This is a genomic window from Staphylococcus simulans (genome assembly GCF_002994445.1).
GTDB lineage: Bacteria > Bacillota > Bacilli > Staphylococcales > Staphylococcaceae > Staphylococcus > Staphylococcus simulans_B.
This window is the reverse complement of the sequence record NZ_MRZJ01000005.1, coordinates 57672-173014: the sequence shown is the minus strand read 5'-3', so window position 1 is coordinate 173014 and position 115343 is coordinate 57672. Positions and strand designations below refer to the sequence as shown.

Annotated in this window: 106 protein-coding genes, 2 tRNA genes and 1 pseudogene (2 of these 109 cut by a window edge); 67 read left to right on the top strand and 42 right to left on the bottom strand. The window is 37.2% G+C overall.

The genetic code is table 11. The annotated features are described in order from the left end of the window. From C7N65_RS08550 to C7N65_RS08530, 5 genes are all read left to right on the top strand, one after another. Nucleotides 1-245, top strand: the 3' portion of a protein-coding gene (locus tag C7N65_RS08550; protein ID WP_199790671.1) for a DUF2232 domain-containing protein. The gene continues 682 nt to the left of window position 1, outside the view; the window shows 245 of its 927 coding nt (coding positions 683-927); the start codon falls outside the window, past its left edge; its stop codon occupies nucleotides 243-245. Between the two features lie 14 nt (nucleotides 246-259). Next, entirely contained in the window at nucleotides 260-2224 is a 1965-nt protein-coding gene (locus C7N65_RS08545) for a DHH family phosphoesterase (RefSeq protein WP_105994056.1), read from the top strand. Next, nucleotides 2224-2670: a 50S ribosomal protein L9 gene (gene rplI / locus C7N65_RS08540; protein ID WP_105994055.1), complete on the top strand. Its 447-nt coding sequence runs from the start codon at nucleotides 2224-2226 to the stop codon at nucleotides 2668-2670. The genes C7N65_RS08545 and rplI overlap by 1 nt, the downstream gene beginning before the upstream one ends. Nucleotides 2671-2705: 35 nt before the next feature. Then, nucleotides 2706-4103 (top strand): replicative DNA helicase, encoded by a 1398-nt coding sequence (gene dnaB / locus C7N65_RS08535; protein WP_105994054.1) that lies wholly within the window; start codon nucleotides 2706-2708, stop codon nucleotides 4101-4103. Between the two features lie 371 nt (nucleotides 4104-4474). After that, complete coding sequence (locus C7N65_RS08530; RefSeq protein WP_105994053.1) at nucleotides 4475-5758, top strand: adenylosuccinate synthase; 1284 nt, start codon at nucleotides 4475-4477, stop codon at nucleotides 5756-5758. 101 nt (nucleotides 5759-5859) lie between these two features. On the opposite strand, the gene C7N65_RS08525 is transcribed toward C7N65_RS08530, so the two are convergent. Next, on the bottom strand, nucleotides 5860-6753 hold the full coding sequence (locus C7N65_RS08525) for a YitT family protein (protein ID WP_105994052.1): 894 nt from the start codon (nucleotides 6751-6753) through the stop codon (nucleotides 5860-5862). Between the two features lie 107 nt (nucleotides 6754-6860). On the opposite strand from C7N65_RS08525, the gene C7N65_RS08520 reads away from it, so the two are divergent. From C7N65_RS08520 to C7N65_RS12850, 10 genes are all read left to right on the top strand, one after another. Further along, nucleotides 6861-6935: transfer RNA gene (locus tag C7N65_RS08520), tRNA-Glu, on the top strand. A gap of 5 nt (nucleotides 6936-6940) precedes the next feature. Continuing rightward, nucleotides 6941-7013, top strand: a tRNA-Asp gene (locus C7N65_RS08515). Nucleotides 7014-7406: 393 nt separating this feature from the next. Continuing rightward, nucleotides 7407-8108 (top strand): response regulator YycF, encoded by a 702-nt coding sequence (yycF, locus tag C7N65_RS08510; RefSeq protein WP_105994051.1) that lies wholly within the window; start codon nucleotides 7407-7409, stop codon nucleotides 8106-8108. Between the two features lie 11 nt (nucleotides 8109-8119). Then, complete coding sequence (gene walK / locus C7N65_RS08505) at nucleotides 8120-9949, top strand: cell wall metabolism sensor histidine kinase WalK (RefSeq protein ID WP_105994050.1); 1830 nt, start codon at nucleotides 8120-8122, stop codon at nucleotides 9947-9949. After that, nucleotides 9939-11273, top strand: a complete 1335-nt coding sequence (locus tag C7N65_RS08500) for a YycH family regulatory protein (protein WP_105994049.1) — start codon at nucleotides 9939-9941, stop codon at nucleotides 11271-11273. Before walK ends, C7N65_RS08500 begins: the two co-directional genes overlap by 11 nt. Continuing rightward, complete coding sequence (locus C7N65_RS08495) at nucleotides 11270-12058, top strand: two-component system regulatory protein YycI (RefSeq protein WP_105994048.1); 789 nt, start codon at nucleotides 11270-11272, stop codon at nucleotides 12056-12058. The genes C7N65_RS08500 and C7N65_RS08495 overlap by 4 nt, the downstream gene beginning before the upstream one ends. Nucleotides 12059-12403: 345 nt before the next feature. Then, complete coding sequence (locus C7N65_RS08490; RefSeq protein WP_105994095.1) at nucleotides 12404-13204, top strand: MBL fold metallo-hydrolase; 801 nt, start codon at nucleotides 12404-12406, stop codon at nucleotides 13202-13204. Between the two features lie 425 nt (nucleotides 13205-13629). Then, complete coding sequence (gene rlmH / locus C7N65_RS08485; RefSeq protein WP_105994047.1) at nucleotides 13630-14109, top strand: 23S rRNA (pseudouridine(1915)-N(3))-methyltransferase RlmH; 480 nt, start codon at nucleotides 13630-13632, stop codon at nucleotides 14107-14109. A 173-nt stretch (nucleotides 14110-14282) separates the two neighbouring features. Next, nucleotides 14283-15062, top strand: a complete 780-nt coding sequence (locus C7N65_RS08480; protein ID WP_105994046.1) for a tandem-type lipoprotein — start codon at nucleotides 14283-14285, stop codon at nucleotides 15060-15062. Nucleotides 15063-15105: 43 nt separating this feature from the next. After that, entirely contained in the window at nucleotides 15106-15252 is a 147-nt protein-coding gene (locus C7N65_RS12850; RefSeq protein ID WP_322107536.1) for a hypothetical protein, read from the top strand. Between the two features lie 24 nt (nucleotides 15253-15276). Here the strand turns inward: C7N65_RS12850 and C7N65_RS12715 are convergent, their stop codons facing one another. Together C7N65_RS12715 and C7N65_RS12710 are read right to left on the bottom strand one after the other, a co-directional pair. Continuing rightward, on the bottom strand, nucleotides 15277-16425 hold the full coding sequence (locus C7N65_RS12715; protein WP_234019068.1) for a CDP-glycerol glycerophosphotransferase family protein: 1149 nt from the start codon (nucleotides 16423-16425) through the stop codon (nucleotides 15277-15279). Between the two features lie 6 nt (nucleotides 16426-16431). Further along, the gene (locus C7N65_RS12710) at nucleotides 16432-17631 is read right to left on the bottom strand and encodes a glycosyltransferase (protein ID WP_234019067.1); all 1200 of its coding nucleotides are present in this window, start codon (nucleotides 17629-17631) and stop codon (nucleotides 16432-16434) included. 599 nt (nucleotides 17632-18230) lie between these two features. Between C7N65_RS12710 and C7N65_RS08470 the strand changes: the two genes are divergently transcribed. After that, nucleotides 18231-19649, top strand: coding sequence for a pyridoxal phosphate-dependent decarboxylase family protein (locus tag C7N65_RS08470; protein WP_105994045.1), 1419 nt, complete (start codon nucleotides 18231-18233; stop codon nucleotides 19647-19649). Between the two features lie 588 nt (nucleotides 19650-20237). Here the strand turns inward: C7N65_RS08470 and C7N65_RS12705 are convergent. Both C7N65_RS12705 and C7N65_RS08460 read right to left on the bottom strand, forming a co-directional pair. Then, nucleotides 20238-20810, bottom strand: coding sequence for a hypothetical protein (locus tag C7N65_RS12705; protein ID WP_234019066.1), 573 nt, complete (start codon nucleotides 20808-20810; stop codon nucleotides 20238-20240). 38 nt (nucleotides 20811-20848) lie between these two features. After that, nucleotides 20849-21394 carry a hypothetical protein gene (locus C7N65_RS08460; protein WP_105994044.1) on the bottom strand — a complete coding sequence of 182 codons (546 nt, stop codon included), beginning with the start codon at nucleotides 21392-21394 and terminating at the stop codon, nucleotides 20849-20851. Nucleotides 21395-21656: 262 nt separating this feature from the next. On the opposite strand from C7N65_RS08460, the gene C7N65_RS08455 reads away from it, so the two are divergent. Continuing rightward, on the top strand, nucleotides 21657-22841 hold the full coding sequence (locus C7N65_RS08455; protein WP_105994043.1) for a PD-(D/E)XK nuclease family protein: 1185 nt from the start codon (nucleotides 21657-21659) through the stop codon (nucleotides 22839-22841). Between the two features lie 77 nt (nucleotides 22842-22918). Here C7N65_RS08455 and C7N65_RS08450 read toward each other — a convergent pair whose 3' ends face one another. The 5 genes from C7N65_RS08450 to C7N65_RS08430 form a co-directional block, all read right to left on the bottom strand. Next, nucleotides 22919-23851: a ketopantoate reductase family protein gene (locus C7N65_RS08450; protein ID WP_105994042.1), complete on the bottom strand. Its 933-nt coding sequence runs from the start codon at nucleotides 23849-23851 to the stop codon at nucleotides 22919-22921. A 326-nt stretch (nucleotides 23852-24177) separates the two neighbouring features. Then, on the bottom strand, nucleotides 24178-24699 hold the full coding sequence (locus tag C7N65_RS08445; protein ID WP_105994041.1) for a VOC family protein: 522 nt from the start codon (nucleotides 24697-24699) through the stop codon (nucleotides 24178-24180). Between the two features lie 70 nt (nucleotides 24700-24769). Further along, nucleotides 24770-25390: a LysE family translocator gene (locus C7N65_RS08440; RefSeq protein ID WP_105994040.1), complete on the bottom strand. Its 621-nt coding sequence runs from the start codon at nucleotides 25388-25390 to the stop codon at nucleotides 24770-24772. A 180-nt stretch (nucleotides 25391-25570) separates the two neighbouring features. Next, on the bottom strand, nucleotides 25571-25930 hold the full coding sequence (locus C7N65_RS08435) for a cupin domain-containing protein (RefSeq protein ID WP_105994039.1): 360 nt from the start codon (nucleotides 25928-25930) through the stop codon (nucleotides 25571-25573). Nucleotides 25931-25942: 12 nt separating this feature from the next. Then, entirely contained in the window at nucleotides 25943-26899 is a 957-nt protein-coding gene (locus C7N65_RS08430) for an NAD(P)-dependent oxidoreductase (RefSeq protein ID WP_105994038.1), read from the bottom strand. Nucleotides 26900-27196: 297 nt separating this feature from the next. Between C7N65_RS08430 and C7N65_RS08425 the strand changes: the two genes are divergently transcribed. Then, nucleotides 27197-27778, top strand: a complete 582-nt coding sequence (locus C7N65_RS08425; protein WP_105994037.1) for a histidine phosphatase family protein — start codon at nucleotides 27197-27199, stop codon at nucleotides 27776-27778. A gap of 84 nt (nucleotides 27779-27862) precedes the next feature. On the opposite strand, the gene C7N65_RS08420 is transcribed toward C7N65_RS08425, so the two are convergent. Continuing rightward, nucleotides 27863-28102 carry a DUF896 domain-containing protein gene (locus C7N65_RS08420; RefSeq protein WP_105994036.1) on the bottom strand — a complete coding sequence of 80 codons (240 nt, stop codon included), beginning with the start codon at nucleotides 28100-28102 and terminating at the stop codon, nucleotides 27863-27865. After that, nucleotides 28090-29058: an LLM class oxidoreductase gene (locus tag C7N65_RS08415; protein ID WP_105994035.1), complete on the bottom strand. Its 969-nt coding sequence runs from the start codon at nucleotides 29056-29058 to the stop codon at nucleotides 28090-28092. Before C7N65_RS08415 ends, C7N65_RS08420 begins: the two co-directional genes overlap by 13 nt. A gap of 326 nt (nucleotides 29059-29384) precedes the next feature. On the opposite strand from C7N65_RS08415, the gene C7N65_RS08410 reads away from it, so the two are divergent. Continuing rightward, nucleotides 29385-30065, top strand: coding sequence for a type 1 glutamine amidotransferase domain-containing protein (locus C7N65_RS08410; protein ID WP_105994034.1), 681 nt, complete (start codon nucleotides 29385-29387; stop codon nucleotides 30063-30065). An 88-nt stretch (nucleotides 30066-30153) separates the two neighbouring features. Here C7N65_RS08410 and C7N65_RS08405 read toward each other — a convergent pair whose 3' ends face one another. Together C7N65_RS08405 and C7N65_RS08400 are read right to left on the bottom strand one after the other, a co-directional pair. Beyond that, nucleotides 30154-30909 carry an SDR family oxidoreductase gene (locus C7N65_RS08405; protein WP_105994033.1) on the bottom strand — a complete coding sequence of 252 codons (756 nt, stop codon included), beginning with the start codon at nucleotides 30907-30909 and terminating at the stop codon, nucleotides 30154-30156. Nucleotides 30910-31052: 143 nt separating this feature from the next. Beyond that, nucleotides 31053-31790: an NAD-dependent protein deacylase gene (locus C7N65_RS08400; RefSeq protein ID WP_105994032.1), complete on the bottom strand. Its 738-nt coding sequence runs from the start codon at nucleotides 31788-31790 to the stop codon at nucleotides 31053-31055. Between the two features lie 176 nt (nucleotides 31791-31966). Here C7N65_RS08400 and C7N65_RS08395 point away from each other — a divergent pair, with 176 nt between their 5' ends. Then, complete coding sequence (locus tag C7N65_RS08395; RefSeq protein WP_105994031.1) at nucleotides 31967-32764, top strand: EVE domain-containing protein; 798 nt, start codon at nucleotides 31967-31969, stop codon at nucleotides 32762-32764. Nucleotides 32765-32799: 35 nt separating this feature from the next. Continuing rightward, the gene (locus C7N65_RS08390; protein ID WP_105994030.1) at nucleotides 32800-34698 is read left to right on the top strand and encodes a hypothetical protein; all 1899 of its coding nucleotides are present in this window, start codon (nucleotides 32800-32802) and stop codon (nucleotides 34696-34698) included. 96 nt (nucleotides 34699-34794) lie between these two features. Here C7N65_RS08390 and C7N65_RS08385 read toward each other — a convergent pair whose 3' ends face one another. Then, on the bottom strand, nucleotides 34795-36984 hold the full coding sequence (locus tag C7N65_RS08385) for an amidase domain-containing protein (protein ID WP_105994029.1): 2190 nt from the start codon (nucleotides 36982-36984) through the stop codon (nucleotides 34795-34797). Nucleotides 36985-37197: 213 nt separating this feature from the next. Between C7N65_RS08385 and C7N65_RS08380 the strand changes: the two genes are divergently transcribed. Next, nucleotides 37198-40020, top strand: a complete 2823-nt coding sequence (locus tag C7N65_RS08380; RefSeq protein WP_105994028.1) for a YhgE/Pip family protein — start codon at nucleotides 37198-37200, stop codon at nucleotides 40018-40020. 171 nt (nucleotides 40021-40191) lie between these two features. Then, nucleotides 40192-40710 carry a DUF805 domain-containing protein gene (locus C7N65_RS08375; RefSeq protein WP_105994027.1) on the top strand — a complete coding sequence of 173 codons (519 nt, stop codon included), beginning with the start codon at nucleotides 40192-40194 and terminating at the stop codon, nucleotides 40708-40710. Between the two features lie 107 nt (nucleotides 40711-40817). Here the strand turns inward: C7N65_RS08375 and C7N65_RS08370 are convergent, their stop codons facing one another. Beyond that, nucleotides 40818-41552, bottom strand: coding sequence for a glucose 1-dehydrogenase (locus C7N65_RS08370; protein WP_105994026.1), 735 nt, complete (start codon nucleotides 41550-41552; stop codon nucleotides 40818-40820). Nucleotides 41553-41634: 82 nt separating this feature from the next. Then, on the bottom strand, nucleotides 41635-42564 hold the full coding sequence (locus tag C7N65_RS08365) for a LysR family transcriptional regulator (protein ID WP_105994025.1): 930 nt from the start codon (nucleotides 42562-42564) through the stop codon (nucleotides 41635-41637). Nucleotides 42565-42734: 170 nt separating this feature from the next. Between C7N65_RS08365 and C7N65_RS08360 the strand changes: the two genes are divergently transcribed. Then, a complete protein-coding gene (locus tag C7N65_RS08360; RefSeq protein ID WP_105994024.1) occupies nucleotides 42735-43490 on the top strand; it encodes an SDR family NAD(P)-dependent oxidoreductase in 756 nt (251 codons plus the stop codon). Nucleotides 43491-43518: 28 nt separating this feature from the next. Continuing rightward, nucleotides 43519-43941: a lipocalin-like domain-containing protein gene (locus C7N65_RS08355; protein WP_105994023.1), complete on the top strand. Its 423-nt coding sequence runs from the start codon at nucleotides 43519-43521 to the stop codon at nucleotides 43939-43941. A gap of 65 nt (nucleotides 43942-44006) precedes the next feature. On the opposite strand, the gene C7N65_RS08350 is transcribed toward C7N65_RS08355, so the two are convergent. Further along, nucleotides 44007-44516, bottom strand: a complete 510-nt coding sequence (locus C7N65_RS08350) for a YagU family protein (RefSeq protein ID WP_105994022.1) — start codon at nucleotides 44514-44516, stop codon at nucleotides 44007-44009. A gap of 179 nt (nucleotides 44517-44695) precedes the next feature. On the opposite strand from C7N65_RS08350, the gene C7N65_RS08345 reads away from it, so the two are divergent. From C7N65_RS08345 to C7N65_RS08325, 5 genes are all read left to right on the top strand, one after another. Continuing rightward, entirely contained in the window at nucleotides 44696-46561 is a 1866-nt protein-coding gene (locus tag C7N65_RS08345; RefSeq protein WP_105994021.1) for a BglG family transcription antiterminator, read from the top strand. 78 nt (nucleotides 46562-46639) lie between these two features. Beyond that, nucleotides 46640-48589, top strand: coding sequence for a fructose-specific PTS transporter subunit EIIC (locus C7N65_RS08340; protein ID WP_105994020.1), 1950 nt, complete (start codon nucleotides 46640-46642; stop codon nucleotides 48587-48589). Between the two features lie 13 nt (nucleotides 48590-48602). After that, nucleotides 48603-49538, top strand: a complete 936-nt coding sequence (manA, locus tag C7N65_RS08335; RefSeq protein ID WP_105994019.1) for a mannose-6-phosphate isomerase, class I — start codon at nucleotides 48603-48605, stop codon at nucleotides 49536-49538. 263 nt (nucleotides 49539-49801) lie between these two features. Next, nucleotides 49802-50323 carry an immunodominant staphylococcal antigen IsaB family protein gene (gene isaB, locus C7N65_RS08330; protein ID WP_105994018.1) on the top strand — a complete coding sequence of 174 codons (522 nt, stop codon included), beginning with the start codon at nucleotides 49802-49804 and terminating at the stop codon, nucleotides 50321-50323. Between the two features lie 241 nt (nucleotides 50324-50564). Then, the gene (locus C7N65_RS08325) at nucleotides 50565-51836 is read left to right on the top strand and encodes an amidohydrolase family protein (RefSeq protein WP_105994017.1); all 1272 of its coding nucleotides are present in this window, start codon (nucleotides 50565-50567) and stop codon (nucleotides 51834-51836) included. A 62-nt stretch (nucleotides 51837-51898) separates the two neighbouring features. Here the strand turns inward: C7N65_RS08325 and pbp4 are convergent, their stop codons facing one another. Together pbp4 and C7N65_RS08315 are read right to left on the bottom strand one after the other, a co-directional pair. Next, entirely contained in the window at nucleotides 51899-53128 is a 1230-nt protein-coding gene (gene pbp4 / locus C7N65_RS08320) for a penicillin-binding protein PBP4 (RefSeq protein WP_234019065.1), read from the bottom strand. Nucleotides 53129-53277: 149 nt separating this feature from the next. After that, nucleotides 53278-53664, bottom strand: coding sequence for a (4Fe-4S)-binding protein (locus C7N65_RS08315; protein WP_105994015.1), 387 nt, complete (start codon nucleotides 53662-53664; stop codon nucleotides 53278-53280). A 187-nt stretch (nucleotides 53665-53851) separates the two neighbouring features. On the opposite strand from C7N65_RS08315, the gene C7N65_RS08310 reads away from it, so the two are divergent. The 6 genes from C7N65_RS08310 to rbsK all read left to right on the top strand — a co-directional run bounded on the left by C7N65_RS08310 (nucleotide 53852) and on the right by rbsK (nucleotide 59002). Further along, on the top strand, nucleotides 53852-54130 hold the full coding sequence (locus tag C7N65_RS08310) for a GNAT family N-acetyltransferase (protein ID WP_105994014.1): 279 nt from the start codon (nucleotides 53852-53854) through the stop codon (nucleotides 54128-54130). A 193-nt stretch (nucleotides 54131-54323) separates the two neighbouring features. Next, nucleotides 54324-55454, top strand: coding sequence for an acetylornithine transaminase (locus tag C7N65_RS08305; protein WP_105994013.1), 1131 nt, complete (start codon nucleotides 54324-54326; stop codon nucleotides 55452-55454). A gap of 153 nt (nucleotides 55455-55607) precedes the next feature. Next, the gene (gene rbsR / locus C7N65_RS08300; protein ID WP_105994012.1) at nucleotides 55608-56603 is read left to right on the top strand and encodes a ribose utilization transcriptional repressor RbsR; all 996 of its coding nucleotides are present in this window, start codon (nucleotides 55608-55610) and stop codon (nucleotides 56601-56603) included. 170 nt (nucleotides 56604-56773) lie between these two features. After that, nucleotides 56774-57655, top strand: a complete 882-nt coding sequence (gene rbsU / locus C7N65_RS08295) for a ribose/proton symporter RbsU (protein WP_105994011.1) — start codon at nucleotides 56774-56776, stop codon at nucleotides 57653-57655. Nucleotides 57656-57672: 17 nt separating this feature from the next. After that, nucleotides 57673-58077, top strand: coding sequence for a D-ribose pyranase (rbsD, locus tag C7N65_RS08290; protein WP_105994010.1), 405 nt, complete (start codon nucleotides 57673-57675; stop codon nucleotides 58075-58077). Nucleotides 58078-58093: 16 nt separating this feature from the next. Next, complete coding sequence (rbsK, locus tag C7N65_RS08285; RefSeq protein ID WP_105994009.1) at nucleotides 58094-59002, top strand: ribokinase; 909 nt, start codon at nucleotides 58094-58096, stop codon at nucleotides 59000-59002. A 74-nt stretch (nucleotides 59003-59076) separates the two neighbouring features. Here the strand turns inward: rbsK and C7N65_RS08280 are convergent, their stop codons facing one another. Then, the gene (locus C7N65_RS08280; RefSeq protein ID WP_105994008.1) at nucleotides 59077-59439 is read right to left on the bottom strand and encodes a hypothetical protein; all 363 of its coding nucleotides are present in this window, start codon (nucleotides 59437-59439) and stop codon (nucleotides 59077-59079) included. A 235-nt stretch (nucleotides 59440-59674) separates the two neighbouring features. On the opposite strand from C7N65_RS08280, the gene sph reads away from it, so the two are divergent. The 6 genes from sph (at nucleotide 59675) to C7N65_RS08250 (ending at nucleotide 65870) form a co-directional block, all read left to right on the top strand. Continuing rightward, entirely contained in the window at nucleotides 59675-60604 is a 930-nt protein-coding gene (gene sph / locus C7N65_RS08275) for a sphingomyelin phosphodiesterase (protein WP_234019071.1), read from the top strand. A gap of 114 nt (nucleotides 60605-60718) precedes the next feature. After that, a complete protein-coding gene (gene lip / locus C7N65_RS08270; protein WP_105994006.1) occupies nucleotides 60719-62578 on the top strand; it encodes a YSIRK-targeted triacylglycerol lipase in 1860 nt (619 codons plus the stop codon). Between the two features lie 249 nt (nucleotides 62579-62827). Continuing rightward, nucleotides 62828-63256, top strand: a complete 429-nt coding sequence (locus C7N65_RS08265) for a transporter suffix domain-containing protein (protein ID WP_105994005.1) — start codon at nucleotides 62828-62830, stop codon at nucleotides 63254-63256. After that, nucleotides 63204-63644: a MarR family winged helix-turn-helix transcriptional regulator gene (locus tag C7N65_RS08260; protein ID WP_105994004.1), complete on the top strand. Its 441-nt coding sequence runs from the start codon at nucleotides 63204-63206 to the stop codon at nucleotides 63642-63644. The genes C7N65_RS08265 and C7N65_RS08260 overlap by 53 nt, the downstream gene beginning before the upstream one ends. A gap of 134 nt (nucleotides 63645-63778) precedes the next feature. Beyond that, nucleotides 63779-64504, top strand: a complete 726-nt coding sequence (locus C7N65_RS08255; RefSeq protein ID WP_234019064.1) for a gamma-glutamyl-gamma-aminobutyrate hydrolase family protein — start codon at nucleotides 63779-63781, stop codon at nucleotides 64502-64504. A 4-nt stretch (nucleotides 64505-64508) separates the two neighbouring features. Then, a complete protein-coding gene (locus tag C7N65_RS08250) occupies nucleotides 64509-65870 on the top strand; it encodes an APC family permease (RefSeq protein ID WP_105994003.1) in 1362 nt (453 codons plus the stop codon). Nucleotides 65871-65914: 44 nt separating this feature from the next. Here C7N65_RS08250 and C7N65_RS08245 read toward each other — a convergent pair whose 3' ends face one another. Next, entirely contained in the window at nucleotides 65915-66646 is a 732-nt protein-coding gene (locus C7N65_RS08245; RefSeq protein ID WP_105994002.1) for a glucosamine-6-phosphate deaminase, read from the bottom strand. Between the two features lie 22 nt (nucleotides 66647-66668). Then, the gene (locus C7N65_RS08240; protein WP_105994001.1) at nucleotides 66669-67337 is read right to left on the bottom strand and encodes an N-acetylmannosamine-6-phosphate 2-epimerase; all 669 of its coding nucleotides are present in this window, start codon (nucleotides 67335-67337) and stop codon (nucleotides 66669-66671) included. A gap of 166 nt (nucleotides 67338-67503) precedes the next feature. Here C7N65_RS08240 and C7N65_RS08235 point away from each other — a divergent pair, with 166 nt between their 5' ends. Next, entirely contained in the window at nucleotides 67504-68310 is an 807-nt protein-coding gene (locus C7N65_RS08235; protein ID WP_105994000.1) for a MurR/RpiR family transcriptional regulator, read from the top strand. 96 nt (nucleotides 68311-68406) lie between these two features. On the opposite strand, the gene C7N65_RS08230 is transcribed toward C7N65_RS08235, so the two are convergent. Continuing rightward, a complete protein-coding gene (locus C7N65_RS08230; protein ID WP_105993999.1) occupies nucleotides 68407-69273 on the bottom strand; it encodes an ROK family protein in 867 nt (288 codons plus the stop codon). Nucleotides 69274-69521: 248 nt separating this feature from the next. On the opposite strand from C7N65_RS08230, the gene C7N65_RS08225 reads away from it, so the two are divergent. Both C7N65_RS08225 and C7N65_RS08220 read left to right on the top strand, forming a co-directional pair. Continuing rightward, nucleotides 69522-70403, top strand: coding sequence for an N-acetylneuraminate lyase (locus C7N65_RS08225; RefSeq protein WP_105993998.1), 882 nt, complete (start codon nucleotides 69522-69524; stop codon nucleotides 70401-70403). A 32-nt stretch (nucleotides 70404-70435) separates the two neighbouring features. Then, nucleotides 70436-71998, top strand: a complete 1563-nt coding sequence (locus C7N65_RS08220) for a sodium:solute symporter (protein ID WP_105993997.1) — start codon at nucleotides 70436-70438, stop codon at nucleotides 71996-71998. Nucleotides 71999-72095: 97 nt separating this feature from the next. Here the strand turns inward: C7N65_RS08220 and merA are convergent, their stop codons facing one another. Together merA and hypR are read right to left on the bottom strand one after the other, a co-directional pair. After that, the gene (gene merA / locus C7N65_RS08215) at nucleotides 72096-73418 is read right to left on the bottom strand and encodes a hypothiocyanous acid reductase MerA (RefSeq protein WP_105993996.1); all 1323 of its coding nucleotides are present in this window, start codon (nucleotides 73416-73418) and stop codon (nucleotides 72096-72098) included. A gap of 22 nt (nucleotides 73419-73440) precedes the next feature. After that, on the bottom strand, nucleotides 73441-73860 hold the full coding sequence (gene hypR, locus C7N65_RS08210; RefSeq protein WP_105993995.1) for a redox-sensitive transcriptional regulator HypR: 420 nt from the start codon (nucleotides 73858-73860) through the stop codon (nucleotides 73441-73443). Between the two features lie 216 nt (nucleotides 73861-74076). Between hypR and C7N65_RS08205 the strand changes: the two genes are divergently transcribed. Continuing rightward, a complete protein-coding gene (locus C7N65_RS08205; RefSeq protein ID WP_105993994.1) occupies nucleotides 74077-74946 on the top strand; it encodes a hypothetical protein in 870 nt (289 codons plus the stop codon). Between the two features lie 119 nt (nucleotides 74947-75065). On the opposite strand, the gene C7N65_RS08200 is transcribed toward C7N65_RS08205, so the two are convergent. Next, a complete protein-coding gene (locus tag C7N65_RS08200) occupies nucleotides 75066-76463 on the bottom strand; it encodes an NAD-dependent succinate-semialdehyde dehydrogenase (RefSeq protein WP_105993993.1) in 1398 nt (465 codons plus the stop codon). Between the two features lie 247 nt (nucleotides 76464-76710). Between C7N65_RS08200 and C7N65_RS08195 the strand changes: the two genes are divergently transcribed. Both C7N65_RS08195 and C7N65_RS08190 read left to right on the top strand, forming a co-directional pair. Continuing rightward, nucleotides 76711-77466 carry a hypothetical protein gene (locus tag C7N65_RS08195; RefSeq protein WP_105993992.1) on the top strand — a complete coding sequence of 252 codons (756 nt, stop codon included), beginning with the start codon at nucleotides 76711-76713 and terminating at the stop codon, nucleotides 77464-77466. Nucleotides 77467-77481: 15 nt separating this feature from the next. Beyond that, nucleotides 77482-78678: a helix-turn-helix domain-containing protein gene (locus tag C7N65_RS08190; protein ID WP_105993991.1), complete on the top strand. Its 1197-nt coding sequence runs from the start codon at nucleotides 77482-77484 to the stop codon at nucleotides 78676-78678. Nucleotides 78679-78793: 115 nt separating this feature from the next. Here the strand turns inward: C7N65_RS08190 and C7N65_RS08185 are convergent, their stop codons facing one another. After that, on the bottom strand, nucleotides 78794-79030 hold the full coding sequence (locus tag C7N65_RS08185; RefSeq protein ID WP_232167599.1) for a hypothetical protein: 237 nt from the start codon (nucleotides 79028-79030) through the stop codon (nucleotides 78794-78796). A gap of 288 nt (nucleotides 79031-79318) precedes the next feature. On the opposite strand from C7N65_RS08185, the gene C7N65_RS08180 reads away from it, so the two are divergent. The 8 genes from C7N65_RS08180 to C7N65_RS08145 all read left to right on the top strand — a co-directional run bounded on the left by C7N65_RS08180 (nucleotide 79319) and on the right by C7N65_RS08145 (nucleotide 86736). Beyond that, nucleotides 79319-79624 (top strand): TM2 domain-containing protein, encoded by a 306-nt coding sequence (locus C7N65_RS08180; protein WP_105993990.1) that lies wholly within the window; start codon nucleotides 79319-79321, stop codon nucleotides 79622-79624. Between the two features lie 104 nt (nucleotides 79625-79728). Beyond that, nucleotides 79729-80535: a metallophosphoesterase gene (locus C7N65_RS08175; protein WP_105993989.1), complete on the top strand. Its 807-nt coding sequence runs from the start codon at nucleotides 79729-79731 to the stop codon at nucleotides 80533-80535. A 12-nt stretch (nucleotides 80536-80547) separates the two neighbouring features. Continuing rightward, complete coding sequence (locus C7N65_RS08170) at nucleotides 80548-80877, top strand: hypothetical protein (RefSeq protein WP_105993988.1); 330 nt, start codon at nucleotides 80548-80550, stop codon at nucleotides 80875-80877. A gap of 355 nt (nucleotides 80878-81232) precedes the next feature. Then, complete coding sequence (locus C7N65_RS08165; protein ID WP_105993987.1) at nucleotides 81233-82354, top strand: M23 family metallopeptidase; 1122 nt, start codon at nucleotides 81233-81235, stop codon at nucleotides 82352-82354. Nucleotides 82355-82547: 193 nt separating this feature from the next. Continuing rightward, on the top strand, nucleotides 82548-83855 hold the full coding sequence (locus tag C7N65_RS08160) for a CitMHS family transporter (protein ID WP_105993986.1): 1308 nt from the start codon (nucleotides 82548-82550) through the stop codon (nucleotides 83853-83855). A 170-nt stretch (nucleotides 83856-84025) separates the two neighbouring features. After that, nucleotides 84026-84694 (top strand): zinc ribbon domain-containing protein, encoded by a 669-nt coding sequence (locus C7N65_RS08155; protein WP_105993985.1) that lies wholly within the window; start codon nucleotides 84026-84028, stop codon nucleotides 84692-84694. A 289-nt stretch (nucleotides 84695-84983) separates the two neighbouring features. Beyond that, nucleotides 84984-85874 (top strand): TPM domain-containing protein, encoded by an 891-nt coding sequence (locus C7N65_RS08150; protein ID WP_158698112.1) that lies wholly within the window; start codon nucleotides 84984-84986, stop codon nucleotides 85872-85874. Beyond that, entirely contained in the window at nucleotides 85864-86736 is an 873-nt protein-coding gene (locus tag C7N65_RS08145; RefSeq protein WP_105993983.1) for a TPM domain-containing protein, read from the top strand. The genes C7N65_RS08150 and C7N65_RS08145 overlap by 11 nt, the downstream gene beginning before the upstream one ends. 119 nt (nucleotides 86737-86855) lie before the next feature. Here C7N65_RS08145 and C7N65_RS08140 read toward each other — a convergent pair whose 3' ends face one another. From C7N65_RS08140 to C7N65_RS08120, 5 genes are all read right to left on the bottom strand, one after another. After that, nucleotides 86856-87332 carry a thioesterase family protein gene (locus tag C7N65_RS08140; RefSeq protein ID WP_105993982.1) on the bottom strand — a complete coding sequence of 159 codons (477 nt, stop codon included), beginning with the start codon at nucleotides 87330-87332 and terminating at the stop codon, nucleotides 86856-86858. Nucleotides 87333-87335: 3 nt separating this feature from the next. After that, nucleotides 87336-88304, bottom strand: coding sequence for a 3-hydroxyacyl-CoA dehydrogenase NAD-binding domain-containing protein (locus tag C7N65_RS08135; RefSeq protein WP_105993981.1), 969 nt, complete (start codon nucleotides 88302-88304; stop codon nucleotides 87336-87338). Nucleotide 88305: 1 nt separating this feature from the next. After that, entirely contained in the window at nucleotides 88306-89193 is an 888-nt protein-coding gene (locus C7N65_RS08130; protein WP_105993980.1) for a 3-keto-5-aminohexanoate cleavage protein, read from the bottom strand. Between the two features lie 165 nt (nucleotides 89194-89358). Further along, nucleotides 89359-89889, bottom strand: a complete 531-nt coding sequence (locus tag C7N65_RS08125) for a TetR/AcrR family transcriptional regulator (RefSeq protein WP_105993979.1) — start codon at nucleotides 89887-89889, stop codon at nucleotides 89359-89361. An 85-nt stretch (nucleotides 89890-89974) separates the two neighbouring features. Further along, nucleotides 89975-90733: a sulfite exporter TauE/SafE family protein gene (locus C7N65_RS08120; protein WP_105994091.1), complete on the bottom strand. Its 759-nt coding sequence runs from the start codon at nucleotides 90731-90733 to the stop codon at nucleotides 89975-89977. 292 nt (nucleotides 90734-91025) lie between these two features. On the opposite strand from C7N65_RS08120, the gene C7N65_RS08115 reads away from it, so the two are divergent. Continuing rightward, on the top strand, nucleotides 91026-92048 hold the full coding sequence (locus tag C7N65_RS08115; protein ID WP_105993978.1) for a DUF418 domain-containing protein: 1023 nt from the start codon (nucleotides 91026-91028) through the stop codon (nucleotides 92046-92048). Between the two features lie 131 nt (nucleotides 92049-92179). Here C7N65_RS08115 and C7N65_RS08110 read toward each other — a convergent pair whose 3' ends face one another. The 6 genes from C7N65_RS08110 to C7N65_RS08085 form a co-directional block, all read right to left on the bottom strand. Beyond that, nucleotides 92180-93013, bottom strand: coding sequence for an energy-coupling factor transporter transmembrane component T family protein (locus C7N65_RS08110; protein ID WP_105993977.1), 834 nt, complete (start codon nucleotides 93011-93013; stop codon nucleotides 92180-92182). Further along, nucleotides 93006-94712, bottom strand: coding sequence for an ABC transporter ATP-binding protein (locus C7N65_RS08105; protein WP_105993976.1), 1707 nt, complete (start codon nucleotides 94710-94712; stop codon nucleotides 93006-93008). Before C7N65_RS08105 ends, C7N65_RS08110 begins: the two co-directional genes overlap by 8 nt. A gap of 58 nt (nucleotides 94713-94770) precedes the next feature. Next, a complete protein-coding gene (locus C7N65_RS08100) occupies nucleotides 94771-95325 on the bottom strand; it encodes an ECF-type riboflavin transporter substrate-binding protein (protein WP_105993975.1) in 555 nt (184 codons plus the stop codon). Nucleotides 95326-95344: 19 nt separating this feature from the next. Continuing rightward, entirely contained in the window at nucleotides 95345-96196 is an 852-nt protein-coding gene (locus tag C7N65_RS08095; protein WP_105993974.1) for an S-adenosyl-l-methionine hydroxide adenosyltransferase family protein, read from the bottom strand. 196 nt (nucleotides 96197-96392) lie between these two features. Beyond that, on the bottom strand, nucleotides 96393-96719 hold the full coding sequence (locus C7N65_RS08090; protein ID WP_105993973.1) for a PH domain-containing protein: 327 nt from the start codon (nucleotides 96717-96719) through the stop codon (nucleotides 96393-96395). Nucleotides 96720-96761: 42 nt separating this feature from the next. Then, nucleotides 96762-98255: a catalase gene (locus tag C7N65_RS08085; RefSeq protein ID WP_105993972.1), complete on the bottom strand. Its 1494-nt coding sequence runs from the start codon at nucleotides 98253-98255 to the stop codon at nucleotides 96762-96764. A gap of 197 nt (nucleotides 98256-98452) precedes the next feature. On the opposite strand from C7N65_RS08085, the gene C7N65_RS08080 reads away from it, so the two are divergent. Beyond that, on the top strand, nucleotides 98453-98875 hold the full coding sequence (locus C7N65_RS08080; protein WP_105993971.1) for a cupin domain-containing protein: 423 nt from the start codon (nucleotides 98453-98455) through the stop codon (nucleotides 98873-98875). Between the two features lie 480 nt (nucleotides 98876-99355). After that, on the top strand, nucleotides 99356-99736 hold the full coding sequence (locus C7N65_RS08075; RefSeq protein ID WP_105993970.1) for a Pathogenicity island protein: 381 nt from the start codon (nucleotides 99356-99358) through the stop codon (nucleotides 99734-99736). Between the two features lie 286 nt (nucleotides 99737-100022). On the opposite strand, the gene C7N65_RS08065 is transcribed toward C7N65_RS08075, so the two are convergent. Next, nucleotides 100023-100535 (bottom strand): DUF4242 domain-containing protein, encoded by a 513-nt coding sequence (locus C7N65_RS08065; protein WP_105993968.1) that lies wholly within the window; start codon nucleotides 100533-100535, stop codon nucleotides 100023-100025. 262 nt (nucleotides 100536-100797) lie between these two features. On the opposite strand from C7N65_RS08065, the gene C7N65_RS08060 reads away from it, so the two are divergent. After that, nucleotides 100798-101718 carry an FAD:protein FMN transferase gene (locus C7N65_RS08060; RefSeq protein WP_105993967.1) on the top strand — a complete coding sequence of 307 codons (921 nt, stop codon included), beginning with the start codon at nucleotides 100798-100800 and terminating at the stop codon, nucleotides 101716-101718. Between the two features lie 105 nt (nucleotides 101719-101823). Here C7N65_RS08060 and C7N65_RS12700 read toward each other — a convergent pair. Continuing rightward, a pseudogene (locus C7N65_RS12700) lies at nucleotides 101824-102245 on the bottom strand (zinc-binding dehydrogenase); the annotation flags it as partial. Nucleotides 102246-102745: 500 nt separating this feature from the next. Here C7N65_RS12700 and C7N65_RS08050 point away from each other — a divergent pair. The 3 genes from C7N65_RS08050 (at nucleotide 102746) to C7N65_RS08040 (ending at nucleotide 108374) form a co-directional block, all read left to right on the top strand. Next, nucleotides 102746-105766, top strand: a complete 3021-nt coding sequence (locus C7N65_RS08050; RefSeq protein WP_105993966.1) for a flavocytochrome c — start codon at nucleotides 102746-102748, stop codon at nucleotides 105764-105766. Nucleotides 105767-105783: 17 nt separating this feature from the next. After that, nucleotides 105784-107172 (top strand): MFS transporter, encoded by a 1389-nt coding sequence (locus C7N65_RS08045; protein ID WP_105993965.1) that lies wholly within the window; start codon nucleotides 105784-105786, stop codon nucleotides 107170-107172. A 128-nt stretch (nucleotides 107173-107300) separates the two neighbouring features. Beyond that, nucleotides 107301-108374, top strand: a complete 1074-nt coding sequence (locus tag C7N65_RS08040; RefSeq protein WP_105993964.1) for a M20 family metallopeptidase — start codon at nucleotides 107301-107303, stop codon at nucleotides 108372-108374. 242 nt (nucleotides 108375-108616) lie between these two features. Here the strand turns inward: C7N65_RS08040 and C7N65_RS08035 are convergent, their stop codons facing one another. After that, on the bottom strand, nucleotides 108617-109348 hold the full coding sequence (locus C7N65_RS08035) for a nuclease-related domain-containing protein (protein WP_105993963.1): 732 nt from the start codon (nucleotides 109346-109348) through the stop codon (nucleotides 108617-108619). 146 nt (nucleotides 109349-109494) lie between these two features. Between C7N65_RS08035 and C7N65_RS08030 the strand changes: the two genes are divergently transcribed. The 4 genes from C7N65_RS08030 to C7N65_RS08015 all read left to right on the top strand — a co-directional run. After that, nucleotides 109495-111024 carry a UvrD-helicase domain-containing protein gene (locus C7N65_RS08030; protein WP_105993962.1) on the top strand — a complete coding sequence of 510 codons (1530 nt, stop codon included), beginning with the start codon at nucleotides 109495-109497 and terminating at the stop codon, nucleotides 111022-111024. Nucleotides 111025-111034: 10 nt separating this feature from the next. Continuing rightward, nucleotides 111035-111712 (top strand): DarT ssDNA thymidine ADP-ribosyltransferase family protein, encoded by a 678-nt coding sequence (locus tag C7N65_RS08025; protein WP_105993961.1) that lies wholly within the window; start codon nucleotides 111035-111037, stop codon nucleotides 111710-111712. A gap of 15 nt (nucleotides 111713-111727) precedes the next feature. Next, on the top strand, nucleotides 111728-112396 hold the full coding sequence (locus tag C7N65_RS08020) for a DarT1-associated NADAR antitoxin family protein (RefSeq protein WP_105993960.1): 669 nt from the start codon (nucleotides 111728-111730) through the stop codon (nucleotides 112394-112396). Between the two features lie 1013 nt (nucleotides 112397-113409). Then, nucleotides 113410-115343 carry the 5' portion of a type I restriction endonuclease subunit R gene (locus C7N65_RS08015; protein ID WP_105993959.1) on the top strand. It continues 871 nt past the right edge of the window, so only the first 1934 of its 2805 coding nucleotides appear in the window; it begins with the start codon at nucleotides 113410-113412; its stop codon lies beyond the right edge, outside the window.

The following is a 115343-nucleotide window of genomic DNA, read 5'->3' as shown; positions in this document are numbered from 1 at the left end:
TGTTCGCAACACAACCTGGTACATTCCAAAGTATTGTTTTAAATATGCAAGTCATCTTATCGTTTATTATGTTTATTCAAGGATTAAGTTTTATCGCATTCTTTGCGAAAGTAAAACGATTACCGGCAGCAGTGGGTATATTATTAATGATTGTCGGATTTTTAATTACACCTATCATACCTATCGTAGGCCTTTTAGGTGTTGTAGACTTATGTTTCAATCTGAAAAGATTTATCAAAAAATGATTTGAGGTGACAGAATGAATCGTCAATCCACGAAGAAAGCACTGATAATACCTTTTTTGCTGATGGTACTGACTGCAATCGCATTAGTAGTTGTATGGTTTATCTTTAATCAATTGATTGCAGGCATTGCTTCGGCAGTATTGGTTGTCATGATTATTATCAGTGCATTTGCGTTGCGCAATGCATTCTTACGGTTGGATAATTATGTAGATGATTTGAGCGGACAAATTTCAGCAGGCAACAGTATCGCGATTAAAAGCTTGCCAATCGGAATTATTGTCCTTGATGAGAACGAAGATGTAGAATGGATGAACCATTTCATGTCTGATCGGTTAGATCGCAATGTTATCTCAGATCCGATAAATGAAGTGTATCCTAACATTCTGAAGCAATTAGAAAAGACACAAGAAATCGAAATTACAGACGGCAGTTATCATTACCGCGTTCGTTATTCTGAAGATGAACATGTATTGTATTTCTTCGACATTACAGAAGAAGTACAGACTTATGAATTATATGAAGAATCGAAACCAATTATTGCGACGCTGTTCTTAGATAACTACGATGAAATCACACAAAATATGAATGATACACAACGTTCTGAAATCAACTCAATGGTGACACGTGTTATCAGCCGTTGGGCATCTGAATATGACATTTATTTCAAACGTTACAGTTCAGACCAATTCGTTGCGTATTTAAACAGACGTATCTTAGCACAATTAGAAGAGTCGAACTTTGATATCTTGCGTAATCTGCGTGAGAAAAGTGTGGGCTATCGTGCCCAATTAACTTTAAGTATCGGTGTCGGCGAAGGCTCAGAGAACTTGATTGATTTAGGGGATTTATCACAATCAGGTTTAGACCTTGCATTAGGCCGCGGCGGCGACCAAGTAGCCATCAAACATATTAACGGCAACGTTCGTTTCTATGGCGGTAAGACTGACCCGATGGAGAAACGTACACGTGTACGTGCACGCGTTATCTCTCATGCATTGAAAGATATTTTAATGGAAGGCGACAAAGTCATCATCATGGGGCACAAACGTCCTGATTTAGATGCTATCGGTGCAGCAATCGGGGTATCGCGTTTTGCGATGATGAACAACTTAGATGCTTATGTTGTCTTAAACGATGAAGATATTGACCCGACATTGCGTCGTGTCATGGATGAAATCGATAAGAAACCAGAATTGAAAGACCGCTTTATCACATCTGATGAAGCATGGGATACTATGACATCGAAAACAACATTAGTAGTCGTCGATACGCACAAACCTGAAATGGTCTTAGATGAGAACATCTTAAATAAAGCCAACCGCAAAGTGGTCATCGACCACCATCGCCGCGGCGAAAGCTTTATCTCTCATCCGTTATTGGTATACATGGAACCTTATGCCAGCTCTACAGCAGAACTTGTGACAGAGCTGCTTGAATACCAACCGACAGAACAGCGTCTGACAAGACTTGAATCTACAATTATGTATGCAGGTATTATTGTGGATACACGCAACTTTACATTGCGTACAGGTTCAAGAACATTTGATGCGGCAAGTTATTTACGTGCACATGGTGCAGATACGATCTTGACACAGCATTTCTTAAAAGACGATATTGATACGTATATCAATCGTTCAGAATTAATCCGAACTGTGAAATTGCAAGATAATGGTATTGCGATTGCACATGGTTCTAATGATAAAATTTATCATCCTGTTACAGTTGCACAAGCTGCAGATGAGTTGTTAAGTTTAGACGGTGTAGAGGCATCTTATGTGATTGCCCGCAGAGAAGACGACTTAGTCGGTATTTCTGCACGTTCACTCGGTTCTATCAATGTTCAGCTGACAATGGAAGCATTGGGCGGCGGCGGACATTTAACAAACGCGGCAACTCAAATTAAAGGTGTAACAGTAGACGAAGCAGTAGAACAATTACAACAAGCCATAGATGAACAAATCAGTAGGAGTGAAGGATAATGAAAGTAATTTTTACACAAGACGTTAAAGGTAAAGGCAAGAAAGGCGAAGTAAAAGACGTACCAGTAGGTTACGCAAACAACTTCTTATTCAAGAAAAATGTTGCTGTGGAAGCAACACCAGGCAACTTAAAACAATTAGAACAGCAAAACAAACGTGCTGAACAAGAAAGAGAACAAGAAATCGAAGATGCAAAAGCATTAGCAAAACGCCTTGAAGAAATCGAAGTAGAAGTTACTGCGAAATCAGGCGAAGGCGGAAAATTATTCGGTTCTGTAAGTACTAAACAAATTGCACAAGCACTTCAAAAACAACATGATATTAAAATTGATAAACGTAAAATGGAATTGCCTAATGGTATCCATGCATTAGGTTATACAAATGTACCAGTAAAATTAGACAAAACTGTCGAAGGTACAATCCGTGTTCACACAGTGGAACAATAAGAAAGATTTGGAAATAATCAGAGGTGTAATCAAAAATGGATGGAATGTATGAACAAAACCAGATGCCCCATAACAATGAGGCTGAACAATCTGTCTTAGGTGCCATTATTATTGATCCGCAGCTCATCGGGGAAACTCAGGGAGTCTTGCTTCCTGAGTCCTTTTATAGAGGCGCTCACCAACACATATTCCGTGCGATGATGCACCTCTCTGAGGAAAACAGCGAAATTGATGTCGTAACCTTGATGGACCAGCTGACATCAGAAGGGACATTGAGCGAAGCGGGCGGACCGCAATATCTTGCTGAACTGGCAAGCAATGTACCGACTACACGCAATATTGAATACTATAGAGAAATCGTCTATAAATTAGCCGCGAAACGTAATTTGATTCGTGTCGCTGATCAAATCGCAAAAGACGGCTATGATTCAGAACTTGAACTTGATGACATCTTAAGCGATGCTGAGCGCAAGATTTTAGAACTTGCCTCAACGAGAGAATCAGAAGGCTTTAAAGACATCCGAGATGTCTTAGGCCAAGTTTATGAAAATGCTGAAGAACTTGACCAAAATAGTGGTCAGACACCAGGTATCCCTACAGGTTATCGTGATTTAGACCAAATGACTGCGGGCTTTAACCGTAACGATTTAATCATTTTGGCTGCACGTCCCTCTGTAGGTAAGACTGCCTTCTCATTAAATATTGCACAAAAAGTCGCAACACATGAAAGTAATTATACGGTAGGTATCTTCTCGCTTGAGATGGGTGCAGACCAGCTTGCAACACGTATGATTTGCAGCTCAGGCAACGTTGACTCTAACCGTTTGCGTACAGGTACGATGACTGAAGAAGACTGGAATCGCTTCACAGTTGCGGTCGGTAAGCTTTCACGTACGAAAATCTTTATTGATGATACGCCGGGTATCAGAATTACAGACTTGCGTTCAAAATGCCGCAGACTGAAACAAGAGCACGGTTTAGATATGATTGTAATCGACTACTTGCAGTTGATTATGGGAAGCGGTTCTCGTATGTCAGACAACCGTCAGCAAGAAGTATCTGAGATTTCAAGAACACTTAAAGCTATTGCACGTGAACTAGAATGTCCTGTTATCGCACTGAGTCAGTTATCTCGTGGTGTAGAACAGCGACAAGATAAACGTCCGATGATGAGTGATATTCGTGAATCCGGTTCGATTGAGCAAGATGCGGATATCGTAGCTTTCTTATATCGTGATGATTACTATAATCGCGAAGATGGAGAAGAAGATGACGACGGTGGAATGGAACCTGTAACCAATGATGATAACGGTGAGATCGAAGTCATTATTGCGAAGCAGCGTAACGGCCCGACCGGTACTGTCAAACTGCACTTCATGAAACAATATAATAAGTTTACGGATATAGATTATGCACATGCAGATATGATGTAAATTGTTTTTACATCACCGTAATTAAAGGAAAGACCAAACTTGTGTTTTGGTCTTTTTTTTAATGGGTAATTGGTATATTGAAGTTTGTGCGAAAAAATATTTTCACGTACAATAAAATGATGTTTTTGTTTAATGTACGGTTTTAAGTCGTTTTAAAAGGTATGTTTTGTCAATAAGTATGTGTAATAATAAAGAGTAAAACTTCGTTGAAATATTGGTGTTACAAGCATTAAAGGTATTTTAGATGAAAAATGCTTTTTATGTGATTGCCAAAAAACTGTAATATTTAATGTTCGTTTTCTATTTGCATTACGCGCTTACAATTGATAGAATATTGAATGGTTAATTGAGAATAACTTGGAGGTGCTCTTATGTCATCAATCGTAGTTGTTGGGACACAATGGGGAGACGAAGGTAAAGGTAAAATCACAGACTTTTTAGCGGAACAAGCGGACGTTATCACACGCTTTTCAGGCGGAAATAACGCAGGACATACTATCAAATTCGGCGGGGAAACTTATAAATTGCACTTAGTACCGTCAGGAATTTTCTATCAAGATAAACTTTCTGTTATCGGTAACGGTGTTGTAGTAGATCCCGTTGCATTATTAAAAGAGTTGGACGCATTAAACGAACGCGGTATTCCAACAAATAATTTGCGTATTTCAAATCGTGCACAGGTCATTTTGCCTTACCACTTATTACAAGATGAGTATGAAGAACGTCTTCGTGGTGATAATAAAATCGGTACGACTAAGAAAGGTATCGGCCCAGCATACGTTGATAAAGCACAAAGAATCGGAATCCGTATGGCGGATTTATTAGACAAAGAAACATTTGAAAGATTATTAAAAGCGAATCTTGAATACAAAGCTGCTTACTTCAAAGGTATGTTCAATGAAGAAGTACCTGCTTTCGAAGACATCTTTGAAGAGTACTATGCGGCTGGTCAAAGATTAAAAGAATATGTGACAGACACACCTAAATTATTAGACGATGCTATTGTCGCAAACGAACGTGTTCTATTTGAAGGAGCACAAGGTGTAATGCTGGATATCGATCATGGTACATATCCATTCGTTACATCAAGCAACCCGATTGCTGGTAATGTAACAGTCGGCGGCGGTATCGGACCTACATTCGTATCTAAAGTTATCGGTGTATGCAAAGCTTATACATCACGTGTCGGCGATGGTCCATTCCCAACTGAATTATTCGATGAAGATGGTCATCATATCCGTGAAGTCGGCCGTGAATACGGTACAACTACAGGACGTCCGCGTCGTGTAGGCTGGTTCGACTCAGTAGTATTGCGCCACTCTCGTCGTGTGAGCGGTATTACAGATTTATCTATCAACTCTATCGACGTTTTAACTGGTTTAGATACAGTTAAAATCTGTGTTGCTTATGAGTTGGATGGCGAAGAAATCACAGAATACCCAGCAAACTTGAACGCATTAAACCGTTGCAAACCAATCTATGAAGAATTACCAGGTTGGACTGAAGACATTACAGGTGTTCAATCATTAGAAGAACTTCCTGATAATGCACGCCGTTACTTAGAACGTATTTCTGAACTATGCGGTGTCGGTATTTCAATCTTCTCTGTAGGTCCAGACCGTACACAAACAAACATGTTGAAACCTTTATGGTAAGACGATAAAACAAAACATGATAAATGTATGAACTAAAAAAGATGCGAGACAGGAATTTTCTTCCTGCATCGCATCTTTTTTGATTTGAAATCATATATATTTTAATGGATTTTCTTCTTACGGTGATGACCGCCGCGTACTTCGGAAACATTACCGAAGGATAAGAAGGCTTTAGGATCGATTTGAAGCACAACCTCTTTGAGTTTGGCTTCTTCGACACGTGTAATGACCGTGAAGACGACTTTGCGCGGATCGCCGGTATAAGCACCTTCTGCATGCAAATACGTTACACCACGCCCTAAACGGTCGTTAATGGCTTCTCCGATTTCTTTATAGTCATCACTGATAATCCATACAGCTTTCGATTCATCTAAACCGACTAAGATCAAGTCAATCATTTTAAAGGCAATGAAATAAGCAACAACACTGTACATTGCACTTTCCCATGTAAAGACAAAACCTGCGACTGCGAAAATAAAGAAGTTGAAAATCATAACGATTTCACCGACTGAAAACGGCAGACGGTTATGTACAAGAATAGACATGATTTCTGTACCATCCATACTTCCCCCGGCACGTATTACTAATCCGACACCGATACCTACAATGGCACCCCCGAAGATAGTAATAAGCAGCGGTTCTTTTACAACTGCAGGAATACCGCTTAATAACATTGTTCCTACAGATAAGACTGTAATTGCATAAAGTGTGGACACTGCAAAAGTTTTACCGATTTGCTTGTAGCCTAAAAAGAAGAATGGCAAGTTAAGTAAGAAAATAAATATACCAAGAGACCATCCTGTTAAATGGGATAAGATAATCGAGATACCGACAATCCCGCCATCTAACAATTTATTTGGAACTAAGAAGAGCTCAAGTCCTACGGCTGTAAGCATTGAACCGATAGTTAAGAAAAGAATACGAATGATGATTTGTGTGAGAGACAATCTTTTTTCTTTCTTAGCATGACCCCCAGAAGTAGTAGATTGATTCATAATTTACCTCCTAAAATGGGTTATGTAAAAATTATACAAAAAATCTTTAAAAAAAGCTTGTCTTTTTTAAAATAGCTGTGCTATAATCTATCTTGTGCTTAAAAAACGGCTCCTTGGTCAAGCGGTTAAGACACCGCCCTTTCACGGCGGTAACACGGGTTCGAGTCCCGTAGGAGTCACCATTTAAGGTCTCGTAGTGTAGCGGTTAACACGCCTGCCTGTCACGCAGGAGATCGCGGGTTCGATTCCCGTCGAGACCGTATAATGCTCACCCAATAGGGTGGGCATTTTTATTTTACCTTTTTTAGGTAAAGGCAATGTAAATACAGACTGCGAAACTTTTATTTTATTTACACTTCTGATACAAAGTGTTCAAAACACGATTTTAGTATAAAATGTAAAGAAGTGCTACAATAGCATGAACACACATGAATCCTCTCTTTTTTTAGACATTCCCCCATTTTTGAAACGCTTCAAATTATAAATGACTTCTTAAAATATTGTTTTATATGAAAATCAGGTCGTGGATTACGCTATAAATTTGATATAAAAAATAGAATTGGCGTGTAAGAAATGGTAAATTATATAGTAGATACTTATGTCTAAATAAAATTATTCATGTACGATTATGATTAGAAATGAGGTTTAGGATTATGGCGAGAAAAGTAGTTGTAGTAGACGATGAAAAACCTATTGCTGATATTCTAGAATTTAATTTGAAAAAAGAAGGTTATGAAGTCTTTTGTGCGTATGATGGTAATGATGCAATCGACTTAATTTATGATGAAGAACCAGATATCGTACTTCTAGATATTATGCTTCCTGGCAGAGATGGTATGGAAGTCTGCCGAGAAGTGCGTAAAAAATATGAAATGCCGATTATTATGTTAACGGCGAAAGACTCTGAAATTGATAAAGTGCTTGGTTTAGAACTTGGCGCAGACGACTATGTCACGAAACCATTCAGTACACGTGAATTGATTGCACGTGTGAAAGCGAACTTGCGCCGTCGTTATACACAACCGGCACAAGAAGCAAATAATGCGCCGAATGAAATTACAATCAAAGATATTGTGATTTATCCGGATGCATATTCTATTAAGAAACGCGGAAAAGATATTGAATTAACACATCGTGAATTCGAACTTTTCCATTATCTGGCTAACCATATGGGACAAGTAATGACACGTGAACATTTACTTCAAACTGTATGGGGCTATGATTACTTCGGCGATGTGCGTACTGTCGATGTGACAATCCGTCGTTTAAGAGAAAAAATCGAGGATGATCCGTCACACCCAGAATATATTGTGACACGCCGCGGTGTTGGATACTTCCTGCAGCAGCATGACTGAGGCGGCGTTGTATGAAATGGCTTAAACAATTTCAATCCCTTCACACGAAACTCGTGATTGTTTATGTCTTATTAATTATCATCGGTATGCAGATTATTGGTTTATATTTCACTAATAACTTAGAACGAGAATTAACGCAGACATTTAAAAACAATATTGCGCAGTATGCAAAACAAATCGAGATCAACGTGGAAAAGGTAAATGAAGAAGACCGTTCAGTCAACGCGCAAAAAGAGATTCAAAATCTGCTTAATGAATATGCGAACCGCCAAGAAATCGAACAGATCAACTATATTGATAAGAATCAAATCATTGTCGCAACGACGAAACAATCTTCTAATAGTATTGTGAATCAAAAGGCAAATGATACTTCTGTTCAAAAGGCGCTTTCATTAGGACAAGCCAATGACCACACTATACTAAAAGACTACGGCAAGGGTAAACAGCGTGTATGGATTTACAACTTGCCTGTAAAGTCGTCTAAAGGGGTTATCGGCGATATTTATATCGAAGCTGATATCGATAATGTCTATGATCAGCTGAACAACTTTAACCAAATCTTTATCGTAGGTACTGCAATTTCCCTCTTCATCACTGGTTTGCTTGGGTTCTTTATTGCCCGTACGATTACAAAACCGATTACGGATATGCGTAACCAAACTGTAGAGATGTCAAAAGGGAATTATACACAGCGCGTGAAGATTTATGGGAACGATGAAATCGGCGAACTTGCATTGGCCTTCAATAACTTGTCGAAGCGGGTACAAGAAGCACAAGCGAATACAGAAAGCGAGAAACGTCGTTTAGACTCTGTTATCACGCACATGAGTGATGGGGTTATTGCGACGGACAGACGCGGCCGTGTACGTATTGTGAATGATATGGCCTTGAAAATGCTGGGCATGGCTAAAGAAGATGTAATGGGTTATAACATGTTAAGTGTGCTTAACCTAGAAGATGAGTTCGCACTTGATGAAATGCAAGAAAACAATAATAGTTTCTTATTAGATATTAATGAAGCTGAAGGTATTATTGCGCGTGTAAGTTTCAGTACAATCGTTCAAGATACAGGTTTCGTGTCAGGTTATATTGCTGTGCTGCATGATGTAACTGAGCAGCAGCAAGTTGAACAAGAACGCCGCGAATTCGTTGCGAACGTTTCACACGAACTGCGTACACCGCTGACTTCTATGAACAGCTATCTTGAAGCCTTAGAAGAAGGTGCTTGGCAAGATCCTGAGATTGCGCCGCAATTCTTATCTGTCACAAGAGAAGAAACAGTACGTATGATTCGTTTGGTAAATGACTTGCTTAACTTATCGCGTATGGACAATGATTCAGAACAAATTACCAAAGAGATTGTTGACTTCAACATGTTTATTAATAAAATTATCAACCGTCATGAAATGGCGGCGAAAGATGTGACATTTGTACGAGATATTCCTGAAGAAACCATCTTTACAGAAATTGACCCGGATAAGATGACACAAGTATTTGATAATGTGATTACCAATGCGATGAAATATTCGCGCGGCAATAAACGAGTTGAGTTTCACGTGAAACCGAACCCATTATATAACCGTATGACAATTCGTATTAAAGATAATGGTATCGGTATTCCGATTAATAAAGTAGATAAAATCTTTGATCGCTTCTTCCGTGTAGATAAAGCACGTACACGCAAGATGGGCGGTACTGGTTTAGGGCTGGCGATTTCAAAAGAGATTGTGGAAGCACATAACGGCCGTATTTGGGCAAACAGCGTCGAGGGTCAAGGAACATCAATCTTCATCACGTTACCGTGTGAAGTTATAGAAGATGGTGATTGGGATGAGGCATAAAGAAGCCGCAAAATCAGTCATACTTACACTTTTGGTGCTGATGAGTATTGTCTTAACGTATTTGATGTGGAATTTCTCACCAGACTTGGCGAATCTTGAAAGTCAGGATAATAAGAAAGATACACAAAATACTATCGGCAAGGCGAACTCTGAATCTATGGAGAGTGTGATAACACCTTATCAAGTGGTTATCTCTGATAGTGATCAATCTGAAGGTGCATTAGAAACACGCCATATGAATCGGAAAATTGTCAAAGTATTAAAGAACCAAGAAATTAAGAATGCTAATGAGGTATATCATGCGCATAACTTGTTTATTCCAGAGTTGAGCGATCGCTTCTTAGTTCTTGATTTCTCTTATGATATGCCTTTATCTATGTATTTAGGACAAGTCTTGAATATGGATGCGAAGGTCTCGAATAAATTCAATTTCAACCGTTTGATTATCGATGCTGATCAAAAGAATACTGCAGTGATTTATGCAATCGGCAGTGATCATCATCATGTAATGCGTATGAATACATCAATTTCAAGCAAGAATGTGAAAGATTTAGAAGCTAAGATTCAACCGGATTTATCACCTTTCGCAGATATTATTACGAATAAAAATACGATAGATGCCTCTACGCATATTTTCGCACCAGAGAAGCCTAAACACTTAAAGACATATCGTACTATCTTTAACCATATCAGTGTAGAAGCGATGAACTCTATTCTCTTTAATGATTCTGTCGTGGTACGCAGTACTAAGAGCGGCAGCACGACTTATAATAACAATACAGGTGTTGCGAGCTATGATTCTAAAAATGAATCGTATCGTTACACGAACCTGTCTGAAGATGAATCGAAATCTAAAAATATGTTGGAAACTATACCAAGTACATTTGATTATATTAATGCACATGGCGGATTCACAGATGATTTCCGATTATTTGATACAGATGAAACCTCTGGTGAACTCACGTATCAAAGTTTCTTAAACGGTGTGCCTGTCTTTAATAAAAATAATTTAAGTACGATTCAAGTCGCTTGGGGAGAGAAAGGCATTTTCAGTTATGCACGTGCCTTGCTTAAAACGAATATCACTATCGACAGCGATGAAGATAAGAAAGACTTGCCAGGTGCTGAAACGGTACGTTCCAATCTTGCGAATAACCCGAATATCGACTTTAAGAAAGTAACTAACATGACGATTGGTTATACGATGAAAGATAAAGAGAAAGACGATATTGAGGTACAGCGCAACAGTGAATATGAACCGCAATGGTATATCCAATACGATGGTGAATGGCATGCTTACTCGAATGGAGGTCTTGAAGAATGAACTGGAAATACGCAAAGACACTCTTTATATTCGTGTTTATCATCATCAACATCATGCTTGCTATTATGTATGTGAATAAAATCAATAAATCACATATCAATGAAGCGGATGATAATAATGAAGTGGATTTCAGACAAGAAGAAATCAGTATTCCTAAAGAGCTGCCGGATGTCAGAGGGCTGCAAGTGCAGTTGGTGACTGGGCGCTCAAAAGATTTTACGAACTATGCTAAGTCTAAAGAAGATATTAAAGCAACTGATGATGGGAAAGTGGCAGAAGGTACAATCGACCCAGCCATCAGCGTGAGTAATGATCAAGTCACAAGTCTGAAAATGTTCATGAAAAAGAACATTTATAAAGGTGAAGATTATCAATTATTCAGTACAGATAATGATGAAGAAGTCTTTGAACAAACCTTTAAAGGCTTGCCGATCATGAATAATGATAAAGCTATGGTGAAATTCAAAGTAGATGATGAGGACAAGGTAAGCAGTTATCGTCAAACGGCTATGAATGAACTCAGTGCATCTAAAGGTGAAAATAATGATGAAGAAAAAGTAATCAGTGCACGCAATGCCATTGAAGCGTTGTACTTCAATCGTTATTTAAAGCGTAATGATGCTGTGACTAATATTCGACTCGGTTACTACTCTGTCGTACGTGAAACTAACGTTCAAGTCTTCCAGGCAAACTGGGAAATCAAAGTGAATCACGCAGACAGCAATGAAACTAAAACTTATTATGTCGAAGCAACGTCTAAAAACCCTAAAATTATCGTAAGATAGTAATAACGTTAAAAACGTAGAGAAACCAAACATAAGCAGCAGTTAACGAAAGAAGTGTCAGTGGCTCATTGAAGCTATTGATGCTTCTTTCTTTGCGGAGAAGCGGATAGGTGAATATCCTAAAGAACAAATAAGATTATTTTCCTTAGTACAGTGGGCAGAAAGGTCATTTAGGTGTACAATAGATAGGTGAAATTTTTAATTTATGAGGTCCGGCACTGTTCGGCCACTCAAACGGCAGTATGACCAAGCCGTATCTTTAACAAAGCCTCAATAATTTGAGATAATAATAGAAATGTACTCGGACAAAAACATAATAGAGAAATAGTGAGTAACTTAGAAAGGGTGAATCGCTTGATACGTATGAGCGTACTAGCGAGTGGCAGTACAGGCAATGCCACTTATGTAGAAAGTGATAAAGGTAGCCTGCTCGTTGATGCTGGATTAACCGGCAAAAAAATGGAAGAACTCTTCAGTAAAATCGATAAAAATATAGCAGATTTAAATGGTATTTTAGTGACACATGAACATGTTGATCATATTAAAGGATTAGGCGTGCTTGCACGTAAATATCAATTGCCTATCTATGCGAATGAAAAGACATGGCAAGCCATTGAAAAGAAAGACAGCAAGATTCCAATGGACCAAAAATTCATCTTCAACCCCTATGAAACACATTCTTTAGCTGGGTTTGATATTGAATCATTCAATGTTTCGCATGATGCGATAGATCCGCAATTCTACATTTTCCATAATGATTATAAGAAATTTACAATGATTACGGATACAGGATATGTTTCAGATCGAATGAAAGGCATGATCAGAGGCAGTGATGCTTTCATGTTCGAAAGCAACCATGATGTAGACATGCTGCGTATGTGCCGTTATCCATGGAAAACAAAACAACGTATCTTAGGTGATATGGGACACGTTTCTAACGAAGATGCGGCTATGGCAATGTGTGATGTCATTACAGGCAATACAAAACGTATTTACTTATCACATCTATCACAAGATAATAATATGAAAGACTTAGCACGTATGAGTGTAGGACAAGTCTTAAACCATCATGATATTGATACAAATAAAGAAGTTTTATTATGTGATACGGATAAGGCAGAACCCACACCGATTTACACAATATAGTTGAAACATTAATAATATGTTTTAAATGGACTCTAGTGAAAAAACTAGGGTCTTTTTTTATGATTTAGTGTTCATTTAGTAAAAAAGAACATGCTATAATTTTTAGGGTAGTGTGCACGTAGGGTAGTTATTCACAATTTCGTGTAAAGAAAGCGCGTAACTGTGAATAACTATGTAAGACTTACCTGCAAGTTATGCACAAAATAAGGTTGAGTTATCCCCATTTGTGCACAATCCACATAGAAATACCCACATTATTAACAGAGTTATCCACATATCTACAAGTTATGTACAGAAATGTGAGTAAAATCCACAATAATAGCTATGAATTTATATACATAACGTACTAATTAAGACAGTAGCCTGTGAATAGGTGGATATCCTGTGGATAACTAGAATAAGTTCAAAATAAAAAGGAGAATGTGATGAAGATTACAATACTTGCCGTAGGCAAATTAAAAGAAAAATACTGGAAACAAGCCATTGCAGAATATCAAAAACGCTTAGGAGCTTACACAAAAATTGAGATTGTGGAAGTACCTGATGAAAAAGCACCGGAAAATATGAGCGACAAAGAGATAGAACAAGTAAAACAAAAAGAAGGGCAACGGCTGCTAGCTAAAATTAAACCGCAATCCACAGTTATTACCTTAGAAATCAAAGGCAACATGTTAACATCTGAAGGATTAGCTAAAAACATCCAGCAGCGCATGATACAAGGTCAAAGCGACTTTACTTACATCATTGGAGGATCTAACGGCTTACATCAAGACGTCTTAGACAGAAGCAACTATGCCCTCTCCTTCAGCAAAATGACATTTCCGCACCAAATGATGCGTGTCATTCTGCTAGAACAGGTGTATAGATCGTTTAAGATTATGCGTGGTGAAGCTTATCATAAATGATGAAGTTTTTGTTAAGACTAATAATAATATGTAAATATGAATTAAACCAAAATATTAAATGGATTAGATATATTGTTTGATAATATAAAAACAGTTGTTAGTAAAAACGCTTTAGCGTTCGCTTTTGTATAGAGGAACTTCAAAATTTATGACAAACAGAGAGATGTGAAGTTATGAAACGTTCAAAAGCTATAGTTTTATGTGCAAGTTTCTTGATTTTAATACTGCTTATTGGCGTAGGTGTAGTCATTTTCAAAGAAATTAATAAAGAAGCAGAAATCAAAAAGAGTTTTCAAAAAACACTAGGCATGTATCCAATCAAGAATCTTGATGATTTATACGATAAAGAAGGATATCGAGATGAAGAATTTGAAAAAGGTGATAAAGGGACCTGGCTACTACATTCGGAAATGTCTATACAAAGTAATGGAGGAGATTTAATCAGTAAAGGTATGGTGTTAGAAATAAATAGAAATACACGGACAGCTAAAGGTGATTACATAACCAAGAGAATTACAGAAGACAGCAAAGGAAAAACACATAATATCAAGAAAAAATATCCGATAAAGATGGAAAGTAATAAAATCATACCTATTGAGAAAATCGAAAATAGCAAGATAAAAAAAGAAATAGCGGACTTTAAATTTTTCGCGCAATATGCAGACTTTAAAGAATTAGATAAGTATAAAGGCGGAGATATAGACTACAATCCTAATGTGCCTAGTTATTCTGCAGAATATGATTTAGAAAATAGTGATTATAATGTAAAACAATTAAGAAAGCAATATGATATTCCAACAAAAAAAGCGCCAAAGTTATTGTTAAAAGGAACAGGTGACTTAAAAGGATCTTCAGTTGGTACTAAAAATATAAAATTTACCTTTGTTGAAAATAAGCATGACATTATTTATTTTTCTGATAGCATGTACTTTAATCCAAGCGAGGATAAGTAATTATGAGTATAGTAGCATATAAAATAAAAGCTGAGAATATTACATTTGGGATATTCTTGTTTTAAATGACTATCAAAATCAAGATATTGGTACAAAGTTAATGCATCAAATTTTGAATAAGTACACTCATATTCTCCAAAAAAGTATTGTTAACTATAGAAGCGACTTTCGTATTTTGAAAGTCGCTTAATCTTATTTATACAGCTATATCTACTTAAGATTCGTGGTTGATATTGTATTTTCGTTTAGAGTCATCTTTGAAAATTGTTTGCAGTATGTTGAATGAAGTGTTCCAATCGTCTTCATTCATTAAACGATTGATTAAACTTGAATAGTCTATTCGACTGATATGTGTGATTTGTTTAGCGAGTAATGCTTCGTTTTGAGAGGCAGTTAAGAAATCACCAACTTCATGGATATCAAAGTAAAAGCCGATTTCATCTTGATATTTTTGACTATCTTCTTGTAATAGTAAAATAGGCAAGTTTAAATGTGCATAATCAAAGATAGTTGATGAGTAATCAGTTATCATGACATCGCTGATTAAATACAATTCTTGAATATCTACGAACTCATTGAAAAAGCAATGAATACGAGGATCTAGCTGATTGTATTTAGTACGCAAGTTAGAATCATTAGGATGGAGTTTAACGATGATTTCATAATCACTAGGTAAATGATCTAATAAAGCTTTCAGGTCTACACCTGTTATACTGCTGCGCTTATCTTTTCTCCAAGTTGGACAATAAAGTACGAATTTCTTATCCTTCGCATCGACTTGCAGGTATTTCTTTCTGATTCTTGTACGTTCCGCTTCATTATTATTTTTTTTTAAGTATTCATTCCGCGGTGCCCCTAACTGAAGGACTTTTAACTTTTTATTCTTCTCTAAATCAAACGCCGACTCCAGCAGCATCTTATTCGTTTTAGAAGAAGTTAATAAATAATCCCATTTCTTCATTCTTGGTTTGAAAGCACGAAGCTGCGCTTTTCTTTCTTGTTCATCATTGAGGTTATTCACCATTTTCTTCAATGGGAAGCCGTGCCATGTTTGAACAAAGACCTGTCTTTTATCCTTGTCGACTCTATCCCAAGAATTGCCGTTCATAAAGACATATTTGCAGGATCTGAATGTTTTCATGTAGTTCAACGAACCGAAACGCACAGGTATAAAGCCGTGATTTCTGATTTCAATATCTACTAAGGCATTTCTAGAGCTGACAAATATCTTCTTATCATTAAATTGGTTTTGAATTGCAAGAGCAATATATTTTGGATCACCGCTAAAATTACTGCCGTGGAATGACTCAATGAAAACTCTGTCTGACTTAGGTTTGATTTTATCTAAGTTGCGCTCTATCATACCGTTCTATTGAACGTTGTAGATTTTCTTCATTCCTTTTCTGACGATGGATTTTGAGGATACTTTTCTGACACCTGGAAGGTTCATCATTTTCTTGTATACATTTTTCCGCTTGTTTAAAAATTTAAGACCGTTCGTATTAAACCCTTTGATTTTGCGTTCTAATTTAATCGGTAAAAGCGAGCGGTTCGACATAGCCTTATTAAATAAGGTTAGATAATCTTCTGCGTATGTTTTTGGTTGGAAATCTGTTTTCATTGCGTTAACATCTTCAAGACGTTCAGCATTCGTATATTTATGTTCTAACATGCTTTTTAATATTGAATAGTCATGTTCAACTTCTTTTTTCATAAAGTGAACGCTATGGTATTTCTCATATATCGCTTGTAACACATTGTCATCACCTGGATAAATAAGTGCTTGATTACCCGTTGCCATAGCTTCTAATATGGAGTAGCCCAAAGTTTCATAAGGCGATGAGGAAACATAGATATAGGTTTGCGGCACTTTTTGATTTAAGTGCACATTATCCTCTAAGTTATAGTAATGAATTAAGTTTTGATATAAAACTTCAGAGGGACCATAACCTTGAATATAGAGTTGAATAGTCTTGTCTTGTTTTATGTTAACGATGTAGTCCATCAGTTTAATGACATAAGAAATGTCTTTGATGCCATCTTCAAAGCGAGATTTGATGAACAAGTTGCGTTTGGTATTGATAGGGTGTTCATTGATTTGAATGTGCGCAGCATTGACATAGTAATGGAAAACCGATGAGTAATGGAATCTATTGCTAAATGCTTCTTGTATTTCTTTAGTGCTTACACGTACCGCATCAATCGCATCTAAAGCTAAGTCTGCGTCGTCCTCAAGATACCATAATGGTCCATGAACCTCTCCGATAATTTTTATGTTTTTATTGTGTTTCTTAACATCTCTTGCAATTTTGAATAACGACTCTCTTGTCAGAATTAAAATATCCGCATCTGATAAGGCTTTCGTTTCTTTATGTGATTTGATTTCAAGGCGCTTAGGGTTAATATTTTCATGGATTACTAATTTCATAATCGCCTCATCTTCATAATGTAAGTAATTGAAATATGTAACATCATGCCCTGCTTGTTGGAACGCTTTAATGAGGTTGATATTGCTTCTGGTTGTACCGCCTTTAGCGAACAAATTAAAACCTAATATATTGACTTTCATACTGTACTCCTTTCTAAATGATCACCTAAAACTTATATCTTAACGAAACATAAATAGCGATAGACAGCCTTTTGAGGTATATCTATCACCACTTTTTTGAACTTGAACCACGTTGAGTGGTGTATTTTATATTGTTGTTTTCAACACGTTTTAAAGTTTTTATGAAATAATCTTAAATATGATATGACTACTCAATGTAAGCTTTTGTTTCAAATGAAGTGAGAACAAAAACGAAGAATTTATCAATTACGGTTGTAAATGATAGTAGAAAAAGTAGTAAGGCTAGGGAAAACCAAAGTATATATTTCCCTCAATTATATGCCTTTTTCTCTTAATACTAGCACACAGTTAAAACAATATATAGGTTTGATTAAGATAATTTTAATTATTGTAAAGAAATAATTGAGGAATTTTAGTAAATGGTCAAATAATGACTATCATTGAAAGTTTAGACATATTTTGTCTATTTCATTTGTTTTAACCTACAGTCCTAACTTTTGAATAAACAAATATGGACATATCATTTCATTGTATGACAAAAGCCCCTTGTGTGATAATTGTATTGAATAAATATCTAAATAGAGGAGCATAGAAGAGATATGGATTTTAATGAGAACAATATAGATTTAGAAACCATTATCAGAGACGAAGTCAACAAGTATTTATCTAGAGATATTGGAGAACTTCCTGCAACGCAACAAGCACCGCTTGAACTTAGAAAGAAATATGAGTTTATGGAAGTGCCAAGTGAAGGACGTAATATCTACGATGTGCTGAAAGATCTGAATAACGAAGTATTGAATTACTTATATCGTCCGAATCATCCTCGTTCTTTCTCATTTATACCAGGTCCTGCATCACGCTTATCTTGGCTTGGGGATATTTTGAGTACAGCTAACAATATACATGCCTCGAACTTTAAAAATGCGACATTGCCGATTAATATTGAACGTAATTTAATCAATTATTTGGCAGGTAAAATCGGATATGAAATCAAGCCGGCAGGCGGTGTGTTTGTATCTGGAGGCTCAATGGCTAATTTAACCGCATTAGTTGCGGCTAGAGATGCACAAATCAATATGGAGGACATTAAGAAAGCGACTGTCTACTTAACATCTCAAACGCATCATTCTGTCGGTAAAGCATTACATGTCGCAGGCTTCTTAAAGAAAAATATCCGAAGAATTGATTATAATGAAGATTTCACAATGAATACGGATAGTCTAAAAGCTGAAATAGAAAAGGATATAGAAACAGGTTATAAGCCTGCGATTGTGATTTCAACTGCAGGTACAACTAATACAGGGTCAGTTGATGACTTTACAACACTTGGAGATATCTGTGATGCATACAACCTATGGCTTCATGTGGATGGTGCTTATGGTTTATCTCATATCCTCTCAGATAAAGCAGAACATCTATTTAAAGGCGTAGAACGTTCCGACAGTGTAAGCTGGGATGCGCATAAACTATTATTCCAAACATACAGTTGTGCAATGGTTGTTGTAAAAGAAAAACAACATCTGCTTCAAAGCTTTGGTGAAGATGCGGAATACTTAGATGACATTGCATCTGACGATGATGTGATTGATCCTGAAATGTTAGGTATAGAACTTACACGACCTGCAAGAGCATTGAAATTATGGATTACACTGCAAGTTATTGGTGAAGATGAAATTATTGAACGCATTAAATACGGTGAAGATTTAGCTGAGTACGCTGAAAGCTATGTATCACAACTTGATCATTGGCGTATCGTTTCTCATGCCAATCTCTCTATTGTTAACTTCAGATATGAAAATGAAGATTTAACTGAAGCACAAAACAACCAGCTCAATAGTATGGCTGCACAAAAGATAGCAGATTCCGGCTATGCGGTAGCATATACAACAGTACTAAACAATCAACGTGTGATTCGATTATGTACAACAAACCCATTAACAACAGAAGATGACATTAAAGAAACTATCAATAGACTCAACCTCTATATTAGTGAGGCAGATACAATGGGTGCTTAAGAGAATAAGCTTATACTGAAGGTTTCCAAGTTTTGCGGAATTCTTCATAGGAGGGAAAGATTTAACAATTATTATTGAGTCTGATTTAATCATATTATTAACTGAAATCGAAGGGCATCTGCATCTTTGGAAGTATCGTGATCATACAAAAGCATCTTTTAAACAAAATATTAATCAATATCATGAACTTCAGAAAAAAGGATGGTAATCTTTTTTGATTAGCTCCCTATAGAGCAGGCATTTAAAATATGAAAGCTTTATAGGGAGTTTTCATATGTAAATATATCTAAATTAATATAATACTTCTGGCCAGGAATTGCACGATTATCGTGTAGTATGGAAAAAGTTTGAAAGATATTATAGGTAAAATAAAACAAGAAGAGGCGTTATGAAGAAGAGATTAGGTTTAATAGGGAGCTGGAATTATTTATACATACAAGTACCAATTACTTTGATAACGAAAGTAGAATTGGGAGTTAAAAAGGCAAGGCTCCTGTAGAATACAGAAATCTTGCCTTTGGAAAATTAGCTTAACCAAAAAGTACAACATTTTAGGTTCGCTACAAACTCTTAGTTACTTTTATTTCCTTAAGGTAAAGATACATGTTCTTCATGGAATTTTTCATTCATCATCCCATCCCAAAAAGAAACTCTACCATCCTGTTCAACTAAGAAAGTATAAGAACCATGTCCTGATTTATTGTTTGCAGGGATTTTCCATACACCTTCTCCTTGTGCTGAGAACTCTGGTTGCTGAAATTTAATTTTTGAAGCGTCTCCATCTTCACTTTGATTAATGGCAGCTATTAGATAATCGAAAACATTGTCTCTGTTGACTCTTAAATGTGCAAATTCATCTTTATTAGTCATTCGTTGTGAAGAACCTTCGTGTACTTTAACAATCTCACTTCCGTCAGTAGCTTGTGTATCCTGTTTATTAGTTGTTGTTTCAGTTGATTGATTTATATTCTTAGTATTATCAGACTCATGTTCTGACTCAACATGTGTGTTGGCATCATTTTCTTTATCATCTTTTAACTGAGCTTCCAGATTCTTTTTCTCTAGTTCAACTTCTTGATACTTATTATATCCAAAGAAGCCGGCAGCACCTATGATTCCGAGTATTAATACTAAGGATACAGTTATTAAAAGCTTGTTCATATTATAGTTCTCCTTGTTATGTTCGTAATATCGTTAGATTATTGATTATCCGCTTCCATAGCATTCGTTCTTCTCTCTCTTTGTTCAGCTTCATCATTAGTTAGTGTACTTGGATCACGTTCCATCAATTCTGCATTGTCTCCAGAAAGATCGGCACCCGGCTCAGGTATTTCTCCTCTGGCAGCTTTTTCGTACATTTCTTTTTGTTTAGCATATTCAGCATCTGCATCAAAAGCGCTATCTGATGATTTAGACGTACTTTGAGAAGGTGCTTGGTTATTTTGAGATGGAGCAGGTTGTGATTCTTGTACAGGTGGCTGTGAAGATGCAGTATCATTTTGTGATTGATTATATACTTCTTGTGTATTGCTTTCTTCACTATAAACTGAGTCTGTATTATTTTCATTTTCTTCCTGTTCTTTTTTCTTTTGTTTCTCTTTTGCTTTTTTCTCTTTTTCTTTAGCTATTTTAGTTTCTTCTTTTTTCAGCTCTAAATCTTTGTAACTGCCATAAGCAAAGACGATCGCAATTCCTAATGCGGCTACAAGCGCTACAATTCCTAAACTCACAAAAATCTTTTTCAATATACTATCTCCCATCTATTTTTCTTATTAGTATTAGAATAATCTATTTACCAACAATTTGATAGAAGTTTTTAATAAATAGTATGCTTTTTGGATTGGCATAATAGAGATAGAAAATAGTGATTTTAAATTTTAAAAATGTTGATATTTTGATAAAAGTAGTTTTGTGCGTGAAATTAACATTAATACTATTAATCCTATTTTTGAATGAACATAGTAAAATGGTTTGGGGAGTATAGAGAGACTAATAAGGAGAAAGAAAATGAACAGAGATGAGACAGCATTATTAGCATTTCTAAAAGATATTGATTGTTTGAAAGAAGTAGAAAAGCATTCTAATCAGTTCAACTTATTTGAAGTACTAGGTGTTGTGGATACTGAAATTCGTCACAGCAATATGCTCGCTTGGTTGTTGGATCCGAATGAAATTCATGGGCTTAATGATACGTTCCTAAAAGAAGTGATTAAGCTCTATATCGATGGAACAGAAAGATTCAGTTCGAATCAAACGCTTTTCAAGCTATTGTTAAATGATTTTGAGGATGCGGTTGTTTTAAGAGAGTGGAGAAATATAGATATACTTGTTGTATCAGAACAAAATCAAACAGTGATTGTGATTGAGAATAAGATCTGGAGTAAAGAATCCAAGCATCAACTCAAAAAGTATCAGTCAATCGTTGATAGAGAGTATCCTGGCTATGAGCAATTATTTTTATTTTTAACACCTGAAGGTGATGATGCTAGCGATAGTGCGACATGGTCTAGCGTTGCTTACAGTCAGATTTTAGATTGTATCCGTGCAATCTTAGAAAGCAAAGCTAATATTATCAACCCTAAAGTAGTAGATTTTATTAATCAATACATCGGTATTTTGAGGAGGCACATCGTGGGAGATGAAACATTAGAAGAAATATGCAGTCAGATTTACGCAAAACACAAGAGAGCATTGGATTTAATCTTTGAATATAAACCAGATATCTTAAATGACATTTCTAAGATGCTGCAAGAACATATTGCTCAGAATGATGAGTTGGTTTTGGATCAATGCAGTAAATCATATGTTCGCTTTACGACTAAAAGTCTAGACAGAGTAATGCCGCTTAATAAGACTGAGAACAAATGGACACCTAGTAATAGAGTAGTTTTATACGAGATTGTAAACACTCAAAAGCTCACTGGAATATATTTATTGATAGGGCCTGCAGAAACAGAAGAAAGAACATTGGTTTTTGAAGCCGCAAAACGATGCGAACATCTAAAAACAAGAAAGTTATCTAAAGAATATACGAGAATTTATTCCAAAAATTTCTATAGACGTAATGATAGAAGTGAAATGAGTCATGAAGAAATTTTAGAAAAGGTGCTTCAGGCTTTTGATAAGTTTATCCAAAGTGATATGAAAACGGTAGAAGAAGAGTTATTAGCACATTATTCACGTCATGCGTGATGTATGAATTTCTTTATAAGTGATACTAGCCATAAAAATAGAAGCAGTGCACGGCACGCTTCTATTCTTATGGCTTATTATTGTATTTTCATTTCTAATTGATGTATCAGATGTGTAATCATTGTATTCAATGGTGTAGGGACATTGAGTGCTTGACCATAAGCTGCGACTTGTCCGTTGAGGTAGTCGATTTCAGTCAGACGGCCATTGTTATAGTCTTGATGCATAGATGGATAATGCAGACCTTGTGTCTCTTTAGGATAGGCCGCCTCGATTTTATTTAAGAGTTCTGTACTGTCTAATTCAACACCTTTTGCTTTTGCGACAGTTACGATTTCTTCAATTAGCGGCACAATCATTTGTTGAGACTCTGGATAACTGCCGAATTCGTAAATGGTCTTATCTAAGATCGTACAGAGCGGGTTCAATACACTATTTAACGTGGCTTTAGACCAAATGGATTTAAAGACATCTTCGCTAATTTGAGCATGAAGTCCAGCTTCATTGAGTACATTTAAAATGAAATCTGTACGTGCATCTTTCTCTCCATCAGCACGCTGCAAATCAATCGTACCGTTTCCTTCTAGTAACAATTGTCCAGGACCGCGCAGTCCAGCAGTCCACATTGTGACCGCAAGATAAATTTGAGACATCGGCACGAATTTCGATAGACGCTCTTCATGGCCTAAACCATTCATCATACTTAAGATAGCTGTTTCATCATGGATACAGCCGATCGACTGCAAGTGTTCAAGCATAGCTTCTGACTGCATGGATTTCGTCAAAATAACAATCAAATCAAACTGCTCATTCACATCTTTAGAAAGCACTGCTGGAATTTCAACAGTATACGTATCTGTTTCAGTTTGTACTTCCATGCCTTGTGCATTGATACGATTCACATGTTCTTCCCAGTTATCAATTAATGTCACGTCATAACCTGCTTCTTTGATAGAGACCCCGATGCGTCCTCCCATCGCACCTGCGCCAGCGATTCCTACTTTATACATAACGCTTCACCCCTAAAATAATAAAATTATCCTAATAATAATATTGTCATTATATATAAATACCCTACTATTATTTGAAATAACAGATGTTTCTAAGACAATAAGATAGTGAGAGGGTATATAGGTTTTGCTTTGCCGTCTTAGAAATGAATTGCATGTTCATTGAATAGTAAAATTTAGGAGTTAAAGTATTAAACACTGTTTGAAAGTATACTGAAACCGAGATTTATGACTTGTTTTATTTCATGTGAATAAACAAAGAAGCACCCATGCTTTGATTTAAGCATAGGTACTTCAAAGGTAATATATAAGATGTTTAAATGTGTTTATTCTTTCGGTATGAAGACTTCAGCTTCACTCTCTTTTGGATAATAATAGCCATGAGGCAATGTCTGTAATTCAATTAAGCTGCCCCAAGGTGCTTTGATATAGATTGTTTGATTACCTAGTGTATCTTCATAGCGTGTGTTCTCATGAGGTTCTGAGACAGGTTCTCCGCCGGCTTGTATGATTTGATGCAGTGCTTTATCAAAATCGTCTACATAAAAGGAAATATGTGTAAAACCAATGTCTTGCAAAGCACTTGGCTTTTGCTGATGAGCATTCACAAATTCAAACATTTCTATATTAGGACCGTTCCCGAAGACCATCATGCGTTTTTTGATGATTTTAGCGCCTTGTTCAAGGTCTAAAAAGCGTTCTACTGCTTTACCGCCTCTGAGCGGATCCATTTCTGTTTGACTGTCGTAAGCCACCTTACCGTCTAAACCTGCTTTAAAGAATTGTGTCGCAGCTTCTATGTCTGGTACTGTTAATCCAATATGATTAATCCCTCTTGTTATATCCATCTGACTCACTTCTTTCTGAAAATACCTTGCTTATATATTAGCCGTTTAACAGATTTCTATGCTTCATATGTTACTGCTCGAACTTTAATATACTGACCGCAAGCCCGATTAAAATAACACCTACTACATAATCAAAGATAGATTTAAAGAGCGGCTGATTAAATAATTTCTTAATGTGTGTGAATAAGAAGCTGCATAAAAAGAACCAAATAAAGACAATAGCGATAAAGAGTGCAGATAAGAAAATGATTTTCAAAGAACCTTCATCCTTAGTCACAAATTGAGGCAAGACTGAGATGTAGAAGAGGATAGCTTTCGGATTAAGTATGGTACTCATGAAGCCTTGTCTGAATGATTTAAACAAACTGATATGCCTGATGGGATAGCTTGAAGTCGTAATCTTACTGGTTTTACGTGCATTCAATATAGTTTTAACACCTAGATACGCAATATAGACGGCACCCAGGAATTTGATGGCTGTAAATGCATAATACGAACTCGTGAGTATAAAGATCAAGCCAAGAGCGGCGATGGATGAATAGACCACATGTGCACTCGATATGCCTAGGGCTGACATAATTCCATTTTTAGTACTGCCTTTCATCGTATTGGTCGCAACGATGAAGAAGTCAGGACCAGGAATAATAATGATGAGTAGTGAAATAAGTATAAAACTGATAAGCGGATCCATAATCGAGCACTCCCTTGAAAATAGTAATGCCTCTATCTTAGCATGTCTGTTCATTCTATGAGACAAGAAATTCGAAGTCAGTGTCAATTACACATAAAAAAGATGAATGACGTCCTTTCAGCAACATCATTCATCTCAAGTTTTGGAGGTTGATTATAAAATGGTAATTATAAAATTCGCTTAGTTTACATAAGGGATGAAGTCTAAAGGCATCGGTGTAGCGAAACCAAGCATGATAAAGTCTTCATCACCAGTATTAGTCATACCGTGTGCTTCGCCAGGTAATGATACAATGATATCGCCCGCTTTGATGGTTCTTTCTCGTCCGTCATTTGTATAAAATGTGCCTTCGCCTTGTGTCACGATCCATACATCATCTGCGTTTTGGTGGGTATGACATTGCAAGTATTGGCCGGGTTTCATGCACCAAACGGCACCTGCAGAATGTTCAGATTGATAAAAGACAGTTTTTTGTGCTTCCTCCTCTGAGAAGCGTGGTAAATCTTCCATGTTAAAAAAGCGTTGTTGTGTGTCGACCATTGGTTATCACTCCTATTTATTTACAATATAATCCGGTGTTTCGCCTGTGAGTGCTTTGACAACGTTACCTGCCGCAATTTCAGCCATCATATCACGTGCTTCGAATGTCGCATTGCCGATATGCGGTGTAATCACAACGTTATCCATAGATTTCAGTTCTTCAGTAATTTCTGGTTCGAATTCGAAGACGTCTAATGCGGCACCTTCGATTAATCCGTCTTGCAAGGCTTTGACTAATTCAGCTTCATAAACAATCGGACCTCTCGATGCGTTGATTAAGTACGCAGTAGGCTGCATCTTTTTAATTTCGTTATAATCAATCATGTGGCGCATGCTTTCATTGTAAGAACAGTTGATTGTGACGAAGTCTGCTTGTTTCAACAGTTCATCTTGCGAAACATAGCGTGCACCGAGTTCTTGTTCCTTATCTTCATGACGTGATGGACCAGAGTATAGAATATCCATATCGAAACCTTTTGCACGTCGTGCAACTGCAGAACCGATTTCACCCAGACCGATGATACCGATTGTTTTGCCTGATACTTCACGTCCGCGGAAGAAGAGCGGGGACCAGCCGTTGAAGCCTTTTGTGCGGCATAATTGATCGCCTTCAGGGATACGGCGTGCTACAGCTAATAAGATACCTATTGTCAGGTCAGCTGTGGCATTAGTGGAAGCAATCGGTGTATTAGTAACATCGATGCCGCGTGCTCTTGCTGCTTGAATGTCAATATTGTTGAATCCCGCACCATAGTTTGCGATAATTTTTAAGTTCGGTGCAGCTTCAATGACTTTTTCGCTTACATTTGTGGATAATAAACTGATTAAGCCGTCTGCATCTTTAATACGTTCGATTAATTCGTCTTCAGTAATTAATTTGTCTCCAGTATACATATCTACTTCAAATTGTGCTTTCAGTTGATTTAATCCCGCCTCTGGAATTGCACCTGCTACTAATACTTTTGTCATACTCAATCGCTCCTTATATTTAATTTGTGAAAACATTCACAATATTTATTTTTAGCTTATCATGGAATTGAAATAATAGAAGTGCATAAAATGATAAATTCATTGCTTTAATTTGTACGAAATGAACAAAATGTATAAACGGTTGGAGAATACTTGATGAAAGATGTATCAAAATCGTAATAAAATCCATTACCGTATATAGAAGAGATTCGTTATGATGAAAGGGAACACCCATCATTTTTAGTACAGCTACAGCGATACAAATGATGAAAGGACTAAAATGAGGAGCAGACAATCATGAAAAAGACATTATATTTAATCAGACACGGACAAACTTTGTTTAACAAGAAACACCAAATTCAAGGTGCATCAGATTCGCCTTTAACTGAATTAGGAAAGCAGCAAGCCGCAAAGGCTAAGCTGTATTTTGATCAATTAAATCTGACAGACTATGCATTGTTTTCATCTACACAAGAACGCGCATCTGACACGTTAGAAATTTTATTCCCTGATGAACCTTATACGAGATTAAAAGGAATTAAAGAATGGAATTATGGTTTGTTTGAAGGGGAGTCGGAGCTGTTGAATCCTCCGCATCCAAATGGGGTAGTAGATTTGGGGGATTTCTTTGCGGCTTATGGCGGGGAAACTGTGGAAGAGGTTCAAACACGTACAGTAAAGACTTTGCATCAAGTTGTAAAAGAGACACCGCATCAAAATGTCGTAGCAGCAAGTCATGGAGATATTTTATTCCTATTTGCACATCATTGTTTGCCGGTAGAAGCGGTCAAACAAATCAAAATTACAAACTGCTGTATTTTAAAATTTGAATATGAGGATGAAACTTTTACGTTTGTGGAAGCTATTCATCCTGCTTAAGCAAAAGAAAACGGGTTGGATGCCTCTATCAGAAGTGTCCAACCCGTTACTATCCAGATTTATTATTCATCTATTTTATTTTGCTTATTCAGGTTTTAAGTCTAAAGTACCCATTTCTTCGCGTAAGTTATAGATTTTATCTGGTGTAACGTCTTCACCAAGCGGGTCTACAACTTTTAATGTTGAGAATGTGCTGACCACTTGGCCGCGAATCATTTTAAGGTATTCTTGTCTCAATTCATGTTGTTCTTGTTTTTCTTCAGTACTTAGTGTTACTTCTTTTTCTTTATTTGCAAGTGTATTAATTCTATCTAATAGTTCCATATTGTAGGTTCCTCCTTGAAATCATTTGGTGGGAAATGCGGAATCACATAATCGCCCAATTCGTTCATAATATCTTGGTACGTTCTCTCATGTGTATCGAGTTTCAGCATGATGTGATTAGTACCGATTCGTTCATAAGCTTTCAACACGTTAATCAATGTGTTTCTGCCTAGTCTATAGCCGCCTTTAACAGGTTTGATTTTTTCGTTTGGATCTTTGGATAAATCTATGACTAATGGATGCATGAATGGTTTGAATTCATCGTTGTCATGCCATGCCTCTAATAAGGCTTTTTGAAGTTGGAATTCTTGGGGATAGAACATCCAGCCATCCATATTTTCTTTAATCCAGTTCAAGTCTTGCTTTGCGTTGCCTGTCGCAAATATCGGTATGTGATGATGCTTCGGCAATACTTGCAGTCCTGAGTCTTCGTATAACTCAAAGATAGAGTTTGAAATCTCTGGAGAATGTGCTTGCCATAATGCGTTTAAAGACGCGACTGCGTCTTTGAAGCGGATATGCAAGTCTTTCGTTTCGACTTTGAAAGCTGGAAACTCAAAAGAACGGTCTCCAGTCGCAAGTCCCATTAATAAGCGCTCGCCAGATACCAAGTCAAGAGTTGCTGCAGCTTTGGCTACATGAATCGGATGACGCAATGTCGCAACAATACTTGCTGTTCCGAGCGCAATCTTATTGGTTTTGGCACTGAGATACGTTAAGAATACAAACGGATCGTAGTTTGTGGTGACTTTGCCTAAATGCGGACTGTATAATGGATTGTCTCGTACAAATAGGCTGGTAAATCCTAAGTTTTCCGCAAGCTGTGCCAACTGTGCTTGTTGCTCAAACGCTAACGCAACTGAATCATTATCATCAAAAGGAATACTTAAACCTAAAGTAAGATGTCCTTTTTGAAAGGTGCGTTTAAAGCCGTTGTGTTGTTGAATAGTTGTCACGTCTATCCCTCCTAACTTGAGTAATTTGACAAATAATGATTGCACTAATCAAATTGTCTACAATTATTCTATAATGTTTACGTAACTTAATCAAACCTTGTGCTCACGCGGTTTAGAGATTTAGTCAAAAATAGTCAAAAACATTGATTTGATGCACTTTTGGCTAAAATTAAAAAAATGAACAAAGTGTTATTTTGAGTTTTTTAGAGAAGATGAACACATGAAATTTACAATAACTTCTTCTTCATTTTGAGCAAATCATTTCCTTTTGCAGGGGAAGGCAGTGTTAAAGTGAAACATATCAATAAACAAGAGGTGAGACTCAAATGAAAAAGATTTTAGTCGCAGTCACAAATGTTTCGAAATATAAAGATTTAGAACATCCCACAGGTGCATGGCTTGGAGAAGTTGTACATTTCGCAGATGAGTTCTATAAAGCAGGTTATGAAGTAGATTATGTGAGTCCAAAAGGCGGATTTGTGCCGATTGATCCGGCAAGCTTATCTGAAGACTTCATGACAGATGTGGATTGGAAATATTATACAGATCATCAATTCATGACAAAGCTTCATCAATCATTAAAACCAGAAGAAGTTAATCCAGAGGACTATGAAGTGATTTATTACGCTGGCGGTCATGGTGTAGTTTGGGACTTTGAAAAAGATAAAGGCTTAATTGAACTAGCTGAAAAAATCTATTCAAATAACGGCTACGTTACAGCTGTCTGCCATGGTCCCGCAGGGTTATTGAATATTAAAGACAATGGCCAAAATTTAATCAAAGGTAAAAAAATCGCAGGGTTTTCTAACAGTGAGGAATCTCAAATGGGCGTGACAGAAAACATGCCATTCCTACTAGAAGATGCCCTAAAAGAAAAAGGCGGAGAATATGAAAAAGGTGAAGACTGGTCATCATTCGTTGTCGCAGACGGCAGACTGATCACAGGTCAAAACCCTCAATCTGCACAACAAGTAGCGTTAGATACGTTGAAAGCATTAGGTCAATAAATTTCAGTGTATGTGAAATAAGACTACCCCGGTGCAGGGTAGTCTTATTTTTATGCGTATATCAGCTCTAAAACTGCGATTTTACTGTTTATAGGATACCGCTAGGTTCTTCAGGCAATACTTGGCCGCCATCTATAATCAATGCTTGCCCAGTAATGAACTTAGCTTCTTTAGAAGCGAAGAAAGCTACTGCATAACCTATATCTTCAGGTTCGCCTAACTCATGTGTCGGTATAATCTGGCGTGTACCTTCTAAGTAGTCCTCGCCTTGAGCTTTTAATCCTTCAGTTAATACATTACCAGGCTGTACAGCATTTACAGTAATGCCGTATTTTGCATATTCTAATGCGGCACTGCGTACAAAGCCGAGTTGTCCAGCTTTTGATGCACCGTAATGTGCCCAACCAGGATAGCCGGTATTCGGACCTGTAACTGAAGAAGTCACGATAACACGTCCGTATTTTTGTTTTTTCATTACTTTTAAGACAGCTTGTGTCACAAAGAACGTGCCTTTTAAGTTGATATTTTGTACATAATCCCAATCTTCTTCTGTTAAATCTTCGATGTTGATTTGAGGATAAACACCTGTATTTGAAGCTAGAATATCAATCTTTCCAAATTGATGAACGATATCCCCGACAACTTTATTTACTTGAGTTGAGTCTGTCACATCGAGTTTGAAGAATACGCCATTAAGTGCTTCAGCTGTTTGTTTGCCGTTGGTTTCATCAATGTCTCCGATAATCACTTTTGCGCCTGCTTTTGCCAATGTTTCAGAAATACCTTTGCCGATTCCGTTTGCGCCGCCTGTCACGAATGCGATTTGATTATTTAAACTAAACATGTACAATCACCTCTTACTTATTCATTACCCTAGGTCGTGTTCAACCATACGTGAATAAATAAAATAGTGACATTATCTTAAAATAAAGCATAAAAAAAACAGCCTCATCAAAATATAGATGGAAGGCTGCTGGTTCAATAGGATTAGTCAATGTTATTAAGTGCATTGATGACGTTGACCATATCATCATGAATGACTAAATCTGCATCATGATCATAAGATGTCGCATCTTTATTGATGATGACTAAGTTTTCACCTTCAAAGTTGGAAATTAATCCAGCCGCAGGCTGTACAACGAGTGAAGAACCTAAGACCACTAAAGTATCCGCTTGTTTGATTTTGCTTAATGCGCTGAACATTGTCATTTGATTTAACATTTCACCGTATAAGACAATGGCCGGTCTGAGCGGACTGCCGTCTTTCTTACTATGACGCAAGTTATGGTCGATGATATCGAATTTTGAGTATTGATCATTCTCATCATTGATACTGTAGAAAATATTTAATGTACCATGCAACTCATCTACATTTTTACTGCCTGCATCTGTATGCAGACCATCAATATTTTGAGTAACAACACCTAAAGATTTATGTTCCGCTTCAAGTTTTGCGATCCATTCATGTACAACATTAGGTTTTTTATCCGCAAACAATAAATACTTATGACAAAAGTCCATGAAGCCGTCTGGGTTACTTTGCAAGTAATCATGACTCAAGATATATTCAGGCGATAAACCTTGCTTTGCAATTTCATCATTTAAACCGCCGATAGAACGAAAATCAGGAATACCACTTGCGACTGAAATACCTGCACCTGTAAAGAACGTAATCTTATTAGAATTATCAATGATGTCTTTCAACTGTGTTATTTTAGTATCCACGCTTATCACTCCATTAATTATTCAATACATCTCGTGTATTGATTTACTCACATTAATTTTAAGATTAAGGAAATGTTTAAGCAAGTTTAGATAGAAAAGGGTAAAGTTAAAATATATATAATTAGTGTGGTGTATAAATAGGTGGATTATGAAAAAATAAAATATGGAGGTGCGATATGAGTAATAAATATTGGGTTATACCGTGTAATGTAAAATCATATGATGTAATTGGTGCATTTAATAAGTTAGAGGTTATAGATTGGAAACAAAGTAACAATATGAAGTCAGCGCGACCAGGAGATAAAGTATTTATATATGCTAGTAAGCCTTATTCGGGGATTATGTATATGTGTATAATTCAAAATGTAAACAAATCAACTGCGTCTATGGAAGATAAAGAGTTTATGACTAATACTGAAAACTATGGAAATTATGGAAATTACATGGAATTAAAATTATTAAAAAGTAAAACACAAACTCCTATAACATTAAAAGAACTTAAAAAGTATGGATTAAAAGGAAATATTCAAGGGCCGAGATCCTTAAAGGATGAATTGCTTAAATTTATTTTAGATAGTTTTGATAATGAACAAAACACTGCTTCTGAAGAAAGTGAATTAGAAAATTTCTTGTATAAAGAAGGGAAACTCATAAAAAGTTATGGCACTAGATTTGAGAGGGACCAATCTCTTAGAAGAAAAGCTATAGAAATTCATGGTATGACATGCAAAGTATGTGGGTTTAACTTTGAAGAATATTATGGAGAATTAGGTAAAGGATTCATTGAAGTGCATCATACTAAGCCAATGTACATTACTAGAAAAGAAGTTAGTGTAGATCCGCAAACTGATTTAGTTCCACTTTGTCCGAATTGCCATAGAATGATTCATAGAAAGAAAGACAGACCTTTAGAAATCGATGAATTAAAGCAATTAATAGTTTCCTCTTTGAATGATAGGTGTAAACTAATATAATGATAGCTGTATAGTGATGAGGAAAGGTGAAGTGAATGAAAAAAGAGAGATACCCTGATTCAAATCATAAAAATAAGTTCAGCCATTCATTTAAATTTTCAAGTGTTGTTGTATTGTTAAGTACAACGTTATTTAGTTATAACTTAACGTCCACACCTACTGTGGCAGCGGAAAATCAAATAGATATTAAAACCACACAAGATACTAATGCAACAACACTTAAGTCGCGTATAGAAGAAGCGAAAAAAGAAATTAATCGTATTAAAACAATGAATGATAGTGATAAAACTAAATTCAAAACAGATATCAATAAAGCAGAGCGTGTATCGCAAATAGACGCAATCTTAAAAGATGCGAAAGAAAAAGAAACACAACTTAAAGAAGATAAAGCAGCTTCTGATTTAACAAAAAATAATGAAACACAATCAAATACTTCTACTCACAATGAAGATCAAACAATTCAAGATAATGAAGCAGCGGATGTGTCAGACCGATTAGAAAAAGTGCGTGAAGATTTGAATCAAGCTTCACAACAAGCACAAACAAGTGATTCAAGTACTTCATCTCAAGTGGCAGATGCTCAATTAAAGCAGGAAAAGGCCAATCAAAGTATTGATGAATTTATCTCAGATTTAGAAGCACTCTCTTATAAAGTTGATAACGGGAAACTAAATGATGGTGAAAGAGACCTTTCTGACAACGAGGACGCTAAAGCGGATGAAGTGAACAAACAAGCTTCACAAGTATTAAGTAATATTAGACATGATATTAATCGTGTGACGACTGCACGAGAAACAACGAAACAAGATTTAGATCAATATGTTCAAAATAAAGAGGCTAACTTGCAGGAACTGGAAAATAGATTAGCTGAACGCCATGAACTTTCAAAATCAAAAGCCGACCGTCTCAGAAATGAAATTGAAACGACTAAAGAAAACTTAAAACAACAAGATAGTATTGTCTTAGACCGCCTGCAATCTGCTTCAGATAAACGAGAAGCAGTAAAATCCATTATCGGAAGTACTGTAGATGAACAACAAGCACAGTCTATACTTGATCGTATTGAAACTAAAGGCAAAACAGACTCACAAATTGCGAGCCAAGTCTTAAGTCAATTAGATGGACTCTCTTCCTTCTCAAGCGACAGCTTATTAGAATCTATGTTTGATAAAGCAGAAGATAAAGAAGCTTTGATTCAGACTTTATTATCTACGAAATTTGAACAACAAGAAGCAGTGGATAAAGCTGCAGAAATCATGCGCAATCATCCAAACAGTGCACAAATTGTACAACTGCTCAAACAACATTATGGTTCTGATATTTCAGGCGACGATATTCTTGGCAATGTGATTGACCAAGCACATAATCAGCGCCAAGCGATTGAAACGATATTAGCTTCTAAATTCAACGATGCTAAAGCACGTGCATTAGCGAATATCATCGCAAAGAAAGAAGATAAGAAGGCTGAACTGTTAAAATTAATGACTTCTGATATTGATCGCCATTTGAATCATTTACTCAAAGTAGATAATGATATCAGTCGATTGAAATCAAATGTACGCGGTATCTTTGATCCGTTAAAAGACACACCAAGCTTACTGCAGCTGTCTAAAGAAAGTGGATTGGATAAACCATTGCTTGGCAGTCATACAGGCTTATTCAGCGGACCGAGTCTCCTAGATAAACTGTTAAGCGGAGACAGTGTGTTGGATAAAATTCCGGATATTCCTAATCCTTCGCAAGGACGTGCTTTATCTTTAGGCAATCCGTCTGATGACTTCTTAAGCGGTTTATTTGATGATGACGGCAACTTTGATTTGCCGGCAGCGGGTGAAGTCGCTAAACGCTCAGCATTGCCGCTAGGTATTGCATTCGTTATTATCGGAAGCGGTATTACATGGTTTGTGAAACGCCGTAAAACGAAATCATCTTAATCATTCAATTCATTGAAGTAAATCATTATAAATAACGCTCCATTCAAAGGACCAATTGCTTGGTTTTGAATGGAGCGTTTTATCTTTGGAATAATTTTATTTTTGGCCTTCAATATAACTTAATTCAGATGCATCTTGTGCGTCGATAGTTCGATAAGAAATAACGCCTAAACCTTGAACATTAGATTCAGAAATAACAATAGAACCATCTGGATTAACCTTTTCTACAAAAGCTACATGACCATAGATACCATCAGCACCTTGCTGGCCTGCTTCAAAGACCACTGCACTATGTGCTTTTGGAGCATCAGAGACATGATAACCTTTACGTTCTGCGCGATTATTCCAATTACGTGCATCACCTAAGTCGCCGCTGATAGATTGATTAAACTGTGCCATACGATTATAGACATACCATGTACATTGTCCGTGCGGATAAGGTGTGTTGCCGGTTGTTTCTTCAAACGGTTTAAAGTCTCCATGGCTTTTTGTCGTACTTGGCTGGTAGTCAGATAGGTTAGGCATCTTTTGTTTGTCGAATTGTGTTAAATCATAATAACGGATCAGACTGTTCAATTTATCCGCATAACGTGTATCTGTCGCATAAGTTGTAGCTAAGTGTCTCGTTGCGGCACGATAGCTTGAAGCTTCGCTTTTCCAAGTCGGCTGATAAATCGTCGGATTGTCGTCAATGCCGTTTTTAATTAACGCCGCATAGTCTTCAAGTGATTCTTTTTCACTTGGGTAACTGCGAAATTGAGCAGAGATTTGATACATACTGCTTCCGCTGTCTTCAAGCGTATTAAAAGTCGCGGACTGTCCTTGGTACGCACCTTTAATACCGAATAAGTTATAATGCGGTGCACGTGCTAGACTGCTGTTGCCTGAGTCAGATTCTAAAATCGCTTGTGCAATCATGACAGAAGCATAAATATCTTCATCTTGTCCGATTTGGTGTGCATCTTTCGCAATGGCTTTAATAAAGTCGCGTGTAGCTTTATTTTCACTGACTGCGAAATCACCAGACTGCTCTGAGCGGTTTGATACATTCGGCAACAATTGGAATGTCGCAGTTGTTCTGAGGTTCGAACGTCTTAAATCACCTTCAAACGATTGTGCAGGCTTTTGTTTGTGTTTCATCTCTGATTGAGAAGGCAATTGCGGATTTTCATGATTTTCTTTCGACTGTTTTGAAGACGCTTGTGGCGATTTGGATTGCTTGTGTATCTTAGGCTGTGCTTGTTTTTCTTTTTGCGCATCATAGTCTGCCTTGCTTTGTTTCGCATCTTCACTGTATTGATCTAGAATCGATTCTAAGACACGGTCATCTGCTTGTGATTCTGTCTTAGGTGCTTTTGTGTCTTCTTGAGTATCTTGTGTTGTATCACTTTCTGATGAAGTGTCTGTTTCAGTACCATCATTATCCGGTGTTTCGGTTGGATTGGATTCTGAAGGTTCTTGTGTATCTTTATCTATAGTTGCTGAATCATCAGCAGCGTTGGAACTGGCTTCGTCTAGTTGCTGAAGAATGTCATTGTCATCTTGTGAGACATCCGGTGAAGCTTCAGAGTTAGTGTTGTTATTTTGTGTATTAGAGTCTTGTGTCTCATCAGAGGATTCAGATACATCGTTGTTGTCTGTATCAGTTTCAGGTGCTGGTGTATCAGAATCGTTATCTGGTTGGGACGCTGTTTCATCTTCAGATGGCTGTGCTGTTTGATTGTTGGTATCTTCATTCATGAAGAAAGTTTCATTAGAACCACTGGGTGACGTGTTAGACGTTGTTTCTTGTTTTGTTGAAGACGTTTGGTCTGTTTCGTTTTGACTGCTTTGGAAGAAGCGGCTGAACCAACTATGGAAACGATGATTGTTTGTACGTTGTTCTGCTGGTTTAAAGAAGTCTAACGTATATTTATCATAATCGCTTCTAGGTGTATCAGTGTCAGTTGATGGTTTTGTCGTTTTTTGTTCTTGTGCATTGTCCGCAGTTTTTTGTGCTGACTCTGTTTCATCATGTGTGGACGCTTTAGATTTTGGTTCTGTTGTTTTAGATGATCCTTTTTCTATGTCATCATCATTTTCAGAAGAAGCAGCTTTTGAGTCATCTGCTTTATCTTCTGTATGTGAAGTGTCTGATGCTTTTGGTGTGCTGCTTTTCGAATCCTCTTGTGAGACATCAGGTGCAGTGATCTCATCTGAAGCCGCTGTGCTGATATTATTCAATGGGAAAGATGGAAGGAGTAATGAAGTCGAAAGCATACAGACGAATAATTTTTGTTTCTTCATGAAAATACCTCGCTTAAATATTATACTTTACTATGTACAAACTATCGTTTGACTTGGTACACTGGTTACAGTCTTATGGTAAGTTGACACCGATTAACTATTTGAGATATACCCTTTCTAATGAAGCCATTATATCAATTTATACAAAATAAACAAATAGTGAATTTGAATTAATGTTAGGTTTAAAATAGATACAATTTTAGAGGTGTATAAATGAAGAATGCAATCCAGCTGTTTCTGATGGATTTAAAGAAAATCATTAAAAACCCAGGTGTGCTGGTGATTTTAGGCGGTATCGCCATACTGCCGTCTTTTTATGCATGGTTTAACTTGGATGCGACTTGGGATCCGTACGGAAACACAAAAAATATAAAAATTGCTGTGGTTAATGAGGATAAAGGAGATAAAGTCAAAGGCAAACAGATTAACGTAGGCGACACCATTGTCGATACCTTAAAGAAAGATGATCACTTTGACTGGGAATTTGTCAGCCGGAAGAAAGCTGACCATGACTTGAGGATGGGTAAATATTACGCTGCGATGTACATACCTGATAAGTTCACCCACCAAATTACAGGAACATTGAGAAAAGACCCTCAACAAGCAGATGTAGAATATAAAGTGAACCAAAAACTGAACGCAATTGCGCCTAAAATGACAGATGCAGGTACCAGTGCAATTGTCCAAAAGGCGAATGAGAAGTTTAATGAGACCGTCACAAAAGCCTTGCTAGACGAAGCCAACCGCTTAGGTATCAAACTGGAAAAAGAAATACCGACGATTAACAAGATTAAAAAAGCAGTCGGAACAGCTAATGATTCTATACCGAAAATCAATGAGTTCGCAAAGAAAATCTTATACTTGGATCAAAACCAAGATCAGCTGGATGCCTACGCTGATAAGTTCAGAGGTTTAGACAACTATAAAGGCGATGTCTTAGATGCGGTTGATAAATTAAACAGAGTGAATGCGGCAGTACCGGCATTGAATGAGAAAGCAAAACTGATTCTCGCACTGAATGAATACTTGCCGAATATTGAACGTGCTTTAAATATTGCATCGAATGATGTACCGCAAGCCTTCCCGCGCATTAACCGCGGTGTCGATATTGCGAGCGAAGGGGTTGAGACAGGCAAACAAGGTCTCAATGAAGCGCAAGGTTACTTATCAGCTGTAGAGCAACGTGTCGGCAGTTATCAAGAAGTGCTGGATAATGCACAAGACGTGAACCAAAATGTAAATCAAAACTTGCAAGAACGTGCTGATACAGCACCGCAAAGCACGTCTGCATCAAGAAATTATCAAACTGCTCAAATGAGTACGAACGATAATTCCAACAACGATACATTCAATCAAAATGATGTCAGTGCAATGGAATCGTCGCTCTCAACTGCATTGTTATCATTATCCAAACAGGCAGAGCAGCAAGTAAAAAGCAGTCAAAAAGATATCAAAGCGATGGAAAATATCACTTACGGTATATTAGCTTCTGGTCAACCTAAAGACTTTAAAGGAACTTTAGACAATATGACAGAACGTCTTGAAGTGACAAGCAAGACCAACCAACAGCTGATTGATATTCTTTCAGAATTAGAAGAAAGAGAACATGTGGATTTATCTCAAGAGATACAAGCGTTAGAAGCCGCAAACAACAGAGTCAATCACTTGATTAAGAAACAAAACCAATTAAGAGATGCCTTAGCAAACGGCAGTTCAGGTAAAAGCGAAGCGGTGGATTTATTAAAAGAATTGCCGCGTGTGGATAGTGCATTAAGCGACTTGAGAAATTATATCCGCTCCGACTTGAATCAACGTCTCATCAATGTCTCTAATGAAATTATGTCAGTGTTGAATGAAGGCGAAGCAAAACTGTCTGCAGTGCAGTCTAAACTGAATACGATTCATCAAGTTATCGATGAAGGACAATCTATCTTAAATATTGCTGGTGATAGAATCGACACGATTCAGAGTGCATTGCCGGGACTCGAACAACGTTATATGGATGCGATGGCAGTTGCACAGCACTACTATCCAGAGTTCAAGCAAGGTGTAGAACGAGCAGCATCATTTATCCGAAACGACTTGCCTGAGTTGGAACAACAGCTGGCAGATACAACCGCAACGGTAAACCAAAATGTACCGACATTGTTTAGCCGTTATGATCGTTTAGTGGACTTGCTGAATGAGAATCAGCCGCAAGCTAAAGAAGACTTGCATAACTTAGCAGAATTTATTCGTCATGATTTGCCGGATATCGAGAAGGATATCGCAAAAGCGAATAAGCTCTTTAATGAAATTGAAGATGATGACGCAGTAGATAAAATGGTGGATTTACTGAAAAACGACTTGAAGAAACAAGCAGATGTCATCGCCAACCCGATTAATATCAAAGAGAAAGATATTTTCCCTGTTAAAGACTATGGTTCTGCAAGTACACCATTCTATACAGCACTTGCGATTTGGGTAGGAGCATTGCTGATGGTGAGCTTGCTTACGACTGATAACAAGCACACTGCCATGACGCAGCAGCTCACAACGAGAGAAATTTATGTCGGCAAGATGGGACTGTTCTACCTAATCGGTATTATCCAATCCTTGATTGTCTCTATCGGGGACTTGATTATCTTGAAAGCACAAGTGGAACACGTTGGATGGTTTATCGGACTTTCAGTCCTTTCCTCACTCGTGTTCGTATCAATTGTGTATACCTTGGTGTCATTACTCGGCAACCCAGGGAAAGCCATTGCGATTATTATGTTAGTCTTGCAGATTGCAGGCGGCGGAGGTACATTCCCGATTGAAGTCACACCGGAGTTCTTCCAAATGATCCATCCGTTTATGCCGTTCTCGTATGCGATTGATGCGATGAGAGAAGCGGTCGGAGGTTATGTACCTGAAATCTTAACGAAGAAAGTTATATTCTTATCCTTATTCGGTATCGGCTTCTTGTTAATCGGTATTATCTTTAAACCGATGATTGACCCTGTGATGAAAAAAGTAGCAGAAAAAGCTGAGAAAAGTGATGTTATGGAATAAGGTCGATATCAAAGGAGTCTGGGTCAAACCAGGCTCTTTTTGATTGCTTAAAATACCTAAATTAAGATGTAAAATACATGAGAATTAACAAATAATTTACTAAAATTTAATTTGAGTTGCTTAACGCTATCTGTGTATAATGTTACTAAAGTAATGGGAGAGGAGCGCGTTATGAACCAATCTGAAAATCAAATTATTAAAAGTTATAAAGAATTTTGGACACGTTTTGTCGATGTAAAAGGACGTTCTCATCGTCCAGACTATTGGCATCCGTTTTGGATCAATATGGTCATTTCAACGATCTTAGGGGCACTTTCAGGCGGAATATTAAGTTCTATCTTCGGTCTTGCGATTATGATTCCATCATTTACAGTAATGGTAAGACGCTTGCATGATACCAACCGTTCTATGTTGTTTGCGATTATTTCATATGTCAGCGGTATTATTGTGATGGTTGCAATGTTTATATTCTTCTTCGGCGCGATTTTAGCAGCCAACGACAGCAGCGGCGCAGCATTAAGCATATTATTCATTTTAGGTGTGCTAGGCTTTATTGCGGCAATTGCGATTTCCATCTATATTATCTACTTATTGGTACTGCCTGGAGATCAAGCACCGAATAACTATGGCAGCGGCGGCAGTAACCAAACATTGCCAGAAGAATCTACACAGCATGAAGTTCAAATTTAATCAGATGAAATTCTATTATATTAATAAAAGGCAGCTTACCAAGCTCAAAGAGCAGGTAGGCTGCCTGGTTTTTTCATGAATATAAGTACTTGTGCTATGTTATGCATTTACAACGCTGTGATACCGCCATCAATCACAAACTCTGAACCTGTAGAGTAAGAGGCTTCGTCAGAAGCTAAGAAACAAACAAGGTTAGAAACTTCTTCAGGTTGTGCAATACGGCGCATAGGAATAGATTTCTCAAAACGCTGTACAGCTTCTTTTACATCTTCTTGTTCTAACATTGGTGTTTGAATGACACCAGGGTGAACGGAATTAACTCGAATATTAAATGGTGACAAAGCACTTGCGGCAGCTTTTGTCATACCTCTGACCGCAAATTTAGTGTCCGTATAGCCGATTGCACCGCCGACCAGTCCGTTCATAGAAGAAATATTAATAATAGAACCATTTTCTTGCTGCTTCATAATGCGTGACACGGCTTTAATACCCAAAAATACTGAAACTTGGTTGATGTTCACAATTTTCATATAGTCTTCTAATGAGAGTTCTTCAATAGATTTATTATAAGTAATACCTGCGTTATTCACTAAAACATCGATTTTATCCCACTGTTTTAATACTTGATCAACAACACGTTCCCAGTCTTCTTGTTTTGTGACATCATGTTTGATAAACAGGGCTTGTGCCCCTAAAGCTTCTGATGTTTTCTGTCCTTTTTCCTCATTAATATCAGTAATCACAACTTTAGCACCTTCTGCTACTGCTTTCTTAGCATGTACTTCTCCCATACCTTGAGCGCCGCCTGTAATAATCACAACTTTGTCTGTAAGTCTTCCCATATAGAACTTCCTTTCTGTATTATGTTCTCACTATAAGTGTAAACTTCTAACTTAGCGAGTTCTAATGAAAAGGTTTACATAATCAGGTTGATTCGGAGTCGAAATTTGTCTTAAAGGATTGAATTGCTGTGTCAATAAAACGTCTTGAAGCTTTAGTGAGCTTTCTGTTTTTAGGATAAGCAATAGCAACTGTATTATTGTATTCTTGAATATCGAGCTTGAAGTAATAGGCACTTTTATGAATATTATTGTTTTTAACACTTTCAGGTACAAGAGTAATACCTAAACCTTCACTTGCAAGTTTTAATGCGTTGTCGATACTCATAGTTTCCATAACGATATGCGGCTCAATGTTGTAAGTATTAAAGAAATGATTCATGACTTTTCTTAATGTCATATCAGATTTCAACACGATAAACTTTTGACGATTTAAATCGCTGTAAGAAAATGAAAATTGATAATCTGGTGTTTTAATATTTTTGGTGAACATATAATCGTTTGGAATCAATAGGTAAATAGGTTCCTTATACAGTACTTCATAGTCGATATTTTCGTTATCAATGGGAAGAATTGTAAGGCTCAAATCAATTTCATGCTGTTCTAATAGTTTTTCGATTTGTTTTGCATTGTCTTCAATCAGCTTAACGTCGATACCCGGATTCATTTTGATGAATTTCGGCAAGATAGTATATAAATTATGGGATGCAAGTATCGGATTGACACCGATTTTAAGGCGTCCTCTCTTCAGGTTTGAAATCTCTTGGAGTTCACTCTCCATTTGATGGAAAAGCTGTTCCATTTGTTCAAGATAAGAGAGATAGCGTTCACCAGCATAAGTTAAAGTAATAGGTGTATTTGTGCGGTCGATCAGCTGCACGCCTGCTTCTTCTTCAATATCTTTAACAAACTTGCTTAAATAGGGCTGTGAAATGAAGAGTTGTTTTGCGGCATGAGAAATACTGCCATAAGCAGCAATCGCTTCTAAATATTGTTTTGCATTTTCTTTATACATACGACCACTTCCTAACCAATGATTGATGTCTACTATAACTAAATTGTTATAGATTTGATAGTTAAAAGCGTATTGTACAATTCAGCATACACAAGAGAGAATAGAGATGTAACGAAGACCAAATAACGTATTAACTTTCAGATAAATATAAAAATAAGGAGCATGGATTTATGAAGAAAAATGTAATTATTACAGGGGCAGCACAAGGTATCGGTTACGCTATTGCTAAAGCTTTTGATAGTGAAGGTTACCGTGTCTTTATTTTAGATATGAGTCAGGAAAAAGCAAAAGAAGCGGCAGACAGCTTAAAAGAAGGTCACGCTTATACAGTAGATGTAACGAATGAAACACATGTCGAAAATGCAGTTAAAGATATTAATGCTAATTACGGCTCTATTGATGTGCTTGTTAATAATGCAGGTATTCAATATATTTCCGCAACAGAGGACTTCCCGTTAGAACAATGGAATAAAGTACTGGGTGTCATTCAAACAGGCACATTCTTAATGACAAAACATGTATTGCCGTTTATGAAACAACAAAAACAAGGGCGTATCATTGTTATTTCATCTGCACATGGTGAAAATGCAGATCCATACAAATCAGCTTATGTCGCTTCAAAATTTGCTCAAATCGGCTTTACAAAATCTGTCGCATTGGAAACAGTTGATGACGGTATTACAGTCAATGCAGTCTTACCGGGACCTGTCCGCACTGCACTTATCGAAAATCAATTAGCAAAACTAGCTGAACAAGACCAATCTACTGAACAAGAAGCTATGGAAAAACACATTACAGGCAAAATGCCTATGAACCGTTTATTAGAACCAGAAGAAATTGCGGACACAGTTGTCTTTTTAGCTTCTGATAAAGCTTCTGCCATCACTGGAGAAACAATCAGTGTATCAGGCGGTATGAACGCATAATTGAGTTTATAAAAGGAGAAATGTATTGATGTCACAACTTATGGAACAACTCATAGGAACATGGAAATTAGTGAAATACCAAGATGTTGCTGAAGATGGAAGTATCTATTACCCATTTGGCGAAGATGCGACAGGATTTATTATGTATAACCCTGATGGCTATATGTCAGCGCAATTAATGAAACAAGGCAGACCTGCGTATGCTTCAGGCGACCTTCATAAAGGTACAACAGAAGAAATGGCAACAGCAGCTGAAGGCTATCTTGCTTATGCGGGCAACTTTGAAATAGACGAAGCACATTCAACCATTTATCATACTATGTTAGTAAGTATGAATCCTACATGGTTAGGTGATACACAACCGCGTGAATTCTCACTTGAGGATGACATCCTAACTATCGTGAATGGTAACAACCGTAATCAAAAACTCGTGTGGCAACGTGTGAAGTAAATATAAAGTAAAACAGACTGCGTATCTCAAGGGATAATAAGATACGCAGTCTGTTTTGATACATATTAAGCTTTTAACGCTTTATCTTTATAAATGGCATAGCGTCTGACTAATTCGATTGTCATCATCCAAACGATATGACCGAATAATTCTGATAGATGTTCATGGAACGGTTGATCCCAAGGTGCAGGAACGGTTTGAATTAAAGGCATAAGTACAAGGTGGAAACCAATCCAAACGATGATACCGAAGACAGCACCATACCCTGCATAAATCCAACTGTATTTTTTCGCTAAGTAGATATAGATTAAAGCAATAACGATAGAAAAGCTATAATGTACGATAAAGCTGACCCAAGGCAGCATCTGTTCTGAAAATTGGTAAGTTTGATGTGTGAAATCAGGTGAGAAACCTAATTGTTGAAGCAGTTGTTGAGGCGGGTTGGTCGCATTACGCTCTGGTGTACGCGGCGGAAACATGACTTCCCATCCTAATTTAACAATCCCTGATAATAATCCAGCAATGACTGCTGTATAAATAAATTGCAAAGTGCTTTTGTTACGTGCTTGGTGCATGTAATCTCCTCCTTTTGAATAAGAGTATAATAACATGATTAGGTTGTTAGAAATATAATAACCTATAATTATTTTGGAGAATTATGAATTTTATGTGAAATATTGTACTTTATCTAAGTATTAGGTATTTCTTATGAAATGGCTTACACTAAAAGTAATAACATGAGGAGGCGGTTAGAATGATTGAAAGACAAATTAATTTAATTCAGCTGTTTGTGAATAATGCCAATCATTTTTTAACATCTGATGATGTTGCTGCCTTCTTAAATGCGTCTAACAGAACGATACGTAATGATATAAAGTATGTGAATGCGGTGTTTCTGAAAGACTTGATTGTGAGTGTGAAATCGAGAGGTTACCAATTAAATACTGAACTTTACAGCGTTGAAACAGTTGAAACAAAACTCAAAGCGTATACAGATAGAGATCATAAAATTCTTGTGACATTAGGTTATCAGCTATTAATGAATGAAACGCAATTAACAACACATCAATTAGAAAGCGACTACCACCTTTCAAAGAAGGAAGTTCTAGATTATATCAGCCGCATTCAAGCGTGGTGCGAAAAGTTTGATGTAGCTATCAAATTAAAGCCGCGCAAAGGCATTGAAGTAGTCGGAAGTCAGACTGACCTCAACAATGCAATTTTGCATTTGAATCAGCTGTCTACACACAATCATCGTGTAGAAGCTTTGATTTTAAATGAACTGCCTAATGCACATGTACAAACCATCGCACAAATTATTAAAGACAATTTGAAGCTGTTTAAGATTAATACATCAGATATCCAAATTGAACAATTGCTGATTCATTTGATTTTGATTATAAAGCGAAGGGGAAATGATGAATATTTAGGCGGTTTAAATCAAGAAGCTTTAACCATTGCCCAGCAAATTATTGAAGAGATCAACCATAAACTCAGCTACACACTTAATAAGCAAACCACTCAATTGTTTTCTTTCTTCATCAGTTATCACTTCAATAAGTTTGATTTAGGAGTTCAAAAGCTGTTTATTGAAAGCTACATCAATCGAATGATAGAGCGTATGGAAGAACGTATAGGTGTTTGTTTTACTCAAGACAAAATACTAAGAGAAAACTTATATTCTCATTTTGGACGTACGTATTTAAGAATTATGAAACAAGTCTATTTAAATAATCCGTTAACGAAAGAAATCAAAACTTTGTATCCTTTTATTTTCAACGTACTTTACGACATTGGCCAACAGATGTCAGAAGATGCCGGGATAGAGCTTTCAGAAGACGAAATTGCATTTTTAACGATTCATTTTCAATCTTCTATAGACCGTAATGAACAAAACCATTTAAATGTCGTCATTGCTTGTTATTACGGTATTGGTATATCTCAACTGCTTGCGACAAAAGTATCAAAGTTAAACGAGCATATTGTTGTTAAAGATACGATTAGATTAGAAGAAATTGAACAATATGATTTCTCCGATATTGATTTGTTAATCACAACGCATGATATCAAAATCAAACACTTGCCGAAGGATGCAGAACTGCTTCAAGTATCACCGCTGCTCAGCGAAGATGATAAACATCAGTTGGAAAGACTGACTGCTAAGAAGTTGAAACCTGCAATGAAAGCAGATGAAATAGCGGGTGTGAACTTCATAGTTGAAGCTGAGGGCGATACGCCGTTCAATATGGCTGAAATTTTTGAACGGGCGCAAATGATTCTAGGTGAGAATCATGCAGTGTTAGAAGGCTATATCGAGAGTGCTTTAGAACGTGAAAGAATGTCTTCCACATATATCGGTAATCAAATTTCTATTCCGCACGGGAATCCTGAAAAGGTGTTGAAGTCGCATGTAGTGATATTCAAAAGCCAAAAAGGATTCTACTGGAAAGAACATCAAGTCAAAATGGTCTTCTTCTTAGCGACTACAAAAAATGATATTCAACTGACGAAACGCATCATTCAAACGATTGCACAGTTTGAAGAAAATACAATGGATGAATTACTTTATTTAGATGACCAGCCATTCAAAAACAAATTAATACAAATGATTCAAGGATAATTGCCGGTAGTAACGGTAATTATCTTTTTTTATGCCTCTTTGTTACCGCTTACAATCAAAGTAAGGAGTGTGATTCGGATGAAAATATTAGCAATTACGTCTTGTCCAAACGGTATTGCACACACATATATGGCGCAAGAAAAATTAGAACAAGCAGCCAAAGAAATGGGTGTAGAGATTAAAGTTGAAACACAAGGCGGCGTAGGCGCTGAAAACGTATTAACAGCTAAAGAAATAAAAGAAGCAGACGGTATTATTATCGCAGCTGACAGACAAGTAGACTTATCGCGTTTTAATGGAAAACGTTTGATTAACGAAAACGTAAGAGAAGGGATACATCATCCTAAACAATTAATTCAACGTATTATTGATCAAGATGCACGTATTTATCATCACGAAGGTGCTTCAGACGATGATAGTTATGAAGAAGAAGAGAAGAAAAGCGGCGTGCAAATGGTCTATCAACACTTAATGAACGGTGTATCTTTCATGGTTCCATTTATCGTTGTCGGCGGTTTGCTGATTGCAATTGCTTTAACACTTGGAGGAGAACCTTCCGCAAAAGGTTTAGTTATTCCAGATGATTCATTCTGGAAATCTATAGAAAAAATCGGGGGCTTATCATTCAGCTTTATGGTTCCTATCTTAGCAGGTTACATCGCCTATAGTATTGCGGATAAACCAGGGCTAGTTCCAGGTATGATCGGCGGTGCTATTGCAGCTGACGGAAGTTTCTACGGCAGTGAAGCAGGTGCAGGATTCTTAGGCGGTATCGTAGCCGGATTTATCGCAGGTTATGTAGCGAAATGGATTAAAAATGTCAAAGTGCCGAAAGCTATGGCACCGATTATGCCGATTATCATTATCCCGATTTTAGCTTCATTAGTGGTCGGTTTAATCTTTGTATTTATTATAGGTGCACCGATTTCAGGTGTATTCACAGCGTTAACAGGCTGGTTGAAAGGTATGCAAGGAGCCAATATTGTCCTTCTGGCATTGATTATTGGTGCAATGATTGCCTTTGATATGGGCGGTCCCGTCAACAAAGTTGCTTTCTTATTCGGTTCAGCATTAATTGCTGAAGGCAACTATGCAGTGATGGGTATGGTTGCGGTTGCAGTATGTACACCGCCAATCGGTTTAGGTTTAGCAACATTTATTCAAAAACGTAAATTCAATAACTCAGAACAAGAAATGGGTAAAGCCTCATTCACGATGGGTCTGTTCGGTATCACAGAAGGTGCTATTCCATTCGCAGCACAAGACCCGCTTCGTATCATCCCTGCCAACATGATCGGCGCTATGGTCGCTGCAGCTATCGCAGCTTTAGGCGGCGTAGGAGACAGAGTTGCACACGGTGGTCCTATTGTTGCAGTGTTAGGAGGCATTGAGCACGTATTATGGTTCTTCATTGCTGTCATTATCGGTAGTTTAATCACCACAGCAACTGTATTATTGTTCAAAAAAAATGCACCGACGGCTGTACTTGATGGAGCAGGTGCAACAACAGAACTTTCTGATAATCAAGAGGCTCACACACAAACAGAGCCGGTACACGGAGACACAACTACACAAGAAACAAAGGAAAACAGTGTTTTCCATAAAAGCTTAATCGAATTAACAAACAGTGAAATGAAACGAGATGATGTGATTGATCGATTGATCACAGAACTGAAAAATCAAAACTATGTTGAAGACTTTGATTCAGTTAAAACATCAGTATTAAAACGTGAATCTGAATCTACAACAGCTATTGGTATGAATGTCGCAATTCCGCACGCGAAATCAGATGCAGTCAAACAACCTGTAGTCGCAGTATTGCAAAACAAACACGGTGTGGATTGGGAAAGTCTAGACGGCACATTGCCTAAGATTGTGTTCTTAATCGTCGTACCGAATAACAGTAACGATACACATCTTAAGTTATTACAAAGACTTTCTAAAACACTTATGGACGACGCAACACGAGACAGATTGATTAATGCAGATACGAAAGATGAAATCTACGACATTTTAAAAGCAATATAAAGGATGATAACGTATGGCACTATTTTTAAAACCAGTATTTCAAGAACGCATTTGGGGCGGTTCGGCTTTAACACAATTTAATTACGATATTCCAAATGATTTAACAGGTGAATGTTGGGCAATTTCAGCATTGCCGCATGGATCAAATGAAATTGAAAATGGTCCGCACCAAGGTAAAACGTTAGAACAAGTATGGGAAGAAGATAAAGCATTGTTCGGTAATGACAAAAGAGACAAATTCCCGTTACTGACAAAAATATTAGATGCAAATGATAAATTATCTGTACAAGTACATCCTGATGATGCTTATGCACAAGCACATGGAGAAGGTTACGGTAAGACTGAATGTTGGTATATTTTAGACGCCAAAGAAGATGCAGAAATCATATACGGTGTGAATACAGATAACCAAGAAGAGCTGGAACGCATGATTGATAATAAAGCATTTGATGAATTATTCCATAAGGTCAAAGTCAAACCCGGAGATTTCTTCTATGTCCCTGCAGGTACCGTTCATGCTATAGGAGCAGGTATTATGATACTTGAAACGCAACAATCATCAGATACCACATATCGTATCTATGATTATGATCGTAAAGATAAAAACGGCAATACACGAGAATTACACTTAGAACAAAGTAAAGCTGTTATTGATGTTACACAAACTAATCCTAATACAACGCCTAAACATGAAACACGTAATGGACAAGCCTATACACAATTTGTTTCAAACACATTCTTCACCGTTGAGAAATGGGATATTGAAGGTGATTTAACATTTGAAAAACCTTACGAGTACTGCTTGGTCTCTGTGATTGAGGGAAGCGGAGAGGTTATTATAGACGGAGAAACAAACAATATAGAAAAAGGCACACACTTTATCATTACCTCAGAAGATTTAGATATTACTTTTAAAGGTGACATGAGTTTAATAGTAAGTCATCCATGATTGGAGTATATATCATCATAAGGCTAATAATAGTCGTTGAATTGAAGTAAGGAAAACAAAACCTCCTCGATCCTTTAATGGAGACATCGAGGAGGTTTTGTACTACAAAAATTCATTTGAATTTTGAAAGTATGTGTTCTGTTGTTATAGTTGCTTATGCACTAAAGACTGCTTTATAAGTGGTTAATGAAATTATTTGTAACATTTGTAATATTGCTGTAATCTGAGGATGAGAGGTTATCAAAATACGAGGAGTGTTAATCATGAAAAAGGTGATTATAGCGACAGGTGTAACTTTGACAACCGTACTTGGCGCAAGCCTAGCATCCCCGATTGACGTTGGTTCTCAAGCAGCATATGCCGAAAGTGAACAACCTTATTATAACTACACGGGTTATGCAAGTAATGACTCAAGCTTCATTTTGGATCCGAATTTTAAGAGAGCTATTGAACACGATAATGTAACGTTCAATGGACACAAAATTGATTTCAGCCAAGCCCCTGCTGGTAATTTAACTTCTACAATGGTTTATGACCAAATGTTATTTATTAAGAAAGATTCAGGTAAAGTAGTATCTGCAGAATTCCCAGGCCATAGCATCACAAAAGCGCAAATTGAAGAGGTATACGGTCCGCCTACTCACTTCAAGACGGGTGATACTGTAACTCAAAAAGACTCAGGCACTATGTTCTATAATTTAGCCGGACGCTATATTGCATTTGATGTACATGAAGGTCAGCTGACAAATGTTTATCTTAACCCGCAATATTATTTAATTGAATAATTTATCGGACGTTCGCACATAGATTAAGCGCCTCTCAAATGTTAAGCGAGGTAAGAAGCAGGCTTTTTGCTTCTTATCTTGCTTCTTTATTTGTCTATAGGCTTTAGAGTGCATAATATGTGCGTTTGTTCAATGCGTTAAGTTTCTTTAATCCTTTATATGTTGATAGAATTGAAGTGTGTTATTAAGAACATTGAATAATTTTTTGTTTATGTTGGTAAGAGAGAGATGGAGGGATTATATGAGCAAAAAATTTATTAACGCATCTATTTACAAGCATGATGATGCTTCTGAAATTTTAGTAGAGAATGGCAAGTTCGCCGCAATCGGTAAAGATTTAGGAGAAGCGGATGAAGTGATTGACTTGAAAGGACGTTTAGTATTACCGCCTTATGTTGATTCACACTTGCATTTAGATTACTACTTTACTGGACAAGATCCTAAAATCAAAAATGAATCAGGTACGTTATTTGAAGCGATTGATTTATGGAATGATTATAAAAAAGGTACAACTAAAGAAGAAATGAAAGAACGTATGCGTAAAGCTATCAATGATGTCGCAAGTTACGGTACACAGTATATCCGTGCACAAACGGACTGTACAGACCCGAACTTAACAGGCATTAAAGCTGCGATTGAAATCAGAGATGAATTAAAAGACAATATTACAATTCAAGTAGTCGCATTCCCGCAAAACGGTATGTATTCATTCGAAGAAGACGGCAAAACAGGCCGCGACTTAGTAGAAGAAGCGCTGCAACTTGGCGCAGACTGTGTCGGAGGTATTCCGCATAATGAGTGGAGTCCTGAAGACGGAGCAGAATCAGTAAAAGAAATTGTCCGTTTAGCGGTTAAGTATGACAAACTCATTGACGTTCACTGTGATGAAACAGATGATGCAGAAGCACGCTACCTTGAACAATTGAACGCAGAAGCAATGAAACAAGGTTATGGTCCATACACTACTGCTTCACATACATGCTCATTCGGTTCAGCAGATGATGCATATGCATTCAGAATGATGGGCTTATTCCGTCAATCTGGTTTAAACTTTGTATCATGCCCGACAGAAAACTTATTCTTGCAAGGACGTCAAGATACGTATCCTAAACGCCGCGGTTTAACACGCGTGAAAGAATTTGTAGATAATGATATCAACGTTGCTTTTGGACAAGATTCAATTGTGGACTTATGGTATCCGGCAGGTTCAGGCAACCTTATGAATATCTTAGACAATGGTCTGCATGCGACACAATTAATGCGCGAACAAGACTTCCCGCGCAACTTTGACCTTATCACTTACAACGGTGCGCAATTAATGCGTATTGAAGATGAATACGGTCTAGATGAAGGCAAACCAGCAAACTTCATCGTTGTTGATGCGCCGACAGTATTTGAAGCACAAAGACGCCGTTCAGACTGCCTTGCTTCAGTACGTAATGGCGAATATCTCTTCAAGAGAGCTTTACCTGAATATGAAACTGAATTAGATGTTACACGTAAAACAAAATAAACATCGCGAATATAAAAATGAGTGGCACAGCATTGATTTGCTGGGCCACTCATTTTTTATGTTCATTTCAGTCTTTTGAATAAGATGTATAAAATCAGACAACCCAGCACAATACCCCCGATAATCGTAAAGATCCAAGTCAGAATGAGACCTGTATGAGATACAGGCTCAACTGTTACATTTGGCGGATGTGCACCTTTTAGAAATTGACGCGGATAATCTGCTTGTACTTTGTCATCCTTCACACTTAAATGATAGCTGTCTTTATCTTTAGGTACGACATCATATAAGTCTTGTTTCACGTCATATTGCTTGCCATCGATTTCATGCGTTCCTTTACTGAGGACTTTGCGATATTCATAATGCTTCATCGCATCTTTTGTTAAGTCATTCGCCAGTTTTTGACGCGCATGTTTCGCATGTTCGCTTGGATAAGGCAGTACATTGAGGATAACAGTGTTGATACGCAGATTGTTTTGTTTTGCGGTCAATACTAAATTATAGCCGTTTTCGCTTGTGCCGGTTTTCAAACCTTCTGCACTGCTTAAGCCGTCTGCGGCATGCGGTAAAGATAAGTTAGTGTTCGTTAACTTCTTATGGTATTGTTCATCCGTTTCTAATTTAGAGTAATCTAAAACTTTCGGATGTTCTTTAATGAGTTGTTGAGCTAATACCGCAATGTCTTGTGCGGAGCTTTTAGAAGCTGTTTCATGTTTATATTTTTTCGGCGCAAATTGCTTCATCAGCTTATTATTTGCGCCGCTAGGGTTCGTATAATGTGTTTGATGCATTCCCATTGCTTTTGCTTTTTCATTCATCCGATTTGTGAAGTGTTCAATATCGCCATCGATATGGTCAGCCAAGATTAACGATGCTGCGTTGCTGGATTCTAACATTACTTGTTTAAGCAGCTGATCAATCGTATAAACTTGGTTCTTTTTAACAGGGAAAGTGGTTAAATTCGGTAATTGAGCCATTTCTTCATACTCGGATGTAATTTTGACTTTATCTGCGAGGTGAATCTTCTGATTTTGAACATCTTCTAAAATTAAATAAACCGTCATTAACTTTGCGGTTGATGCAGGATCAAGTTGACGTTGTCCATTGTAATCATAAAGAATTTGTCCTTGCTGCGTAGTCACATAAGCGCTCTTTGGGTTGTATTTTTTGTCTATAGATTCATGATAGTGTTTGGCAATTTCAACAGGCGTTTCTATTGCTTGTGCACTTTGTGAGATCGTCATTGCCCAAAGTATCAAAATCGAAAGTACAATCCCGATACCTTTTTTCAAAGTTGTTCTTCCCTTCATTTTAGTGTATATCTAAAACCTTACTATAATAGTCTAAAGGGCTCAACTGTCTTTAGATAAAATATAATAAAAATTTACAAAATAAAAAGCACTTCCATCATTCTAGAATAGAAGTGCTGCACTTGTTCAGCTTATTTGCCGTCTAAAGTGTAGAACGGGTTGTCGCTCACATTTGTGCCGCCTTTTAACAGCGCACGATTTAAATGTAATGTTTCACCATTATGATTCAGTGTGAATTCACCTTTGACAATGATTTGGTTATCATCACCGATAGAAATTTCAGTATGATCATGGTGTTCGTTAGGTTTGCCGTCTTTACGGTTATATTCTAATGCGCCGCTTGGGCAAAGTTCTACAACACGCGCAATTTCATCTGCGCTCGCTTTGCTAGGGTCAATCCATGGGCGTTTCTTCGTATCGAATACTTGTGATAAGTTCTTAACACATTCAGCTGCGTGAATACAACGTGCAGGTTCAAAAGAGACATCAATGGCTTCGCTCGTATAATTTTTTCTCATGTTATCACTCCTAAATTGAAAGAAAATTCGTAATTTCAATATAGCACAGGTATACAAAAAACAAAATTAATTTACACTCAATAATAAATGAGAATGATAATAAATTGTATAAAACGGTTTAATTACTTGCTTTTAGGGTGAATTGCACGTAATATCAAAGTAATTAAAAAAGTAGGGGGCAACCTAAATGACAGAAGTTAAACATGGCAAGAATAGATTTTATGTAGGCAACAGCGAAAATGACTTTCAAGCATTGATGACATACGTACCGACTAGTCCGGATATGTTTATTATTGATCATACTGAGGTATCAGAAGCACTGCGCGGGCAACGTGTAGGTTACGCGCTTGTAGAAGCAGCGGTAAATTATGCAAGAGAGAATGATATGAAAATCGTTCCTTTATGCCCGTTTGCGAAAAGCGTATTCGATAAAACACCTGAATATGCGGATGTATTAAAAAAGTAAAACCAATGTATCGACACACGGAGAAATGATATACAAGGCAGTACTCATTCAAGATGGGTGCTGCTTTTTTATGACTAAATAGTTAATAAGGTAATAGATTTTTATCAGTTGACGCAGTAAAGAGACAAAGGTATGATATTAATAATTATACATTTAAATACATAAAGATGAATTTAAGTCAGAAGGTGACACCATGAGCAAACTATTTCAAAATTATAAACGTGCACAAATTGAATTCGTGAAAGCAGAAGGCAATGTATTAATCGATACCGAAGGTAAGCGTTATTTAGATTTTTCTTCTGGTATCGGTGTAACGAACTTAGGATTTCACCCCTATGTAGAAGCAGCACTCCAACAACAAGCAGATCAGATATGGCACACACCGAACATCTACTTGAACCAACTTCAAGAAGAAGTGGCAGAGAAGCTGATGGATGACAAAGATTATTTAGCTTTCTTTTGTAATAGCGGGGCAGAAGCGAATGAAGCAGCTATCAAACTTGCACGTAAAGCGACAGGAAAACAAGAAATCATAACCTTTAAACAATCTTTTCATGGCAGAACGTTTGGTTCTATGTCTGCGACAGGGCAAGATAAAATCAAACATGGCTTTGGAGATGGCGTGCCGCACTTTAAATATGCGGTATTTAATGATTTAGAAAGTGTGAAACAGCTGATTACAACAGATACGGCTGCTATTATGCTGGAGCTGATTCAAGGCGAGTCTGGGATTATTATTGCAGATCAAGCTTTTGTTCAAGGCCTGGTACAGCTCTGCAAAGATAAGAATATCTTACTAATTGTTGATGAAGTACAAACAGGAATAGGACGTACAGGTAAACTGTTCGCATTCGAGCATTATCATATCGAACCTGATATCTATACCCTCGCAAAAGGTTTAGGCAATGGTGTACCAGTAGGGGCGATGTTAGGCAAAGCTGAATTAGGACCAGCTTTTGATTACGGCAGTCATGGTTCGACTTTCGGCGGTAATAAATTAGCAATGGCCGCAAGTTCTGCGACATTAAATGTGATGAAATCTCCTGACTTTCTTGAAAACAGCTTTAAAAAAGGCGAATACCTGAAAACACAATTACAAGAAAAACTGAAAGATAAAGCCTCTGTCATTGAAGTACGCGGACTGGGACATATGATAGGTATAGAGATAACACAACCTCTAAACGAAGCAGTAGAAAACGCAAGATCAAAAGGATTGATTGTACTTACTGCAGGCACTAACGTTATTCGCTTGCTGCCGCCTTTAACTTTAAGCAAAGAGGAAATTGATCAAGGTATCCATATATTAGTTGATGTTTTAACATAACGAAGAAAACTGAGACACAGCAGTTTGTATTTGCTGGTCTCAGTTTTTATTTCATCAACTCTACAAACTTAATTAGAGATGATATGATGAAAGAGATAAAAAGGCGGCACATTTGCGTAAGCGAGTCTGTCAGCATAAGGGGAATAAGCACTCATGAAGAAAGTATCAATTAAAGATGTCGCAAAAGAAGCAGGTGTATCCTTAACAACGGTTTCGCACATTTTAAATCATAAACAAGAACGCTTTTCTCAAGCGACAATTGATAAAGTCTTAACGGCTAAAGATAAATTAAATTACATACCAAATAAAAATGCCCAACAATTAAGAGGTCATACGATTAAATTGATTGGTGTCTTAGTACCTAGTTTAACGAATCCTTTCTTTTCGGCTATTATGCAAAGTATGGAACAACATAAACCGGATTATGTAGATTTATTCTTCTTAAGTACTTCAGGCGATCATTTAGAACATAACATCAAGCATTTAGTCGAAAGAGGAATGGATGGTTTAGTTATTGCACGTTTAATCGACCAGCCTGAAAGTATGAATAATTATTTAGAACGGCATAATGTACCTTATGTGGTACTGGATCAAAGCGAGGATAATGGCTATACCGATATAATTCGAACTGATGAACAAACTGGCGGTGCTTTAGCCGCAGAGCATTTAATCCAACTCAACCATCAACATATAGCTATCGTTCACCCTTATGAAATGATGTCGAATATGCAAGCACGTGTAAAAGGTTTCGAAGATTACTGTAAAACACACAATATTCCTATACCGGTTAAAATAGAAACAAAATTATCTCCATCCGGCGGTAAACAAATTGCAGAACAAATTATCAAAAGCAATGTGACAGCTGTTTTTGCGATTAATGATGAAATGGCTATCGGTATTTTGCGTGGTCTAAGAGAACACGGTAAATCTGTTCCTGAAGATATCTCAGTAGTAGGCTATGACAATATCAGCTTTTCACAATACATGACACCTGCATTGACGACTGTAGCACAACCGATTGCGTTAATAGGCGAAACTGCATTAAGACTGATCGTGAAGAAAGTTACGGACAAAGTACAAGGCGTAGAACGTGTTGAACTGCCGAATAAATTGGTAATCAGAGAAACAACCAATTATTTAAATGAATAATTCTTATCAAAGACGAGGCGCTTATTTACTATAAGTGCACTCGTTTTTTATTGTGGCAAAAATCTTAAATCTATATGAAAACGTATACAAATGAGTAGAAAAGTGCTAGTATGTGATTAAAGTAAAACGTTTTACTAAAACGACATTCAGAAAAAATAGAGGTGTTAATCATGAATATAGTCGCTTTGCTTATTGGTTTAGGACCGTTGCTTGGTTGGGGTTTATTCCCGACAGTAGCTTCTAAATTCGGAGGTAAGCCGGTTCACCAAATCATCGGTACAACAGTAGGGACGTTGATTTTCGCATTAGTCTTTGCGGGTATTACAGCCCAGCATTTCCCTACCGGCATGAATTTAATTTTTGCACTGCTTTCAGGGGCAGGTTGGTGTTTTGGACAGATTTTAACGTTTAAAGCATTTGAATTAATCGGATCATCCAGAGCTATGCCGGTCACAACAGCTTTCCAGCTTTTAGGCGCATCTTTATGGGGTGTATTTGCCCTAGGCAACTGGCCGGGTGTGACAAATAAAATTATCGGGTTTGTCGCATTAATCGTTATTTTAATCGGTGCACGTATGACAGTTTGGAGTGAACACCCAGAAGCACAAAACAGCGGGCAGTTAAGAAAAGCAGTTGTCATTTTACTGATTGGTGAAATCGGTTATTGGCTGTATTCAGCTGCACCGCAAGCGACAGACATCGGTGGTAAAGCAGCCTTTTTACCGCAAGCCATGGGTATGGTTTTAGTCGCAGTCATTTATGGCTTAGTCTTTATCAAAAAGGACAATCCATTTAAAAACAAAATTACTTGGCTTCAAATTATTTCAGGTTTCTTCTTCGCATTTGCGGCTTTAACTTATTTAATTTCAGCCCAACCGGATATGAACGGTTTAGCAACAGGCTTTATTTTATCTCAAACATCTGTAGTACTTGCGACATTGACAGGTATTTATTTCTTGAATCAACGCAAAACCAAAAAAGAAATGGCAATCACAGTCATTGGTTTGGTTCTGATTTTAGCTGCGGCTACAGTCACAGTCTTTATTAAATAAACATGGAGGGAATAGAAATGAAGAAAACCCCTGTATTAAATAGTCATGTATCTCAAGCTATCGCAACAATCGGACATTATGATTTACTTACAATTAATGATGCCGGCATGCCGATACCAAATGATGAACGCAGAATCGACTTAGCAGTAACGAAAGCACTGCCGCGTTTCATTGATGTATTAGAAACGGTGTTGAGCGAATTAAAAGTTCAAAAAATCTATTTAGCTGAAGAAATCAAAACTAATAATCCAAAACAATTAAAAGCGATTAAAGGATTGCTTGAAGAAGATGTGGAAATTGAATTTATTCCTCATTCAGAAATGAAAGCATCTCTGAGTCATCCTTTAAATAAAGGCAATATCCGCACAGGTGAAATCACACCATTTTCAAATATTATTTTAGAATCTAATGTGACTTTTTAGATAAGGAGTGAACACGATGACGAATAAAGTAGTAATTTTAGGGTCAACGAATGTGGATCAATTCTTAACAGTAGATCGTTATGCCAAACCAGGCGAAACGCTTCATGTCAAAGAAGGACAAAAGAAATACGGCGGTGGCAAGGGTGCTAACCAAGCGATTGCGACAGCACGTATGAATGCAGATACCACATTTATTTCAAAAGTCGGCAAAGATGGCTTAGCAGACTTTATGTTTGATGGTTTCAAAGAAGCAGGCATGAATACTGAATATATTACAGAATCAGAAACAGCAGATACAGGCCAAGCGTTTATTACAGTTGATAAAGACGGCAATAATACAATTTACGTCTATGGCGGTGCGAACATGGATATTACACCTGAAGATGTAAAACAAGCTGAAGCGGTAATTAAAGAAGCGGATTATGTAGTAGCACAATTAGAAGTCCCTGTCCCAGCAATCATCCGCGCCTTTGAAATTGCACGTGAACACAACGTTACAACGATTTTAAACCCTGCACCTGCAAGCGAATTGCCAGAATCACTGTTAAAACTCATCGATGTGATTATTCCGAATGAATTTGAAGCTGAAATTCTATCAGGTATTCCAGTGAAAGATGAGAACTCAATGGCACAAAACGCAGACTACTTCTTAAACTTAGGCATTAAAGTCGTTTTGATTACAATAGGTGCACAAGGTACGTATTATGCAGTAAAAGGCAACTCTGGTCTTGTGAAAGCTTATAAAGTAGATGTAGTAGATACAACTGCTGCAGGCGATACATTCATCGGTGCCTTTGTCAGTGCATTTGATATGAAACAAATGAACCTAGAAAAAGCTATTGATTTTGCGAATAAAGCAGCTTCTTACACAGTTCAAAAATCAGGTGCACAGATTTCAATTCCATTCGCAAAAGATATTAAGTAAAAAAAGGAAATAATAAAATTGAACGTCCTTAGACAGATACAGTACATCTGTTTAAGGACGTTATTTATTTCTGCTTATCCATATATGAGGCAAATAGCAACTGTAAGCAGTGTGAGTACCGCAAATATCGCAAAACAAGCACAACATTTAAGCCAAGGACTGATCTGGCTTGTAACGATTGATTTAAAGAGGTAGTAAGCAAGTATCAGAATGAGGGGAATCAAAACAGGAAGTATGAAAAACAAAATACCTGTCCACACATTTTTAAAAATATGATCAAGGATATTAACAAAGGTATCTCCGCCGATCAGCATTGGAATTAAAAATATTAATAAAAAGATAGAAATAACAAACCAGCATCCATTTCCCATACCGCTAGACCGATAATACAAGGCGTTATAATTACGTTTCGTTCGAACTTTATTTATTTTCTTCATAGCTGTCTCCTCTTGGTGTGATTTGTATTTGATTATAGCACTGTCAAAATGAAAAACGTATATTAACAATGTAAAAACAATTATAAGTTTTATAAATATGTATTAATATTATTTGAGTTTTGACACACGCTGCATATGCATATAGTACACTTTGGTAGATTTTATAGTCTATGAAAGAGGAGAAATAGAAATGAAGAAAAAGATTATCTCAATAGTAATACTTACAATCGGTGTGATGTTGGGTTATGGCAATTACATGCAAGCACAAAATCATACATATCCTAATGACTTAAAGTTGACGACACACAACGTTTATTTTATGCCGCGTGCACTTTATCCTAATTGGGGACAAGTTCAAAGAGCACAGTTAATACCCAAAGCAGATTATATGCAAAATCAAGATGTTGTTATCTTGAATGAACTCTTTGACGAAACCGCATCACAAGAACTTAGAAATCAATTAAAAGGACAGTACCCGTACCAAACACCAACAGTAGGTAAAGACCAAAGCGAAGCATGGCATCAGACTTCAGGGAATTATGTATCAGCACGATTTACGAGCGGAGGTGTGGGGCTTGTCAGCAAATGGCCGATTGAACGACAAGAACAACATATCTATACTACAAAAGGATGCGGTGCCGATGCATTAGCTAATAAAGGTTTTGCCTATATTAAAATTAATAAAAACGGACATCCATATCATATTATAGGAACACATCTTCAAGCAGAAGATAGTACATGTTCTAAAGGAAAAGATAAAGAAGTCAGAGCGAATCAAATGAAAGAGATTCAGCAGTTTATTAAAGAAAAACAAATTCCTGAAAATGAAGCGGTCTTTATTGGCGGAGATTTAAATGTGATTAAAGGGACAGAAGAATATCAAGCAATGTTCCAAAACTTAAATGCAGCGCAACCTACAAGTTATCAAGGTGCACAGTATTCTTGGGATACAAGTACGAATGGTATTGCAAATTATAATTATCCGAAACTAACGCCGCAACATTTGGATTATATCTTGCCTGAAAAAAATCATGCTCAACCTGACACTTGGAATCAAAAAGTACATCAAGAAAAATCTCCGAAATGGACGGTTAAGTCTTGGGGGAAAACATACGTGTATAATGATTATTCGGATCATTACCCCGTGTCAGCATCATCTGATTAATTTTATTAACAATTATCTTAATCCAATTTAATATTCTATTAATATCAAATATCTACAATCAAAGTATCATGCTGAAAAGCAGACCTAACTATAGACAGAGAGGCTGAATTGAAGATGAAACAACATCCATATCGTATAAGTAATTTAACCATCGGTACATCATCTATTATCGCTGCATCCTTATTTTTTGCGGATCATCATGCGGCGCATGCATCTGGAAATGCACCTGTACCATCTGATTCATCTGCAGCACGAGCTACGACACAATCTATAGCACAACCAGATTCATCAGGGGAAAGAACTGAGCAAACAAGTCGTTCAGAAGCTGTACAACCTTCACAAAGTGCAGTACATACTCAAACAGAAAATAACAATCAACCACAGAATGCATCCTCAATCAATAGTGGACAAACAGATAAAGAACAACCGCAAACAACACAAGCGCCAACAACTGATACACCTCAATCAGAAACAACACCATCAAAAGAAACTGAGCTTTCGCCTGCACAATCACCAACTCAAAACGAGGAACAAGCACAAGTTGCACCGCAAACAGAAACTGAACCTCCAGTACAAAATACTAAAGAAACAGAAGCGGATACTGAAGAAGCGGTTCAAACGCAAGCACCGACTGAATCACAACAAACAGCAAAAGTTCCAAAAAATAATACAACAACACAACCTACACAAGAAAAAACAGTTGTTGCGCCAGAAACAGCACCTGTTGCACAACAACAGCCAAAACCTAAATCAACAACAAATGCCCAGCCTCAGCAGCAAGTTAAGGCACCCGACCAAGCAGCAACAGCCCAAAATTCAGGACAAGTACAATACAAGAATCAAGATCCGATTATTTTAGTACATGGCTTTAATGGTTTAGTGGGTGATAATGCGGCACCTTCCAGCGGCAACTACTGGGGCGGCAACCGTACAGATATTCAACAGGATTTGCGCGATAATGGCTACAACGTACATGAAGCTAATGTTGGTGCCTACAGCAGCAACTATGATCGTGCAGTTGAACTTTATTACTATATTAAAGGCGGCAGAGTCGACTATGGTGCTGCACATTCTCAGAAATACGGACATGAACGTTACGGAAAGACTTATGAAGGGGTTTATCCGCAATGGCAGCCTGGTCAAAAAGTACATTTAGTCGGTCATAGTATGGGCGGTCAAACAATTCGCCAAATGGAAGAGTTCTTACGAAACGGCAACCAAGAAGAAATCGATTATCACCAGCAGCATGGCGGTACGATTTCACCGTTATTCGAAGGCGGAAAAGGTAACATGGTGAGCTCAATTTATACAGTAGCTTCACCGCATAACGGTACACATGCGGCAAACCTTTTAGGCAACGAAGCACTGATTCGCCAAATTCTATATGATAATGCGAAATTGCAAGGCAATAAATATTCGCAAGTAGACTACGGGTTGTCTCAATGGGGGATGAAACAAGGAGAGAATGAATCGTATACAGACTATGTAGACCGTGTCAGAGCGAAAAGTAAAATTTGGACAACAACAGATAATGCTTTATATGACCTCACACGTGAAGGGGCACAAAAGCTGAATGAAAATACGACACTTAACCCAAATATTGTTTATAAATCTTACTCAGGAGAATCGACACGCCCAGGTATCTTAGACAGACAACGTTCTGATATTCATATGGCAACTTCTAAAGTATTGACTGGGAATGTCATCGGTAAAGTTGATGACAAAGAATGGCGTGAAAATGATGGACTGGTTTCAGTTATTTCAGCGCAGCATCCATTTAACCAAAATGCGACACCTATGACAGATCAGCCTCAAAAAGGCGTGTGGCAAGTCAACGCGCTGCAACATGATTGGGACCACGGTGACTTCGTAGGCTCAGATGCACTGGAATCGCAAATTACACCAGAAACGCTGCGTGCTTATTGGTTGGATATCGCAGATGAACTCGTTCAAAACGAAGCTGTAACGAGATAAACAGCATAAAAAAACACATAAGGAGGACCAAACATGACAGGCACACCTCAAGAATTATGGGAATCATTTGTAAGAATCATGAAAGTGTTATTTTCATAAAGTGCATGCGTATCGCCTTTTTAAAGGAGTGATACGCATTTTTTAATGAAAAGATAAAAAAATCAACTTTAGACTTTACAAAGAGACTATCGCCTATTATAGTTTAGTTAAGTTAACTAAACTAAATTGAAAAAAGGAAGTCGAAAATAGATGAAAACAAATCAAGCAAATAATAAAAGTAAATCAGGAAAATTCAAATTCGGTCTTATTCTCTTAGTCGCTGGTCTCGCTATGTACGGTATTGCTGCAATAACAGGATTCTTACCTATTGATCTAAAATTGAAAGGTATATTGATTGCCGCAATTCTTATCATTGCAGAGGTTGTTAATGTTGTTGCAATTGTATTGTTAGGCAAAGAAGTCGTTAAAAGATATAAAAGTAAATTGAATCCGAAAAATTGGTTTAAAAAGAAAAAAGCAGTAGAGAGTACAGGAACACAAGTGAACATTGAGAAAACAGAAGAAGACAAATATAATGAAGATAAAGTCGTTGATTTGAATACAGAAGCTAAAGGAAGTCGTTTATATGACACAAAAAAACATCTCGCATATCGAAAGTATAGCCCAAGAAATAACTAAAATAAATGAAGCCATTGCTATAGAATATGTACAACAAGAAAGAGATGCTGCAAAATTTAATCTAAACAATCAGCAACATGTGATTATGACTATTTTATCTGAACGTCCTGATATGAAGCCTAGTGAGTTAGCACAACGTTTAGGCGTTTCTAAAAGTGCTATCAGTCAACAACTTCAAAAGTTAAAAATCAAAGATTATATTTATCTTTACAAAGATGAAAAGGATAAACGTGTCTCACTGATTGGACTAGGGAAAAATGGTTTGGCATATCAGCAAAGTATTGACGAATATGTTCAAGCGTTTACAAGAAAATGCGCGGAACAATTCAGTTATGAAGAATTGATTGAAATACGAGACGCATTGACCAAACTGCAAAAAATTATTTAAAGCGAAGAGGTGATCTTTCAGAGGTTGCCTCTTTTCATTTGTCACAATTAATTTCAGAATAGTTAAATTATTATATTGACAATTCCGAGTAAGTTACTATAATTAAGGTTATTCAACAACCGGAGGAAGACATCATGATTAAAACAATAGGTATTTCCGCAAATATTCTCGTAGACCAAGACGGCATGTTCCCAGGCTATAAGCGCTGTTATGTCAATCAAGATTACATTCGCACTATCGTTAAACACGGCGCAGTGCCGGTCGTCTTACCTGTCACTAATGACGAAGCTGTGATAGAAGCACAAATTAAGCTGATTGACGGTTTATTACTCAGCGGGGGACAAGATGTATCACCGCAGCTGTATGACGAAGACCCGCAAGATAAGTTAGGTGAAACACTGCTGATGAGGGATGAGTTCGACTTTAAGCTTATTGAGAAGGCTAAAGAACGTTATATTCCGATTTTAGGTATTTGTCGTGGTGCACAAGTATTAAATGTGTTTCATGGCGGATCGCTCTACCAAGATACAAGTTATCGCCCAATCCAAACTAGCAGACACTGGCAGCCGAAGAACCCAACCGAAAAGACACATGAAATCAGAGTCTTTCCTAAAACCAGACTGGCAGAACTGTTCCCATCCGGCAGATTTTGTGTCAATTCTTTCCATCACCAAGTAATTAATAAACTTGCAGAAGGTTTTGTGGTAATGGGGCAATCTAATGACGGCGTCATTGAAGCATTCGAATCTACAACGTATCCTTATATGGTCGGTATTCAATGGCATCCCGAAATGTTATGGCATGAAAGCAGTATGGACGATTTATTCAAAGACTTTATAAACCAAGTAGAAGGAAGATGACATCATGAAGAAATTAGGATTTTGGTCTATTGTCTTATTGGCTATCAACTCTATTATAGGTTCTGGTATTTTCTTATCTCCAGGGGCTGTCATACAAAAGGCAGGAAAGTATACGATTCTTGTTTATTGTGCAGCAGCAGTCTTTGCGGCAGTTTTAGCGATTACGTTTGCGGCAGCAGCGAAGTATGTAAATAAAAGCGGTGCGGCTTATGCCTACGCTACTTCTGCCTTTGGAGAAAACGTTGGTTTCTATGTAGGGATCACACGTTTCATCGCAGCAAGTATTGCGTGGGGTGTTATCGCAACAGCAGTGGTCAAAACAGCTATTGCTATTTTCGGCGGCGACAATAAAAATTTTTTATCTGTAACAATAGGGTTGCTGATACTGATGGTGATTTTATTATTAATCAACATCACTGGAAACAAAGTATTTGAGTTCTTTAACAATTTATCGACTATCGGAAAATTAGCCGCATTAGTCACAACAATCATTGTCGGATTTATTATCGTTATTACAACAGGTACATCACACTTCAATGATATTAATCGACTTGTCGATACGTCTCAATTAAACACTTCTGCTTTTGTTATGGCAGTCATTGCGGCCTTTTATGCTTTTGTCGGCTTTGAAAGTGTTGCGAGCGGTGCAGAAGATATGAAGCAGCCTGAGAAAAACTTGCCGAGAGCTATTCCGCTTGCGATTTTAATCATCGCAGCGATTTACATCAGTATCATTTCAGTGGTAATGATGATTAACCCGACTGCTGTGCTTCACAGCAAGCATGTGGTATCTCTAGTGACGGTCTTCCAGTCACCGGTAATCTCTAACATTATTTTATACGGTGCTTTGGTTTCTATGTTCGGAATCAGTATTGCAGGTTCTTTTTCTACACCAAGAATCCTAGAAGCAATTGCAAATGAAAACCAAGTTCCGTCTTGGTTCAAACAAAGAACACGTTATGATTGCCCATTCAATGCATTCATCACAACTTTCTTAGTCGCATTGATTATCCCTATGGCATTCCAATACAATATGGTCAGTATCATTGTCATCAGTTCGATTTCACGCTTTATCCAATTTTTAGTTGTACCGATCGGTGTCATACTATTTTATTACGGAAAAGCAAAAGGGCAAGTATTGCCGAATGTATATAAAAGTAAATTTACAGATGTCATTTTACCGAGTATCGCAGTGGTACTTACTTTAATATTACTGACAAAGTTTGATTGGAAAGGTCAATTTTCAATAATAGAACATGGACAAGCAACACCGAACTACTTTGCGATTATCGCAATGCTTATCGGCTATGTATTATTGCCACTACTACTCTTCATAGCGAACAAAAAATATCAAAAACAACATTAAAAAAATTCATCCTGACTCGTTCAATGAGACAGGATGAATTTTTGTTATTTAATCGCTTGATAAATCACATCATCTACAATGATTTCAACATTCGGATGATTATGCAAGATAGAAGCAGGCAGGGCCTCTGTAGTTTCACCATGTATTAGTTTTTGGATTGCATCAATTTTCTTATCTCCGAAAGCTAATAAGATTATGCGTTTGGCACGCATAATAGATGCAAGACCCATAGAGAGTGCTTGTTTAGGCACATCATCTAAATGTGCGAAATGCACACTGTTCGCATGTAATGTAGAAGGTGTTAAGTCTACGACCCTTGTTACACTATCAAATGGTGTGCCGGGTTCATTAAAACCGATATGTCCATTTTCGCCGATACCTAATATTTGAATATCAGGTTGACCGACAGCTTTAAGTGCTGCTTCATAATCTTCAGCCTCTTGTGCTAAGTCAGCTGCGCTGCCGTTAGGAATATAAATATTTTCAGGATTCCACTGTTCGTTTTGGCCGAAAAAGCGTTGATGCATATAAGCATGGTAGCTGTGCAAATCTGTAGGTTTAGCACCGACATATTCATCTAAGTTAAAGGTTCTGACACCGCTCACATCAATGGTATTAGCATCTAGTAAATCAGAAAGCTGTGTATACAATTCGGTCATTGTTGAACCTGTAGCTAAACCTAACACAGCATCTGGATGATGTTTGATTTGTTTCAAGAATTCAGTTGCGACGTATTGACTGGCAAGTTGTTTGTTTCTTAAGTTGTAAAGTTGCATTTCCAATCCTCCGAGTAGTTGATTATTCTTTTGCGGCATTCACAAAGCGTTCTGTAATCTGTTTAGGACGTGTAATCGCACCGCCGACCACTGTGCAATGTACACCTAAGCTGCTGACAGCTTGATACATTTCTGGTGTAATGACATTGCCTTCAGCGATAACCTTTGCTTTAACATTATCTAACACTTCTTTTAAAAATGCGAAGTTATTCTCATATAAAATATGACCTTTTGTATAGTCTGTATAGCCGCGTAATGTTGTACCCACGTAATCAAATCCGAGTTGATCAGCGTGCACAGCTTCTTCGACTGTAGAGATATCAGCCATAATTTCAACACCAGGTGCGTTATCTCGAATGTATGAGACAAGTGCTTCTAATGATTCTTTAGGACGTTCTTGTTTTGTCGCATCTAATGCGATGACTTCGCATTTACTTTCAATCAGTTCATCGACTTCTTTAGAAGTCGCAGTAATAAATACTTTAGAATCTGGATAATCCCTTTTAACGATTCCGATAACAGGTAATGGGACTTCTTCTTTAATCGCAATGATATCTTCTTTTGTATTTGCGCGAATGCCGACAGCTCCGCCTTGATAAGCAGCTAATGCCATTTTAGACATAATAAATGATGAATGTAAGGGCTCATCAGGCAAAGCTTGGCATGAAACGATTAATCCATGAGGTAACATGACAACACACTCCAAAAATTTGTATTTGTAAAAGTATTAACTAAGGGTCGTTTGATTTACTCATATCATAACACTAAGAAAATTTTATTCAATTCTTTACTACCAATTGAAAAAGTTTTTCATGTATACTATAGGCAACTACTGTATGAAATGGGAGTGAAACCGTATGAAGTTTGAAAATCGTGTTCAACGCAGCCGCCATCTATTAACTAAAATGGATAAGAAAATCATAGAATTTATACGTACGAATGAATTAGACGATCGCTTCTCTACCATCAACTCGCTAGCACATGCCATCGGCACTTCTCCAGCGACCATCACGCGTTTCAGCAACAAGTTAGAGTATAGCAACTTTCAAGATATGAAATTCAGCTTGCAGCATGAGAAATCTGAAAAAGTAGTCGAAAACGCACCGATTGTCCAACTCATCCATCGTTACCATCAAAGTATCATCCAGCAAACTGGAGAGTTCATTTCTGAAGAAAAGATTAAGCGCTTTGCACATTATCTGAAAACAAGCAGACAAGTGAGCTATGCAGGGTTAGGCAGTTCAGGATTAACTGCCAGCGAATTCTATTATAGAACGATGCGTATGGGCATCAGAGGCAACGTTTCAACAGATGCACATCAAATGAAAATTTCAGCGTCATTGTTATCTTCCCAAGATATGTTTGTGGCTATCTCAAACAGCGGAGAAACACAAGAGCTTGCGGATGCGGCTGAAATAGCCCATAAACAAGGTGCCTTTGTCGCAGTGATTACTAACTATAAAGGCAGCGTAATTACAAAGCATGCGGATTTAGTATTGATTACTTCCGCTAAATCCAATATTAATGATGCCCGTTTCATTAACACACAAACTGCGACAACCTTCTTAATGGATATCATTTGCTACTTATTATTAAACGACGATTATATGAATAAGCTTTATCAGCGTACACGTAATACAGTACTTGGAAAAGATGACAGGTAAGACTGAGGGTTGTCTGAATTCAGACAACCGTACCACTAATAAACCGCATGTTCACAACGATTACAGACAATCGGTGTCACAACATGCGGTTATATTTTATCCTTTAGATATCGCCCCGAATAGCGCTGCGTTATTCTTAGTTTGAGTTGTTTGAAGGCGTGCATGGCCATAATTCGGTGGTAAGAATTGATTGAGTTTAGGTTCGATATAGCGGATTAAATTTTCACCTTGAGAAGAGATGCCGCCGCCGATTAAAATTAAGCCCGGATCATAAATGATTTGAAGTTGTGCAATACCTTCTGCGACATATTCAGACCATTCTTCTATAATGGCTTCTGCTTTTGAATCACCAGCTTTAGCCGCATCAAATAATTTTGGTACATCTGTACCATGTTCAAATCCATGTGCAGCCATCAACTGTTTTAAAGCGGACGTTGAAGCACGTTGTTCAAAAGTTTTATTATCAGATGCTCTATAAAGCAGATATCCGATTTCATTGGCACGATGACGTTCACCGCCATACACTCCTAATTGTGCATGATAAAATGCACCTCCGATGCCTGTTCCTAGAGTCAGGCAGAAAATCGTATCTTCTTGGTAATCATGGAAAGATAATTCACCTAATAACGCCGCATCTACATCGTTATGTACGGTAATGTCAGATGATAAGTCTGCTAAAGCTTTTTTAAAGTTTGTACCATCAAAATTTTGGATAGTCGGACCAGTATAGACAATCTCTCCTAAATCACTATCTACCACACCAGCACTTGATATGCCGATAGGCGGATCACTGAGTTGATGCTTTTCTTTCAACTGTGCAATGAGGCGATAGACTTCATCAATAATGAATACACTTTGATTATCCGGTGTATCAATCTTTTTATAATCTGTTATTTCTAGTTGCTTATTAATCACAGCTGTTTTTATATTAGTGCCGCCGATATCTACAGCAATCTTATACATGGATCATTCCTCCTCTGATTCACTTTCATTATATAGAGAGACCTCTCAGGGGTGAAAGTGTAGGCTCTATTTTGAAAATTATTTTCATTAGTTTAAGGATATTTTGTTAAAACATTTCAAAATGAGTTGTATAGCAAAATGATAGCGTTTACAATTGGTTTTGTAAATGTATTATAAACAAAGGGGAATTTGTTGGAGTTTAAATAAATAGCTGATTGCTATAAATACTTAATTTGGAGGAGTTAAACATGGAAGATCATTTAAAAGGATTATATGCAGCGTTACTCGTACCGTTTGACGAGCAAGGACAAGTCAAAGAAGAAGGTCTGAAAAAAATTGCGAAAAACGCAATTGAAACAGAGAACTTAGATGGTTTATATGTCAACGGCAGTTCTGGCGAAAACTTCCTAATTAACACAGAACAGAAAAAACAAATTTTCAAACTTGCACAAGAAGCTGTAGGTAATGATGTGAAATTAATTGCGCAAGTAGGTTCGTTAGATTTAAACGAAGCAATTGAGTTAGGCAAATACGCAACTGAACTTGGTTATGATGCCATTTCAGCGGTTACGCCTTTCTATTATCCATTCTCTTTCGAAGAGATTAAACAATATTACTTCGATTTAATTGAAGCGACACAAAACAACTTAATTATTTATGCGATTCCTGGCTTAACAGGTGTAGATATCAGCATCGAGCAATTCGGTGAACTGTTCAATCATGAAAAAGTAGTAGGTGTGAAATACACTGCACCGGACTTCTTCTTATTAGAACGTGTCAGAAAAGCATTCCCAGACAAACTGATTTTATCTGGATTTGATGAAATGCTGGTACAAGCTGCCATTTCAGGTGTCGATGGTGCAATCGGTTCAACTTACAATGTGAACGGCCGTCGTGCACGCCAAATCTTCGACTTAGCGAAAGAAGGCAAAATTGAAGAAGCTTACCAAATTCAACATGATACAAACGACATTATCGAAACAGTGTTAGGCATGGGTATCTATCCAACATTAAAAGAAATCTTAAAATCACGCGGTATTGACGGTGGTGTACCAAAACGTCCATTTGCGCCATTCAACGAAGAAAACCGCGAAGCATTAAATCAACTTATTGATAAATACAACTTATAAAACAGATTAGAAAACATTAAGGGGTGTTGTTTATGCAACAAGTGGGATTTGGGACATGGAACTGGGTAGCACTTATTGGCTATCTGGTTGTCATGTTGCTGATTGGTGCATACTTTACAAAACGTGCTGGTCAAAGTAAGGACAGCTTCTTTACAGCCAGCGGACGCTTGCCTTCATGGGCAATTGGTTTTTCTATCTACGCGACGACGTTAAGTGCGATTACGTTTATGTCGACACCAGAGAAAGCATTCTTAACAGATTGGTCTTATATCGCAGGGAACATTGCGATTGTCGCAATTATTCCATTATTGATTATCTTTTACGTACCATTCTTTAAGAAACTGCGTGTTACATCTGCGTATGAGTACTTAGAGGCACGTTTTGGACCAAGTGTACGTGTTATCGGATCATTGTTATTTGTGATTTTCCATTTGGGACGTATTGCAATTGTGATTTATTTACCGACATTGGCAATTACGGCAGTAACGGATATTAATCCGTATTTAGTCGCAAGCTTAGTAGGGATTTTATGTATCCTTTATACCTTCCTTGGCGGTTTTGAAGGTGTGGTATGGAGTGACTTTATTCAAGGTGTTATCTTATTAGGCGGTGCATTGATGATTATTGTCATTGGTGCATTAAACCTAAAAGACGGCTTCGGCACAATTATGACAGATGCTTTAGCAGATAAGAAGTTATTAAGTGCGGATAACTGGAAGTTTAATTCGGCTGCAGCGGCCTTGCCGATTATCTTCTTAGGGAACATTTTTAATAACTTGCATCAATATACAGCCAGTCAAGATGTGGTACAACGTTATCAGGCTTCTGACACAATGTCTGAGACGAAGAAATCATTATGGGTTAATGGTTTATTGGCATTGATTTCAGCGCCGATTTTCTACGGGATGGGAACAATGATGTATTCATTCTATAGTCATGAAGCAGCGTTGCCGAAAGACTTTAATACATCTTCTGTTGTACCGTATTTCATCATTACGCAAATGCCGCCATTTGTGGCAGGCTTATTGATCGCGGCAATCTTTGCGGCTGCACAATCCACAATTTCATCAAGTTTGAACTCTATTTCAGCGTGTATTTCTGAAGATATCAAAAGACGTTTCTTCAGCAGAGGTTCAGACAAAGGCGAAGTACGTTTCGCACGTTTAACAATACTGATTGCTGGTTTGTTAAGTTATGGCATTGCGATGTATTTAATCGCCTCTAAATCTAACAACTTGTGGGATTTATTCTTACTTGTGACAGGACTATTCGGTGTACCGCTCGCAGGTATCTTTGCGGTAGGTATTTTCACAAAACGTGCTAATACATTCGGCGTACTTGTCGGATTATTCACAGGTGTTATTGTTGCTTACTTACTAAGAGGTTTCGGCGGTGCAAGCTCACCATTCTATATATCTACAATTTCATTCTTCATCGCATTCTTATTCGGATACATTGTAAGTCTCTTTGTACCAGAGAAATATACTAAAGATATTACTGGTTTAACAATCTATGATAAAGATAAACCATCTACGTACATTTCTAAGGTGGCGAAATCTAAAGCAGAATCAAAAGCGACTGTTGAACCTTCATAATTGAATAATAAAACATAATAAAACACGTGATGGATTTGCAAAATAGAAATCCATCACGTGTTTTTGTGTTCTCAAATGATTAGGTTAGATTAACTGCTTATTTGAATAGGTCGTTAAAAGATTCAGCCATAGTAGGGTGTGTATAGATATTACTGCCAAGTACTGTGTAAGGTACTTTTTGGTCCATCGCAAGTTTAACGATATTGATAATTTCTTCTGATTCTTTGCCGTACAAGCTCACACCAAGAATTTGGTCTGTGTCTTTGTCGATAACTGCTTTGAAGAGACCGCGCGGGTCGTTATTGATTTTATGACGCGGAATTGTTTTAACAGGTACTTTAGTTTCGTATACATTGTAGCCTTGTTCTTCAGCTTGTTGAGTTGTTAAGCCGACTCTTGATAACGGCGGATCAATGAATACAGAGTAAGGTACTGCTCCGCGGTTTTCTGTTGAGCGTTCGCCGTTGCCGAAGATTTGGTCTTTCACGATTCTGAAGTCATCTAATGAAATATAAGTGAATTGCATACCGCCTACAACGTCGCCAGCAGCATAAACATGCGGTACGTCTGTTTGAAGGTGCGTATTTACGACAACTTCACCGCGTTCTCCGACTTTGATATCAGTATTTTCTAAACCTAAATCTTCTGTGTTAGGTTTGCGTCCAGTCGCAAGTAAGACTGCATCCGCATCAAAATTACCTTTTGAAGTGTATACTGTTGTGCCTTTTTCACCATCTTCGAAACGTTCTGTTTCAGCGTCAAATACTAACTCTACGCCAAGGTTAGTTAAGTCTTCTTTCACAAGTTCTACCACTTCTGAATCTTCTTTCGGCATAATATCTGAATGATGTTCAAGTACTGTAACTTTAACACCTAAGTTCGCAAACATAGACGCAAATTCAAGTGCGATATAGCCGCCGCCGATAATGACTAAGTTTTCAGGTTGGAAAGGCAAGTCCATGATACCTGCAGAATCATAAAGGTGTTTTGAATCTTTAATACCTTCGATGTTCGGAATGTTAGGAGTTGCACCTGTATTGATTAAGATATCTGTCGCAGTGATTGTTTCTGTTTCTTGACCAGATTCATCTAAAATAGCAACTTCATTATTGGATTTGAATTGTGCACGTGCATCAATAACATCTACAGTAGGTTCATCTGCAAGCATGTGGTAGTTTTTATTGTTTAATGCACTGACAACTTCGCGTTTTCTGTCAAAGGCTTCTGCGAATGAACTGCCGTTTAAACTGTCATGAATTAATGTTTTAGAAGGGATACAGCCCACGTTGATGCATGTGCCTCCGTACATTTTTTGGTCTTTTTCAATGACTGCTACTTTTTTACCTTGTCCTGCTGAAAATTTTGCTAAAGTTTTACCTGCTTTACCAAAACCAATGACTAATAAATCATATTGTTTCATCATAATCCTCCTCAAGATTGTGTTAAACAGAAGCTAATGTTTCATGTAAAACATCTTCTACTGTCAATGTTTTGTAATAGTTCATCAACAATGCATGTTCTTGTTTGCGGTGTTTCTCCATCGTATTCGCGATTTCTCGGGAAATCTCGCAATCACTGTGTGTATTGCCGGTGAAAAGGCGGCCTTGTGAACGATCAGCTGTGAAGAGATTGAATAAGTCAGCTAAATTCGCTGAGCGGGTTGTTTCATTGGCTTGATAGCCGCCGTATTTTCCGCGTACAGTTTCTACATACCCATGTTCGATGAGTTTTCCGGTTACTCTGCGTAATTGGACTGGATTAATACAAATCAATTCAGATAAAGTTTTACTGTTAAAGCGCTCGTCTGCATGTTTCGTTAAGAAAGCAAGAAGATGCACAGCAATATTAAATTCTAAGTTCACGTGGTTCACCTTCTTAATGTAACTTTTATAATTACATTTAAACACATAAAGTGCATAACAGGAAATATTCTGCTCATTTTCCTTAAAAAGATAGCTTTTCGAAAAATATTGTCCACTTTTTTAAGCGTTTTTGATATAAAGCGGCAGATAATAGGGTAACGGACAATATGCGTCCATATGCTCATGTATATTATGGTCCAAGGAGCTGATAGAAGAGTGGACAAAGCGACGAGAGTATTAAATTTATTCATACGTTTAGTCAATGGAGAAACAGTACGTAAAACAGATTTATCTGATTTTGGTCATGTCGGCGCAAAATCGATTCAAAGAGATATTAATACGATTAATCACTTCTTTTATGAAAGTGAGTATTGGAACAACAAAAACACGAAAGTCGTATACAAACGCAGTATAGACGGCTATCGGTTGATTAATAGTTCTTACAGCCAAAGCAGTTTGGCATTAATGGGTCTGATGATTAAAATGATCAGTCTGACACCGATTTTGCATATGGATATTTACAAATTATTTTCTAGAGAAATCGACAATAACCGTATTGAAGACAGACGTATATTAATGGATGTACTGAATCGTTTTCAAATTCGCAAAGAAGCATTGCCGGGCATCAATATGATGAACATTCATAAAGCCCTATTAACTAAAAAGACAATGTGGATGAAATTAAATGATCGCAACATTGAAGTGAAACCTTTATCGACGATGTACATGCATTTTGATTATTGGTTTACATATGAATACAACAAAGAAATTTATACCGAAAAAATGCGCAATATTTCGAATTTAAAAATCACAGAAAATACGATAGGCGCAACACAGCAGCAAGGAATAGTCATTTTCGAAGTAGATAATTCAATCTGGGATATGTTCAGACAGCAGTTTGCGATAAGAGAAATCATCAAACGTACGAACAATGATACCGTTATCGCTTATGTCTCTTGTACAGAACGCGACGCATTTTATGCATCATATCAACTTGCACCGTTAGCACGTATGTTAGGACCGCAAATTTATATTGACCGTTTTATCGACCGTTTAGATACTATCAAAAACAGTTATGTCTCATGAGCAGAAAAAGACATGTCAACGTGCTTAATTTCAATTGAAAGTTGATATAGGATAACGATATAGCAAACATAAAAAAGGAAAGCGAGCGGACTCACTTTCCTAATTTATGATGCATTGAACTATTCAGGTGTATTCAAGTTGCCGATAGACAAGTAGCGTTTTTCTAAATAAGGTTCAATACCTTCAATACCGCCTTCACGGCCATAGCCGCTTTCTTTCACACCGCCGAAAGGTGCGTGCGGTGCAGAAGGTGCACCATCGTTCCAACCGACAACACCATAATTTAATTCATCGTTTAAATAGATGCCTGTGCGATAGTCATTCGTGAAGTAATAAGCAGCTAAGCCAAACTGCGTATCATTTGCGAGTGCGACTGCTTCTTCGATTTTGCTGTATTTCATAATAGGAATAACAGGGCCGAATGTTTCTTCACGCATCGGTTTCATATCTTGCGTCATATTTGTAATGACGACAGGTTTTAAGAAGTTGCCGCCAAGTGATTGGATTTCTTCTAATGAGCGCGATAATTCGCCGCCTTTTTGTTGTGCATCTTTAATATGGTCTAAGACTTTATCGACACCTTTTTGGTTGATTAACGGACCGATATCTACACCTTCATCCATGCCGTTGCCCACTTTTAAGGCATGGACTTTTTCTGTTAATTTCTTAACGTATTCATCATGAATGTCTTCATGAACGTATAAACGGTTGGCACAAATACAAGTTTGGCCGGCATTACGGAATTTATTTTTAATCGTTTCATCGACTGCGAAATCAAGATCTGCGTCCTTATGAACAATTAATGGTGCTAAGCCGCCTAACTCCATTGTGATATTTTTGACCATTTTTCCGCTTTCTTCAATTAATGTCTTACCGACAGGTGTAGAACCTGTGAAAGTAATCTTTCTGATTGTTTGATTAGTTGTAAAGATACGACCTGCATCTTTGCCTGAAGCAACAATATATTGTACAGCTTCTTTAGGAATACCGGCTTCATGAGCAAGTTCAACTAAGCGAATGGTAGTTAAAGGTGTCTGCACAGCAGGCTTGCATACAATCGTACATCCCGCCGCAAGTGCCGGAGCCATTTTACGTGTAATCATTGCGGCAGGGAAGTTCCATGGGGTAATAGCACCTACAACACCTACAGGGTATTGTCTGACAATCACATCTTTGTCCGGTGTATTAGCCGGAATAGTTCTGCCGTAAATCCGTTTAGCTTCTCCTGCATACCAATCTACATAACCATGGGCATAATCCACTTCGCCTAAAGCTTCTTGATATGTTTTTCCACCTTCTAGTGTAATCAGACGTGCAAGTTCTTCTTTATGTTCCATCATTAAGTCAGCCCACTTTTGAAGCTTTGCGGAACGTTCATGTGCATCGACCTTCCGCCACTGATCAAAAGCTTTGGATGCTGCGTCAATCATACTGTTAATTTGATCTTCACTGGTATAATCTAATGTTTCAATTACGCTGTTATCTGCAGGATTCAATACTTCAACTTGTTCTGCCATACTTATCCGCTCCTCAAATAATATTCTACGTTAAGCTCAAAATAAAAAGTAATGATATTTAACCTACTACCACTGAAAAGGTTTTCAAAACTAGAGGTACCAATATAGAAAAAAAGTGATGATATAAATGAGGAATGTTTAAGTGATTTATAAGTTTTACACATATTGACGAATTTACTTTAAAAAAATAGTTGGTTTTACAGAAAAATATAGGTAAAATTGTGTAAAAATCAAAAGTGGGGATTAAATGAAAGACTTTAATATCGCTTTAAAAGAAGAAATTGTAAAAGGTATTATTTCTGGATATAAAGACTACATAAAGGTTAGAAAGAACGCATTAAAAGAATTAGTTGTCAGTAAGGGTTATGCGTATGTGAAAGGTAATCATATTGATAATCAAGTTGTAGTAAAAACACGAGATTTAATTGATAGTTATTCCAAAGAAAATGCAGGTCCAACGTGGGAATATGTAAAATTCTGCGGGGACTCGAATGACAAAAGTGGTATGTACTTTATTATTAGAAATGAACAATATTTTAATGCAGAACAAGTAACATTGGGAAAAAATGCCTTGAATAAGTCTGGTAAAAAAGAAAAACAATATTTAAGAGAACTAGTTGATAAAAATTTGAATGTAGACTTTGAGAAATTACAAAATAATTTACAAAGAGAATATCAATTGGAGTTATTTAATCCTGAAAAAACTGATAAAATGAGTTCAAGACCAGTTTTTAATATTATTACGTATGCAATTGATGCTGAGTCAAAGCAATTAAGTGCTATTAAAATTTGGGTGCCGAATCCACACAACAATCAAGCGATTTTGTTTGAGGATTTAACACCAGTTTTAGAAAAGTTATTAAGGGATGAAGAAGATTATTCAATTCCTAATAGTGATTTAGTAATTCTGCAAAATGCTGGAGATAGTGATGAAGAATTGGTGGATGCACAGGATATATTTGGTTTTGAAATTGGTAGTGAAGAGGAAGAGGCATCAGATTAAGAAAAGGTGAACAATATGTTTATAGGTAAAAATTTAGAGGACATTAGATTGATTAAAGGACTTAGTAGAAAAAATTTAGCGGATAATATAAACGTAAGTGAGCAAGCCATATGGCAATACGAAGTAAAAAATATGATGCCGGAAATTAATAAAATATATGATTTATCTAAAGAGTTTAATGTAAAAACATCTTACTTTTTAACAAAACGAATCAATGGCTTTAACAATGTAAGCGTAGATAAACATGCCATTGCATTTAGAGCTGATAATCAAAATGTTTCTACTAAGCACTTAAATAAGCAATTTTATCAAGCAATTTACCTTAAAAATTTAACAGATTATTTATATTCTTTTGTTAAAACTCCGCATATGTATATTTTAGATTTAGTAGATGAAGTTAATGCAATATTAAAAGATAGTAATAGTGCAAAAAAACAGAAAGAAATTATCCGAAAAGTTGCGAAAAAGGCACGCGAACATATACTTGGTAACAAAGCAAATAATGATTTACTTTTTACATTGGAAAAATCAGGAATTATTATTTATGAAAAGAAAATTGATAATGATGCAGATGCGTTCAGCTTTTGGTCTGAAGATGATATGCCCTATATCATTTTAGGTAACAATAAAGGTGTTGCTGTGAGAAGAAACTTTGATATCGCACATGAATTAGGTCATTTATTATTACACAGACATGTACAATTCGATTTGCTTACTAATGAAGAACACAAAATTATTGAGAATGAAGCAAATGTATTTGCTTCAGAGTTTCTATTGCCAGAATTAGAATTTAGAGAAGATTTCAGTAAAATCACAAAAAAATCTAACCCAGATCACTTTAAATTATTAAAAGAGAAATGGTATGTATCTATTCAAGCAATGGGAATGAGAGCATATTATCTTAAGTTGATTTCCAGTTCTCAGTATCGTTATTTTTGGTCATCTATTAATAAAAAGGATTATAGAAAGTTAGAACCTTTAGATGAACAAATTAAAATTTCTCATCCAGTAAAAATTAACAGTTTGCTAGATTTATTATTTAGAAAAAAGGTGATAACACCGCAAGACTTATTAGAAGACTTAAAAGTTGAGCCGGAATTTTTAAAAGAAATCGCAAATATAGATTATAAACTGTTTGAACGCTATTTCAAAAAAGAAAAGACAGATAAGAAAGTGAGTCTTATGAATGACTTTTTAAATCTCGATAAGTAATATAAGTATTAAGAAAGAGGTGATTGGCGTAATGCGAATTACTTCTTTTTTTTGAGGTATCTATATAAGAATGGAAGCGGATCAACCGAAGTCGATCCACTGCTTCCACATCATGTTATGAATGTAAGACATGATGAACAGTGGCAATGAACACATCTTTAGAATAAAAATGTCGTTTATCGCCTCTTGGAAAGAAAGGCACTATTGAGCCCTCCTCTATCCACTTTTCTAAAAGGGTTAAAGGAAAGCCAGCCTCCACCAATTCGTCTTCATCAGTAATCAGCTGATCCCAAGCAAAATCAATATCTCTAAGATCTACCGTACTTTCTGAAGTCAAAGATTGTTCCAACATATCACCCTTTCTTCTCATAGTGTTTATGGATAGAGGGCGTCAGCTGGAAGAGACCTACAGGGCACTAACTCTCCATAATACGATACCCGTATAATATTAAAATAATTAGAATTATAAATATTTAAATACCAAAAGTTGTTCAAGTATAACTAAATGATAAGGTTGTTATTTTTTTCGCTAGAATTTTATTGCAAACTGATTATATGGACGTATGTGGTCCACCTCGTAGTCTATAGTAGTCTTAACTAATTGAATTAGTGACTTTGATGAGAGGATGGGTTGATATTAATGGATTTGCAAGAGAAAAGCTATATTGAATCGCAAGTTGAAGCTAAGTCTAAAAAAGGTGTAATTGCTTATGTACTGCTAGTGATTTTTGGCGGTATAGGTGCACATCGCTTTTATTTTGGAAAGGTAGGTTCAGGTGTTGGTCTGCTTATTTTAACTTTGACGACTGTGTGGTTTACAGCTGGTATTCCTACGTTGATTTGGATGATTGTGGATGCGTTCTTAATTCCAGGTTGGATAGAAAGAGATAGAAATAAAGTGCGACAAGATGTAGAGCATGAAGTTAGAGTAATGAGAGGCGCATAATTTCAAAGCTGAGTTTAATGGGTTCCCATTACTCAGTTTTTTTATTTATTCGGACAAAATATGAGATAATATACTTCAATCTTATTTGGAAGCGGGTGACAGACATGAGAATCGGAACCATATCAGATTTACATATAGATCGGCCATCAGATTATACTGAAGATGAATATGCAAAACATTTAGCATTGCTGGTGCAGCAAGCACAGTTGGATATGTTGATAATTGCGGGTGATATCTCTAATCACTATCAAAAGTCTTATGCGTTTGTGAAACAGATGAAGGCTTTGACAGGGATTGATATTCGCTTTATTCCGGGTAATCATGATTATTGGTCGCCTGAAGGACAGTCTACTAAGGATATTCATGCATTCTTCTTAAATCAGCCTGAACAGTTGATGGGACGTCCTTATATCATTAATGATGAATGGGCAATTGTAGGCAACAGCGGCTGGTATGATTATAGTTATGCGAACCCTAAATATTCATTAGAACATTTGGAACGCCGCCGTTTTAAAGGTGCCACGTGGCAAGATAAAGTTCATGTGAATTGGGGAATGTCTGATATTGAAGTATCGCGCAAAGCGGCAGAATTAGCTGAAAAAGATCTGCGCCAAGTAGGTCGCCGCAATATCATTTTAGTCACGCATGTAGTGACAGACCCGAGTTTCAAAGTCCCTATGCCGCATCGTATTTTTGATTATTTCAATGCGTATATCGGCACTTCTGACTTTGAACCCTTCTATCAACGTTATCCGATTCACTGTAGTTTGATGGGGCATGTTCATTTTCGAGGTGAAATATTGAAAAACGGGGTACAATACAAATGTGTATCTTTAGGTTACTTTAGAGAATGGCGTTCAAAAGATATAGATAAAGAAATGCGTCATGCTTTGAAAATTATAGAAATATAGAGGAGCAGAACAATGGAGGATTTCTTAAGCTTTGCTTGGAATATATTAATTATTGCTTTCTTTGTGCCATATTTTCTCATTGCGGTCGGCGGGATGGGTGTTTGTATCGTGAAGTTAACAAAAATGTATCAAGCACGCTTCAGCCGTATCTTTGAAAAGTATGATAATCAAGGAAGTTTGTACTATTCAATTTTAGTCATTTCGATTGGTTTAGCATTCATCTCATTTATTTTACCGTTTTATTTAGCAGCACAATTTTTAGGTAATGCCTTGTTGTTTATATTTTTCCTAATCGGTCTCTACTTTATTTTTAAAAGGTACAAGAAGCGAAAGCAGTCTTAGCTTTTTGTGCCTTTTTGTTGTACATTTTACTGAAATAAAGTTGTAAGTTTAATCAATTTCAGGGTGGGAAAATCAAAACCATGTCTTTCAAACATACATAGAAACACGTCATTTTTTGTGTTAAACATTTCAATTTGATGATAAAGTTTTAACATACTTGCCTCAAAAAGGTGCCGTTTATCCTATCTTCACAATGCTTACAACTTAGTAATAGTCCGGTAATTATATTACATGCAAAATACATTTGTTTACAAAATAGTTGTACGTCTTTATTTAGTGAACGACCCGTGTTACCTTTACTCTTGTAATTTTGATTTATCGAAAAAAATTCTAAGGACGGGAGTTAGTTTACATTATGAATAAATTAGTCACAGCTACTATTGTAGGTTTGGGAGTTTCATCAGTAGGATTCATCACCCATCACGCAGATGCGGCTGAAAATAATCAAGCAGCACCAGCACAAGCGCAATCACAATCACAAGCACAAACGCAAACAGCAGATCAAACTAAAAGTTATTCATATGGCTCATACTTCACGAAAGATGCACAAGGCAACTACCACCACACATTGGATGGCAATTGGGACCAATCAATGTTCGACAATAAAGAATACCAATTTACATTAACTGATTCAGAGGGTGCAACACACTATTTCTATTTCCCTCAAAGTTTATTAAACCCTAACTATCAGCAAGACGATAATAACTATTCAGCAAATGTTTCAAACGAAGACGTACAAAAGAATGGTTATGATGTGAACCAAGCACCTTCATCAGAAGATATCGCAAATAATCCAAACAAAGCATCTGAAAACCAAAATGCTTCAAATGCACAATATGAAAACACATATAACCAAAATCAAGGACAAACAAACGCACCTGAACAAAATGCGACAGCAAATAACGGACAAAATGTTCAAGCAGCACAAGCACCAGCATCTCAAAACAATTCTGGTCAAGCGAATGTCGCACAAACTTCAGCACCGCAAGCAAATACTGGCGGTTCTACACAAGGTTCTGACCAAGCGCAGCAAACATCAGGCGACAGTGCACCAAGCACATCAGCTGACGGTGCAACTGCAGATGACGCAAGCTGGTTAACAAAACACCCTAAAATCCAACCGTATGGTCAATACCACGGCGGCGGTGCACACTATGGTGTAGACTATGGTATGCCTGAAAACACACCGGTTTACTCATTAACAGACGGTACAGTAACACAAGCTGGCTGGAGTAACTACGGCGGCGGCAACCAAGTTACAATCCAAGAGAAAAACAGCGACAATTACCAATGGTATATGCACATGAATAAATTAAATGTTCAAGAAGGTCAAGATGTGAGTGCCGGTGATCAAATCGGCTTATCTGGCAGCACTGGTAATTCAACTGCACCACACTTACACTTCCAACGCATGCAAGGTGGCGTAGGTAATCAATACAGTGTAAACCCAGACAGCTACATCAACAGCCAAGCATAAGACAAGTTTTAATTATCATTATTTAATACGTTATCTCTGGTCAAGGTTCCGGAGATAACGTATTTTTTATATTTTTATAGCACAAAATCCGCTTTTATTAATTTGAATATTCCGAAAACTTAATAGGTGTGATACAATATATCTGATTGTAAGCGATTGCCGACAATTAAATCATAATTAAAGGGGACACATCATGAATTTAGCACTATTAGGATTTGTTATGATTATTGTTTTTATGGCATTGATCATGAGCAGGAAAATGTCAGCGCTGGTCGCATTAATTATTGTGCCAGTTGTATTCGGATTAGTTGGGGGATTTTATGACACTTTAGGAAAAGATATTATTAAAGGATTAACGACTGTTGCGCCGACAGGGATTATGCTGGTGTTTGCGATTTTATACTTCGGCGTAATGATTGATGCGGGATTATTCAATCCGGTTATCAGCGTTATTATGAAAGGGGTTAAAGGCGCCCCTGTTAAAATAACGATCGGTACAGTAGCGCTAGCATCCATTGTTGCTTTAGACGGAGACGGTACAACAACGTTTATTATTACCGTAACAGCTATGCTGCCGCTGTATAAGAAAATGGGTATGAATCCATACATATTATCAACTTTAGCATTATTATCAATCGGTGTGATGAATATGACACCTTGGGGCGGACCTACTGCACGTGCGATTTCAGCGCTGCAATTAACAACAGAAGAGGTCTTTACACCTTTGATTCCTGTCATGATTGCAGGGATTATCTTCGCATTTTGTGCTGCTTATGTCTTAGGAAAGAGAGAACGCAAACGTGTAGGGATTAAAAATCATTTGTCTCTGACATTAGAAGAAATGCATGTTTCTAACGAAAAGGATGAAGATGAAATTGCATTGCTGCGACCAAAACTCACAATCGTGAATACGTTTCTGACATTCGCATTGTTAGTCGCGTTAATCACCGACTTCTTGCCGATTCCGGTACTCTTTATGCTTGGCTTTGCCATTGCGTTAATTATCAACTATCCAAAACTGCAAGTACAAGCTGATTTAGTGAAACGCCATGCAGGCAATATTTTAGCTGTAGTCAGTTTAGTGTTTGCGTCTGGTGTATTCACAGGTGTAATGAGCGGAACGAAAATGGTAGACCATATGGCAAGTGCACTTGTGCATATTGTTCCGGATGCAATGGGAAATCACTTTGCATTGTTGACTGCACTTTTGAGCATGCCTTTCACATACTTTATGGCAAATGATCCGTTCTACTATGGTATCTTGCCGATTCTTGCGGAATCTGCACAACAATTCGGAGTAACTAAAGCCATGATGGCCAGAGCCTCTATCTTAGGTCAGCCGGTACATGTATTAAGTCCGTTATATGCGGCAGGTTATTTGCTTGTCGGTATGATTGGTATTGATTACGGTACAAACCAGAAAATGGTATTGAAATGGGCTGTCGGTTCTTCTTTATGTATGATTATTGTTGCGTGTATCATTGGTGTGCTGGCGTTTTAACCCTATCTATAAATCAAAATGTTTTACGTGAAACTTCAAACACTTCAGGAAACTGAGGTGTTTTTTTATTTGTCATTTGAAAATTTACAGTTTCTTAAAACTGTTATTGTAGAAAACTTTCTGAAAGTTGAATATAATTGAGTTGCAAAAGTTTTGTCGGGGGATAGAATATGAAGAAAATCTGTACAACATGTAAAAATAAATTGAACTCAAATGAAAAATATTGTACAAACTGCGGAACAGCGGCATCGCACAATCAATTTTCTCGTTCGGATATCTTGCATTATAAACAAGATAACAGCAACTTGAAGACATTCGTATGGTGCAGTGTACTCGTTGTGGTATTCTTAGCTCTGATTGCAGGCTTAATCTATTGGTTTTTCGTATTTTGTTCAAACCAGATCGGACAAGCACAGCCGAAAGCATCTGCTTTGCCGAAAACACATAAGGTTAATGTAGATGTGAACTCAGCGCAATTCAGCCAAGGTTATATGCATACACCTAATACAGAGGGGTATGAAGGATTTGAACTAGGTGAAAGTAAAAATGGAATAGAGAAAGAATACGGCATCTCTGAAGGTACGAAGACAATTGATGGGAATAAAGCAGAATTATACGGTGATATTGGTGTCAGCTACAATAAGGATAATAAAGTCGATCATGTGTATGTGGTTCCGGATAAAATGACTAAAGACGCATTTACAGATTTCCACAACGCTCCAGATGAAATTTCGAACGGCATTTGGTATTACGATTTAGATAAGTCCAACGGTTTTACTATCAAAGCCTATACATCTAAACATCACATAGAAGCCATCGAAAACATCACGCAAAGATAACAATAGAGGGAATAAATCAATCATATCAGCGCCTTGAACACAGAACAGTTCGAGGTGCTTTTATTATGGCGGGTCAGACTTCCGTTTGTCTGAAGGAAGTGCGTAGGGTGTCTTAACCAAACGCTTTCTATGCTATTTACTCAAGGAATTAATACTTTTTATTTCGTACAAATGATTAATTAATTGTAAATTTAAAATAAATCATACTATTTAGATAAGTATTTTGGTAAACTATTTTATTGTATAGATGAATTGCATTAAGAAATTTGTAGTAAAGTGTGGGAAGTGTATGAAAAAGAAAATATACATAGTCATAGGGTTTGTGCTGATAAGTATTTTAACTTTTGCATCACCACTCTTCGCAATCACACAACCCTTGCCAGAATTGAATCGAGACCACTTGTTTATTCAAGATCATGCCCATCTGTTAAGTGATGATGAAATTAAAGAAATGAATGACTTGGGTAAAAAGCTTGAACGAGAAACAGGTATTGAAATGTTGATGGTTACTATGGATCAAGTAGAAGAACCTAGACGTGATTATGCACTGCGTTTATTACGCGGATATGGTGTAGGTAAGAAAGACATTAATAACGGGATAGTAATATTTTTAACTTTAGATGAGAAAAATGGTGCATTAGACCGAGGGATAGAAATTCAAATCGGCTATGGTTTGGAAGGTTATTTCACGGATGCCAGGGTGGGGGCTATTATAGATGATTATGGTCTTCAAGATTTAAAGAAAGGCAACTATAACACAGGTCTTAAGAATATTTATCGTGCCATGTATGACAGGAGCCAAACCGGCTATAAATATACTGATAAAAATGCACCGCTCTCTGATAGTATAGCGGCTAAATGGCATTTTTTAACACAGCGCAGTTCCAGTTTTTATTGGGGACGTATTAAAGAGTTGCTGCTGTTTTTCCTTTTGGGTATTCTTTATCCATTATTTGCTTTGTTTGTAGGTATTTTAACTACAAAAGATGATGATGATCACAAAGGTGGCAAAAGCGGAGGCGGACGCCCATCTGATACGAACTATTATGGAGGCTTTGGAAGTATTGGTGATACAGGGACTTCAGCTGGTTATTCATCCGGTTCATCTGGCGGATTCTCTGGAGGCGGCGGCTTTGGCGGCGGTTCCGGCGGCGGAGGAGGTGCTGGCCGTGGTTTCTAAAAATATATTGAGAGTGCTCATGATCACATTTGTGTTAGGAATGGGAACAACGTATATCTCTAGCAGTGAAACAGAGTATAAACCATTACCGATGCTCAATGAAGACCATATTTATGTACAAGATAATGCACATATTTTGACTAGAGATCAAATTAATCATCTTCAAAAGCATTCAAGTGAGAATAGGTATAACTATGATTTAATGGTTGTGACTGAGAAAGACTTAGAAGGCAGCAAGCCTGAAAAATATGCTAAACGTATTTATGAAGCTTATCAATTAGGCCTCTATCATTCTGGTGATTTTACCGAACCTATTAATGCTGCGGTTATTCTATTTAACGAAGCATCACCTGATTCGGTCACAATTTATGCTGACCAGCAGCTTAAACATTATTTTACAAAGCGTAAAACCAAAGCGCTGGTTAAGCAGACCGCTGAAGAAGCTTTCGAAAATAAACAATATGGTCAAGGTCTGGTAAGACTCTACGATAAAGTAGAAGAAGAAATCCCTGTGGGTATTGATAAAGCTGAAGAAAAAGGTCATACACTTCCAAAGTTTGAATATCGAAATGAGCCCACAGCTGCAGAAAAGTTATCTGCTGCGTTTTGGGGCTTTATCAGAAATGGTACATGGTTCGGTGCTATTACGGGAACACTTATCCTGTTAACTTCTTTTTTATCAAGCGGAAAAGGAAAAGCAAAAGAAGAAAAACAAGATACACATTCAAGACTTAAGAGAATGCGAAAACTATCTAAGAAGCGTGCTAAGCTTAGAGAAAAACGTAACGAAGAACGAAAAGAATCAGGTAAATTGCATGGCAGTGATAAAAAATACCCCAACTCCATGCGTAATTATAAATAATATTAACAAGCAAAAAGGTTCCACACAGCTTTTCATTAAGCCAGTGGAACCTTTTAATCTATATATTATCACCAAAGGGTGTTAAGCAAATTGTGATATTAATCTATTCGATCGTTTTATTATTTACGTCTGATACCAATTTGACGACCGAGTTCTTTAGGTTGTTCTAATCCTTCTTTATCTACAAGTTCAGCTTCTTTTTCAATATTTTGTGCGATGTCTTCAGGGAATGGGGCAGGACGTCCTGAGTTGGTATCAATGCCCATCAACATTACTTCATATGTGGCACAGATATCTTCTGCTTGATCATATAAAGTCATGAAGACATGAAGACGTTTCGCATCATGGTCAATGAGTTGTACGGCTACTGCTAAATCTTCGCCTTTATTGACTTCTTTTTGGTACGTTTCATGATTTTCTAAAGTGAATACAGTGTATTGGCGGCGTTCGATTTCTGATTCGCTTAAACCAACGTGTGCCAGGTATGCATCTGTCGCATTACTGAAGACGCGGTTGTATTCCGCATCGTTCATGTGATTGTTATGATCTAGCCACTCGTCTTTGACTGTTGTTTGATAAGTGAATAAACGCGTCATGATTTAGACCTCCGTAGATTGAGGTTGGCGTTTTTTCATACCTGGTGTTTCAGTAGGCCAATATTCTTCTGCAAGTTTTTTCACTCTTACTAAGAATTCATTACGTTTTTGGTCAAGTTCTGACATTGTGTAGCCTTGTGAACTTGTTTCGCAGCCTTCTACAACTGCATTGTATAAATCAGTAGTAAGTTCTGGTGCTACTAATTTTGTCCATGGTTTTTTCAATGCTGGACCGAATTGTTTTAACATATGACGCATACCGCCGTTGCCGCCTGCTAAATGGAATGTCATGAATGGACCATATTGTGCATAGCGTAAACCAGCTGCGTGTGTGAAGGCTTTATCAACTTCTTCAGTTGTCGCAATACCTTCGTTAACAATGTGTAATGATTCGCGCCATAATGCTTCCATCAGACGGTCAGCAATATGTCCTTCGATTTCATTACGGACATGAAGCACATCCATACCGATGTCTTCGTACATTTCTTCTGCTTTGACTACAATGTCTTCAGAAGTTTCTTTGCCTGGTACAATTTCAACTAGAGGCAAGATATATACAGGGTGGAATGGGTGAGCTACAACAAGGCGTTCTGGATGTTTTAAGCCTTCTTGCAGTTCAGTCGGCATAATCCCTGAAGTACTTGAACCGATAATTGCGTCAGGGCGTGCGTACGTGTCGATTTCTTTCAGTACGCTTGCTTTGATTTCTTCTACTTCCGGCACGTTTTCTTGGATTAAGTCTGCATCTTTCACAGCTTCATCTAAATGCGGTGTGAAAGTAAGATTATCAATAGACGCATTTTCTGCTAGGCCCATTTCTTCTGCGTAAGGCCAATTTTGTTTGATTTGTGCCATCATTGCTTCTTGTGCGCCTTCGCCTGGATCAGTTGCGATCACTTCGTGACCGTGTGCTAACATACGTGTAATCCAGCCGCTGCCGATGACACCTGTTCCAACTACTGCAAATTTCATTTTACTTGTCTCCTTTAGGTTGTTTTAAGTTATATTTTTCACGTGCTTCTTGCGGTGTCATAGGTTCCATATCGATACCTTTTAAGATTTCAACCGCTTTTTCTACTAATGCTTCGTTTGTCGCTTTAACACCTTTTGATAAGTAGATGTTATCTTCTAAGCCGACACGTACGTTGCCGCCGCGTTTAGCTGCTTCTTCAACTGTAGGCAACTGCATTTTACCGATACCGAATGCTGACCAATGCGCATTTTCTGGTAAGCGTGTTTTGAAGTATTCGATAGTTTCCGCATCATTATCTGCACCCCATGGAATACCTAGGCAGAATTGATACATAGGTTCGCCTTCGATTAAACCTTCTGAAACTAATTGGTTCGCAAAACGGATATGTCCGCTATCGAAACATTCTAATTCTGGTTTAACACCTGCATCTTTGATTAATTGAGCTTGACGGCGCAACCAATCTGTCGGGCTGATATAAACCATATCTCCGAAGTTGACACTGCCGCAGTCTAGTGTACAAATTTCTGGAAGAAGTTCGCCTACCGGCTCATGACGTTCATCTGGTGTTTGGATATCTGAACCTTCGCCTGCTTGATAAGGGTTTTGCATATTCGGGATGAAGTCGCCGCCTCCGCCTGCAGTAATATTGATAACAATGTCTTCATCTGCTTCGCGGATTAAACGAACAGCTTCTCTATATAATTCTACGTCGTGACTTACGCCGCCTGTTTCTGGATCTCTTGCGTGAATATGTGCAACTGTTGCACCTGCACGTGCACATTTAATTGCAGAATCCGCAATTTCTTGAGGCGTTACGGGTACGTTTTTGTTTTTTTCTGTAGTATCGCCAGCACCTGTAATTGCTGCTGTAATCATAACTTTTTTCATTGACACGATTCCCTCCGAGTTTTTTATTTTTTCGAGTGGTCATTTCTTCAACGTTGATTAGTGTACCAACTAGACGGTTTTATTTCAACCCTATTGCTTAAGAAAAATAAAAAAAGAAGGACTCCTTCTTTGAGAGCCCTTCATGATAAGGATTAAACCGATTTTTTATTTTGAACTTAATGCTTTCAGACGATCTAAAACAGCTTCGCGCATCTCGTCATCGATAGATGTTAGACCGAAAATATCAGAAAGCCATAGACCATCGACAGCTAAACGATAAATTGTTGCGTCTACTGGATCTAAACCATCTGCTTGTATATGGTCTTGCCATTCTTGATAGGTTGCTTGCAGCGGCGCAAGCAAATTACGATCGTTGCCTTGTGCTGCTAAGATAGCTGAAGTCACCGCTTTGTTTTCTTGACGATGTTTGCGTGTCGCTTCGATAAATGCTTGAAGCCATTTGCCTTGCTGGTCTCCATCTACATAACTTCTGACATTCTCTCGATAGAGTTCATTCGCATGATCGACTAAACCTTGAATCAAAGCTTGTTTGTTATTGAAATGATATAATAATCCGCCTTTGCTGACTTCGGCACGCTGTGCCACTGCATCTAACGTTAAGGCACTCACACCTCGTTCATTAACTATATCGGCTGCTGCACGTAATAACATATCTCGTTTTTGATGCTTCGCCATAATTTCACCGCTTTCTATTTTGATGGGTCATTTACATGTCGTTATTATTTATTTTAGCTTACTTCGTCAGAGAGACAAGCTAAACCTAAAAGAGTAATTGGATAACTGCGAGGATAATGAGCAGACTGATAATCCATTTCTGTACAAAGTTCGGCAATTTGCGGCCGACCATTAAACCAATCGGTGCGAAACAGACACTGCCGATAATTAAGAACATCGCATTGCCTAAGGGTACATATCCTTGAACCAGTTTGACTAAAAAGGCACCGATAGAAGAAATGAATGCGATGACTATGCTGTTTGCGACTACCGTATTCATAGGCAGTTTAAATAAAGCCAGTAAGACAGGAATGATAATAAATGCACCGCCGGCACCGATAATACCTGATACAACACCGATACATAATCCGACAATCATCAGTAAATAAGGATTGAAATGAATATTGGCTTCTGCACGAGGCTGGACTTTAATAACCATTAAGACTAAAGCTAGCAAAGCAATACAGATATACACACCATTGATGACAGGTGTAGTCAAAAGGTTGGTGAAGATTGCGCCGATAATACTGCCTGTGACCATACCGCCGCCCATATAAAAGACAAGAGACGGATGAAACTCAGGCTTGCGTATCGCACTTAATGAACCGCTCAATGTACTGAATAGTACTTGGCTTGAAGTTAAACCGGATGCGATATATGCACTATACTCCGGTGTACCGAACAACGGCGGAAGCAATAATATAGCAGGATAGATAATGATCGCACCGCCGATACCTGCAAGTCCTGATATAAATCCGCCGAACACACCAATCAATAGCATTAACACTACATGAATTAAAGTCATCGCTGCCAACCTCTGCACACCATTTTCATCATACGCCTCCAACAATCTCTTCATTCTTACATAAATTCAAGTCATTATGCAGTAACAATTTAATTATAGAGTAAAAGGTCAAATCCGAACAAACGTGTCGACATTACACATACTGACCTTAAACCAAAAGAGAACTTACAACTTTGTCACTTCATGTCATATCAAATCACTACTTTTAAAAAAGATACTGGTAGTATAAGGCACAGGGTTGAAACACCAGCCCTTTAATTTTAAAGAGAAAAGTGTGAGGAGCAGAAAGATTTTGAAACAAATAACAAAAAGAATTGATGAGTTGGACTACTTACGAGGTTTTGCGCTGTTAGGTATTATTTTAGTGAATGTATACGCAATTATGCATGTCATCCCAGATTTTTCACAAGCAGATATTGCCTATCAAAAGTTTCTAGATATTTTTATTGAGAATAAGTTTTTTGCGATATTTACGTTCCTATTTGGTATAGGCTTTTATATTTTCATGAATCGCGCAGCACAAAAGAATAAACATCCCTATATAGTCTATATACGACGTATAGTATTGCTGGGTATTTTCGGTTATTTTCATATGCAATTGCAGCCAGGAGAAGCATTACTGATCTATGCGGTATTCGGCGTTATATTAATCCCATTCTATCGTTTCAATCGCTATTTCAATTTAGTATCAGGATTGCTGCTGCTTTTAGCTTGTGTTGTAATCGGAGATAAATTAATAATGGCGCTCGCGTATTTCATCTTAGGTTTAGCAACGGCACAATTTCAACTCATTCATAAGTTTCAAACCTTGCGCAAACAATGGGCTCTGTTGACTGCACTCTTTTTCGCATTTGCGATAGGGGCGCTGATCACATTGGAATATTATTACGTACTGCCTAACTTTGATTCATATAAAGCAGCCGGCGGTACACAATTGCAACAGTATCCAGAATTATGGAATGCATTCCACCATGCTATTGTCGCGACTTCTCCTTTATTGACGGGATTCTACGTACTATTCCTCCTGACTGTACTGAACACCCGAAAAGGTAGAAAACTCTTAAGCCCCCTTAAGTATTATGGACGGATGGCATTAACGAATTATATAGGACAGACTTTATTCCTTTATGCAGCAGGGCATTTGTTCTTCAGCCAAGGTATTCACTTAATACACACATTGATTTTATGCCTCATGATTTACTGCATCCAAATTGTCTTTAGTGTGGTTTGGTTGAAGTACTTCACACTTGGACCTTTAGAATATATTTGGAAACTTGGTACTTACCTTAAGCCAATACGGTTAATAAAGAAATAAGCTGATTGAAAACACCTTGAATTGTAGCGGTTCAAGGTGTTTTTTAGACTCTGAATATAAGTTGAGAATCATTTGATGGAGAAGCTATAAAAAATGAGAGGTCGTCTTTATAAGACAATCTCTCATTATTATTATATCCATGGATTATAGAAACGGCTGCCGTTCACAAAGAACAACAAGATAGTGATGACAAGCATGATTATCGCAAATAGCAAGATGATATAGTCATAGCCTCGGAAAGGTTCACTGACATACCAAGACCGTTTGCTTCTTGTGCCGAATTGACGGATTTCCATTGCGGTACTGATAGTATCGATACGTTCAATGCTGGTGAAAATCAAAGGTGTCGCAATATTAACTACACCTTTAATACGTTTCAATAAACCTGCCTTCTTGCTCATATCAAAGCCGCGTGCTTGCTGGGCTTGTGAAATACTGAAGTAAGTCTCTTGGATGTCTGGAATGTAACGCAGTGCCAGTGCAATTGCATAGCTGATTTTATAATTCACACCGATTTTATTTAAGCTTGATGCGAAGTGGCTCGGATGTGTTGTTAACAAGAACACCAATGCGAGCGGTACAGTACAAATGTATTTTAAACATAAGTTGAATAAGTAAAATAACTCTTGTGTTGTCAGGTTGAACCTGCCGATACCTTGCCAAAGCACAGTATTGCTTTTATAAAGTCTTACTCCGTAACTTGGATCGAACAGATAGACCGCAACAATGTTAATGATAGTGAAGAAGGCTATGAACTTCACCACAAAGCTGATTTGACGCCATTTGATACCTGAAACTTTAAAGATGACTAACGATAGAATACTCGTTGCGACTAAGAAGCGGGTATCATAAGTAGTCATTGCTGCCACACTGACTAGTAATAAGAATACTAATTTGACTGTCGCATTGACACGATGAATCGGACTTGAACCAGGCTGATAACCTAAAATTTGATGGTTACTCATGATGGCGCACCTTCTTTTCATAATTAATAAAGTGTTGTACTAAAGCTTGCGGTGAAGGGGCATCTATGATGTCTGCCAACTGGTAAAGCGATGTCTTGCGTAAAGCAGCGGTATTGCGTATTGCTTCATCCGCTAAAATATTTGTCGGAGTATCATCTGCGAGAATAGTACCTTGTGATACTACTAACGTGCGTTGTGTATATTCAGTCATTAAATGCATATCATGTGTAATCATCACAATCGTTTTGCCTGCTTCATTCAGCTTTTGCAAGAATGCCATCATTTCAGTATAGTGATAGAGGTCTTGGCCTGCTGTCGGTTCGTCTAAGATAATAATGGACGGGTCTAAGGCTAAAATCGAAGCGATAGTGACACGCTTTTTCTGACCGTAACTCAAGGCAGAGATCGGCCAGTTTCTGAAAGGATAGAGTCCGCACACTTTCAAGACATCATGTACGATGGTTTTGATTTGAGCTTCTTCAAAGTGACGCAGACGTAAACCTAAAGCGACTTCATCAAATATCATTTTTTGTGAAATCATGTGATTCGGATTTTGCATCACATAACCGATTTTTTGTGCACGTTCACTGATTGACAGTTGATCTAAGTTTTGACCTTTAAAGCTCATCGTACCGCTTGTATCCATGAAACCGCAGATAGCTTTTGCCAAACTGGATTTTCCGGCACCATTATGACCGACAATGCTCATCATTTCACTTTCGTAGAATGTCGCAGAAATCGATTTTAGGATTTGGTGGTCTCTGATACTGCTTGAAACATCAGACAATACAAGCAGAGGCTCTAAAGCTTTCTGTTGATGAGATGCTGCTTCTGGTTGATTTAACCATTGGTAAAGCGGTTGAGAGATGCTTGCTTTTGGAAGTTGATGGATATCAGACAATACAGGAAAGTCGGATAAGGGTGCTTGAGCATATTTTAATGTTGAAATATACAACGGTTCTCTAATACCGGCTTGTGCTAAAGTATCGCTTTTAAGCAATGCATCTGGTGTTGTATCTGCGATGATTTTACCGTCTTCAAATAAGATGACACGATCGAAGGTATCATCCAATGCTTCTTCTAAACGGTGTTCGACAATCAATATCGTTTTATCTCCCTTTTGATGAATAGATTCAATGATATCCATTGTTTCTTGACCAGCTTTCGGGTCTAAGTTTGCGAGAGGCTCATCAAATAACAAGATAGAAGAAGGGTGGACTAAGACACCGCCTAATGCGACACGCTGTTTTTGACCGCCAGACAAATCTTGCGGGCGTTTGCTAAGGTGATTAAAAATATTGACCTCTTTAGCACGCAGTTCGACTTCTTGTTTCATCTCTGATTGAGAGACGTTGTTGTTTTCTAAAATAAACGCCATATCTTCAGCAGCAGTTAACCCGATGAATTGATCATCAGTATCTTGCAGCACAGTACCTACGCGGTTAGAACGTTCAAGAAATGAATCATCTGACACAGAGATACCATTAATCGTCAGGCTGCCGCTTAACTCTCCATCTAATTTATAAGGGATGAGTCCGTTGATACAACTAATGAATGTCGACTTGCCGCTGCCGGAAGCACCTACAACGAGGACTTTCTCGCCTTGATAAATCTCGACGTTGATTTCTGATAACGTCGGATAAGCTTGGCTGTGATATTGAAAACTCACATTTTCAAATTGAATAATTGGGTGTGTCATAACGTATTCCTTTCTCTTTTCAATAATATGTATGAAGGGCAATGTGCCCTTATTGGTTTTATTCTTTATATAAACTGCCTTTTTTCACTTTTGTAGCCGCATAACCTTTCAGCAATAATGTACCGATGATGCCGACTGAAATAATGTTAAGCGAAGCGGAAATGATACCTTGTGTAAACACTTTATTTGCAGGTTCGCTGTAGATGACAATATCTAAAATCGGTGCGATGACCGCCCAGCATAAAATATTAGCGACAATTTGTGTTGCGTTGAAGAATACTATGTCTTTAACGTTGAATTTGCCGCCTTCAATATTTAATCTGCGACCGATCCATCCATAAATCAAACCGATAATGCCTGAACAAATAACCCAGCTCCACCATGCACTGCCGTACATTGTAAAGTCTTTAATCGCATGTCCGATTAAACCGATTAAGAGTCCGGCTAACGGACCGAATATTGCGGAAATCAATGCTAGGAATGCGTATGCAGTTTCAATATTTGTGTTAGGGAAGCCTGTAGGAATCACCACAAAGCGTCCTAAAATGACAAAGACTGCCGCTCCGATACCGATTGCGACAATCGTTTTGACTGAGATACCTTCTTTTTTCATGTTCTTATTCACCTCTGTATTATGCTAAATCCGGTGCTTTTGCGACTTCGATACGCCAATCATTCCCTGTACCGATGTGGTAGAGGTCTGAGAAGGAGTCTTGGTTGATTGCGACACCTAAATTGACGAGCGAGTTGACGTAAACTAACGGTTCTCCGATATTAACGTCCGCAAAAGAACGTACGAATTTCATGATGTTTTGATAGACTTTATTTTCATTGTTGTAAATCGTTACGATGAGGGCATCGCCATGATGGATATTGTTGTCTTTCAAGTAAGAAAGCGGGATGTTGGTCCATAGAGAGCCGAAGCGGATATCCAACACGTCGATATATCCGACAAGCTTGTCTTCTTCTTGTTTCGCATCGTTGATTGTTAGTTGCTGGATAGAATCAAGTTCAATCGGTTGTCCTAAATCTTCGAATTGAATTTGACCTGCAGCTAAACGTGCACCGTTATAAGCATAGATATCGCGGCCGTGGAACGTATGACTTTCTTCCGAATGTGGTAAACGGCTTTTCACTTCATCAATAGCGATGACAGCTTCAATACCTTCGTAATGTTTAATATGTGTAAGCGATCCGTTATCTGGTGTAATGATGTAGTGGCCAGATTGTGTAAGGCAGGCAATACTTCTGCGGTCACTGCCGACACCCGGGTCTACAACTGACACAAAGACTGTGCCTTTCGGCCAGTATTTAACGGTTTGGTACAGACGATAGGAAGCTACCCATATATCGTATGGCGGGATGTCATGTGTTAAGTCGCTGATAAAGATATCTTGGCTGACTGTACGTGCAACGCCCTTCATTGCACTGACTGCCCCGTCTCCAATCCCAAAGTCTGATTGTAAAATTAAATTATTGTTCATCCTTTTATTCTCTCCTCTAGTGTATTAGTCTGCAGATGAAAGCAACTGTCGTTTCTGAAAAGTCAGAAAATTGTGAAGTGTATGCTAATATTATTATTTTCTTATATAGAAGTCAATGACTTTTGCAAACATTATTTGTTTTTGCAGGAAATAGAAAACCAAGCTGCTCAATTTAACAGCTTGGCCTCTATCTATCTTATTGAATTTGTGCTATTACATAGTCTTTAAAGCTTTCAGCGTCGGCTTTGTTGAAGTCGGTTAATTTAAATGTACCGATTTCAAACGTTAAGTTCAATGTATCGTCTTTAAGTTCAATGGCTTTGATTTCATTATAAGCGATATTACGGTAATAGAATTCTCCTGCCATATCTACATTTAAAATCAGACGTTCATTCGTTGCGACATACGCTGCTTCAAAGATTTTGATTTCACCATTCATCGGATAACCCATTTTACCTGAGACTGAAGCTTGCTGCGATTCAGTAGGGAACAGGTCATCAGGATTTACTTTATCTAAAATCATAAGCTACCTCGCTTAATTAATATTACCTAGGAAATAACAGGTTTAGTCTTCAGCGTTTAAATCGATGCTGTTGATATCGATACCCATTGCTTTTGCGACACCTTTACCATAGTCAGGATCTGCTTTATAGCAATGACGAATATGACGTTCTTTGACTTCTAAAGTGACACCGTCCATTTCGTTGGCAGTATTTTGGAAGATACGTTCTTGTTGTTCTGGTGTTTGTAAACGGAATAATTTACCAGGTTGTTCGAAGTAGTTATCGTCATCTTCACGGAAGTCGTATTCATATGCTGGGCCATCTACAACATCCATCGGTGGACGTTTATAGCCAGGTTGGCTTTCCATTGCGCCTGTGCTGTTAGGATAGTAGTGTGTGCTGCCGCCTTGGTTGCCGTCTAAGAAGCGGCCTTGTCCATCACGTGCGAATGGACATAAGTTTTCAACACCGACACCTTTAGGTTGGTTGACTGGGATTTGCCAGTGGTTCACACCTAAACGGTAACGTTGTGCATCTCCATAAGAGAATAAACGGCCTTGCAACATTTTATCTGGTGAGAAGTCAATACCAGGTACAATGTTTGTCGGTGCGAAAGCAGCTTGTTCTACATCCATGAAGTAGTTGTCAGGGTTGCGGTTTAATTCGAATTCACCTACTTCGATTAATGGATATTCATCTTTAAACCAAACTTTCGTTAAGTCGAATGGATTATCTTTATGATTGCGTGCTTGTTCTTCTGTCATCACTTGGATGTACATTTTCCATTTAGGGAAGTTGCCTTCTTCAATCGCTTCGAATAAGTCGCGTTGTGAAGATTCACGGTCTTTTGCAATCACTTGTTCTGCTTCTTCAGGTGAGAAGTTTTCAATGCCTTGTTGTGTACGGAAGTGGAATTTCACCCAAACACGTTCGTTATCTTTATTTAATAAAGAATAAGTATGAGATCCGAAACCATGCATATGTCTGAAGCCTCTTGGAATACCGCGGTCAGACATTAAGATAGTTACTTGATGTAATGCTTCTGGTAATGAAGTCCAGAAATCCCAGTTGTTTTGTGCACTGCGCATGTTTGTACGCGGATCACGTTTAACAGCGTGGTTTAAACTTGGGAATAATTTAGGGTCTCTGAAGAAGAAGACAGGTGTATTGTTACCTACAAGGTCCCAGTTGCCTTCATCTGTATAGAATTTTAATGCGAAACCGCGGATATCACGTTCAGCATCAGCGGCACCGCGTTCACCTGCTACAGTAGAGAAACGCGCAAACATCGGTGTTTGTTTACCGACTTCTGCGAAGATACTTGCATCTGTATATTGTGTAATGTCATGGGTTACTGTGAAAGTACCGAAAGCACCTGAACCTTTAGCGTGCATACGGCGTTCTGGAATTACTTCACGATCAAAATGAGATAATAGTTCTAAGAAATAAACGTCTTGCATTAATAATGGACCACGTCGTCCGGCAGTTGCTGAGTTTTCACGGTCTCCTACGGGATGGCCGAATAAGCCTGTCAGTTTCGACTTGTCTTTACTCATGTTCAACACTCCTTATTTATAATAATTCTAATCTGATTGTACCATGTTAAATAAGCTTGAGTAATTGATTCGGCTTAATACTTTGAATATTTTAACAACTAATTATGAAAGGTTTGTGAATTCTCAACAAAATACATATAAAATTAATAAAAAGGGGTAAAATATAAATGAAGAGAATATACGAGGAGGGTTTTAAAATGACTTATAACTTTGAAGACCAAGGCAAAAAACCAGTTGTAGATAACATTGAAGGTATGACACTAGAAAATGAAAATTATCGTACTACAATTTGGACAGGCTCTAACATTCAAGTGACATTAATGACTATTCAACCCGGAGATGACATCGGTTTAGAAATCCACCACGGAATCGAACAATTCTTACGTATTGAACAAGGTAAAGGCTTATGCCAAATGGGACCAAAAGAAGACGATTTAAACTTTGAAAAAGAAGTAGGTCCAGACGATGCAATTTTTGTACCTGCAGATACATGGCACAACGTTACTAACAAAGGCGACGAACCATTAAAATTATATTCTATCTACGGCGGACCAGATCATAAATTCGGCACAGTGCATAAAACACATGAAGATGCAGAAAATGATCCGAACGAACATTAATCAAATTCAATAGCTAAATAATAAACACAAAACACTTCACTATGCTAGCAATAGTATAATGGAGTGTTTTTACATTCAAAGCAAAAGTGTAGGTATGTATTTGAAGCTTAGAGCTAACCATGTTTTTATACATGATTGAACTAATTTTCTAAAAGAATGTTGGTAGAGCTTGAGATGCTAAATCGCCCATTTAACAATTTTTTTTATTTCGTTAAGAGTTCATAGGTGCGTTGTTAATTAATCGACATATATGAACGAAAAGTCAACACTTGGGGAATCTTTGCCAATATATTTTGTTATTTTGATAGGATATATTAGTAATTAAATTATTAGTAAAGGAGAAAGGATGAAATGAGAAAAGAATTTTTGGGCAAAGTAGTCTTAAGTACTGTTGTTCTAACTGGTACAGTTATCGCTCCTGTTTTAGAAAATAGTCACTTTGCAAAAGCTGAATAACAACAAAAAGAGGAATTTGGCCAGTTGGAGAAAATTAATAGTTCTGAAGCTACTATAAAATTAAACAAAGGTTTTACATATGCTGTAAATGATAATGGAACTGCATCTATAACAAAAGTAGCAACTGGAGAAACTAAAAATCTTCCAAGTTCTGCTAAAGATATGAATGGAAAGAGTGTTACTTTGAGTTATATTAAATCTGATAAAGGCTTGAAGATGATGGTCATAGATGATAGTCAATCTGTTCAATTTTACGGTTGGAAAAAAGGCTTAAAATGCGGTTTAGGCACAGCTGGTGGTGCAGGCACTGTAGGTTTAGCTGGATTTGGAGTTGCTGGTCCAGTGGGAGCGGTTGTTGGAGCTGTTTCTGGTGGAATGAGTGGAGCAGCAGCATCTTGTTTTTAAGTTTAAGAGGTGATGAATTATGTTTAACAAACCTAAGATAGTTTACACGCCTACTTTTAATATTATTTTGATCATTGTAGGTATACTTGCTTTTTTATTGTTCAATTTTATTATTGAGACAAATTTTATTATTAGTTTAATAATGCTGATTGTTCCTATAACAATCGCAGTGGTAAACCTAAAAAAATTTAGAGACACATAACAAAGGGGCTGTATTTATGTCCCAGCCCCTTTTCATACATAATTGCAGAAGTAGGATGAAATCTACTACTGCTAAAAAGATATATTACAATTTTTCGATATCATCAATTGGCGTATCTACTGCTTTACGTGCTCTGCGTACCGCATCTTCGTCTGGTGCGTTATATAGGCAGACACATTTTGACATGTCTTCGCATACATACGTACGTTGGAATTGAACTTCTGGTACTTCTTCATAGTGTACAGAGTTTTTTCTTTTGCGCTCAAGGTATTGATCCATTGTAATACCTTCAGGGATATTCCAAGTAACTAAATAATCTACTTTTGCATCGCCTTTTTTGATTTCATCTAAATCTTTGTCTACCAAACGTACTTCTTTAATCGTTTGAGGGGAAATCGATGCACTTTCTAAATGTTGTGTTGCGGCCTTTTCATCATCAGCTTCTACAATGAAATAACCATGACTTAAATCTTCAGTTGCTTGTACTTCTACTAAAGTGGGCGCATCTGTTTGAGATAAATCTTTCACTTTGCTTTCTAACTCTTCTTTAGAATTGATAGGTGATAAATCAGTAGTTTCTAATAAGTATAAAGACATAAACATAACCTCCAAATTCGATATTGACATCATAGTACAATAATTCTTATCAGAATACAAAGAATTGAATGGTGCAATTAAAGTGGAGTTGTGATTTAGATTAATATAATTACATAAATAGATGATTATTCAGGCAATACTAATGCATGTCTGTCAATCTAATTCGTGTTCTACGTGAAACACAATAGAATTTTAATGTTCTAAACTGCAAGAAGTTTGCTAGTATGAAAGTGAAGCGAATGAAATACGAGGAGCGAACGTGATGAAACAAAGTGTAATTCGATTAATGGGCACACGCATTACCTTGCAAATAGAACATCCCAAAGCTGAAGTGTTATTGTCGTATGCTGAAGAGATGCTTAAAGATTATGAACGACGTTTCAGCGCAAATGATAATACATCTGATTTAATGCGTGTGAATCAAAATGCAGGGATTCAACCTGTCCAAGTAGATGAAGATTTATTTGAGTTGATTGAGCATGCACTTGCGGTGAGTTTATCATCTGATTCAAAATTTAATTTAACAATTGGGCCTTTGGTGAAGTTGTGGAAAATCGGCTTTAAAGATGCACAATTACCTAGTGACGCTGAGATTCAAGAACGTTTACAGAAAATCCAGCCTGAAAATGTTGAGCTTGATCATGAAGCACACACAGTGTATTTAAAAATACCAGGTATGGAAATTGATTTAGGTGCGATTGCGAAAGGTTATTTTGCAGATCAATTAAAAGCATATTTTGTCTCTCAAGGGGTTCAAACCGGCATTATAGATTTAGGCGGGAATGTATTGACAATCGGCCACCCTTTAGACAAAGAGAAGTGGACAGTAGGCATACAACAACCGGAATCAGAGCGTGGACAAATGATGGGTGTCATTGAAATAGAAGGGCAATCGGTAGTGACCTCTGGTATCTATGAACGCTATTTCTATAAAGACGGTAGACTCTATCATCATATATTAGATTCTAAAACAGGCTATCCAGCAGAAGGGGATATCGCAAGTATTACGATTGTATCTGATCAATCCATTGATGGTGAAATCTGGACGACTGTCTGCTTTGCGATGTCGATTCAACAAGCAATATCAGTGTTGAATGAGATTCCTGGGATTGAAGCGGTAATCATCAGTAAAGAGAATAAAGTATTTAAGACACAACGAATGACGCACTTAACATTGCTTTAAATAACTAAGCAGCTGGTATTGAGAAGTCTCATACTTATAAATAGCAGGCAAACACGAAAAAGATACGTGTTTGCCTGCTATTAACTTTAACTATTGTGTTATAGATTAATGACGTAAATCAATGACCATACGACCGTTGATTTTACCTTCTTCCATTTCTTTGAAAATATCTTGAACATCTTCCATTGGACGTGTTTGTGTTTTAGGAACAACTAAGCCTTCAGCACCGAATTGGAAGGCTTCTTTTAAGTCTTCAAAGAATCTACGACATGGATACCGTCTAAGACTAAACGAGGAATAGATAAGTCCATAGATTCTGTTGGTAAACCTACAGCAACGACAGTACCGCCTGCACGTACAGATTCAACAGCTGAATTGAAAGTTTATTTTGCTACGGCTGTAACTACAGCAGCATGTGCACCGCCAACATGTTCTTGGATATATTTTTCTACGTTCACTTCTTTAGGGTTTAATGTGATATCAGCATCATATTTTTTCGCAAATTCTAATTGGCTTTCATTAACATTCCATATTTAATAAGGCTTCTCCATATTTCAAAGGGTGTAATGTTCTCTCAGTAACTTGGGGTTGATGATCTTTACCTACTACGATTGCTTTTACTTAAAAACACCTCCTTATTTATCCTTTTATTATTTATGGGTTGTAAGCAATGTAGGTATGAGAGGTAAGGCTAAATTAGCAACTTTCAATACAAGGTTAGAATAGATGTTTGGATGCATAAGGAGTAAGTCAAAAGTAAATTTAAAGTGTGAAAAGTTACATGTATAAATTGAGGTGAAACGATGAATGGAATAAATTCATAGAATTGTAAAATTTATTTGATTATTTGTTTGTTAGCGTTTTCACAAAAGGTGTTCTGTGTTATACTCTCAGTGAAAGTAAAAGAAATGAAAAATTACGAAAATAAAAAATGAATCACTTGATATTGGACAACTTTCTCATATGCGATGTATGAGAAAAAATTTTAGGGTATCATGTGAAATAATTCACAAAAGGAGAAGTTGGCATGGCAAAGGCTTTATTTGAGAAGGTTAAATTATCATCGGGAGCTGAGTTGGATAATAGAATTTTAATGGCGCCCATGACGATACAATCTGCTTACTTTGATGGATCGGTAACGGCTGAGATGGTTGATTATTATCAACATCGTTCCGGAAAAGTAGGTGCAATTATTGTTGAGAGTTGTTTCGTAATGGATAACGGACGTGGTTTCCCTGGTGCAATCGGTATTGATACAGATGAAAAGATTCCTGGGTTGAAACGCTTAGCAGATGCAATTCATGAGAAAGGTTCTAAAGCCATTTTGCAATTGTATCATGCAGGACGTATGGCAGATCCTAAAATCAACGGCGGAGCAACTCCAATTTCTGCAAGTCCTGTGGCGGCACTTCGTCCGAATGCGGCTGTACCGCGTGAAATGACACCGTTGCAAGTAGAAGATATGATTCATCAATTTGGAGAAGCGACAAGAAGAGCGATTGAAGCGGGTTATGATGGTGTTGAAATCCATGGTGCAAACACTTACCTCTTGCAGCAATTCTTCTCACCTCATAGTAACCGCAGAACAGATGAGTGGGGAGGAAGCAGAAAGAAACGTACACACTTCCCTATGGCGGTATTAAGAGAAGTTCAAAAAGCAGTGAAAGAAAATAATGCAGAAAACTTTATTATCGGTTATCGTTTCTCTCCTGAAGAATTAGAAGAACCTGGTATCCGCTTTGACGATACTATGTATCTGTTAAATACATTGGCAGAAGCACATCCGGATTACTTCCATATTTCTGCGAATAGTTATAAACGTACATCTATTGTTGATACAGCAGATAAAGAACCGCTTATTTCTAAATATTTAAAATTACGCAGTGAAACATTAGCTGAAATTCCAATCATGGGTGTCGGCAGTATCGGAAAACGTGAAGACGCGGAAGATGCATTAGCACTGGGCTATGATTTATTAAGTGTAGGTAAAGCTTATTTAGTAGAACCGCACTGGGCTGAAAAAGTTGAGAAGAATGAAAAAATCGAAGACTTTGTGGATATTCATGATCAGCGTACATTACACATTCCATCTCCATTATGGAAAGTGATGGACTTCATGATTGTCGATAAAGAGGAAGAACAACGTAAATATGAACGCTTAAAAGCACTTCAAAATAAAAAGGTTAAATACAAACCAGGTACGTATGAAGTCTTCGCAAAAGGTCACAATGCGAACTTGCCGATGAAAGTAGTCTTCTCTGAAGATAAAATCTTATCGATCGATGTGGATGACAGTAATGAGTCTGAAGGTATCGCAAACCCGGCATTCGAACGTTTGCCAGATGAAATCATTAACGGCCAAACATTAAACGTAGATGTGATTTCAGGTGCGACAGTAACATGCGAAGGTGTAATTGAAGGTGTTGCTGAAGCGATTAAACAAGCAGGTGAAAACCCTGATGTCTTACGTGCACGTCCAAAACCAGTTGTAGAATGGTCTGACGAAACAATTGAAGAAACAACAGATGTTGTAGTCATCGGTACCGGCGGTGCAGGATTAAGTGCTGCGGCTTCAGTATTAGAACAAGGCAAAGAAGTTATTATGCTTGAGAAATTCGCAGCTATCGGCGGTAATACGATTCGTACCGGCGGACAAGTCAACGCGCCAGAACCATCATGGCAAAATCAATTCCCATCACTACATGGTGAACAAGAAACGTTAGAAGCGTTAATGAATCATGATGAAAATGATATTGAAGCAGAATATCTAGAAGATTTCCGTACGTTGAAACAACAAATCAAGGATTATCTTGAAACTCAAAAAGAAGGGCAAGATTACTTGTTCGACTCTATCGAGCTACACCGTATTCAAACTTATTTAGGCGGTCGTCGTGCAGATAGAAACGGTAAAGTGATTACAGGCCGATATGATTTAGTTAAAACATTAACAGACAATGTTCTTGAATCAGTGAAATGGTTAACAGAAAAAGGCGTTCATTTCGATAGAACAATTGTAGACATGCCTGTAGGTGCTTTATGGCGACGCGGCCATAAACCAATGAAAGCCCAAGGTTTAGAATTCATTGAATCATTAAGCGATTTTGTACGTAAGAATCATGGTCAAATTATGACTGAAACAACAGCAGATCGTCTGATTAAAGAAGACGGCAAAATTGTGGGTGTAGAAGCAACGAAACATAATGGAGCAAAAGTGAAAATCCATACACGTTATGGTGTTGTTATCGCCGCAGGCGGTTTCGGAGCGAATACGCAAATGATTCAACAATACAATACGTATTGGGATAATATTCCTGACGATATTAAAACTACAAACTCTCCAGCTATTACAGGTGACGGTATTAAGTTAGGTGTACAAGTCGGCGCTGACTTAGTCGGTATGGGCTTCTCTCAAATGATGCCGATTTCTGACCCTAAAACAGGCGCATTATTCACAGGATTAATCGTGACACCTTCAAACTTCGTCTTCATCAATAAAGACGGCGATCGCTTCGTCAACGAGTTTGAAAGCCGTGATGTTTTATCTAAAGCAGCACTTGATCAAAAAGACGGACTGTTCTATATCATTGCGGATGAAAATATTAAAGAACTTGCGATGAACACATCTCAAGATAAAATTGATAAAGAAATTGAAGAGAAAGTACTTTATAAAGCAGATACGCTGGAAGATTTAGCGAAACAATTGAATATGGACCCAGAACACTTTGTACAAACGATTGAACGTTACAATGCATTCGTAGATAAAGGACATGATGATGACTTCAGCAAGAATGCCTTTGACCTTAAAATCGAACGTGCACCGTTCTATGCAACACCGCGTAAACCTGCGGTTCACCACACAATGGGCGGCTTGAAAATCGATACGACAGCACAAGTCATTGATATCGATGACCAACCAATCAAAGGCTTATACGCAGCTGGTGAAGTGGCAGGCGGTATCCATGCCGGTAACCGTTTAGGCGGCAACGCACTTGCGGATATCTTCACTTATGGACGCATTGCAGGACAAAGTATTATTAAAAACCACTAGGCGAGGAGGATACAACAATGGCATCAAAAAAGGAACAACAAGCATTTAAACCTGGAACTCAGCTGATCGTTGCGATTATATTATCCATCCTCACTTATTGGTTGTTCGCACAATCATTTCTAAACATTGCGCCTCATGTGCAAAAAGATTATCACATAGATATGACCGTAGTGAATATTGCGGTAAGCTTAACTTCACTCTTTACAGGAATATTTATTGTAGTTGCTGGCGGCTTAGCAGATAAGCTGGGCCGTGTAAAAATGACACGTATCGGGATTATCTTAAGTATCGTCGGATCCATCGCAGTAATCATTTCAAGTATCCCGGCACTCTTAATTATTGGTCGTGTTTTGCAAGGGTTGTCTGCGGCATGCTTAATGCCGGCAACCATCGCGATTATTAACCAGTTCTATCATGATGAGGAACGCCAAAAAGCATTGAGTTTCTGGTCATTCGGTTCATACGGCGGAACTGGAATCGCATCGTTCTTTGCTGGTTTAGTAGCGACATTCTTCGGATGGAAATGGATCTTCGTATTATCTATCATTCTATCTTTAGTTGCACTGTACTTGTTTAGAGGTGTACCTGAATCAAAAGAACCCGGCGCTAAAAATATTAAGTTCGACGTTGTTGGCATTACCATCTTCTTGATTATGATGTTAAGTATCAACGTCGTAACAACACAAGGGACTAGAATGGGATGGTTAAACCCGATTACATTAACACTAGACGCAATCTTTGTAATTTCAGTGATTGTCTTCTACTTCTTTGAGAAACAAAAGCATCAACCGTTTATCGACTTTAGTGTCTTCTCAAATAAAACGTATATCGGGACAGTATCAGCGAACTTCTTATTAAACACAGTTATCGGATCACTTGCGCTCTTTAATATCTATGCACAAGCAGGGCTTGGCTTCTCAGGCTTAAAAGCAGGTTTCGTTACAATTACCTACTTAATCGGAAGTCTGTCTATGATTCGTATCGGAGAACGTTATTTACAACGTAAAGGCCCAAGATTCCCTATGATGGCAGGACCTATTTCGATTGCGATTGGTATCTTATTAATTTCAACTGTATTCCTACCAGATATTGTATATATCATCGTGTCAGTTATTGGTTTCTTATTCATAGGTTTAGGACTTGGCTTCTTTGCAACACCGGTACTCGATACAGCTTTAACAAGTGTACCTGCAGAAAAAGTGGGTGTGGCATCTGGTATTATCAAAATGTCATCCACGCTTGGCGCAGCATTTGGTATCGCAATACTCACAACAGTGTACTCATCACTGGAACCTAACCATACACCCGCTTTTGCGGCAGGCGTAGCCTTTGTGGTAGGTGCAGCAGTCATGTTAAGTGCATTTATTGCATCTTTTGTGACGATACCAAAAGGAAAAAACAGATAAGCATTCTATATACTTCTCACCACCGATCCTATCAGGGTTGGTGGTTTTTTATCGGAAATGAATATACCGCATAGAAATATGGGGTAGTAATAAAGTGTAAATATTCATTTCTGTAAGGAGGGGCAAGTATGACACAAACGACTGAACTATTAGAAGCTTTAGCAGAGTTTAATAGTGCGAACCAAGCTATGGCGAATAAGACAATAGATTTTTGCGAACAATGGCTGAAAGGCAAAGGATTAGAAGTTGAAATATTAATCAATGAAGGGTATAAGATGCTGGTATGTACAGTAGGTAAAGGTGAACAGAAGGTAATTTTCAATGGACATGTGGATGTGGTGAGCGGTGAACCATATCAATTTCAGCCTGAAGTAAAGGATGGCAAAATGTATGGACGCGGAACTGCAGATATGAAAGGTGGTCTTTCTGCCATGATGGCAGCCATCACTGAGTTGAGTACATTAGACTTAGGCAATACTTCAGTTCAGCTGCATATTGTGTCTGATGAAGAAACTGGAGGTAATTTCTGTACTTCTTATTTAGTTGATAACGCTTATTTAGGCGACTTTGCGATTTGCGGTGAACCTACGCAATTAGGTGTAGGCTATAAAGCAAAAGGTGTTTTGCAATTGGATATGTTCTTTGAAGGCAAACCAGCACACGGCAGCAGGCCTTGGGAAGGTGACAATGCGATTATCAAAGCTTTTAAGACATATGAAGCCATAAAAGAACTGCCGTTCGCAAAAGTTTCGAGCGACTTATATGATGCTCCTTCAATTAATCTTGCTAAAATACTCGGCGGTGATGCCTATAATAAAGTACCGCAAAAGTGTGAGATGAATGTTGATATACGCTATTTGCCAGAACAATCCAGTGCAGAGATACTTGAAGAAATAAAAGAGATTACAGATGCCAACGTAAAAATTCACTATGAAGCTGTGCCGGTAGATAATGATCTTGAAAGCAAGCCTATGCAGCTATTGTTAAGTTGTATCGAAGAAACAACCCATTCTTCACCAAAAGTTTTCGGTCAGCACGGTACTTCTGATGCGGCTTATTATTTAAAGTATGATGTACCAGCAATAGAATTTGGACCTTCTGGTTCAGATTGGCATGGGGAAGGGGAGTATGTGGAACTGCAATCTATAGAAGCATACAAAACAATTCTCGTTAACTTCGTACAAAGCTTTAGCCGAAAATAAAAAAAGAATGAAAAGATCTTAGGAAATTAAAAACAGCATAAGCCTTGTCAAATCAATGCTTCTTACACACCCGTCACTCTTACTTCAGACAAACGGAAGTCTTACCTTTGACTTTGAAATAGTACTCTAAATTAAAAAGGAAGTATCGCTACCGAAATGTAGGTATTGATACTTCAAACTTTGTTTGTATTAAAAAGAAGGGGTAGTTGCATTTATGTGATTAGTATTGGTAGAACATTGGGTTAGTGGATATTAATAATTGTTGCATCGTTATTAGCAAATTTATTCAAGGTCTCACAATGGGACATAATTGTGGCACTGTCCATATTTTTACGTGACTTGTTTCTTTGGATTTTCTTTCGGATTATCGCGCTTAATTCTTGTTCTGATGAAGGTGTTTCAACGTACTTATAAGCATTGCCGACGAATAGTTCACCTTCTCCTCTATGGTTAAAATAAATTATGTTTTCGATGAAGTCAGTTTTTAGTACACTTTGGCAAAATGTTGTAGATTTCATTACTTGTTGGAAGGGATGTCCATATTTTTTGAATTGAAATTGATTGTTTTCATTACAAAGTATAAAGGTCATATAACTATCATCGTTGTCAGTGAATAAGTATTTTTTCAAACCATCAAGATTATAGTCTTTTAAATTATCTTTGTGGAAGTTAAAGTAAATATCGCCTTTCCAATGTTTGGTTTCTATTGCAAAGAAACCATGATCACAGATGACAAAGTGATCTACTTGATGAATTTCTTCTTTGTTTTCAACAATAATATTATTATATATTGCATAGTTTTTTATAAGCTTTTCTTCTTTCAAATTAAGAAATAACTTTTGCAGATGATTACTTGTTATTTGCTCTCCAATATTGAGTGATGACTGTAACAAGTGCTCTAGTTTTTTCACTTTTTTATTTAGCTGTGTGTTTTGCTGCTGGAGTGATTCTAATGAATTGTTGTGCATAGACATGTACTCCCTCCGTAGTTAATAGTATTATAGAAAAAGTTTTTTGCAATAGTGTTTAATTACAAAAGTACAATGATACAATAGGGGTTGCATACAATTATTTGACCATCCGATTTAGTTCAAAGCTATTATGAAGGGGAGGAGTTAAAGTGTCAATACCGAAGCTAATTGGACATCAAACTGAAATTCTATATGTACCAGATAATCAAAACATGGTAATTACTGGTAGTGCTGGATGTGGTAAATCATTATTAGCTATTTATCGTATTTATTGGCTCTCTAAAAAGTATCCAACAGAAAGCATAGTATTGTTAACTTTTAATAGAGCAGTTAACGATGATATGAATCGTAAACTAAAATACTTAGCAGAACAATGGGGAGATGGGCTACCTCAGAATTTGACAATAATGACCTATCATAAATTTATGAGAGAAGTATTACAGAAATTAGTTGCAAATTACTCTGACAGATATTATGAATTGAACAAATACATAGGTTCAAAAAAATTGATACCTTACAATAGTAATAGGAATGTACAAATTAAAGCAGCATTAGAAAAAGTTAAAGAAAAATATAGTGATGAAGATGAAAGTACGTTTAATCGCCCATTACAAACATTTATTGATGAAGTAATTTGGCTACAACAAATGTCAGTGGATTCATATGATATGTATGAAGAAATGGAACGCATTGGCAGAAGAGGGACACGTGTAGAGCGATCTAAACGCAAATATTTTTATGAAGTATATGAAGCGTATTTAGAGATAAGGAAAGAGGAAAATCGTCATTTTGATTTTGAAGATATTGGATCGATAATTTGTAAAATTATTGAAAAGCTCAAAGATGAACCTAATATTGAAACACTTACGAGTTATAAGTATATATTAGTGGATGAGTTTCAAGATTTTACTTCAGATATGTTGAAAACAGTTAATGTATTAAGTGATAGCACAGGAGCAATGGTTCTATTGGGAGATATTAATCAAGGTGTATTCGGAAAAAGGATCTCTTATAAGTCTTTAGGTATAGATATGAGGAGTTATAAAAAGTATCAGCTCAATCAAAATTATCGAAATAGTAAGCCAATTAGTGAGTTTGCATTGAAACTATCTCAATCTAAGTATTTTGACAAAAGTAATGAGTTCTATGCAGAGGCTAAACTAGGTGTTGGAGAAGGACCTAAACCTAAAATTATGAAGTACGACAACGAAAGCGACGAACTAACAATGATGTATCAGTTTCTTTCAAGCAATACCATTCAGCAGACGGATAGAAGTGTTTGTGTCATTTTACCAACAATCAAAGCACAAGAATTTACAGGCTATATGAAACATCATGGGCTAAATGTAGTGAGTGTTAAAGATAAAAATAAATTTGAAATAAGTAAATTATTCTATGGAACATATCGAGAAATAAAAGGTCTGGAGTTTGACATTGTCATTATGCCATTTTTAAGCGAATCTATATTTATTGAAAGTATTATGAATGACAATAAAGAACTGGAAATTGATAAAGATGATTGGAACTTAGAAGATATAGACGATGAAATTTTAGAGGCATATATTGCTCAATATTATGTCGGTGTAACGCGTGCTAAGGAAAAGTTAGTGATTATTCATTCAGGAAATAGAACTCCGCTTATGCCTGAAGGTTTATTTGGTGAATATGTTGCAGAATAGGAGGTAAAAAATGTTTGAATCAATTTTAAAAGAGCGTGAAATTACGAGATTATGTCACTTCACTAAATCTAAAAACTTACCTTTTATTTTAGGTGAAGGTATAGATAGTGACGATGGCATTCTAGCAAACAATTTTATATCTGATACTTCCTTTCTCGATAAAACAGATAAAGATAGATATGATAAGCATGAAGATTATATATGCACTTCTGTGCAGTATCCGAACTGCTATTATTTTTCATCAGTATTAAAGAGGAGTATTAATCAAATTTTTAATGAATGGGTTATTTTATTAATAGATCCAAAAGTTATTGATCAAACCACTAAATTTTGTTCGGTTAATGCTGCTACGAAAGGGGGAACATTAATAGGAAAAGGTCCTGAAGCATTAGAAAAAATGTTTGATGAAGTAGTAGTAGGAAAAACCGACTTTTATAGACCAGATAGTTATCCAGATAATACCCCGACTAATATACAAGGTGAAGTATTGGTATACAAAAAAGTAGCAAAAGAAGATATTATTGGACTTGTCTTTCCAACTGATAAAATTGCTGAGAATGAATGTTTACGGTTAGAACTTTGTGGTGTGAATATCAAAGACTATGATATTGTTTCGTCCAGCGATTTATTTGAAAAGAAAGAAGTGGTGAAATTATTAAAAAAGGTGAGTTGCCTTATGAAAAGGTGATGAATATAAGTAATCATGGCTAATAGATATGTATATTATATAGATAATCAAAGCTTGAAATTTATGAAAGAAAACATTACATTTCGATGGTATCCTGGGTTTGCAAAAAAGCAAAAACAAAAGAGCGTGGTTAGTTTACACGAAGCATTTTTGTCATGTTTTCCTACCTCCACGTTACTTGAAGTATCGAGTAAATCTACAAATTCGGTGGGGGTTCAGGCAAGTGCATTCAATCTCAGTATTCAGACGGTAAAAGGACACACATTTACAGTTGAACAATTATTTCAATCTAGTAAAGTTTATAAAAAAGCAGGACGACACAACTATATGTTGAGAGACGGCTATACTTCACGAGAGATGAAATTGAAATTAAAACAAGTTGACTCAAATGATGTAATGATTAGTTACCACTGCTTCGGAAGAGATTTCAAGTTGGAGCCCAAAACACTTTTCTATAATTGGTTATACGTTAATGCATTAACTCAAAATGAAAAAATCGCTAATGAAATTCTAAAATATGATGCATTTACTGATATAGAATTCAACCCTAAACGTTCCTATAATTGTCAGGCAGAAGCATGCTCTATTTATGTTTCACTTGTTAAAAGAGGTTTGTTAAATAAAGCATTAGAGAATTTGGAATCATTTGAAAGTATTGTTTACGGTGAAGTTGAGCGGAACTGAAATTTGATGATGAAAGATAATGAAATAGAGAAGTAAGACTACGGATCCTTATACAAAATGTGTGGAAAACATCGTACAAATTTAATCGATATAACATTTCTTTACTTTTAAGGAATTATGATAATTTTAGTAATCTAATTCCAAATAACTTTAATAGAAAAACACATTTGGATAACTTAAAAAGACATTCTGACATGGTCAAAAAGTAGTTTGACGTTATAAAATAATGAGGTGCTAAAGAAATAGTGCATATCATCTGATGTTCAGACGTTATCAGACATCGCAAGATGATCAAATGCTGCTAAAGTCATTAGTAGGGAATTGATTTTAATAGTGTTTGATGTATGGATCGGAGGCAGGCTGATTCTACGAGATAAGACTTGAATATAAGATGATTACAGTATTGCTGGTTGAGTAAATGAGTCCCATTAATAAAAACCATTTCAGTTGTTGATAAGTTCTACTTTCGTGTAATCAATTTAACCGACCAGTTTTTGGGAGTGCCAGTTTAAATAAAGTTCGTATGACTGCTTTAATGCTTTTTTGGTGATTTAAGTGTTAAAGAAGACATACACTATTGATGAGAATGAAACTCTGTTTTGAGTGCGTATTAACATTAATGTAGAAAAAACCTCATAGAATTGTTTATTTTATAATAATTGTAAAATTGCAGAAGCTAACCATACCTTAAACATTCTCGCAATAATGAAAAGTACTTTCGTTAACTTATGCCCAAGTTACTTAAACAATGTGCCTCCCAAAGTCTTTAGCACTTATATTTCTTCATAGTGGTAAACGTTATCCTTTTAAAATATGGCCAAATCCACAAAACGAGTAATTAAATATGACTTAAAAACCCCGTGAATGTAAAAGTTCATGGGGTTTTTGCTTTTGACTCATTAAAAGTGATATATTCACTGGAATAACTATAAAAATTGCTAGAAAACTGAAATATCAATATATTTTATAGTAAAATAGTATCAATGGAGAATATTAATATAGAGGGGATGCTAATGGCACACCAAAGTGAATATGCATTAGAGAATGATGTGATAAAGCAACTAGAGGATTTAGGGTATGAGCGCGTAAAAATACATGATACTGAACATCTTAAGGAAAATTTCCGACAAATTCTGAATGAAAGAAACGCTGATAAGTTAAAGGGCAAACCGCTGTCAGACACTGAATTCAAACGTTTAATGATAGATATAGCAGATAAATCAGTATTTGATAGTGCTACGATTTTGAGAGATAAATATGTATTGACCAGGGATGATGATACTAAAGCCTATTTAGATTTTATCAACCAAGAGAAGTGGTGCAAGAATACGTTTCAAGTTACAAATCAGGTAACAGTTGAAGATAAGTATAAAGGGCGTTATGATGTTACGATTTTGATTAATGGACTGCCATTAGTTCAGATAGAATTAAAGAGAAGCGGTGTGGCTATCACTGAAGCGTTTAACCAAGTTGAACGTTACCAGCGTCACAATTTTACTGGCTTATTTAAATTTATTCAGATGTTCGTAATCAGTAATAAAATGGAAACACGCTACCTTGCAAACAGTGATAAGAAATTGTTGAAGAGCTTCATGTTTTATTGGACAGATGAGCAAAACCAACGTATTAATCATTTGCATGATTTTATCGAAAGTTTTTTAGAGCCTTGTCATATCGCAAAGATGATAACGCGTTATATGGTCACAAATGAAACAGATCGCCTTTTAATGGCCTTAAGACCTTATCAAGTCTATGCGGTGGAGCGTATCCTAAATCAAGCGACTGAAACTAATAATAACGGATATGTATGGCATACTACAGGAAGCGGTAAAACATTGACATCATTTAAAGCCAGTCAGCTATTAGCAAGAGAAAAGGATATCAAAAAAGTAATTTTTCTAGTAGACCGACAAGACTTAGATAGTCAGACATTCTCTGAATTTAATAAATTCCAATCAGGATCGGTTGATGATACGGATAACACTAGAACTTTATTAAAGCAACTAGGAGATGCGACACAAACGCTTATTGTTACAACGATTCAAAAAATGTCTAAAGCTGTAAACTCTGGTCATTCAGTTATGGATCAATATAAATCAGATAAAGTTGCATTTATTATTGATGAATGTCATCGTACTCAGTTTGGCAGGATGCATAATGATATTAAAGCACATTTCCAAAATGCACAGTATTTTGGATTCACAGGAACACCTCGATTTGAGGAAAATAAATCTCAAGATGGACGTTCAACAGCTGATATATTCGGACGCTGCTTGCACAGTTATTTGATTAAGGACGCAATCAGAGATGGCAATGTACTCGGTTTTTCTGTGGATTACGCTAGTAATGCAAGTGCGCATGAAGATATAGAAGAGCTTGAAGTCAGTGGTATTGATACGAAAGAATTTTTTGAGGCACCAGAACGTTTGCAAGAAATCGCTAAACATATCGTTGAAAACTATCACAAGAAAACAGCAAATGGTAAATACACAGCTATCTTTACTGTAAGCAGTATACCTATAGCGATGCAGTATTATCGTATTTTTAAAGCTATGAAAGCAGCGGGTGATCATAATCTAACGGTCACTAGTATTTTCACATCTCAGCCGAATGAAAATACAAAAGAAAAAGAAAATCATAAATATGCACGTGAAGAGTTAGATTTAGTGATGGAAGATTACAATCAGCGTTTCGGTACTAATTATGATTCTAATAACTACCCAGGCTTCTTCTCTGATGTTTCAAAACGAATGAAGAAAGTATTACCTGGAGAGAAGATTGATATTTTAATTGTTGTAGATTTATTCTTAACAGGTTTTGATAGTAAAAAGCTGAATACTTTATATGTAGATCGCAATTTACAGCATCATGGTTTAATTCAAGCTTTCTCTAGAACAAATCGTGTTGAAATGGAAACTAAACCATATGGTAATATCGTATGCTATCG

What these genes read in the sequence shown, in the direction of transcription:
- C7N65_RS08045 (WP_105993965.1), top strand. Translation starts at nt 105,784, where the DNA reads ATGGCATCAAAAAAGGAACAACAAGCATTTAAACCTGGAACTCAGCTG.
- walK (WP_105994050.1), top strand. Translation starts at nt 8,120, where the DNA reads ATGAAATGGCTTAAACAATTTCAATCCCTTCACACGAAACTCGTGATT.
- C7N65_RS08255 (WP_234019064.1), top strand. Translation starts at nt 63,779, where the DNA reads ATGATTAAAACAATAGGTATTTCCGCAAATATTCTCGTAGACCAAGAC.
- C7N65_RS08340 (WP_105994020.1), top strand. Translation starts at nt 46,640, where the DNA reads ATGAAAATATTAGCAATTACGTCTTGTCCAAACGGTATTGCACACACA.
- C7N65_RS08060 (WP_105993967.1), top strand. Translation starts at nt 100,798, where the DNA reads ATGAAACAAAGTGTAATTCGATTAATGGGCACACGCATTACCTTGCAA.
- C7N65_RS08385 (WP_105994029.1), bottom strand. Translation starts at nt 36,984, where the DNA reads ATGAAGAAACAAAAATTATTCGTCTGTATGCTTTCGACTTCATTACTC.
- C7N65_RS08150 (WP_158698112.1), top strand. Translation starts at nt 84,984, where the DNA reads ATGAAAAAGAAAATATACATAGTCATAGGGTTTGTGCTGATAAGTATT.
- manA (WP_105994019.1), top strand. Translation starts at nt 48,603, where the DNA reads ATGGCACTATTTTTAAAACCAGTATTTCAAGAACGCATTTGGGGCGGT.
- lip (WP_105994006.1), top strand. Translation starts at nt 60,719, where the DNA reads ATGAAACAACATCCATATCGTATAAGTAATTTAACCATCGGTACATCA.
- C7N65_RS08445 (WP_105994041.1), bottom strand. Translation starts at nt 24,699, where the DNA reads ATGGATATAACAAGAGGGATTAATCATATTGGATTAACAGTACCAGAC.
- C7N65_RS08495 (WP_105994048.1), top strand. Translation starts at nt 11,270, where the DNA reads ATGAACTGGAAATACGCAAAGACACTCTTTATATTCGTGTTTATCATC.
- C7N65_RS08200 (WP_105993993.1), bottom strand. Translation starts at nt 76,463, where the DNA reads ATGGCAGAACAAGTTGAAGTATTGAATCCTGCAGATAACAGCGTAATT.
- C7N65_RS08235 (WP_105994000.1), top strand. Translation starts at nt 67,504, where the DNA reads ATGAAGTTTGAAAATCGTGTTCAACGCAGCCGCCATCTATTAACTAAA.
- C7N65_RS08280 (WP_105994008.1), bottom strand. Translation starts at nt 59,439, where the DNA reads ATGAAGAAAATAAATAAAGTTCGAACGAAACGTAATTATAACGCCTTG.
- C7N65_RS08180 (WP_105993990.1), top strand. Translation starts at nt 79,319, where the DNA reads ATGGATTTGCAAGAGAAAAGCTATATTGAATCGCAAGTTGAAGCTAAG.
- sph (WP_234019071.1), top strand. Translation starts at nt 59,675, where the DNA reads ATGTTGGGTTATGGCAATTACATGCAAGCACAAAATCATACATATCCT.
- rbsD (WP_105994010.1), top strand. Translation starts at nt 57,673, where the DNA reads ATGAAGAAAACCCCTGTATTAAATAGTCATGTATCTCAAGCTATCGCA.
- C7N65_RS08380 (WP_105994028.1), top strand. Translation starts at nt 37,198, where the DNA reads ATGAAGAATGCAATCCAGCTGTTTCTGATGGATTTAAAGAAAATCATT.
- C7N65_RS08185 (WP_232167599.1), bottom strand. Translation starts at nt 79,030, where the DNA reads ATGTTGGAACAATCTTTGACTTCAGAAAGTACGGTAGATCTTAGAGAT.
- C7N65_RS08100 (WP_105993975.1), bottom strand. Translation starts at nt 95,325, where the DNA reads ATGAAAAAAGAAGGTATCTCAGTCAAAACGATTGTCGCAATCGGTATC.
- C7N65_RS08455 (WP_105994043.1), top strand. Translation starts at nt 21,657, where the DNA reads ATGAACAGAGATGAGACAGCATTATTAGCATTTCTAAAAGATATTGAT.
- C7N65_RS08165 (WP_105993987.1), top strand. Translation starts at nt 81,233, where the DNA reads ATGAATAAATTAGTCACAGCTACTATTGTAGGTTTGGGAGTTTCATCA.
- C7N65_RS08220 (WP_105993997.1), top strand. Translation starts at nt 70,436, where the DNA reads ATGCAACAAGTGGGATTTGGGACATGGAACTGGGTAGCACTTATTGGC.
- C7N65_RS08525 (WP_105994052.1), bottom strand. Translation starts at nt 6,753, where the DNA reads ATGAATCAATCTACTACTTCTGGGGGTCATGCTAAGAAAGAAAAAAGA.
- C7N65_RS08195 (WP_105993992.1), top strand. Translation starts at nt 76,711, where the DNA reads ATGAAAGACTTTAATATCGCTTTAAAAGAAGAAATTGTAAAAGGTATT.
- C7N65_RS08105 (WP_105993976.1), bottom strand. Translation starts at nt 94,712, where the DNA reads ATGACACACCCAATTATTCAATTTGAAAATGTGAGTTTTCAATATCAC.
- C7N65_RS12715 (WP_234019068.1), bottom strand. Translation starts at nt 16,425, where the DNA reads ATGATAGAGCGCAACTTAGATAAAATCAAACCTAAGTCAGACAGAGTT.
- C7N65_RS08155 (WP_105993985.1), top strand. Translation starts at nt 84,026, where the DNA reads ATGAAGAAAATCTGTACAACATGTAAAAATAAATTGAACTCAAATGAA.
- C7N65_RS08240 (WP_105994001.1), bottom strand. Translation starts at nt 67,337, where the DNA reads ATGTTACCTCATGGATTAATCGTTTCATGCCAAGCTTTGCCTGATGAG.
- C7N65_RS08085 (WP_105993972.1), bottom strand. Translation starts at nt 98,255, where the DNA reads ATGAGTAAAGACAAGTCGAAACTGACAGGCTTATTCGGCCATCCCGTA.
- rbsU (WP_105994011.1), top strand. Translation starts at nt 56,774, where the DNA reads ATGAATATAGTCGCTTTGCTTATTGGTTTAGGACCGTTGCTTGGTTGG.
- C7N65_RS08065 (WP_105993968.1), bottom strand. Translation starts at nt 100,535, where the DNA reads ATGTCTTTATACTTATTAGAAACTACTGATTTATCACCTATCAATTCT.
- C7N65_RS08315 (WP_105994015.1), bottom strand. Translation starts at nt 53,664, where the DNA reads ATGAGAAAAAATTATACGAGCGAAGCCATTGATGTCTCTTTTGAACCT.
- yycF (WP_105994051.1), top strand. Translation starts at nt 7,407, where the DNA reads ATGGCGAGAAAAGTAGTTGTAGTAGACGATGAAAAACCTATTGCTGAT.
- isaB (WP_105994018.1), top strand. Translation starts at nt 49,802, where the DNA reads ATGAAAAAGGTGATTATAGCGACAGGTGTAACTTTGACAACCGTACTT.
- C7N65_RS08420 (WP_105994036.1), bottom strand. Translation starts at nt 28,102, where the DNA reads ATGGAACTATTAGATAGAATTAATACACTTGCAAATAAAGAAAAAGAA.
- C7N65_RS08530 (WP_105994053.1), top strand. Translation starts at nt 4,475, where the DNA reads ATGTCATCAATCGTAGTTGTTGGGACACAATGGGGAGACGAAGGTAAA.
- C7N65_RS08090 (WP_105993973.1), bottom strand. Translation starts at nt 96,719, where the DNA reads ATGATTTTAGATAAAGTAAATCCTGATGACCTGTTCCCTACTGAATCG.
- C7N65_RS08365 (WP_105994025.1), bottom strand. Translation starts at nt 42,564, where the DNA reads ATGTATAAAGAAAATGCAAAACAATATTTAGAAGCGATTGCTGCTTAT.
- C7N65_RS08305 (WP_105994013.1), top strand. Translation starts at nt 54,324, where the DNA reads ATGAGCAAACTATTTCAAAATTATAAACGTGCACAAATTGAATTCGTG.
- C7N65_RS12710 (WP_234019067.1), bottom strand. Translation starts at nt 17,631, where the DNA reads ATGAAAGTCAATATATTAGGTTTTAATTTGTTCGCTAAAGGCGGTACA.
- C7N65_RS08360 (WP_105994024.1), top strand. Translation starts at nt 42,735, where the DNA reads ATGAAGAAAAATGTAATTATTACAGGGGCAGCACAAGGTATCGGTTAC.
- C7N65_RS08450 (WP_105994042.1), bottom strand. Translation starts at nt 23,851, where the DNA reads ATGTATAAAGTAGGAATCGCTGGCGCAGGTGCGATGGGAGGACGCATC.
- rbsR (WP_105994012.1), top strand. Translation starts at nt 55,608, where the DNA reads ATGAAGAAAGTATCAATTAAAGATGTCGCAAAAGAAGCAGGTGTATCC.
- C7N65_RS08025 (WP_105993961.1), top strand. Translation starts at nt 111,035, where the DNA reads ATGTTTGAATCAATTTTAAAAGAGCGTGAAATTACGAGATTATGTCAC.
- C7N65_RS08375 (WP_105994027.1), top strand. Translation starts at nt 40,192, where the DNA reads ATGAACCAATCTGAAAATCAAATTATTAAAAGTTATAAAGAATTTTGG.
- rbsK (WP_105994009.1), top strand. Translation starts at nt 58,094, where the DNA reads ATGACGAATAAAGTAGTAATTTTAGGGTCAACGAATGTGGATCAATTC.
- C7N65_RS08435 (WP_105994039.1), bottom strand. Translation starts at nt 25,930, where the DNA reads ATGGTCGACACACAACAACGCTTTTTTAACATGGAAGATTTACCACGC.
- C7N65_RS08245 (WP_105994002.1), bottom strand. Translation starts at nt 66,646, where the DNA reads ATGCAACTTTACAACTTAAGAAACAAACAACTTGCCAGTCAATACGTC.
- C7N65_RS08230 (WP_105993999.1), bottom strand. Translation starts at nt 69,273, where the DNA reads ATGTATAAGATTGCTGTAGATATCGGCGGCACTAATATAAAAACAGCT.
- C7N65_RS08110 (WP_105993977.1), bottom strand. Translation starts at nt 93,013, where the DNA reads ATGAGTAACCATCAAATTTTAGGTTATCAGCCTGGTTCAAGTCCGATT.
- C7N65_RS08430 (WP_105994038.1), bottom strand. Translation starts at nt 26,899, where the DNA reads ATGACAAAAGTATTAGTAGCAGGTGCAATTCCAGAGGCGGGATTAAAT.
- C7N65_RS08310 (WP_105994014.1), top strand. Translation starts at nt 53,852, where the DNA reads ATGACAGAAGTTAAACATGGCAAGAATAGATTTTATGTAGGCAACAGC.
- C7N65_RS08250 (WP_105994003.1), top strand. Translation starts at nt 64,509, where the DNA reads ATGAAGAAATTAGGATTTTGGTCTATTGTCTTATTGGCTATCAACTCT.
- C7N65_RS08390 (WP_105994030.1), top strand. Translation starts at nt 32,800, where the DNA reads ATGAAAAAAGAGAGATACCCTGATTCAAATCATAAAAATAAGTTCAGC.
- C7N65_RS08040 (WP_105993964.1), top strand. Translation starts at nt 107,301, where the DNA reads ATGACACAAACGACTGAACTATTAGAAGCTTTAGCAGAGTTTAATAGT.
- C7N65_RS12705 (WP_234019066.1), bottom strand. Translation starts at nt 20,810, where the DNA reads ATGAACAAGCTTTTAATAACTGTATCCTTAGTATTAATACTCGGAATC.
- C7N65_RS08035 (WP_105993963.1), bottom strand. Translation starts at nt 109,348, where the DNA reads ATGTCTATGCACAACAATTCATTAGAATCACTCCAGCAGCAAAACACA.
- C7N65_RS08395 (WP_105994031.1), top strand. Translation starts at nt 31,967, where the DNA reads ATGAGTAATAAATATTGGGTTATACCGTGTAATGTAAAATCATATGAT.
- C7N65_RS08125 (WP_105993979.1), bottom strand. Translation starts at nt 89,889, where the DNA reads ATGGCGAAGCATCAAAAACGAGATATGTTATTACGTGCAGCAGCCGAT.
- C7N65_RS08265 (WP_105994005.1), top strand. Translation starts at nt 62,828, where the DNA reads ATGAAAACAAATCAAGCAAATAATAAAAGTAAATCAGGAAAATTCAAA.
- C7N65_RS08325 (WP_105994017.1), top strand. Translation starts at nt 50,565, where the DNA reads ATGAGCAAAAAATTTATTAACGCATCTATTTACAAGCATGATGATGCT.
- C7N65_RS08175 (WP_105993989.1), top strand. Translation starts at nt 79,729, where the DNA reads ATGAGAATCGGAACCATATCAGATTTACATATAGATCGGCCATCAGAT.
- C7N65_RS08425 (WP_105994037.1), top strand. Translation starts at nt 27,197, where the DNA reads ATGAAAAAGACATTATATTTAATCAGACACGGACAAACTTTGTTTAAC.
- C7N65_RS08470 (WP_105994045.1), top strand. Translation starts at nt 18,231, where the DNA reads ATGGATTTTAATGAGAACAATATAGATTTAGAAACCATTATCAGAGAC.
- C7N65_RS08160 (WP_105993986.1), top strand. Translation starts at nt 82,548, where the DNA reads ATGAATTTAGCACTATTAGGATTTGTTATGATTATTGTTTTTATGGCA.
- C7N65_RS08355 (WP_105994023.1), top strand. Translation starts at nt 43,519, where the DNA reads ATGTCACAACTTATGGAACAACTCATAGGAACATGGAAATTAGTGAAA.
- C7N65_RS08170 (WP_105993988.1), top strand. Translation starts at nt 80,548, where the DNA reads ATGGAGGATTTCTTAAGCTTTGCTTGGAATATATTAATTATTGCTTTC.
- C7N65_RS08135 (WP_105993981.1), bottom strand. Translation starts at nt 88,304, where the DNA reads ATGAAATTTGCAGTAGTTGGAACAGGTGTCATCGGCAGCGGCTGGATT.
- C7N65_RS08020 (WP_105993960.1), top strand. Translation starts at nt 111,728, where the DNA reads ATGGCTAATAGATATGTATATTATATAGATAATCAAAGCTTGAAATTT.
- C7N65_RS08130 (WP_105993980.1), bottom strand. Translation starts at nt 89,193, where the DNA reads ATGAAAAAAGTTATGATTACAGCAGCAATTACAGGTGCTGGCGATACT.
- C7N65_RS08095 (WP_105993974.1), bottom strand. Translation starts at nt 96,196, where the DNA reads ATGAACAATAATTTAATTTTACAATCAGACTTTGGGATTGGAGACGGG.
- C7N65_RS08120 (WP_105994091.1), bottom strand. Translation starts at nt 90,733, where the DNA reads ATGACTTTAATTCATGTAGTGTTAATGCTATTGATTGGTGTGTTCGGC.
- rlmH (WP_105994047.1), top strand. Translation starts at nt 13,630, where the DNA reads ATGAAGATTACAATACTTGCCGTAGGCAAATTAAAAGAAAAATACTGG.
- merA (WP_105993996.1), bottom strand. Translation starts at nt 73,418, where the DNA reads ATGAAACAATATGATTTATTAGTCATTGGTTTTGGTAAAGCAGGTAAA.
- C7N65_RS08405 (WP_105994033.1), bottom strand. Translation starts at nt 30,909, where the DNA reads ATGTTTAGTTTAAATAATCAAATCGCATTCGTGACAGGCGGCGCAAAC.
- dnaB (WP_105994054.1), top strand. Translation starts at nt 2,706, where the DNA reads ATGGATGGAATGTATGAACAAAACCAGATGCCCCATAACAATGAGGCT.
- C7N65_RS08140 (WP_105993982.1), bottom strand. Translation starts at nt 87,332, where the DNA reads ATGACGCGTTTATTCACTTATCAAACAACAGTCAAAGACGAGTGGCTA.
- C7N65_RS08410 (WP_105994034.1), top strand. Translation starts at nt 29,385, where the DNA reads ATGAAAAAGATTTTAGTCGCAGTCACAAATGTTTCGAAATATAAAGAT.
- C7N65_RS08260 (WP_105994004.1), top strand. Translation starts at nt 63,204, where the DNA reads ATGACACAAAAAAACATCTCGCATATCGAAAGTATAGCCCAAGAAATA.
- C7N65_RS08440 (WP_105994040.1), bottom strand. Translation starts at nt 25,390, where the DNA reads ATGGATCCGCTTATCAGTTTTATACTTATTTCACTACTCATCATTATT.
- C7N65_RS08050 (WP_105993966.1), top strand. Translation starts at nt 102,746, where the DNA reads ATGGCAAAGGCTTTATTTGAGAAGGTTAAATTATCATCGGGAGCTGAG.
- C7N65_RS08080 (WP_105993971.1), top strand. Translation starts at nt 98,453, where the DNA reads ATGACTTATAACTTTGAAGACCAAGGCAAAAAACCAGTTGTAGATAAC.
- C7N65_RS08370 (WP_105994026.1), bottom strand. Translation starts at nt 41,552, where the DNA reads ATGGGAAGACTTACAGACAAAGTTGTGATTATTACAGGCGGCGCTCAA.
- C7N65_RS08190 (WP_105993991.1), top strand. Translation starts at nt 77,482, where the DNA reads ATGTTTATAGGTAAAAATTTAGAGGACATTAGATTGATTAAAGGACTT.
- C7N65_RS08500 (WP_105994049.1), top strand. Translation starts at nt 9,939, where the DNA reads ATGAGGCATAAAGAAGCCGCAAAATCAGTCATACTTACACTTTTGGTG.
- C7N65_RS08345 (WP_105994021.1), top strand. Translation starts at nt 44,696, where the DNA reads ATGATTGAAAGACAAATTAATTTAATTCAGCTGTTTGTGAATAATGCC.
- C7N65_RS08480 (WP_105994046.1), top strand. Translation starts at nt 14,283, where the DNA reads ATGAAACGTTCAAAAGCTATAGTTTTATGTGCAAGTTTCTTGATTTTA.
- C7N65_RS08350 (WP_105994022.1), bottom strand. Translation starts at nt 44,516, where the DNA reads ATGCACCAAGCACGTAACAAAAGCACTTTGCAATTTATTTATACAGCA.
- rplI (WP_105994055.1), top strand. Translation starts at nt 2,224, where the DNA reads ATGAAAGTAATTTTTACACAAGACGTTAAAGGTAAAGGCAAGAAAGGC.
- C7N65_RS08545 (WP_105994056.1), top strand. Translation starts at nt 260, where the DNA reads ATGAATCGTCAATCCACGAAGAAAGCACTGATAATACCTTTTTTGCTG.
- C7N65_RS08225 (WP_105993998.1), top strand. Translation starts at nt 69,522, where the DNA reads ATGGAAGATCATTTAAAAGGATTATATGCAGCGTTACTCGTACCGTTT.